At 58.8% G+C, this 102,655-nt stretch carries 104 protein-coding genes, 1 tRNA gene and 1 pseudogene; 64 read left to right on the top strand and 42 right to left on the bottom strand.

The window, feature by feature from the left end:
- Both DWA01_RS18315 and DWA01_RS18320 read right to left on the bottom strand, forming a co-directional pair.
- A partial coding sequence (locus DWA01_RS18315) for an IS3 family transposase (RefSeq protein ID WP_136057632.1) occupies positions 1–334 on the bottom strand: 334 nt, incomplete at its 3' end.
- On the bottom strand, positions 331–606 hold the full coding sequence (locus DWA01_RS18320) for a transposase (protein ID WP_114283652.1): 276 nt from the start codon (positions 604–606) through the stop codon (positions 331–333). The genes DWA01_RS18320 and DWA01_RS18315, both read right to left, overlap by 4 nt.
- A 65-nt stretch (positions 607–671) precedes the next feature.
- On the opposite strand from DWA01_RS18320, the gene DWA01_RS18325 reads away from it, so the two are divergent.
- The 3 genes from DWA01_RS18325 to DWA01_RS23715 all read left to right on the top strand — a co-directional run bounded on the left by DWA01_RS18325 (position 672) and on the right by DWA01_RS23715 (position 2,373).
- On the top strand, positions 672–860 hold the full coding sequence (locus tag DWA01_RS18325) for a hypothetical protein (RefSeq protein WP_114287256.1): 189 nt from the start codon (positions 672–674) through the stop codon (positions 858–860).
- A gap of 11 nt (positions 861–871) precedes the next feature.
- Positions 872–1,429: a hypothetical protein gene (locus DWA01_RS23710; RefSeq protein ID WP_235008610.1), complete on the top strand. Its 558-nt coding sequence runs from the start codon at positions 872–874 to the stop codon at positions 1,427–1,429.
- A 377-nt stretch (positions 1,430–1,806) separates the two neighbouring features.
- Entirely contained in the window at positions 1,807–2,373 is a 567-nt protein-coding gene (locus DWA01_RS23715) for a tyrosine-type recombinase/integrase (RefSeq protein WP_268807753.1), read from the top strand.
- A 245-nt stretch (positions 2,374–2,618) separates the two neighbouring features.
- Here the strand turns inward: DWA01_RS23715 and DWA01_RS18335 are convergent.
- Positions 2,619–2,708, bottom strand: a tRNA-Ser gene (locus DWA01_RS18335).
- Between the two features lie 181 nt (positions 2,709–2,889).
- On the opposite strand from DWA01_RS18335, the gene DWA01_RS18340 reads away from it, so the two are divergent.
- The 8 genes from DWA01_RS18340 (at position 2,890) to DWA01_RS18375 (ending at position 9,489) form a co-directional block, all read left to right on the top strand.
- On the top strand, positions 2,890–3,720 hold the full coding sequence (locus DWA01_RS18340) for a DUF2059 domain-containing protein (protein WP_114287258.1): 831 nt from the start codon (positions 2,890–2,892) through the stop codon (positions 3,718–3,720).
- Between the two features lie 178 nt (positions 3,721–3,898).
- Complete coding sequence (locus tag DWA01_RS18345) at positions 3,899–4,528, top strand: 50S ribosomal protein L21 (protein WP_114287259.1); 630 nt, start codon at positions 3,899–3,901, stop codon at positions 4,526–4,528.
- 11 nt (positions 4,529–4,539) lie between these two features.
- Positions 4,540–4,809 (top strand): 50S ribosomal protein L27, encoded by a 270-nt coding sequence (gene rpmA / locus DWA01_RS18350; protein WP_114287260.1) that lies wholly within the window; start codon positions 4,540–4,542, stop codon positions 4,807–4,809.
- A gap of 206 nt (positions 4,810–5,015) precedes the next feature.
- Positions 5,016–5,558 (top strand): GNAT family N-acetyltransferase, encoded by a 543-nt coding sequence (locus tag DWA01_RS18355; protein ID WP_114287261.1) that lies wholly within the window; start codon positions 5,016–5,018, stop codon positions 5,556–5,558.
- Between the two features lie 2 nt (positions 5,559–5,560).
- Positions 5,561–6,112 carry a GNAT family N-acetyltransferase gene (locus tag DWA01_RS18360; RefSeq protein ID WP_114287262.1) on the top strand — a complete coding sequence of 184 codons (552 nt, stop codon included), beginning with the start codon at positions 5,561–5,563 and terminating at the stop codon, positions 6,110–6,112.
- The gene (gene obgE / locus DWA01_RS18365) at positions 6,099–7,139 is read left to right on the top strand and encodes a GTPase ObgE (RefSeq protein ID WP_114287263.1); all 1,041 of its coding nucleotides are present in this window, start codon (positions 6,099–6,101) and stop codon (positions 7,137–7,139) included. Before DWA01_RS18360 ends, obgE begins: the two co-directional genes overlap by 14 nt.
- Positions 7,127–8,227 carry a glutamate 5-kinase gene (proB, locus tag DWA01_RS18370; protein ID WP_114287264.1) on the top strand — a complete coding sequence of 367 codons (1,101 nt, stop codon included), beginning with the start codon at positions 7,127–7,129 and terminating at the stop codon, positions 8,225–8,227. Before obgE ends, proB begins: the two co-directional genes overlap by 13 nt.
- Positions 8,228–8,229: 2 nt before the next feature.
- Positions 8,230–9,489 carry a glutamate-5-semialdehyde dehydrogenase gene (locus DWA01_RS18375; RefSeq protein ID WP_114287265.1) on the top strand — a complete coding sequence of 420 codons (1,260 nt, stop codon included), beginning with the start codon at positions 8,230–8,232 and terminating at the stop codon, positions 9,487–9,489.
- A 67-nt stretch (positions 9,490–9,556) separates the two neighbouring features.
- Here DWA01_RS18375 and DWA01_RS18380 read toward each other — a convergent pair whose 3' ends face one another.
- Complete coding sequence (locus DWA01_RS18380; protein ID WP_114287266.1) at positions 9,557–10,156, bottom strand: histidine phosphotransferase family protein; 600 nt, start codon at positions 10,154–10,156, stop codon at positions 9,557–9,559.
- 41 nt (positions 10,157–10,197) lie between these two features.
- Between DWA01_RS18380 and DWA01_RS18385 the strand changes: the two genes are divergently transcribed.
- From DWA01_RS18385 to olsA, 3 genes are all read left to right on the top strand, one after another.
- The gene (locus DWA01_RS18385) at positions 10,198–10,380 is read left to right on the top strand and encodes a DUF3553 domain-containing protein (RefSeq protein WP_114287267.1); all 183 of its coding nucleotides are present in this window, start codon (positions 10,198–10,200) and stop codon (positions 10,378–10,380) included.
- 125 nt (positions 10,381–10,505) lie between these two features.
- Positions 10,506–11,285, top strand: coding sequence for an L-ornithine N(alpha)-acyltransferase (gene olsB, locus DWA01_RS18390; RefSeq protein ID WP_114287268.1), 780 nt, complete (start codon positions 10,506–10,508; stop codon positions 11,283–11,285).
- Positions 11,282–12,118, top strand: a complete 837-nt coding sequence (gene olsA, locus DWA01_RS18395; protein WP_114287269.1) for a lyso-ornithine lipid O-acyltransferase — start codon at positions 11,282–11,284, stop codon at positions 12,116–12,118. Before olsB ends, olsA begins: the two co-directional genes overlap by 4 nt.
- Here the strand turns inward: olsA and DWA01_RS18400 are convergent.
- Together DWA01_RS18400 and DWA01_RS18405 are read right to left on the bottom strand one after the other, a co-directional pair.
- Positions 12,097–12,717, bottom strand: a complete 621-nt coding sequence (locus DWA01_RS18400) for a thiamine phosphate synthase (RefSeq protein ID WP_114287270.1) — start codon at positions 12,715–12,717, stop codon at positions 12,097–12,099. The two genes, olsA and DWA01_RS18400, sit on opposite strands and share 22 nt — an antisense overlap.
- A gap of 67 nt (positions 12,718–12,784) precedes the next feature.
- Positions 12,785–13,114 carry a TfoX/Sxy family protein gene (locus DWA01_RS18405; protein ID WP_114287271.1) on the bottom strand — a complete coding sequence of 110 codons (330 nt, stop codon included), beginning with the start codon at positions 13,112–13,114 and terminating at the stop codon, positions 12,785–12,787.
- 88 nt (positions 13,115–13,202) lie between these two features.
- Here DWA01_RS18405 and DWA01_RS18410 point away from each other — a divergent pair, with 88 nt between their 5' ends.
- From DWA01_RS18410 to DWA01_RS18420, 3 genes are all read left to right on the top strand, one after another.
- Positions 13,203–13,955, top strand: a complete 753-nt coding sequence (locus tag DWA01_RS18410) for an RNA methyltransferase (RefSeq protein WP_114287272.1) — start codon at positions 13,203–13,205, stop codon at positions 13,953–13,955.
- Positions 13,956–14,038: 83 nt separating this feature from the next.
- On the top strand, positions 14,039–15,172 hold the full coding sequence (ctaA, locus tag DWA01_RS18415) for a heme A synthase (RefSeq protein WP_114287273.1): 1,134 nt from the start codon (positions 14,039–14,041) through the stop codon (positions 15,170–15,172).
- A gap of 3 nt (positions 15,173–15,175) precedes the next feature.
- Positions 15,176–16,666, top strand: a complete 1,491-nt coding sequence (locus tag DWA01_RS18420; RefSeq protein WP_114287274.1) for a carboxypeptidase M32 — start codon at positions 15,176–15,178, stop codon at positions 16,664–16,666.
- 36 nt (positions 16,667–16,702) lie between these two features.
- Here DWA01_RS18420 and DWA01_RS18425 read toward each other — a convergent pair whose 3' ends face one another.
- Positions 16,703–17,527, bottom strand: a complete 825-nt coding sequence (locus DWA01_RS18425) for an enoyl-CoA hydratase (RefSeq protein ID WP_268807751.1) — start codon at positions 17,525–17,527, stop codon at positions 16,703–16,705.
- A gap of 39 nt (positions 17,528–17,566) precedes the next feature.
- Between DWA01_RS18425 and DWA01_RS18430 the strand changes: the two genes are divergently transcribed.
- Complete coding sequence (locus DWA01_RS18430) at positions 17,567–17,989, top strand: PaaI family thioesterase (protein WP_114287276.1); 423 nt, start codon at positions 17,567–17,569, stop codon at positions 17,987–17,989.
- A 70-nt stretch (positions 17,990–18,059) separates the two neighbouring features.
- On the opposite strand, the gene DWA01_RS18435 is transcribed toward DWA01_RS18430, so the two are convergent.
- Positions 18,060–18,287, bottom strand: coding sequence for a DUF1127 domain-containing protein (locus DWA01_RS18435; RefSeq protein WP_114287277.1), 228 nt, complete (start codon positions 18,285–18,287; stop codon positions 18,060–18,062).
- Positions 18,288–18,382: 95 nt separating this feature from the next.
- Between DWA01_RS18435 and DWA01_RS18440 the strand changes: the two genes are divergently transcribed.
- The 4 genes from DWA01_RS18440 to rpsI all read left to right on the top strand — a co-directional run bounded on the left by DWA01_RS18440 (position 18,383) and on the right by rpsI (position 22,406).
- A complete protein-coding gene (locus DWA01_RS18440) occupies positions 18,383–19,801 on the top strand; it encodes an aminotransferase-like domain-containing protein (protein ID WP_235008611.1) in 1,419 nt (472 codons plus the stop codon).
- A gap of 785 nt (positions 19,802–20,586) precedes the next feature.
- Positions 20,587–21,300 carry a ferric reductase-like transmembrane domain-containing protein gene (locus DWA01_RS18445; RefSeq protein WP_235008612.1) on the top strand — a complete coding sequence of 238 codons (714 nt, stop codon included), beginning with the start codon at positions 20,587–20,589 and terminating at the stop codon, positions 21,298–21,300.
- 150 nt (positions 21,301–21,450) lie between these two features.
- Positions 21,451–21,912, top strand: coding sequence for a 50S ribosomal protein L13 (gene rplM, locus DWA01_RS18450; protein ID WP_114287279.1), 462 nt, complete (start codon positions 21,451–21,453; stop codon positions 21,910–21,912).
- A 2-nt stretch (positions 21,913–21,914) separates the two neighbouring features.
- Positions 21,915–22,406, top strand: a complete 492-nt coding sequence (rpsI, locus tag DWA01_RS18455; RefSeq protein WP_114287280.1) for a 30S ribosomal protein S9 — start codon at positions 21,915–21,917, stop codon at positions 22,404–22,406.
- Between the two features lie 303 nt (positions 22,407–22,709).
- On the opposite strand, the gene DWA01_RS18465 is transcribed toward rpsI, so the two are convergent.
- From DWA01_RS18465 to guaA, 8 genes are all read right to left on the bottom strand, one after another.
- Positions 22,710–23,330: a TetR/AcrR family transcriptional regulator gene (locus DWA01_RS18465; RefSeq protein ID WP_114287282.1), complete on the bottom strand. Its 621-nt coding sequence runs from the start codon at positions 23,328–23,330 to the stop codon at positions 22,710–22,712.
- A gap of 310 nt (positions 23,331–23,640) precedes the next feature.
- Positions 23,641–24,612 (bottom strand): alpha/beta fold hydrolase, encoded by a 972-nt coding sequence (locus DWA01_RS18470; RefSeq protein ID WP_114287283.1) that lies wholly within the window; start codon positions 24,610–24,612, stop codon positions 23,641–23,643.
- Positions 24,602–25,519, bottom strand: coding sequence for a homoserine O-acetyltransferase MetA (gene metA / locus DWA01_RS18475; protein ID WP_114287284.1), 918 nt, complete (start codon positions 25,517–25,519; stop codon positions 24,602–24,604). Before metA ends, DWA01_RS18470 begins: the two co-directional genes overlap by 11 nt.
- A 34-nt stretch (positions 25,520–25,553) precedes the next feature.
- Entirely contained in the window at positions 25,554–26,420 is an 867-nt protein-coding gene (locus DWA01_RS18480) for an ATPase (RefSeq protein ID WP_114287351.1), read from the bottom strand.
- Positions 26,421–26,559: 139 nt separating this feature from the next.
- The gene (locus DWA01_RS18485) at positions 26,560–27,672 is read right to left on the bottom strand and encodes a hypothetical protein (protein ID WP_114287285.1); all 1,113 of its coding nucleotides are present in this window, start codon (positions 27,670–27,672) and stop codon (positions 26,560–26,562) included.
- Positions 27,673–27,812: 140 nt separating this feature from the next.
- Positions 27,813–28,733, bottom strand: coding sequence for a DMT family transporter (locus DWA01_RS18490; protein ID WP_114287286.1), 921 nt, complete (start codon positions 28,731–28,733; stop codon positions 27,813–27,815).
- Positions 28,730–29,008 (bottom strand): putative quinol monooxygenase, encoded by a 279-nt coding sequence (locus DWA01_RS18495; protein WP_114287287.1) that lies wholly within the window; start codon positions 29,006–29,008, stop codon positions 28,730–28,732. The genes DWA01_RS18490 and DWA01_RS18495 overlap by 4 nt, the downstream gene beginning before the upstream one ends.
- 145 nt (positions 29,009–29,153) lie before the next feature.
- A complete protein-coding gene (gene guaA, locus DWA01_RS18500) occupies positions 29,154–30,716 on the bottom strand; it encodes a glutamine-hydrolyzing GMP synthase (protein ID WP_114287352.1) in 1,563 nt (520 codons plus the stop codon).
- 222 nt (positions 30,717–30,938) lie between these two features.
- Here guaA and DWA01_RS18505 point away from each other — a divergent pair, with 222 nt between their 5' ends.
- On the top strand, positions 30,939–32,483 hold the full coding sequence (locus tag DWA01_RS18505) for a trimethylamine methyltransferase family protein (RefSeq protein ID WP_114287288.1): 1,545 nt from the start codon (positions 30,939–30,941) through the stop codon (positions 32,481–32,483).
- Positions 32,484–32,567: 84 nt separating this feature from the next.
- On the opposite strand, the gene DWA01_RS18510 is transcribed toward DWA01_RS18505, so the two are convergent.
- A complete protein-coding gene (locus tag DWA01_RS18510) occupies positions 32,568–32,852 on the bottom strand; it encodes a DUF6477 family protein (RefSeq protein ID WP_114287289.1) in 285 nt (94 codons plus the stop codon).
- A 279-nt stretch (positions 32,853–33,131) separates the two neighbouring features.
- Between DWA01_RS18510 and DWA01_RS18515 the strand changes: the two genes are divergently transcribed.
- On the top strand, positions 33,132–34,262 hold the full coding sequence (locus DWA01_RS18515) for a DUF6456 domain-containing protein (protein ID WP_114287290.1): 1,131 nt from the start codon (positions 33,132–33,134) through the stop codon (positions 34,260–34,262).
- A 166-nt stretch (positions 34,263–34,428) separates the two neighbouring features.
- Here DWA01_RS18515 and DWA01_RS18520 read toward each other — a convergent pair whose 3' ends face one another.
- Complete coding sequence (locus DWA01_RS18520; RefSeq protein ID WP_114287291.1) at positions 34,429–34,977, bottom strand: peroxiredoxin; 549 nt, start codon at positions 34,975–34,977, stop codon at positions 34,429–34,431.
- A gap of 178 nt (positions 34,978–35,155) precedes the next feature.
- Here DWA01_RS18520 and lipA point away from each other — a divergent pair, with 178 nt between their 5' ends.
- Positions 35,156–36,109 (top strand): lipoyl synthase, encoded by a 954-nt coding sequence (gene lipA / locus DWA01_RS18525; protein WP_114287292.1) that lies wholly within the window; start codon positions 35,156–35,158, stop codon positions 36,107–36,109.
- A 2-nt stretch (positions 36,110–36,111) separates the two neighbouring features.
- On the top strand, positions 36,112–37,248 hold the full coding sequence (locus DWA01_RS18530) for an amidohydrolase (RefSeq protein ID WP_419187022.1): 1,137 nt from the start codon (positions 36,112–36,114) through the stop codon (positions 37,246–37,248).
- Positions 37,249–37,266: 18 nt separating this feature from the next.
- Here the strand turns inward: DWA01_RS18530 and DWA01_RS23345 are convergent, their stop codons facing one another.
- Together DWA01_RS23345 and hpt are read right to left on the bottom strand one after the other, a co-directional pair.
- Positions 37,267–37,437: a hypothetical protein gene (locus tag DWA01_RS23345; RefSeq protein ID WP_200832615.1), complete on the bottom strand. Its 171-nt coding sequence runs from the start codon at positions 37,435–37,437 to the stop codon at positions 37,267–37,269.
- Positions 37,434–37,994: a hypoxanthine phosphoribosyltransferase gene (gene hpt / locus DWA01_RS18535; protein WP_200832616.1), complete on the bottom strand. Its 561-nt coding sequence runs from the start codon at positions 37,992–37,994 to the stop codon at positions 37,434–37,436. Before hpt ends, DWA01_RS23345 begins: the two co-directional genes overlap by 4 nt.
- 76 nt (positions 37,995–38,070) lie before the next feature.
- Between hpt and DWA01_RS18540 the strand changes: the two genes are divergently transcribed.
- Positions 38,071–38,526 (top strand): type II toxin-antitoxin system RatA family toxin, encoded by a 456-nt coding sequence (locus DWA01_RS18540; protein WP_114287295.1) that lies wholly within the window; start codon positions 38,071–38,073, stop codon positions 38,524–38,526.
- 83 nt (positions 38,527–38,609) lie between these two features.
- Here DWA01_RS18540 and DWA01_RS18545 read toward each other — a convergent pair whose 3' ends face one another.
- The 4 genes from DWA01_RS18545 to DWA01_RS18560 form a co-directional block, all read right to left on the bottom strand.
- A complete protein-coding gene (locus tag DWA01_RS18545) occupies positions 38,610–39,788 on the bottom strand; it encodes an ammonium transporter (RefSeq protein WP_114287296.1) in 1,179 nt (392 codons plus the stop codon).
- Between the two features lie 180 nt (positions 39,789–39,968).
- A complete protein-coding gene (locus DWA01_RS18550) occupies positions 39,969–40,442 on the bottom strand; it encodes a CinA family protein (RefSeq protein WP_419187023.1) in 474 nt (157 codons plus the stop codon).
- A 5-nt stretch (positions 40,443–40,447) separates the two neighbouring features.
- Entirely contained in the window at positions 40,448–40,936 is a 489-nt protein-coding gene (locus tag DWA01_RS18555; protein WP_114287298.1) for a phosphatidylglycerophosphatase A family protein, read from the bottom strand.
- On the bottom strand, positions 40,933–42,072 hold the full coding sequence (locus DWA01_RS18560) for a bifunctional 2-C-methyl-D-erythritol 4-phosphate cytidylyltransferase/2-C-methyl-D-erythritol 2,4-cyclodiphosphate synthase (RefSeq protein ID WP_114287299.1): 1,140 nt from the start codon (positions 42,070–42,072) through the stop codon (positions 40,933–40,935). Before DWA01_RS18560 ends, DWA01_RS18555 begins: the two co-directional genes overlap by 4 nt.
- A gap of 174 nt (positions 42,073–42,246) precedes the next feature.
- On the opposite strand from DWA01_RS18560, the gene dusB reads away from it, so the two are divergent.
- The 9 genes from dusB (at position 42,247) to hflX (ending at position 54,208) form a co-directional block, all read left to right on the top strand.
- Positions 42,247–43,233 (top strand): tRNA dihydrouridine synthase DusB, encoded by a 987-nt coding sequence (dusB, locus tag DWA01_RS18565; protein ID WP_114287300.1) that lies wholly within the window; start codon positions 42,247–42,249, stop codon positions 43,231–43,233.
- Positions 43,230–44,306, top strand: a complete 1,077-nt coding sequence (locus DWA01_RS18570; RefSeq protein ID WP_235008613.1) for a two-component system sensor histidine kinase NtrB — start codon at positions 43,230–43,232, stop codon at positions 44,304–44,306. Before dusB ends, DWA01_RS18570 begins: the two co-directional genes overlap by 4 nt.
- Before the next feature lie 18 nt (positions 44,307–44,324).
- Positions 44,325–45,692 carry a response regulator gene (locus DWA01_RS18575; RefSeq protein WP_114287301.1) on the top strand — a complete coding sequence of 456 codons (1,368 nt, stop codon included), beginning with the start codon at positions 44,325–44,327 and terminating at the stop codon, positions 45,690–45,692.
- 86 nt (positions 45,693–45,778) lie between these two features.
- A complete protein-coding gene (locus tag DWA01_RS18580) occupies positions 45,779–48,061 on the top strand; it encodes a sensor histidine kinase NtrY-like (RefSeq protein ID WP_114287354.1) in 2,283 nt (760 codons plus the stop codon).
- A gap of 17 nt (positions 48,062–48,078) precedes the next feature.
- Positions 48,079–49,479, top strand: coding sequence for a nitrogen assimilation response regulator NtrX (gene ntrX, locus DWA01_RS18585; RefSeq protein WP_114287302.1), 1,401 nt, complete (start codon positions 48,079–48,081; stop codon positions 49,477–49,479).
- 162 nt (positions 49,480–49,641) lie between these two features.
- Entirely contained in the window at positions 49,642–51,018 is a 1,377-nt protein-coding gene (gene trkA, locus DWA01_RS18590) for a Trk system potassium transporter TrkA (protein WP_114287303.1), read from the top strand.
- On the top strand, positions 51,018–52,538 hold the full coding sequence (locus DWA01_RS18595; RefSeq protein ID WP_114287304.1) for a TrkH family potassium uptake protein: 1,521 nt from the start codon (positions 51,018–51,020) through the stop codon (positions 52,536–52,538). Before trkA ends, DWA01_RS18595 begins: the two co-directional genes overlap by 1 nt.
- A gap of 158 nt (positions 52,539–52,696) precedes the next feature.
- Positions 52,697–52,930, top strand: coding sequence for an RNA chaperone Hfq (hfq, locus tag DWA01_RS18600; protein WP_114287305.1), 234 nt, complete (start codon positions 52,697–52,699; stop codon positions 52,928–52,930).
- A complete protein-coding gene (gene hflX / locus DWA01_RS18605) occupies positions 52,931–54,208 on the top strand; it encodes a GTPase HflX (protein WP_114287306.1) in 1,278 nt (425 codons plus the stop codon).
- 63 nt (positions 54,209–54,271) lie between these two features.
- Here hflX and DWA01_RS18610 read toward each other — a convergent pair whose 3' ends face one another.
- A complete protein-coding gene (locus DWA01_RS18610; protein ID WP_114287307.1) occupies positions 54,272–56,746 on the bottom strand; it encodes a penicillin acylase family protein in 2,475 nt (824 codons plus the stop codon).
- 98 nt (positions 56,747–56,844) lie between these two features.
- Here DWA01_RS18610 and DWA01_RS18615 point away from each other — a divergent pair, with 98 nt between their 5' ends.
- Both DWA01_RS18615 and DWA01_RS18620 read left to right on the top strand, forming a co-directional pair.
- Positions 56,845–57,717, top strand: coding sequence for an NAD(P)-dependent oxidoreductase (locus tag DWA01_RS18615; protein WP_114287308.1), 873 nt, complete (start codon positions 56,845–56,847; stop codon positions 57,715–57,717).
- A 292-nt stretch (positions 57,718–58,009) separates the two neighbouring features.
- A complete protein-coding gene (locus DWA01_RS18620; protein ID WP_136057780.1) occupies positions 58,010–58,372 on the top strand; it encodes a hypothetical protein in 363 nt (120 codons plus the stop codon).
- A 135-nt stretch (positions 58,373–58,507) separates the two neighbouring features.
- Here DWA01_RS18620 and DWA01_RS18625 read toward each other — a convergent pair whose 3' ends face one another.
- The 6 genes and pseudogenes from DWA01_RS18625 to DWA01_RS18650 form a co-directional block, all read right to left on the bottom strand.
- A complete protein-coding gene (locus DWA01_RS18625) occupies positions 58,508–59,092 on the bottom strand; it encodes a transglutaminase domain-containing protein (RefSeq protein ID WP_235008614.1) in 585 nt (194 codons plus the stop codon).
- A gap of 210 nt (positions 59,093–59,302) precedes the next feature.
- Positions 59,303–60,637, bottom strand: coding sequence for a branched-chain amino acid ABC transporter permease (locus DWA01_RS18630; protein WP_114287310.1), 1,335 nt, complete (start codon positions 60,635–60,637; stop codon positions 59,303–59,305).
- Positions 60,634–61,643, bottom strand: a pseudogene (locus DWA01_RS18635) (branched-chain amino acid ABC transporter permease). Before DWA01_RS18635 ends, DWA01_RS18630 begins: the two are co-directional and overlap by 4 nt.
- A gap of 5 nt (positions 61,644–61,648) precedes the next feature.
- Complete coding sequence (locus DWA01_RS18640; protein WP_114287311.1) at positions 61,649–62,353, bottom strand: ABC transporter ATP-binding protein; 705 nt, start codon at positions 62,351–62,353, stop codon at positions 61,649–61,651.
- Positions 62,350–63,135: an ABC transporter ATP-binding protein gene (locus tag DWA01_RS18645; RefSeq protein ID WP_114287312.1), complete on the bottom strand. Its 786-nt coding sequence runs from the start codon at positions 63,133–63,135 to the stop codon at positions 62,350–62,352. Before DWA01_RS18645 ends, DWA01_RS18640 begins: the two co-directional genes overlap by 4 nt.
- Positions 63,136–63,252: 117 nt before the next feature.
- Positions 63,253–64,440: an ABC transporter substrate-binding protein gene (locus DWA01_RS18650; RefSeq protein WP_114287313.1), complete on the bottom strand. Its 1,188-nt coding sequence runs from the start codon at positions 64,438–64,440 to the stop codon at positions 63,253–63,255.
- 262 nt (positions 64,441–64,702) lie between these two features.
- Between DWA01_RS18650 and DWA01_RS18655 the strand changes: the two genes are divergently transcribed.
- On the top strand, positions 64,703–65,788 hold the full coding sequence (locus DWA01_RS18655; protein ID WP_114287314.1) for a PQQ-dependent sugar dehydrogenase: 1,086 nt from the start codon (positions 64,703–64,705) through the stop codon (positions 65,786–65,788).
- On the opposite strand, the gene DWA01_RS18660 is transcribed toward DWA01_RS18655, so the two are convergent.
- Entirely contained in the window at positions 65,765–66,793 is a 1,029-nt protein-coding gene (locus DWA01_RS18660; RefSeq protein WP_114287315.1) for a GlxA family transcriptional regulator, read from the bottom strand. The genes DWA01_RS18655 and DWA01_RS18660 overlap by 24 nt on opposite strands.
- A gap of 158 nt (positions 66,794–66,951) precedes the next feature.
- Between DWA01_RS18660 and DWA01_RS18665 the strand changes: the two genes are divergently transcribed.
- Positions 66,952–68,319: a class II 3-deoxy-7-phosphoheptulonate synthase gene (locus DWA01_RS18665; protein ID WP_114287316.1), complete on the top strand. Its 1,368-nt coding sequence runs from the start codon at positions 66,952–66,954 to the stop codon at positions 68,317–68,319.
- Positions 68,320–68,515: 196 nt separating this feature from the next.
- Here the strand turns inward: DWA01_RS18665 and DWA01_RS18670 are convergent, their stop codons facing one another.
- Entirely contained in the window at positions 68,516–69,310 is a 795-nt protein-coding gene (locus DWA01_RS18670) for a PAS domain-containing protein (protein WP_114287317.1), read from the bottom strand.
- 203 nt (positions 69,311–69,513) lie between these two features.
- On the opposite strand from DWA01_RS18670, the gene DWA01_RS18675 reads away from it, so the two are divergent.
- Together DWA01_RS18675 and gmk are read left to right on the top strand one after the other, a co-directional pair.
- Entirely contained in the window at positions 69,514–70,404 is an 891-nt protein-coding gene (locus DWA01_RS18675; RefSeq protein ID WP_114287318.1) for a YicC/YloC family endoribonuclease, read from the top strand.
- Between the two features lie 11 nt (positions 70,405–70,415).
- On the top strand, positions 70,416–71,060 hold the full coding sequence (gene gmk, locus DWA01_RS18680; RefSeq protein WP_114287319.1) for a guanylate kinase: 645 nt from the start codon (positions 70,416–70,418) through the stop codon (positions 71,058–71,060).
- Positions 71,061–71,087: 27 nt separating this feature from the next.
- Here gmk and DWA01_RS18685 read toward each other — a convergent pair whose 3' ends face one another.
- Both DWA01_RS18685 and DWA01_RS18690 read right to left on the bottom strand, forming a co-directional pair.
- Complete coding sequence (locus DWA01_RS18685; RefSeq protein WP_114287320.1) at positions 71,088–71,423, bottom strand: hypothetical protein; 336 nt, start codon at positions 71,421–71,423, stop codon at positions 71,088–71,090.
- A gap of 196 nt (positions 71,424–71,619) precedes the next feature.
- Positions 71,620–72,528 (bottom strand): LysR family transcriptional regulator, encoded by a 909-nt coding sequence (locus tag DWA01_RS18690; protein WP_114287321.1) that lies wholly within the window; start codon positions 72,526–72,528, stop codon positions 71,620–71,622.
- A gap of 123 nt (positions 72,529–72,651) precedes the next feature.
- Between DWA01_RS18690 and DWA01_RS18695 the strand changes: the two genes are divergently transcribed.
- The 5 genes from DWA01_RS18695 to DWA01_RS18715 are packed head-to-tail and all read left to right on the top strand — an operon-like array spanning position 72,652 to position 79,975.
- Positions 72,652–73,872, top strand: a complete 1,221-nt coding sequence (locus DWA01_RS18695) for an acyl-CoA dehydrogenase (protein ID WP_114287322.1) — start codon at positions 72,652–72,654, stop codon at positions 73,870–73,872.
- 10 nt (positions 73,873–73,882) lie between these two features.
- Positions 73,883–76,099, top strand: coding sequence for a dehydrogenase E1 component subunit alpha/beta (locus DWA01_RS18700; protein ID WP_114287323.1), 2,217 nt, complete (start codon positions 73,883–73,885; stop codon positions 76,097–76,099).
- Positions 76,096–77,133 (top strand): ACP S-malonyltransferase, encoded by a 1,038-nt coding sequence (locus tag DWA01_RS18705; RefSeq protein WP_114287324.1) that lies wholly within the window; start codon positions 76,096–76,098, stop codon positions 77,131–77,133. The genes DWA01_RS18700 and DWA01_RS18705 overlap by 4 nt, the downstream gene beginning before the upstream one ends.
- 16 nt (positions 77,134–77,149) lie before the next feature.
- Positions 77,150–78,652: an L-piperidine-6-carboxylate dehydrogenase gene (gene amaB, locus DWA01_RS18710; RefSeq protein ID WP_114287325.1), complete on the top strand. Its 1,503-nt coding sequence runs from the start codon at positions 77,150–77,152 to the stop codon at positions 78,650–78,652.
- Positions 78,653–78,706: 54 nt separating this feature from the next.
- Positions 78,707–79,975, top strand: coding sequence for an NAD(P)/FAD-dependent oxidoreductase (locus DWA01_RS18715; RefSeq protein ID WP_114287326.1), 1,269 nt, complete (start codon positions 78,707–78,709; stop codon positions 79,973–79,975).
- 41 nt (positions 79,976–80,016) lie between these two features.
- Here the strand turns inward: DWA01_RS18715 and DWA01_RS18720 are convergent, their stop codons facing one another.
- Positions 80,017–80,787: an inositol monophosphatase family protein gene (locus tag DWA01_RS18720; RefSeq protein WP_114287327.1), complete on the bottom strand. Its 771-nt coding sequence runs from the start codon at positions 80,785–80,787 to the stop codon at positions 80,017–80,019.
- 310 nt (positions 80,788–81,097) lie between these two features.
- Complete coding sequence (locus tag DWA01_RS18725; protein ID WP_114287328.1) at positions 81,098–81,511, bottom strand: MerR family transcriptional regulator; 414 nt, start codon at positions 81,509–81,511, stop codon at positions 81,098–81,100.
- Positions 81,512–81,586: 75 nt separating this feature from the next.
- On the opposite strand from DWA01_RS18725, the gene DWA01_RS18730 reads away from it, so the two are divergent.
- A complete protein-coding gene (locus DWA01_RS18730) occupies positions 81,587–82,600 on the top strand; it encodes a cation diffusion facilitator family transporter (RefSeq protein ID WP_114287329.1) in 1,014 nt (337 codons plus the stop codon).
- A 73-nt stretch (positions 82,601–82,673) separates the two neighbouring features.
- Here the strand turns inward: DWA01_RS18730 and DWA01_RS18735 are convergent, their stop codons facing one another.
- Positions 82,674–83,600 carry a zinc ABC transporter substrate-binding protein gene (locus tag DWA01_RS18735; protein WP_114287330.1) on the bottom strand — a complete coding sequence of 309 codons (927 nt, stop codon included), beginning with the start codon at positions 83,598–83,600 and terminating at the stop codon, positions 82,674–82,676.
- A 110-nt stretch (positions 83,601–83,710) separates the two neighbouring features.
- Here DWA01_RS18735 and DWA01_RS18740 point away from each other — a divergent pair, with 110 nt between their 5' ends.
- The 5 genes from DWA01_RS18740 (at position 83,711) to tsf (ending at position 87,668) form a co-directional block, all read left to right on the top strand.
- On the top strand, positions 83,711–84,220 hold the full coding sequence (locus DWA01_RS18740; protein ID WP_114287331.1) for a Fur family transcriptional regulator: 510 nt from the start codon (positions 83,711–83,713) through the stop codon (positions 84,218–84,220).
- Complete coding sequence (locus DWA01_RS24065; protein ID WP_200832617.1) at positions 84,217–84,972, top strand: ATP-binding cassette domain-containing protein; 756 nt, start codon at positions 84,217–84,219, stop codon at positions 84,970–84,972. The genes DWA01_RS18740 and DWA01_RS24065 overlap by 4 nt, the downstream gene beginning before the upstream one ends.
- Complete coding sequence (locus DWA01_RS18750) at positions 84,965–85,759, top strand: metal ABC transporter permease (RefSeq protein ID WP_114287332.1); 795 nt, start codon at positions 84,965–84,967, stop codon at positions 85,757–85,759. The genes DWA01_RS24065 and DWA01_RS18750 overlap by 8 nt, the downstream gene beginning before the upstream one ends.
- Positions 85,760–85,956: 197 nt before the next feature.
- Complete coding sequence (gene rpsB / locus DWA01_RS18755; RefSeq protein ID WP_114287333.1) at positions 85,957–86,712, top strand: 30S ribosomal protein S2; 756 nt, start codon at positions 85,957–85,959, stop codon at positions 86,710–86,712.
- 80 nt (positions 86,713–86,792) lie between these two features.
- Positions 86,793–87,668, top strand: a complete 876-nt coding sequence (gene tsf, locus DWA01_RS18760) for a translation elongation factor Ts (RefSeq protein ID WP_114287334.1) — start codon at positions 86,793–86,795, stop codon at positions 87,666–87,668.
- 870 nt (positions 87,669–88,538) lie between these two features.
- Here tsf and DWA01_RS18765 read toward each other — a convergent pair.
- Both DWA01_RS18765 and DWA01_RS18770 read right to left on the bottom strand, forming a co-directional pair.
- Positions 88,539–89,285 (bottom strand): helix-turn-helix transcriptional regulator, encoded by a 747-nt coding sequence (locus DWA01_RS18765; protein WP_336470017.1) that lies wholly within the window; start codon positions 89,283–89,285, stop codon positions 88,539–88,541.
- Between the two features lie 616 nt (positions 89,286–89,901).
- A complete protein-coding gene (locus DWA01_RS18770) occupies positions 89,902–90,441 on the bottom strand; it encodes a cupin domain-containing protein (protein ID WP_114287336.1) in 540 nt (179 codons plus the stop codon).
- Between the two features lie 232 nt (positions 90,442–90,673).
- Between DWA01_RS18770 and DWA01_RS18775 the strand changes: the two genes are divergently transcribed.
- From DWA01_RS18775 to DWA01_RS18795, 5 genes are all read left to right on the top strand, one after another.
- Positions 90,674–91,570, top strand: a complete 897-nt coding sequence (locus tag DWA01_RS18775) for a PfkB family carbohydrate kinase (protein ID WP_114287337.1) — start codon at positions 90,674–90,676, stop codon at positions 91,568–91,570.
- A complete protein-coding gene (locus tag DWA01_RS18780; protein ID WP_114287338.1) occupies positions 91,567–92,487 on the top strand; it encodes a pseudouridine-5'-phosphate glycosidase in 921 nt (306 codons plus the stop codon). The genes DWA01_RS18775 and DWA01_RS18780 overlap by 4 nt, the downstream gene beginning before the upstream one ends.
- Before the next feature lie 281 nt (positions 92,488–92,768).
- Positions 92,769–93,413 carry a TorF family putative porin gene (locus tag DWA01_RS18785; protein ID WP_160116079.1) on the top strand — a complete coding sequence of 215 codons (645 nt, stop codon included), beginning with the start codon at positions 92,769–92,771 and terminating at the stop codon, positions 93,411–93,413.
- Between the two features lie 174 nt (positions 93,414–93,587).
- Positions 93,588–94,304 (top strand): DUF502 domain-containing protein, encoded by a 717-nt coding sequence (locus DWA01_RS18790; protein ID WP_114287340.1) that lies wholly within the window; start codon positions 93,588–93,590, stop codon positions 94,302–94,304.
- Positions 94,305–94,517: 213 nt separating this feature from the next.
- Positions 94,518–94,736: a hypothetical protein gene (locus tag DWA01_RS18795; protein ID WP_114287341.1), complete on the top strand. Its 219-nt coding sequence runs from the start codon at positions 94,518–94,520 to the stop codon at positions 94,734–94,736.
- 211 nt (positions 94,737–94,947) lie between these two features.
- Here DWA01_RS18795 and DWA01_RS18800 read toward each other — a convergent pair whose 3' ends face one another.
- Positions 94,948–95,721 carry a 3-hydroxybutyrate dehydrogenase gene (locus tag DWA01_RS18800; protein WP_114287342.1) on the bottom strand — a complete coding sequence of 258 codons (774 nt, stop codon included), beginning with the start codon at positions 95,719–95,721 and terminating at the stop codon, positions 94,948–94,950.
- A gap of 311 nt (positions 95,722–96,032) precedes the next feature.
- Here DWA01_RS18800 and DWA01_RS18805 point away from each other — a divergent pair, with 311 nt between their 5' ends.
- The 4 genes from DWA01_RS18805 (at position 96,033) to DWA01_RS18820 (ending at position 99,180) form a co-directional block, all read left to right on the top strand.
- Positions 96,033–97,847 carry an extracellular solute-binding protein gene (locus DWA01_RS18805; RefSeq protein WP_114287343.1) on the top strand — a complete coding sequence of 605 codons (1,815 nt, stop codon included), beginning with the start codon at positions 96,033–96,035 and terminating at the stop codon, positions 97,845–97,847.
- A gap of 1 nt (position 97,848) precedes the next feature.
- Positions 97,849–97,959: an entericidin EcnA/B family protein gene (locus DWA01_RS18810; RefSeq protein ID WP_114287344.1), complete on the top strand. Its 111-nt coding sequence runs from the start codon at positions 97,849–97,851 to the stop codon at positions 97,957–97,959.
- 73 nt (positions 97,960–98,032) lie between these two features.
- Positions 98,033–98,509, top strand: coding sequence for an arsenate reductase ArsC (locus DWA01_RS18815; RefSeq protein WP_114287345.1), 477 nt, complete (start codon positions 98,033–98,035; stop codon positions 98,507–98,509).
- A complete protein-coding gene (locus DWA01_RS18820; RefSeq protein WP_235008615.1) occupies positions 98,506–99,180 on the top strand; it encodes an aquaporin in 675 nt (224 codons plus the stop codon). Before DWA01_RS18815 ends, DWA01_RS18820 begins: the two co-directional genes overlap by 4 nt.
- A gap of 93 nt (positions 99,181–99,273) precedes the next feature.
- Here the strand turns inward: DWA01_RS18820 and DWA01_RS18825 are convergent, their stop codons facing one another.
- Complete coding sequence (locus tag DWA01_RS18825) at positions 99,274–99,900, bottom strand: helix-turn-helix domain-containing protein (protein WP_114287346.1); 627 nt, start codon at positions 99,898–99,900, stop codon at positions 99,274–99,276.
- A 128-nt stretch (positions 99,901–100,028) separates the two neighbouring features.
- Between DWA01_RS18825 and DWA01_RS18830 the strand changes: the two genes are divergently transcribed.
- Positions 100,029–100,676 (top strand): DsbA family oxidoreductase, encoded by a 648-nt coding sequence (locus tag DWA01_RS18830; RefSeq protein ID WP_114287347.1) that lies wholly within the window; start codon positions 100,029–100,031, stop codon positions 100,674–100,676.
- 233 nt (positions 100,677–100,909) lie between these two features.
- Complete coding sequence (locus DWA01_RS18835) at positions 100,910–102,133, top strand: multidrug effflux MFS transporter (RefSeq protein ID WP_114287348.1); 1,224 nt, start codon at positions 100,910–100,912, stop codon at positions 102,131–102,133.
- The last annotated feature ends 522 nt before the right edge of the window (positions 102,134–102,655 follow it).

Below are 102,655 nucleotides of genomic sequence, written 5' to 3' on the forward strand. Positions count from 1 at the left end.
TGTTGAACGCGTGATTGCTGTCGGTTGTGGCCTTGAATTTACGCGTCCTGACAACTCGTATGCCATTCTCACGCATCAGCCGACCAATCCGACGATGGCCAACGTTTAACCCCAGCTCCTGCAATTCGTGAGTCATGCGCGGTCGGCCATAGCTTTGCAGGCTAAGCCGGTGCTGGTCCCTGATATGCGCCAAAAGCACCATGTCATCACGCTGACGTTGACTGATGGAACGGGATTTCCAAGCGCGAAAGCCGCGAGAAGTCACCTGCAAAACACTGCAGAGAAACTCGATAGACCAGATCTTCTTCCAGGTGTCGACAAAGGCAAACCTCACGCCTTTTGCCCTGCGAAGAAGATCGTCGCCTTTTTTAGGACCTCCCTCTCCTCGCGCAGAACCCGGTTTTCCTTGCGCAGGCGGGCGTTCTCTTTCTCTACATCTTCATGTGGGCCAGACATCAGGTCGTCGTTCTGGTGTTGTTGAACCCACTTGTTCAGGGTCGAAACGCCAACCCCCAAATCCGACGCAATCCGGGGTCGCGTCAGGCCGCTGGTCGTTGCAATGCGAACCGCGTCACGCTGGAATTCTTCGCTGTATCTTGGTGCCATTTCTTGTCTCCTTCATTGCGAATATCGCTCGAAAGAGACCGGAACTAAATCGGGACAAGACCATCATGAACGGGAAAACCGGTGAGGCCTTCATTAACGAAGATGAGCAGACCAAAGAAGTCAGGCAACTTATCTTCAAATACCTGACTTTTCGGATGGCCCGACGGACCGTAATGGATCGTGTCGCTGCGGATCGAGCAATCAAGCAGCTTTATAACCGTCGTTCCGATTTAGCGTCCGCTTCGGTCGAATGATTGTGCTTCAAATGCGCCAGCTTCTGCTGGCGCAAACTCGAAGCGGAAATTTACCTTTGCCACAAACTTCCTTCCCGAAAATCCGATTTTTCGGTGCCGCAATCAAACGCTTGTTTCTGCCTTTCCTGCGTGAACCCACTTCCTGTTCACGAAAACAAACCAAAAAAAAGGAAGCAAAAACAATGGAAAAATCACTGGTTGGAATCGTTTCTTCGGAGGTTTCTGAAGAGACCGATGTCCTCTCCACAATGAAACCAAGGATCAAGGCATCTGTTGTTGCTAAGCTGAGCGGTCGTTCACAGCGTTCTGTCAGGCAACTTGCGGCAAATGACAACATCCCGGGCGCAGTCAAGCAAGGCGGCTTGTGGATGTTCGATCAGGACCTGTTCCTTCTTTGGCATAATGAGGGCAGTAAATGTCACGAAAAGAAGAAAAACCAAAAAACCTCTTCAAGCAAGAGGGTAGCAAGTTTTGGTGGCTCCGTGTCAAGATCAACGGCGTCACCCACCGAGAGTCGCTTCGCACAACTTCTCAAAGAGTCGCGGAGAAAAAAGCTAAAAGCCGCATAAAGGAGCTTAGGGGGCTGGACGATGCTGGTGAATTGGATTGGAGATTTGGCGCCGGGCTTGCCAAGTTTTATGACATGCTGGACCTCGAAAGCAGTTCCTGGGGCACCGACACACGTAAACGCTATCGGTGCAGCCTGCGTCAGATCATGCGTGTTATCGACGATATCTGCGATGACGATGGTCGGGATGTTGAAGAACTTATGGCTGCGGAAGTCAGCTCAGCCACGATCTCGGAATATGTGGTCCGGCGACGAAAAGAGGGTGTCACCGTTTCCACAATCAACCGTGATCTGACTGCGTTTGGCAACCTGATGGTCGCAATCAAGAACGATGGTTGGATTGATACCAATCCAGTTCGGCAATACGAAAAACAGGGGATGAAAGAGGTTCTTCCCGATATCATTCCGCCTAAGGAGAAGGCCATCAAGAATTTGGCATCCCGCGCACCTGGGACCTTAAAGTTCTATCCTAAGTTTTTGGATGAAACAGGCGGCCGCGTGACCGAGATGGCTCGTCTGAAATGGTCAGATATTCAGGGCATGGCTAACCCGGTAGAAGGTAATGTGGTGGCAATACTCCGCGTAACGAAAGGGGCAAAGATCCGTACCATTGAGTTGCGTCAGGAAGCCATCGACATCCTGATGAAGATCCCGCGCTCGAATGCATCGCCGTTTGTATTTTGGAATGGCACAGAGCACGGCTACTACAAGGATCCCTCGAGCCTGTTCTGGGAATATGGCCAGGAAACTGGTTTTGGCGCGCGGCTTCATGATCTGCGACACAAGTTCGCAATTGAGCGCCTGATGGAGGGGTGGTCGATCTACAGGGTGCAAAAGTACATTGGGCACGGATCAGTATTGACCACGGAACGCTATTATCTGAGGTTTTTGTCAGATGAGCAACAAGCACAGGTGCGTGCTGATGGTGACAACGGTTTCCGATAAGGCTCATAACAATAGCTAAATTGAGAAGGGATCCTGCGGACGCAGGGTCCCTCTTTCTTTCGTGCGAAGAAGTGTTGGTATGAGCCGATGGGGACATGGTTGGAGCGTGGAAGGGGCATAGTCGGCACCCCCAGCATACCTAAAAGGTGTCATAGTATGACACCTTTGCGTCGAAAATGGCCTTTGGATATGTAAGTGCACTCCACCCTGAAAGGGGTATTAGTCTAACTATTTCAGGGGGATAGTGGCGGAGAGACAGGGATTCGAACCCTGGGTAGGCTTGCACCCACAACGGTTTTCGAGACCGCCCCGTTCGACCACTCCGGCACCTCTCCGCGGGGGTCTTGGTGAGGGGTGATTTAGCGGGCTGTGCCGGCGGACGCAACCATATATCAGAAGTTTTTTTCCGGAACCGGATATTTACCATTATTATTGATAAAACAGAGGCATTGAACTTTGTCCTGTCCGGAACCGGAGCGGCAAGTTCACTGGCAGATCAAATTGAAAGGGGCGGATATGTCTGGGCATTGGAGGTTTGGGGCGCTGTTGTATGGCGCCGTGACGTTGACCGCTATGGCACCGGCAGTGGCGGCCACGATTGAAGAGTTGAGCCAGGCGCTGCAGATCCGCCAGGTTGCGGATATTCTGGCGGCCGAAGGCACGACTTACGGCGATACGATTGAAAGCAATATGTTTCCCGGACGCGGCGGCGCAGGCTGGGACGGCATTGTTCAGCAAATCTATGTCGCCGAAACAATGGCCGACAAACTGGATCAGGGCCTGGAACAGGAGTTGGCCCAGGTGGACCTGGACCCGCTGGTCCGCTTTTTTGCCAGTGATATGGGGCGCCGTATCATAACGCTGGAGCTGTCCGCACGTGACGCGTTCCGCGATGCACAAATCGAAGAGGCGGCCACGGAGGTGGCGCGCGATCTGATTGCGGGCGAGGGCGGGCGGTATCAGTTGCTGCGCGAATTCATTGAGGTCAATGACCTGATCGAAAGCAACGTTGTCGGCGCGCTGAACGCCAATATGGCGTTTTACCGTGGCATGGAGGCGGGCGGTGCTTTTGGTGGTGAGATGACCGAGAACCAGATGCTGAGTGATGTCTGGACCGAAGAAAGCGCCATCCGCGCCGATACGCTGATCTGGCTCTATGCCTATCTGGGCCTGGCCTATCAGCCGCTGCGGGATGACGATCTGCGTGCCTATATAGACCTGTCGAAAACCCCGGGCGGGCAGGCGTTGAACCGGGCCCTGTTTGTGGCCTATGACCATATGTATAATGACATTTCATTCCGGATGGGGCAGATGACTGCGGTGTTTATGAGCGGCGACGCTCTCTGAGCGCGCTCAGGCTCTTGACTTTGACCTGCTATCCGCCGATAAGCCCATTTCTCTGATGGGACGAGTCCGTCGGAGTTTATGAAATCCCGCCCGATGGGCGCGCAGTTCGAGGCGGTCTGAGACAGACCACAATGCCGGGAAACCGGGGCCGTAGAACGCGAAAAGCTAAGGAAAAGCAATGTTTGCGGTTCTTAAAACCGGTGGCAAGCAATATAAAGTTCAAAGCGGCGATATTCTCCGCGTTGAAAAGCTTGCCGCAGATGCCGGTGAAACTATCCAGTTCAACGAGATTCTCATGGTCGGTGCCACTGTTGGCGCGCCAATGGTTGACGATGCTGCGGTTCAGGCCGAAGTCATTGATCAGATCAAAGGCCAGAAGGTTATTCACTTTGTGAAGCGCCGTCGGAAACACGGCTCCAAACGCACCAAAGGCCACCGTCAGCAGCTTACCCTGCTGCGGGTGACTGACATCCTGGAAACAGGTGCCGGTAAATCGGGCGTTAAAGTTGCTGTTGGCAGCGGTTCTGTCGCTTCGGTTGCTGCAGCTGCTGCGGCCCCGAAAAAAGCTGCCCCGGTAAAAGCTGCTAAAGCTGACACCGCTGCTGCTGGTTCGGACGATCTGAAAAAGCTGTCGGGTGTAGGCCCTGCGCTTGAGAAGAAGCTGCTTGCAGCTGGCGTAACAACTTTCGCACAGATTGCTTCCTGGTCGGATGCTGATGTTGCTGAGATGGACGAAAAAGTGTCCCTCAAAGGCCGTATCGAGCGTGAAGGCTGGATCGCACAAGCAGCCGATTTGGCTAAAGGCTAAGGAGAGACACAATGGCACATAAAAAAGCTGGTGGTTCATCCCGCAACGGCCGCGACTCTGCTGGTCGCCGTCTTGGTGTGAAAAAATACGGTGGCGAAGCTGTCATCCCAGGAAACATCATTCTGCGTCAGCGCGGCACTAAGATGTACCCGGGTGCCGGTGTTGGCATGGGCAAAGATCACACGATCTTTGCTGTGACTGAAGGCGCTGTAAAATTCCACACCGGCCTGAAAGGCCGTACCTTTATTTCGGTGCTTCCGGTGGCGGAGGCCGCTGAATAAGCTGAAACCTGAAGGTTTGAAAATCCAGGGATCGGCGCAAGCGCCGGTCCCTTTTCCTATTTATTCAACAATACCCGTTATAGGCGACCTGAAAGGTCATTGGTTCACGGGGGTGGACAACGGGGCACTGAAACGAACGGAGCGGTAAGGGTCCTGGATCCGGCGTCTCACATTTTACGCTTCAGTGCGCTTTTTAGGAGTACAGAATGAAAATTGCAGCAGTCGTACCCGAACAGCCCATCATTGAGGCCGAGCGTTTTACCCTGCGTCCGGTGCGCATTTCCGACTCCGGTCTGATGGCGATGTATGCTGGAGATGAACGGGTGGCGAAAACCACCAGCTCCATCCCGCACCCTTTGCCACCCGGCAGTATTGAAGCCTATGTGGCGCGCGCAATGGCGCCCGAACCCGCCGAAATCATCTGGGTCATGGACGGCACCGCCGCAGAGCTCAGCGAAGTTCTGGGGGTGATCAGCCTGAAACCGATGGACCGGAACCAGTCGGAAATTGGCTATTGGGTGGCACCTGTTCTGTGGAACAGCGGCATTGCCTCGCAGGCGGTGCGCATGCTGGTTGAGGCCAACCCTCTGAAAAATGAAACAATGTTTGCCACGGTGTTTCAGGACAATCCGGCCTCCGCCCGGGTGCTGACCAATGTCGGCTTTGAATATCTTGGGGATGCAGAACAGTTTTCGGTTGCCCGTGATGCCAAGGTCGCCACCTGGACCTATCTGAAGCGGTTAGGCTGAAAATGACCGGTGCAGCGATCTTCAAAACATCGCGGCTTGTTGCACGTGACATGAATCCTGACGACTGGCGCGAGCTGGTGGCTTTTGCCTGCCTGCCCGAAGTCGCGCGCATGATGGCCTCGGTAAAAACCGACTGGTCCGAAACTGAGGCGCGCGCCTGGATGGCACGCGCGCCCTTTCGGGGCCAGCCGGGGTTTTGCCTGGGGCTGCACGACACTGCGGGCGTGCTTGTTGGATTTCTTGGTATTGCCCCTCTGCCGGACATGGGCGTGCCCTCGGTGATGTATGCAATCGCGCCGGAATATCAGGGCAGGGGCTATGCGACTGAAGCGCTGCGCGCGCTTCTGGTGCTTGCATTTGGCCCGCTGGATGTGTCCAGTGTCGGGGCAGATCATTTTCACGACAATCTGGCGTCCGGGCGTGTTCTGAGCAAACTTGGCTTTAAATACATCCGCGATGACACCGCCAAAAGTGCAGCAAGGGTTGAGCCCGAGCGCATTCTGCTCTATCGCCTGACGAAATCACAGTTTGAGGCCGCCCATGAAATTTCTTGATCTTTGCAAGGTCTATATCCGTTCCGGTTCTGGCGGGGGCGGCTGCGTGTCGTTCCGGCGCGAAAAGTTTATCGAATACGGTGGTCCCAACGGCGGCGACGGTGGCCGTGGCGGCGACGTTATTGTAGTGGCGGTCGAAGGGCTGAATACGCTGATCGACTTTCGCTACCAGCGGCACTTCTTTGCCAAAAACGGCCAGGGCGGCATGGGGCAGCAGCGCACCGGCGCTGACGGGAAAGATATTATCCTCTACGTGCCCGTGGGCACCGAGATTCTGGACGAGGATGAAGAAACCATTCTGGACGATCTGACCGAAGTCGGACAGCGTATCGTGCTGGCCAAGGGCGGCAACGGCGGTTTCGGCAACCTGCATTTCAAAAGCGCCACCAACCAGGCACCACGCCGCGCCAATCCGGGGCTTGACGGCATTGAACGCACCATCTGGTTGCGTCTGAAGCTGATTGCGGATGCCGGGCTGCTGGGCCTGCCCAACGCCGGCAAATCGACCTTCCTCGCCGCAAGCTCCAACGCCCGTCCCAAAATTGCGGACTACCCGTTCACTACGCTGTACCCCAACCTGGGTGTGGTTGGCGTCGATAATGTTGAATTCGTCATCGCCGACATTCCCGGCCTGATCAAAGGCGCTTCTGAGGGCCGCGGGCTGGGCGATTTGTTCCTCGGCCATGTGGAACGCTGTTCCACGCTGCTGCACCTTGTGGACGGCACCTCCGAGACTGTCGCCGAGGACTACCGCACCATTATCGGCGAACTCGAAGCCTATGGTGGTGAGCTGGCAGACAAACCCCGTGTCACGGTGCTGAACAAAGTCGACGCGCTGGATGAAGAAGAACGCGATGCGGCGCGGGCCGAACTGGAGGCCGCCGTGGGCGGCCCGGTAATGATGATGTCCGGCGTCAGCAAAGAAGGCCTGACCGAGGTGCTGCGTGCGGTGCGCGGGCAGATCGATGAGGGCAAACTGCGTCTGCGTGAAGCGTCCGGCGAGGAGCCTGAAGCGTGGCGTCCCTGAGCGACGCCCACTGTCTTGTTGTAAAAATCGGATCAGCCCTGCTGGTTGAAAACGGCGCGTTGCGCTCCGTGTGGTTGCGCGGCCTGGCCGAAGATGTGGCCCGCCTGATGGCGCGCGGCACCCAGGTGGTGCTGGTGTCCTCAGGTTCGATCGCTCTTGGCCGCGCCATTCTGGGGCTGCCGGCAGGTGATTTGCCGCTGGAACAATCCCAGGCAGCTGCGGCTGTCGGCCAGATCGAACTGGCCCGCGCCTATCAGGATGCGCTGGCGCCCCACGGGGTCAAAGCCGCCCAGGTGCTGATGACGCTGGAAGATACCACCGAGCGCCGTCGGTACCTGAATGTGCGCAACACTCTTGCACAACTGCTGAGCCTTGGGGTGGTGCCGATTGTCAATGAAAACGACACGGTGGCCACCGACGAAATCCGCTTTGGCGACAATGACCGGCTCGCGGCTCAGATCGCAGTGACCATTGGCGCGGATCAGCTGGTGCTGCTGTCCGATGTCGACGGGTTTTACTCCGGCAATCCCAAAACCGATGCTGCCGCCCAGCGCTACGACACTATTGAAAGTATCACACCTGAGATCGAGGCGATGGCGGGCGACCCGGTATCCAGCCTGTCTAAAGGCGGCATGAAGACCAAACTCATGGCGGCGAAAACCGCAACCGCCGGCGGCTGCGCCATGGCGATTGCCGAAGGCTCGGTGATGCGGCCGCTGGAAGCCCTTGAGCAGGGCGCCAATACAACCTGGTTTGTGCCGCAGGAAGATCCGCATACCGCCCGCAAACGCTGGATTGCGGCGATGAAACCTCGCGGCGCCCTCACGGTTGACGCCGGCGCGGCACAGGCGCTGACCCGGGGAAAATCGCTTTTGCCTGCCGGGGTGACCGCCATCTCCGGTCGTTTTGGACGCGGTGAACCGGTTGAAGTTTTGAATCCGGACGGCGCCCGCGTCGCACTTGGACTGGTGCGCTACACGGCTGCTGAGGCGTTGGAAATAATGGGCCGGCATTCGGGTGATATTGCAGAAATACTGGGCTATGCTGGGCGTGCGGCCCTGGTTCACAGAGATGATATGGTGTTATAATTATGACTGAAACAATCCCCCAAATCATGCGCCAGCTTGGTCTGCGCGCCAAAGCGGCTTCTGAGGAACTGGCTTTTGCGCCAGCCGAGGCCAAAGCGCTGGCGCTGACGGCGGCCGCGGATACGGTCTGGGCGCGCCGCGCTGACATTATTACCGCCAATGAACAGGATATGGAATTTGGCCGCAACAAAGGCCTGTCGGACGCAATGCTGGACCGTCTGCTGCTGAATGAGGATCGCATTCAGGACATGTGCAGCAGTCTGCGGGCAGTGGCGGCGCAGGACGACCCTGTAGGGCGCGAGATTGCGCAATGGGACATGCCTTCGGGGCTGAACATCCGCCGGGTGCGCACACCGCTTGGAGTGGTCGGGGTGATCTATGAAAGCCGGCCCAATGTTACCGCAGATGCTGGTGCCCTGTGCCTGAAATCGGGCAACGCGGTGATCCTGCGTGGTGGCTCTGAAAGTTTCAATTCCTCAACTGCGATCCATGCGTGCCTCGTGGAGGGTCTGAAGGTCGCCGGCCTGCCCGAAGCAGCGATACAGCTGGTGCCCACGCGTGACCGTGCCGCGGTACAGGAAATGCTGACCATGGTGGATTGCATCGATGTCATCGTGCCCCGTGGCGGCAAAGGCCTGGTCGGACTGGTGCAGCGCGAAGCCCGGGTGCCGGTGTTTGCGCATCTGGAGGGCATCGTGCATATCTATGTCGATGCGGCAGCTGACGTCGCCAAAGCGGTCGACGTGGTGGTAAATGCCAAGACCCGGCGCACCGGTATCTGTGGCTCCGCAGAATGTCTGCTGATTCACCGCGACATCGCAACAGGGCTTGGCCGCGAGATCATCGAGGCGCTGCTGGCCAAAGGGGTAGAGGTGCGCGCAGACGCCGTGCTTCAGGCGATCCCCGGCACGGTGCCGGCCAGTGACAGCGACTGGGGCAACGAGTATCTCGACGCCATTATCGCCGTGAAGGTTGTGGATGATGTGGACGGGGCCATTGCCCATATCCGCGAATTCAGCTCCAACCACACCGATTGTATTCTGACCGAAGATGACGCGGTGGCCGGGCGCTTCTTTACCCGCCTCGACAGCGCCATCCTGATGCGCAATGCGTCGACCCAGTTTGCTGACGGTGGTGAATTTGGCATGGGGGCGGAGATAGGCATCGCCACCGGCAAAATGCACGCGCGTGGCCCGGTCGGGGCAGAGCAGCTGACCAGTTTTAAATATCTGGTGGTCGGCCAGGGCAGCACCCGCGGCTGATACGCTGAACGAGAACAGGCGCCCTCGTGAAGAAGGCGCCTTTTTTGCATGCGCAGCCCGGGCTGCGTTAAAATGAAATCGTTGCCTTTAATTCTTCGGCTTCGACTGCCAGGCTGCGCTTTAGGCCGTCGGCTTCAAGGGGTGCCAGCGCAAAATGCACCTCTGAGGCGGCGACCTCATGGCTGGCATTCGGGTTGGACAGAACCTCCCAAAGTGCGGGGTCCAGTTTCATGCGTTTGGCTTCGCCGGTGATGGTCCATGCATTGTCCTCGCGGCTCACGGTGACATCGCCGCCCCAGGGCATGGCGGTTTCAAAACACTGTAACAGCAGGAAGGCCAGTTTGACCTCCTGGCGCGGCAAGTCACCGTCGGTATCCCAGTTGATTCTGGTGCGGCCGCCGCGGGTCAGATCGGTGATGATCTTGGTAATTTCACGGCGCGGCGTCATCTGACCGGCGCCGCAGGCGCCAAAGGCGATGCGGAAAAAGCGGATGCGCGCATTTGCATTGTCCACACTTTCAGCGATCAGGCTCATTTCCGGACCGGCAACCGTGCCGGACATCGCCAGCAACTCTACCCCATTGCCGATGGCGCCCAAAGGCGAGATAAGGTCGTGACAGATACGTGAGCCGATAAGGGCTGTCAGATCCCGTTGAGACGCGGTCATATGATGCCTTTCAAATGGTGCCTGTCAAAACGGAGTAAGACATGACTGATTTAAATCCGATGCTGGAACCAGGCCAGATAGTGCGCCACCCGACGGAGGCCGGATGGGGTTTGGGCCAGGTGCAGTCAAATATCAACGGAAAAATTACCGTGATGTTCGAACAAGCCGGCAAGATTGTAATCGACGGCCGCAAGATTGCACTGCTGCCAGTGTTTAACGTTTAACCTGTTTTGACCGGGCATGGTTAACATGGGGTAAACTGCGCCGCAAATTTGTGAAGAGTTGCAATACAACCCGGTGAGGCGTAGAAGCCGTTGACCATTTATCAAGCAAAGCGAGCCTGCCACATATGGCGTCTCTTCCTCCTCAGTTTGAAACCCGTTTCGCCCGGAGCGACGAAGATCTGAAAGCGTCGCAGCGGCTGCGCTATGACGTTTTTGTCGACGAACTTGGCGGGGATGGTAATCTGGTGGACCATGATGCCCGGCTGGAGGCGGATGAGTTTGATCCCAGTTTTGAACATCTGATGTTACTGGACCGGGCGCGTCCCGGCGGCGTGATGGAACAAACCGTTGGTGTGTATCGCCTGCTGTCCGGTGAAAATGTCCGGCAGACGGGTCGATTTTATTCCGAAAGCGAATACGATCTGAGCGTGTTGAAAAGCTCCGGGCGCAAGCTGTTGGAGCTTGGCCGCTCCTGCCTGCACCGGGACTATCGTGGTGGTATGGCGATGTATCATTTGTGGAACGCTTTGTCTGATTATGTGAGTGAACATGAGGTCGAGATCCTGTTCGGTGTCGCGTCGTTTCACGGCACTGATATTGCGGCGCTGGCCGGGCCCTTGTCGTTGCTGCACCACCGCCATCTGGCGCCGGAAAAGATCCGGGTCAAAGCACACCAGTCCCATTTTCAGAATATGAACCTTGTGCCTGAAGATCAGCTTGATCGCCGCCGCGCTATGCTGGCAACACCGGCGCTGATCAAAGCCTATCTTCGTATTGGCGGCACTGTGGGCGAGGGCGCCTTTGTCGATCACAATTTTAACACCACCGATGTCTGCCTGATCCTCGACACTTCTGAAGCCAGCGCCAGACAGAAATCTATTTACAGCCGGGGCCGCGACCTATGAATGACAACTGGACACCACCCACGATCCCGGTGGAGCCGGCCCTGACCCCCGCAGGGGCCCTGCGGTTTCTGCTGCGCGGCACCGCGCTTGCGATGGTGACATTCGGGTCTCTGGTGCTTTTGTTGCTGTTGCGGCTGGTTGAGCGCCCGCTCTGGGGAATGCGCCGGCCCTGGACGCCCCATATCACCCAGTTTGTCTGCCGCTCGGCCTTTGTCATTCTGGGCATGAAACACTCGGTGCGCGGCCAGCAGATGGTGCACAACGGCGCCATGGTCGCCAATCACGTGTCCTGGCTGGATATCTTCACCCTGAACGCTGGCAAACGCATCTATTTTGTCGCCAAATCGGAAGTCGCGGGCTGGCCGGGTATCGGCTTGCTGGCGCGTGCCACGGGCACCCTGTTTATCAAACGGGACCGCAAAGAAGCCCGGGCGCAAAAAGAACTGCTGGAAGCGCGGCTGCACGCCGGGCACAAGATGCTGTTTTTTCCCGAAGGCACCTCGACCGACGGCGTTCGGGTTTTGCCGTTCAAATCAACGCTGTTTGCGGCCTTCTTTTCCGACACGCTGCGCGACAACCTCTATGTGCAGCCGGTCAGTGTGGTGTACCGCTCCCCTGAAGGTGAGGGCCAAACCTATTATGGCTGGTGGTCTGAAATGGATTTCGCGCCCAACCTGATGCGGATGCTGGCGGCGCCACGCCACGGGTCTGTCGAAGTGGTGTATCACGCGCCGCTGAAAGTTTCAGATTACAGTGACCGCAAAGACATGGCGCGCGACTGCGAACGCGCGGTGCGCAGTGCAATGCCCGGTCAGGACATTGCTTTGATGTAATCGCCCAGAGTGGCGGCCGCGTCGTCGCAACGCCAGATTTCTTCGCCAAAACCAAAGAAATCAGTGAGTGGCGTCAGTTTTCGAACCAGGTCCAGATCCAGAGTACCTTCGGCAACAACCGGCACTTCGATCATTTCTGTCCACCACTGGAACAGATCCGCTTCTGCACGGGTGCCATCCCCCAGCGGAGTCGTGCCCGCAGGGCCAAAGGCCACATAATCCGCACCGCTTTCTGCGGCGGTCATGCCTTCGTGGTTGGAGACACCGCAGAACGCGCCAACAACCGCTTCGGCGCCCAGTTCTTTGCGGGTGGCGCGCACGGAACGCGCCCCGTCGGTCAGATGCACGCCGTCCAGCCCAAGCCGTTCCACCTGCATCACATGGGATTCAATCACCAGCGCCACGTCGCGCGCATGGGTGATCTCGCGCAACGCATCGGCGGCACGCGCCACCCGGCTTTCGTCCGCAGTGGCCAGCGCCAGGCGCACACAGGCGATCTCATGGGCGTCAAGCACCCGGCCCAGCGTGTCTGGAAAGCTCGACAGTTCGAATTCGGGTGGGGTAATCAGATAGATCTGCGGCTGCTCGGTTTCGGCCATGATCAGGCTCCGTTTATGCTGGGTTTGCGCCCCTATAGCCGGGTTTTCCCCTTTTGGCTACGCGGCATTATTTTGGCGGCAGGCTGAGCGCGTTGGTGAGGGCAAGACGGATCCAGACGGCGCGTTTATCGTCTTCGGCCAACGCGTCCTCAGTGACTTCTATCATGCCGCCCATCGGCCGGCCGGTAAAGGTCAGCTCACCAGCGCCTTCGATCCGGCGCGCTTCGGCTTCACGCGATTTGCCGACCCGGAACATCGCGCCGTCTTTGTGCACGCCGCAGACCATGTTGCCAAAGAGCAGAAAACACATGCCGCCGAACATCTTCTTTTCTGAAATTCCGTCCTGATCTGCCAGATCATCGCGCATTAACTGCGCCAGGCCCTCGTCATACGCCATGTCACTCTCCTGTTGAAACCATCATGCGGTTGATCTTGGGGCCGGGCAACCCTATCAGGGGGCTGATTTCCAACATTGAGGAACCGCGATGACCGAGCCGCGTCAAATCCCGACCTTTGTCCTGGTGCGTCCGCAGATGGGCGAAAATATTGGTGCTGCTGCGCGTGCCATGTGGAACTTTGGCCTCGACCGTCTGCGGGTGGTTGGCCCGCGCGACGGCTGGCCCAATCCCAAAGCGGTGGCGATGGCCTCTGGTGCCGGGCGCCTGCTGGATGAAGCCGGCCATTACGACACGCTGCCCGAGGCGCTGGCGGATTGCAATTATGTGTTTGCCACCACAGCCCGGCAGCGCGATCTGACCAAACCGGTGATGTCGCCGGAACGCGCGATGGAACATGCCCGAGCGCTGATCGCCTCTGGCCAGAAGGTTGGAGTGATGTTTGGCCCCGAACGCGCCGGTCTTCAAAACGATGACATCGCCCAGGCGGATGCCATTATTTCGGTGCCGGTCAACCCGGAGTTTGCCTCGCTCAATCTGGCGCAATGCGTGCTGCTGACCGCCTATGAGTGGCGCCGCCAGAACGAGGATATCGTGCCCGAAGTGATGGAAATGGCCAAGACAGTGTTTGCCAGCAAGCTGGATGTGCAAAAACTCGGCGACCATTATGAAGAGCGCATGGAAGAGGCCGGGTTCTTTTACCCGCCGGAAAAAGCCGAAGGCATGAAGATCAATGTGCGCAATATCTGGTCCCGGCTGGCCCTGACCCGTGCAGATGTGCAGGTTTTGCATGGCATGTTGCGCCAGATGGTGCGCTGGAAGCAGCGCGGCGATCAGGATTAAATTCCTCCGCCCCTTGACCCGACGGCCAGGCAGCCCCAATTTGCCGCTAACATGATCCCGGATAACAAAAAACAGAGGCCGCAATGAGCCAGAAACGCAGTATTTTCCAGGAGGTGGACGATAAGTCCGGCCCCGCATCCCCCACTCCTGGTCTGATTGACCGGCCCAAAGGCGCGCGCAAAGGGGTGCGGGCCTGGTTGCTGCTGCTGTTCACCATGCTTCTGGTGATGATCATGGTCGGCGGGCTGACCCGGCTGACCGACTCCGGTCTTTCGATCACCGAGTGGAAGCCGGTTACCGGCGCATTGCCTCCAATGAATGCCGATGACTGGGCAGTGGAATTTGAGAAATACAAGCAATTCCCCGAATATCAGTTGCAGAACATGGGTATGAGCCTGGGCGAGTTTAAATCGATCTATTGGTGGGAATGGGGCCACCGCCAGCTTGGCCGCACCATTGGCCTGGTCTGGGCGCTTGGTTTTGCCGGTTTTGCACTGGCGCGTAAAATCCCCACTGGCTGGAGCCGGCGGCTGCTGTTTGTCGGTGTTCTTGGCGGGCTGCAGGGCGCGCTTGGCTGGTGGATGGTTGCCTCCGGTCTGACCGGCGAGATGCAGGACGTGGCGTCCTACCGGCTGGCAATGCATCTTGGTCTGGCATTCATAATTCTCGGCTTTATCGCCTGGTATGTGTATTTGCTGTCGCGCTCTGACGGCGAGCTGATGCAGGCGCGCCGCGCCCGGGACGCTAAAATCTATGGCTTGTCCACCGGCCTGCTGCACTTTGCATTCCTGCAAATCCTGCTTGGCGCCCTGGTGGCCGGTATTGACGCCGGGCGCGGCTTTACCGACTGGCCGCTGATGGGCGGGCAGTTCCTGCCACCCGATCCGCTGTCGATCACGCCGCTGTGGCGCAATTTCTTTGAAGACGCCGGGCTGGTGCAGTTCATGCACCGGATGGCGGGCTATCTGGTCTTTATCTTTGGGCTTGTGGTCTGGTCCCGGGGCCGCGCTTCGGCCAATGTTGCCATCAGGCGCGCCTGTAATATGATGGCGCTGGTACTGGTCGCCCAGGTTGTGCTGGGTGTTGCGACGGTGCTGAACGGCGCGCCGCTGGGTCTGGGTCTGGCGCATCAGCTTGGCGCGGTGATCCTCTGGGTCACAATTCTTCGCGTCCGTTTTCTGGCGCAGTATCCAATTTCTCAATCCGTCCGGGGGTAAATTATGACCGCATATTCTGACTTGATGGCGTTTCAGCGCGATACGCAGGCGCTGGCGGAAATCTCTGGCCGTCTCGGCTGGGATCAGGAAACCATCATGCCCCGCGGTGCAGCGGCGCAACGCGGCGACGAACTTGGCGCCATCGAAGGTGTGTTACATGAGCGCCGGGTGGATGCGCGTGTGGGTGACTGGCTGGCGGCGATTGACGCCTCGACGCTGGATCAGGTGGGCCAGGCCCAGATCCGGGAAATCCGCCGCAGCTATGAGCGCAATTGCAAAGTCTCAGCGCGGCTCGCCTCAGAAATCGCCCGGGTGACGTCAAAAGCCCAGGGCGAATGGGCTGAAGCCCGCGCCAATGAGGATTTTGCTGCTTTTGCGCCGACGCTGAAAAAAGTCGTCGCTCTGCGCCGCGAAGAAGGGCAGGCGCTGGCGGAGGGTAGCGAAGAGGGCAGCGCCGCCTATGACGCGCTGATGGCAGATTATGAACCCGGCACCAGCAGCAGCGAGATCGCGGCGCTGTTTGACGCGCTGCGCCCGGGACTGGTGGAGCTGCGCGACAAGATCATGGGCAGCTCTGTCACCGTGGCGCCGCTGGAAGGCCGCTTTGACACTTTCCGTCAGATGAAGCTGAGCCAGGAGCTGGCGCTGACATTTGGTTACGACCTGAACCGGGGCCGCATCGACAAGGCGGTTCACCCGTTCTGTTCCGGCTCCGGCGCTGATGTGCGCATCACCACAAGGACGGCGATTGAGGATCCGTTCAACTGCTTTTATTCCACCATCCACGAAGTCGGGCATGGCTGTTATGAGCAGGCGGTGGACCCGTCGTATGCGCTGACCCCGATCGGGCGCGGCGCCTCGATGGGCGTGCACGAAAGCCAAAGCCGGATTTTTGAAAACCAGCTGGCTCGTTCGCGCGCCTTCACCGGTTATCTCTTTGAGCGTATGAGCGCCGAATTCGAAACCCTGTCTGTGGCCGGACCCGATGAATTTCACGCCGCCGTCAACCGGGTCTATCCGGGTTACATCCGCACCGAATCTGATGAGGTGCAGTATAATCTGCACATCATGATGCGCTTTGATCTGGAGCGTCAGCTGATGGATGGCACTCTTGCGGTCGCAGATCTGCCAGAGGCCTGGAACGCGCGCTTCCTCGCCGATTTTGGTGTGGCGGTGGACAAACCTTCCAATGGCTGCCTGCAGGATGTGCACTGGCCGGTCGGGCTGATGGGCTATTTCCCCACTTATACGCTGGGCAATGTCTATGCCGGCTGTCTTGAAGACGCGATGCGCAAAGACCTGCCCGATCTGGATGCGGATCTGGCTCGCGGGGACCTGAATGCTGCCACCGACTGGCTGCGCCAAAAGGTGCAGGTACATGGCGGGCTTTATGAGCCGCGCGAGACCATCGAACGCGCCTGTGGCTCTGAGCCCAGCGAAAAGCCGTTGCTGGCCTACCTGAACCGCAAATTTGGCGACATCTACGGGTTTTGATCTCAAACTGGCCGGGGCATTGCTCCGGCCGCTTTATTACTGCTCCCAGTTCGGGCTGCGTTTTTCCAGAAAAGCTTTGATGCCTTCTTCGGTGTCCTGCTGCAGCATGTTTTCCACAATCACCGCGCTGGTATAGTCATAGGCCTGATCAAGCGGCATGGTGATCTGCTCGTAAAATGCCTGTTTACCAATGCGCACAGCGCTGCCCAGTTTGGCCGCAACGGTTTGCGCCAGGGCAAGCGTTTCAGTTTCCAGATCGTCCTGTGCGACCGCGCGGTTGATCAGCCCGAGATCCTGCGCGCGAAGAGCGTCGACAAAGGCACCGCTGGTCAGCATTTCAAACGCCGCTTTGCGCGGGATGTTGCGGCTCAATGCCACCATCGGTGTAGAGCAAAACAGTCCGATATTGACGCCATTCACCCCAAACCGGGTGTCCTCAGCAGCGATGGCCATGTCACAAGATGCCACAAGCTGACAGCCGGCGGCGGTGGCAATACCATGCACCATAGCAATAACCGGCTGAGGCAGCGTCGGGATGGTTTGCATCAATGTGGCGCAGCGTGCGAACAGGTCCTTGAAATTGGCCGCTCCGCCGTCCGGCGCGGCACGACTGGCAGTCATTTCCTTCAGATCGTGGCCGGCACAGAATGCTTTGCCCGTTCCGCGCAGCACAATGACGCGAATTGTATCGTCGGCACGCAACGTATCAAACTCGGCCTGCAGCGCCGCGATCATGGCATTGGACAAGGCGTTGAGATTGTGCGGCGCGTTCAGCGTGATCCATGCAATCGCGCCAGTGTCGTTACGTTCTGTCAGTGCCATCTTGTTCTCCCGGCGATTTTGTCTGACCTTACGTGTCACGGCCGAATAATGGCAAAGAAAATATATGGGGGGAGCCTGATGGCCCTGGCAATGGATACTGACGCGCTGCACGGGTTTCTGGAACGGGAGTTCCCTCAGGTCGGGCAGGACTTCAGCGTCGAGTCGGTATCTGACATGGCGGCCACAATCCGGCTGAATGTGCAGGACAAACACCTGCGCCCTGGCGGCACGGTGTCCGGCCCTGCGATGTTTGCGCTGGCGGATGTCGCGGTCTACCTGGCGATCCTGGCCATGATCGGACCCAAAGCGCTGACGGTGACCACCGGTTGTTCGATTGATTTTATGCGCAAACCGGCATCCGGTGCAGACCTGCTGGCCGAAACCCGGCTGTTGAAGCTGGGCAGGTCGCTGGCGGTTGGCGATGTGCTGATTTATTCCGAAGGTATGGAGGCACCGGTTGCACGGGCCTCCCTGACCTATTCAATTCCACCAGCCCGCTAAAAAAGTGGCCGGGGATAAACCCCGGCCCAGGAAGGGGTGGCGGTTGACGCGGCAGGCTTATGGGCCCGTCTCAGCGCCAGAATTCTGGTTTCACATTGTTCACCTGGTCCCGGGTGAGACCGATGTCCCGCAGCCGGTCGTCGCTGAGCGTATGCAATGCACGAAGCGTTTGGCGGTGCTCCTGGCGGGCGATGAATGCATTTGCAAGCCTGACCAGCACGGCGGCGATGACCGGCAGGCGACGGTTCTTCTGCAGGTACATATAAACGTTTGCGGCGAAGGGGCCGGTGGATGTCATGATTTGACCCTCATATTTGTGTTGATACAATGTTGCACCTGTGGTACAGGTATGTGATACAAAACATGATACAATGTGTCTAATGAAAGATTGTAATGAGTACAATTTGGCCGCCAGATATGTCCCAGGCCTCCGGGGCGAAGTACAGTTACTTGCTGGATGCGTTGCGGCGCGCGGTGGAGGGCGATGTGTTGTCCGAAGGCGAAAAGCTGCCGCCCGTGCGTGAGCTGGCCTGGACGCTGAAAATCACCCCGGGCACTGTGGCGCGCGCTTATCGCGAAGCGGTAGAGCAGGGCCTGCTTGAAGCGGCGGTCGGGCGCGGCACCTTTGTTGCACCGCGTGCGGTTCTGTCAGCGCCCGTCGAAGTCCGCGCGATTAGCGAGGCGAACGACGAGGTGGTCAGCGAGGTGATCAGCGACATCGTGGATTTAAAAGGCAGCCGGGTGCCGGACACCGGGCAGGGGGCCCGTATTGCGACCTTGCTTGCGGACCTGGGCAAGACCATGAGTCCGGACAGGATGATCAACTATTCTTTGCGCAAGGACAGTAAGAACCTGCGGCATCTGGTCACCGAATGGGTGGGCGAAGATCATGTCGGTCGGATGGATGATGAAGATGTGATCCTGTCGCACGGCGCGCAGAACGGCACACTTCTGGCGCTGCAGACCCTGCTGGAAGGGGAGCGGCCGGTGATCCTGGCAGAACCTCTCGCATACACCGGTGTGCGCCATGTGGCCCGGCTGTTGCGTGCGGAGCTGCACGGGGTCGAAATGGACGCCGAAGGCATTGTCCCTGCCGCGTTGGAGATGGCCTGCAAGAGGACCGGCGCGCGGGTGCTGCTGACGTCTGCGGAAGTGCACAGCCCGACAACGATCCGTACCAGCCATCAGCGCAAACAAGAGATTGTCGACGTGGCGCGCCGTTATCAGCTCCATATTATTGAAGATGATTGCCACCGTATTCAGAGCCATGAAATCCCGGCCTACCGCGCCCTTTATCCAAAACGGTCGTGGTATGTGTCCTCGCTGTCAAAAACCGTCAGCGCCGCGTTGCGCTTTGGCTACGTCATCTGTCCGTACGGGTTCTCCGCCAAAGCGCTGCAAGTGGCGCAAGGATCATTCTACGCGCTGCCCGGCCCGATGCTCGCGCTGGTCGAAGCGGTGTTTACCAGCGGCACGGCGGAGCGCAGCCGCGCGGCGGTGGCCAGGCTGACTGAGGAGCGTGTTCAGCATGCGGTGAATATGCTGGGGCGCTGGGATATCTCCTGGGCCCCGGGCGCGCCGTTTATCTGGCTGCGCCTCCCACCCGGCTGGCGCAACAGCCGCTTTGCCCTGGCCTGTGAGGCCGGCGGCGTGCGGATCAGGACGGCCGATGAATTCACCCTGCCCAATGGCCACGCCCCCCACGCGGTGCGTCTGGCGGTAAATCCGGGCATTCCCGCGGCTGATTTTCAGGAGGCCATGCGGATGATCGACAGTTTATTGGCCAATCCGCCACGTGGCATGGACAGTTAGCGCCCGAACCCAATCAATCTGTTGAAAACAGTTAGCAACGTTGAGTCTGTTTGTGGAAACACACAGCAGGTGGAACAGGAAGAACGAGTTTGCTTGTCTGACCGGGCCTGGGCGGTGATTGAACCACTGCGTCCTCAATGCCAGCCCGGTGCACGTCGGTTTTGATCAGGGTGACACGCTCTGCGTTGCTCCGGCTTTGCCGTCACAACCGCCAGCGAGGGCGCGCGCAGGCGTTGCTGCGCCTTGCACCAGGCACGGCACAAAGCGCAGCGCCTTGTAACAGATAATACCGACGACCCCGTTTGGTGCTGTTGCAACGGTGGCCTGGCCACACCCGTCGGGTCGCGGCAGGCCATTGGGTGTGCTGCTCGCGAAGACCGCAGGCGCTGACCAGCAGTTTGGCTGTCTTAAAGTGGTTCGTCGTTTTACAGCGCCGGTCGCCGCAGCGCCTGGTGAGCCTGCCTTGCAACCGCCTGTGAACTGGCCAGCCCTCAGTTGCGAGAGCTGTGCGTGCCCGGTTTCGCTCCCCGTCATTGTGGCAGATGGAGCCAGACTGTCGCGCATCATTTCACCAGAAAGGGTTCGGCCCCTGACACCGGCCCCACAAGTTTAGCAGCGGATTAAGGTGTAACGGGCAAACGGCACTACGCCGCGGCGTTGACCGCCTTCGGCAAGTATTCACCGATAAACAGATTGTGAGTTGAGATTTCAGCGGCCATAGAGTTTTTTGCGCAAAACCCGCGGCTTCGCCGGGGAAACAGGCGTAAAACAGGAGAATACGGATCATGAGTACAGCAGCCGTCAAGCGTTGGGCTTTCGTGGATGACTGGAGGTTCCGCCACCTGGCGTCGCTGATGCTGGCGGGTGTATTGATCTGGAGCTTTGCCGCCCTCCGGCAGGACTGGTCGGCGATGCACCGCTGGAACCGGGCCTTTGGTGACGCGTCGCTGGTTCTGGTGGCGCTGACGATGGCGTTGGGTCCGGTGTCGCGGCTGTGGCGGCCGGCAGTGCGTCGCCTGTCCTGGCGGCGCGAACTGGGGATCTGGGGTTTTGTCGCCGCGCTCGTCCATGTGGGCATTATTCTGTTCGGCTGGGTGCAGCTGGATTTGATGCGCCTGTTCGGCTTTGAATTCCATCCTGGCGTCGGCTCATATGTTATGTTTGACAAAGGTTTCGGGCTTGGCAACGTGATTGGTCTCCTCGCGCTGCTCTACGGCCTGGTGCTGAGCCTGACCTCGAATGACATGTCGCAGCGCTGGATGGGAATGTCGGTGTGGAAATATCTGCAACAGGGCGCCTATATTCTCTGGGCGCTGATTGTGGCGCATACGTTCTATTTCCTGTTCATGCATTTTCTCGACTTCCACCGCTCCGTGCCGGAACCCAATACACTGCAATGGCCCTTTGTCGTGCTGGTCGCGCTGGTCTTTGTTTTGCAAAGTGTGGCCTCGCTCAGGACCTGGCGTCTGCGCTTGCGGCGTGATGCGGCGGCCCGTTAGGTGCGAAATCGTTCATTTTTTGGGGTAAAATAATACCTATTTTACAACCCATTGTTTTTGCTAAACTTTTCCGAGACTAAGGTGCTTGACTGTAATTCTGTATCGCTTAAAACACCCAAATCCGAATTCCCCATCTTAAGGGTACGACCAATGAAAACTTTTTCCGCTACTCCTGCGGACATCGACAAGAAATGGATCCTGATCGACGCTGAAGGCGTTGTTCTGGGTCGTCTTGCTTCGATTGTCGCCATGCGTCTGCGTGGCAAACACAAGCCTTCTTTCACCCCGTCGCAAGACATGGGTGACAATGTCATCATCATCAACGCTGAAAAAGTGCAGTTGACCGGCAAGAAGCGCACCGACAAAATCCACTACTGGCACACCGGCTACCCGGGCGGCATCAAGTCCCGCACTGCGGGTCAGATCCTTGAGGGCAAATTCCCTGAGCGTCTGCTGACCAAAGCCATCCAGCGCATGCTGCCAGGCGGCAAACTGAGCCGTCAGCAGATGACAAATCTGCGTGTCTATGTGGGTGCAGAGCATCCCCATGAGGCTCAGGCGCCTGAAGTGCTGGACGTTAAGTCCATGAACAAGAAAAACACCCGGAGCTGATCATGGTTGATGAAATCAAATCCCTCGACGACCTGACTGCTGTTGCAGGTGTTGAAGCTGTTGCCGCCGTTGAGTTGGCTGTACTGCCCGAGCCCACACGTGACGCGCTTGGCCGTGCCTACGCCACCGGCAAACGTAAGGATGCGGTTGCCCGCGTCTGGATCAAACCCGGTTCCGGCAAAGTCACTGTAAACGGCAAAGAACAGAACACCTATTTTGCCCGCCCCGTTCTGCAGATGATCCTGGCTCAGCCGTTCTCTGTTGCTGGCGTTGTCGGTGAATTCGACGTTGTTGCGACCGTTAAAGGCGGTGGTCTTTCTGGTCAGGCCGGTGCGGTTAAGCACGGCATTTCCAAAGCGCTGCAGCTGTACAACCCCAGCCTGCGTGCCGCTCTGAAAGCCGCTGGCTTCCTGACACGTGACTCGCGTGTTGTTGAGCGTAAGAAATACGGCAAGCGCAAAGCGCGTCGTTCGTTCCAGTTCTCCAAGCGTTAAGCTTCAGAACCTTACGACTACGATTTTGGAAGAGCCCGCAAATTGCGGGCTCTTTTTTTTGGCTGCCTGGGCGTGGCGCAAAAAAAAGGCGCCGCTGCAAAGCGACGCCGTGTTTGGCCAAGGCCGTTCCTGCGGCCAGATCAACTCTGCGCAATGTTGGGCGTGTCCTCTGGCCGTCAATAGCCGCCGGGGAAACGCCGCACTGTTCCGGGCCGGATTTTCTGATGCCGGGTCTTCGTCGTGAACATCTGAGCGACGCGGCTGCAATACGGTATACTTTTGCCGGGCGGGTGCGCCCGGGCGCTATTTGTCAGGCGCGATCAGCCCAAGGCCGCGCAAATAAATACCGATCCCTGTTTCTAACAGGTCTTCCGGCGGAAACGGGCTTTTGGTGCCGGGAGAGCCGCGGGCGAACAGTTCGACCACGCCGTGGCTCATCGCCCAGACATGAGCGGAAAACATCGCCGCCGGCGGCCGTTTGTCGGCCGGGATATGTTGCGACAACTCCCGCGCGGCTTTTTCCAGCACATCCTGGGCGCGTTGGGCAATATGGGCCAGTTCAGGCGAGCGGTTGATGGAAATGCCGCTCTCAAACATCGCGATATAATGCCCCGGATAGCGCCGCGCAAAGGCCAGATAGGCCCGGCCCGTAGCTTCGAATGAGGCCAGTGCCGACGGCTGCCCGGTTTCAAAGGCGTATTCCATCAGGTCGCAGAAGATCTCATAGCCCTGACGCGCGATCTCCGCGATCAGATCTTCCCGGCCGGCAAAATGGCGATAGACCGCCGCCGGGGTGACGCCGGCGGATTTGGCGGCCTCGGACAGGGTAAATCCCGTGGGGCCTTTATCTTCAATCAGCCCAAGCGCCGCTTCAATCAGCGCTTGTTTCAGGTTGCCGTGATGATATCCGCGTTTTTTAGTCATTATCTTGGTCCGCTCCAGCGGGGCAGTGTTGAACAGTCAGGCAAGCCGCCTGCTGTGAATGTAATTATAGCCGTCTCTTCTTTACAGATGTAACGTAAAATTACATTCGGAAACAACTTTAAATCAGGCCATCAATGGTTTGATTTTGCCCGGTTTAATCATATCAGCCCCTTAATCCCCTTCGATATCCTCCAGCGCGTCGGCACAGTGCCGCTCAGGGACGTGGCGCTTTGCGCTGCACCAAAAAGCTCTCCTTCGGTCTGAACTCGTGATCCACGCCAGCCCCGCAGGGCCTGATTACAGGCGGTTGTCAGCTGCCGCGGTGTGTGGGTTCGGGCGGGCTTTGGCGTAACCCGGCCCGGTTGGTTGCGCGTTCTGCCGCCGCAACCACTTCCGAAACGGCGCTGTGATGGGGCATATGGCCGATGCCTTTCAGAACAGTGAGGCTGGCACTGCTGACCTCAGATTCAAACCGCTGTGCATGGATCGACAGGCCAACAGCCGGGTCCGCATCACCATGGACAATCTCGACCGGAATTATGATTTCATTGTAGCGTTGAGACAGTGCGGTGATGTCGTGTAACAACTGGGCGCGCTGACGGGCATTGGCACGCAAGGTCTTGCGCCGCAACGTCATGCCAGGGCCAAAATGTTCGGCATATCCATGCGGGGCGGTCTGGGGCGCAAATACCGAATTCACCTCCCGTACAAGCCGCTCTGCCGGTACAAAAGCACTGAGCAGCGGCACCAGAATCGCCTGACCAACGGGATGGGCGGTCAGTCGGTAAAACATGCTGAGGCCGGTGACCCAGGGATGGGACGGGGTCGAAACGGTCACCAGTGCCGACAGGCTGTCCGGCGCTTCCACGGCCCAGGCCAGTGCCACCGCGCCGCCATAGCTCTGGCCCAGGACCACGGGCATATCGGCGCCAAAATGTGCCGCAGTTTTGCGGATCAGCGCCGCCTGGCGTGAAATTGTATCAGTGCCGGGGGCCGCATCAGACCAGCCAAGCCCGGGGCGGTCCACCGCGATCACCCTCCAGGACCTGGACAGTTCTGCCATCAGCCCGAAATTGAAATCGCGCAGCGATCCGGAAGAGCCATGGATCAGCACCAGGTCCGGACCGCTGCCCTGGATCTGGGCATGCATGCGCACCCCGTCAACGGTGACAATCTCGCCCGTGGGCGGATAAGCCGCTTCGGCAGTGCGTTCCCTGACCGTGGCGCGCCAGCTGGTGGTCAGTACAAATACGATCAGAAAGACAAAGGTGCTAAGTACCAATTTTGCTTATCTCATAGGATGTTGTCTGATAGATATCATTTATCCAGTTGCCATAAAGCAGATGGGCATGGCTGCGCCAGCGGTTCAGCGGCGTGGTGGCAGGATCGTCACCGGGATAATAGTTGACCGGCACATTGATCTCTTTGCCTGCTTCAATATCGCGGTCATATTCTTCTTTCAGTGTGCCACTGTCATATTCAAAGTGGTTGAAGATATAGAGCGCCCGGTGATCAGGGTCCTGGATCAGCGCCGGGCCGACCTCATCAGAGCCCAACAGGGTGATCAGTTCGGGACAATCGTCAATTTCATGCTGCTTCATTTCAGTCCAGCGGCTGACCGGGATCACGCAGTCGTCTGAAAATCCACGCAGATAGGGCGACGCCGGTGCCAGGTTGTGATGGCGGAAACAGCCAAAGGCCTTGGCCTCCAGCATATGTTTGTCGACCTCGTGGAAATGGTGGATCATCGCCATGCCACCCCAGCACACGCCCATCGTCGAATGCACATGGGTCTGGGTCCAGTTGAAAATGTCGCGCAGCTCGTCCCAATAGGTCACGTCTTCAAAATCAAGATGTTCGATCGGGGCGCCGGTGATGATCAACCCGTCGAATTTCTCGTCGCGCACCTCATCAAAGGAGCGGTAAAACGTGCTCATATGTTCGGCGGCGGTGTTTTTGGTCTGATGCGAGGTCATCCGGATCAGCGTCAGCTCGATCTGCAGCGGCGTGGCACCGATCAGGCGGGCGAACTGGTTCTCGGTCTGGATCTTTTTTGGCATCAGGTTCAACAGCCCGATGCGCAACGGCCGGATGTCCTGATTGGCCGCACGCCCTTCGCCCATAACCATAACGCCCTCGTTCTCTAGAACGCTGTAGGCGGGCAGGGATGACGGCAGGGTGATAGGCATTTTTGTGTCCTCAGTTGGATTATGTCAGATAGGATCAGTTGGTTGCGGTCTCAAGGGCGTCTGCGATCAGCGCATCAAAATCAGCAGTGGTCCGGACCTGGGCGACGTCTTCGGCCGTAACGGTAACGCCCCAGTTCTGCGCCATTTTTTCATAAAGCGGCTGGCGGTACTTCAGGGCGCGCGCAAAGGCCTGGCGCACGAAATCATCTGGATTAACTTCGTGCTCTTCAACGTTGTTTTCCTTCAGGTATTCCGCCCAGATTTTGCGTAGGAATTCAGGCTGATAATACATCGGTTTGGGCGCCATGCGGAAGCGGCGGTTCAGCTCTTCCGCATGGGCGTCAGACCCTTTGATCCACACCATCAGCGTGTTTTGCGACAGGCTGGTCAGCACCGGATCATTGATGTCTTCGGGATCCACCACTTCGCAGATCGAACCACCGGTGTCGCAGATGAAATGGTCATAGCCATACAGCGTGCGCGCACGTTCAATGAAATTCGCCCCGTCCAGCAGTGCAGCACGTTCCGCCAGTTGGTGTTGCTGCTGGCGCTTCATATAATCGTCAAACGGCAGCCCGCCCAGCTCCGGATTGCCCGGTTTGCCCAGGTAGGTCGAGAGCGGCGCCAGATTGTTAAAAGTGATGTTGGAGGCGATATAAACGCTGTCGGTGCGCAAAAGCTCTGCCAGAAGCGGGCTTTTCATCGCTTCGCGTTTGAAGTTGTCGGCGATATGTTCGCCCATATACCTTGTGCCGATCCGGTAATCGACCGAGTAGTGAAACCAGTCGCCCGCATCGCGCAGAATATTGGCCAGATGGGTTTTCCCCAGACCGGACATGCCAAACAGCAAAACGCGTTTTTGTTTGGCCTGCAGCCAGTCCTGTGCCGAATTATAGATCATGCCTGCCATCCCGTGTTCTTGCCAAAGCTTGGTAGCGGCTCTTTGGGGGGAAGGTCAATCACGTGCGCGCCAATTCCGCCCCCGCAACAAAAAACCCCGCCCGGGATGGGGCGGGGTCTGCCGTCAGATCCGGGTGGGATCAGAGTGTATAGCCGATCTTAAAGCCAATACCCAGGCCGGTGTTGTCTTCAAAGTTGGACGCAGCATTTATATCGTTCAGCGTAGTGTCTGCCTCACCAATCCAGGAGTAGCTGATGCCACCGCTGACTTTGACATTGCCGTTTGTATAGCTGCCACCGAGCCCCACCGACAAACGCCCATCTGTTGGCCCGAGATTGGAAGTGAAGCCACCTAACGTTTCTTCATAGTCTACCGTGACTGCACCCGACCACATTTCAGAGAACTTGCGACCAAGGCCAATGGAGTATGTGACAGTGTCGTCGTCATATGAAACCAGGCTATTTCCACTGGTCAGCAGACCATAGTCGGCAGGTGAGATGTCGAAATCGGACCAATCTACCCAACGCACCGAACCAAAAAGGAGCGTATCAGCCGCGATTCCAGACTGAACTTCTAGATTGACAGACTGGGGAGTCGATACTTCTGTTGTTGACGCACGGGTTCCAAATGTATCGCTAGTTTCCGAAGTATCGAATGCGTGGTCAATTGCCGAATTATATGTCAGAGCAACACGAAGTGCGATATCGGGCTTTTCGTACGCAGCACCAAGTACGTAGCCGACACCAGAATCTTTTTCTCCCGTCACGGCATAGTTGTCTACAAACGGAATCGAAGCAACTGCGTCCATCGATTGATACCGAAGCCCACCGTATACACTGGCATATTCCGAACTGGTGTATTTCAGTAAGGCTGTGATTGCCGTGGTATTCAGCACTGCCGTCGAATTGACTGCAAAATAGAATGGATCATCAGCATCACCATAGTTGACGTCTGCCCCGAATGGCTGATCAAAAATCACGGCAGCGGACAGCCGGTCGCTGATCTGTATTTTCATTGCCGCGCCGGCTTTGGTGTAAGTTTCGGCCATATCGCCTGAGCTTGCGCCGGAAAAACCACTAAATACGGTGCTGGTTCCTGAAACGTCCGGAGACACCGATGCGAAAGAAAACTCCGCATAATTGCCTTCTTCAAATAGCACGCCAACCGATTGCGTGGTGCGTTCAATCCCGCCCGCATAAGCGCCTGTTGCGCCAACGGCCAATGCGGCTGCCGCCGTCAATACCTTTTTCATATGTCACATCCCTGTTGACTATTATTATTTTATTAACTCACGCTACGGTGTGGTTTTTTGCCTGACAATGCGTGACCCGGCGTTAATGACAATGCGTGACCCGGCGTTAAACAGTCTTGTTTTTCGCCTGGTCGTGACCTTTATGTGCGTTTTCGGCGAGTTTCCAGCAATATATTTGCGTAGACTGCGCCAAATATCAGCGCCGCACCGACAAAGACCATCGCGTCCAACGGCTCGTTATATATCAACATTCCGATGATCGCGATCAGCGGCAAGCGTAAAAAGTCCACCGGTGTGACCACCGAGGCCGGCGCCAGTTTCAAGGCACTGGTCAGGCCGAAATGAGCGCCCAGACCCGCGGTTCCGATGATCAGAAGCCAGATCAGATCGCCCGTTTCAGGCCGTGCAAACTGTCCGTCTGCCAGTGAAAAAACCACGCCAAAGCCAAGCTGCATCAGGGCCATCCAGAACAGGATTGCCGTCAGGGTGCCATTCGGGCGGCGCGTCAGTTTTTTGGTGAAAATGGTGGAGCCGGCAAAACCCACCGCGCAGAGCATCGCTGCAATCAGTCCCGGGCTCATGCCGCCGACGCCAAAGGGGCGCGCCACAATCAGAATGCCGGCAAACCCGACCAGCGCCGCCACAATGCGCCGCGGTCCGGTGGTCTCGCCAAGCAACAGCGGCGCCAGCAGGGCCACGATGATCGGATAAGAAAACTCCAGTGCAAATAGCTGCGCCAGCGGAATCAGGGTGACGGCAAAAAACCACAGATTCTGGCCGGCAAAATGAAACACATTGCGCAGCCCGTGCAAGCGCAGATCCGTGGCGCGGATCTGATCTGAGGTTCCGCTGAGCCGCGCCACAATCAGCACGATGATCAGCGAAACCAGCGACCGGTAGGTCATGATCTCAAAAGTGCCCAGACCGGCGCTCAGGCTGCGCGCCGACATTGCCATGATCGAAAACCCGGCCAGCGCCGCACCCATCCACAGGATTGCCTTGAATGTGTCGACCGCAGGCTGGGTCTCACTGGCCGCAGGGCTTTTCATCTGTGTGCTCATCTCTTGCTCACCGTGAAGTCGCGTGGGAAATCCTGCGTTGCCTGCCACCAGGCGGAGGCCCGCGTGCGGGCCTGATGCACGTCAAAAGCGGCCTGATCCACAAAAGATTCGCTGACATGAAACACGCCGGGATTGGCTGCATCCTGAGATACTTCAAAGGACAGACAGCCTTCTTCCGCACGGCTGAGCCGGATATGGTCGGGCAGGGCCGCAAGCACCACGGAAATGTCGTCCGCGCCGCAGCTCATAGTGCCACTCAGGGTAATGCGTGCCATCCGTTGTCCTTTTCCCCTGATTGATATCGGGAAAGCGTCTATGGGCAAGCGCTTTCTGAACGAGAACGGCCCGCCAGTTGCAAAAACCAGCGGGCCGCCTGAATTATTGAAAATTACCGCTGCCCGTATCAAGGCGCCCGGAAATTTATTCCCACTCAATGGTGCCCGGAGGTTTGGAAGTGATGTCATAGGTGCACCGGTTGATGCCCTTGACCTCATTGATGATCCTGGTGGCGGTTTCGCCAAGGAACTCATGGCTGAACGGGTAATAATCCGCAGTCATACCATCCACCGAGGTCACCGCACGCAGCGCGCAGGCAAAGTCATAGGTGCGGCTGTCGCCCATCACCCCAACGGTGCGCACCGGCAGAATGACGACAAAAGCTTGCCAGATCTCGTCATACAACCCGTGTTTGCGGATCTGATCGATATAAATCGCATCGGCTTCGCGCAGGATGTCCAGTTTCTCGCGGGTGATCTCACCGGGGCAACGAATGGCAAGGCCCGGCCCGGGGAACGGGTGGCGGCCGATGAAAGATGCAGGCAGGCCAAGCTCGCGGCCCAGCGCCCGTACTTCGTCCTTGAACAGCTCGCGCAGCGGTTCCACCAGTTTCAGCCCCATTTTTTCCGGCAGACCGCCGACATTGTGGTGGCTTTTGATGGTCACCGACGGGCCGCCGGAGAAACTGACGGATTCGATCACATCGGGATAAAGCGTGCCCTGAGCGAGGAATTCCGCGCCGTCAATTTCATTGGCGTATTTCTGGAACACGTCGATGAACAGCTTGCCGATGATTTTACGTTTGGTTTCGGGGTCGGACTGCCCCTCAAGCTGACCGAGGAACAGTTCCTGCTCGTCGGCGTGGATCAGCTTCATGTTGTAATTGTCGCGGAACATGGCGACGACCTCATCGGACTCACCTTTGCGCAGCAAACCGTGGTCGACAAACACACAGGTCAGCTGTTCGCCGATTGCCTCATGGATCAGACGCGCCGCAACCGAGCTGTCCACACCACCGGAGAGACCACAGATCACCTGTTTGTCACCGACCTGCTCGCGGATCGCTTCAATCGCCTGTTCGCGATACAGACCCATGGTCCAGTCACCGGTAAAACCAGCCGCCTGTATGAAGTTTTCATACAACTTGGCGCCGTTGGGTGTGTGGTGCACTTCGGGATGGAACTGCACCGCATAGAAATTGCGCGCCACATCGGCGGTCACAGCATATGGTGCGTTGGGCGAGGTGCCAAAGACTTCAAATCCGGGCGCGATGGCAGACACATGGTCGCCATGGCTCATCCAGACCTGTTCTTTGTCTTCTGCAAACCAGCCTTCAAGCAACGGCAGCCGGGTTTCGGTCGGGGTCACATAAGCGCGGCCAAATTCGGCGGTGCCGTGGCCGCTTTCGACCTTGCCGCCCAGCATATGCATCATCACCTGCTGGCCATAACAAATGCCCAGCACCGGCACGCCAAACGTAAACACGCTTTCCGGCGGCCGTGGCGACCCTTCATCGATCACCGAAGCAGGCCCGCCCGACAAGATCACCGCTTTGGGCGAAAATTCGGCCAGAAACGCGTCTGTGACGTTTTGGAACGGATGGATTTCACAATAGACGTTGAGCTCGCGCAGGCGACGCGCAATCAGCTGCGTAACCTGGCTGCCAAAGTCGATGATTAAGAGGCGGTCATGGGATGTCTGTGTCATGGGGAGGCAATAAGGCGGCATCAAGGCCGAAGCAAGAGCGCTGTGCATGTTGGCGCTGAGAAAATACACTGATCCCGGCCGCTATGTGCGTTCACAGGGTGATGCCGCCCGCATCCCGGTAAAATGTCGCTTTCTCCTCTTAAGCGGCGCTATCGGCGGACGGAATTGGCCGGTGCCAGGTTTTAGTGTGTTCAAAACGTCAAGTTGCCGGAGAATCAAGCCATGACCGAACAACCTCGCCGCAGATCGGCCCGTGGAGGCGGCGGCGCCGCACGTCGCGCCGAACGCACAGCTGTTAAATTCGAAGCTGCCAAGTTTATCGAACGCAATATCCCCAATCTTGAATTTCTGAACGAAGAAGCGTTGCAGATCATCGAAACCAATGCGGAAATCCTGCTGGAAGAAGTCGGTGTTGCGTTTGTGGAAAACCCTGCCGCGCTGGATCGCTGGCGCGAGGCCGGTGCGGACGTGCGTGGCGAACGGGTGCATATCCCCCGTGGTCTGGCGCGCAAACTGTGTTCGACCGCACCCTCCCAGTTCACCCAGCACTCCCGCAACCCGGAGCGTAATGTGGTCATCGGTGGCAACAACCTGGTGCTGGCCCCGGTCTATGGCCCTCCCTTTGTACGTGATGCCGAAGGCGGCCGTCGTTATGCGACGATGGAAGATTTCCGCAACTTCGTGAAACTCGGCTATATGTCGAAATGGCTGCACCATTCCGGCGGCACAGTGTGTGAGCCCACCGATGTTGTGGTGAACAAACGCCACCTCGACATGCTGCACGCCCATATGACCCTGTCGGACAAACCTTATATGGGGTCTGTCACCGAACGGTCGCGCTGTGTCGACAGTGTCGAGATGTCCAAAATCCTGTTTGGCGACAAGTTTGTTGATGAAAATGCGGTGATGACCTCGCTGATCAACATCAACTCGCCGATGGTGTTTGACCCGATCATGATGGACGCGCTTGAAGTCTACGCCGAAGCCGGCCAGGCCTGTATCATTTCGCCCTTTATCGTTGGCGGCGCGATGGCACCGGTGTCGGTTGCCGGCACCCTGACGCAGGTTATGGCCGAAGCCCTGGCCGGGATTGCCTACAGCCAGCTCATCCGTCCAGGTGCGCCTGTGATCATGGGCGCCTTTGTGACCTCGATTGATATGAACTCCGGTGCACCGACATTTGGCACCCCTGAAGCGATCCAGATCACCAACGGCGCCGGCCAGCTGGCCCGCCGCCTGGGCCTGCCTTACCGTTCCGGTGGTTCATTCAATGGCTCCAAACTGCCCGACGCCCAGGCAGCCTATGAAACCGCCAATACATTGCAGAACTCGCTCTATTCCGGCGTGAACTTCATGCTGCATGCCTGTGGCTGGCTTGAAGGTGGGCTGGTGTCCTCCTACGAGAAATTCGTTATGGATGCCGATCAGCTTGGTATTCTGCATCGGGTCGCCGCAGGTATCGACATGTCCGAAAACGGCCAGGCTATGGACGCGATCCGCGAAGTGGGACCGGGCGGTCACTATCTTGGCTGTGAGCACACCCAGGCCAACTTTAAAGAGGCGTTCTGGAAATCCGATCTGCTGGACTACAAACCGTTTGAAACCTGGGAAGAAGAAGGTGCACGCGACACTCAGGCGCTGGCCTCAGTCCGGGTGAAGAAACTGTTGAACGATTACAGACAGCCCGCAATGGACCCGGCGATCAACGAAGCCCTGTCGGAATATGTGGCGAAAAAGAAAGAATCGATGCCGGATCAGAACTACTGATCCATCGGTTCGCACTGATTGAAAAAGGCCCGGCTGCCCCGCAGTCCGGGCCTTTTGTTTTGGCGCGCCTCACAAAACCGAGCGTCAGAGGCCTCCGGGCAACAGCCGCGCTTCCGCCATCAGCGCGATCAGAACTTCGACGTGGCGCGCTGGTGAATAGCGGTGGTCGCCGGACTTGCGGCGGTCTTCAATTTCGGCTTCCTGATCCATCAGCGCGGTTACCGTCTGATCCGGCGCTGCAGTTGTATCCACACCAATCAAACGTTTCAGATCCCGCTTCCGGTTGTAATCCGTAACACCGTGCCGGGCCGCCCGTATCAGCAGACGTGGACGGCGCAACGCCTGGAGCAGCATCAGTAAATTGACCATTTGGCATTCCTTCGACAATGAATTTTGCAACGGTCGCACAACCTAAAGGGGTGTTGCGGAAAAATATTTTCCCCCGAACGGAAGCTTTCCAAGGCGTTAACGAAATGAAAACAATTGTATAGGGCAACGTTGGTGCCTCTCCAGAGTGCGAAATTTCCCGCACAGGTAGAGTAATCGACGGCAAACAGAGGGCGGCAACTGTCCGGAACGGCAAAACCGCTCCGCTGTAAGCCGCCCCGATACGGGCACTGAATGAGCGCTGATAATTGCGAGGTGCCTATGAACGAAACAGTGCCAACAGAACGACTGTGGTCCGGGTTTCCAGCCTGGGTGCCGCAAGAGGCCCGCCGCTATCTGGGTCATACCAAAACCGGGATGTCGCTGCGCGAACTGGCGCGCAAAACCGGCTGCCACGCCTCAACCGTATTACGCCAGGTGCGCAAAACCGAAGCCCGCCGCGATGATCCCTTGATTGACCAGGCGCTGACCCGGCTTGGGCGGCTGACCGGGGACCCCTGTACTCCTGACAAGACGGAAAAGGATTTTGATGACATGAATATACACGCTCCCAAATCCGATGAGACGCCTGACAAGATCACAATGGAGCGGGAAGCCCGCCGGGTTCTGAGGCGAATGAGCGAATCTGAAGCCTGTCTGGCGGTGGCGCGGGATATGGAAAAAGCGGTGGTGGTGCGGGATTTGCCAGGGGGGAAAACCACCCGCACCGCAATCGTTGAACGCGCCATTGCCGAAGCCATGGCGCTGAAGGACTGGATCAGCTGCCCAAAACCCGGTCGCATTTCCCGCTACCGGATCACCCCGGCCGGGCGGGCCGCGTTGAAACGAATGCTGTACGAAAACGACACGCGCCAGGGCGGTGGTTTTGCCGAGACCCAAAACCCGTTTGGCGAACAGCACCGGCTTTGGGGGGACCGGCTTATTGCCGGAACCAAAGGTGCTCCGGCCCGGCGCATGCGCTACAATGTGGCGGAAAACCCGGTGTTGTCGCTGTCCCGGCGCCGTGACAAAGACGGCAAGTATTTCCTCAGCGCGGACCTGGTTGCCGTTGCCGAACGGCTGCGCGAGGATTTTGAACTGGCGCAGATGGGGCCGCGTGTGGCGCAGAACTGGGAACGGTTCCTGACCGGGGCTGAGCGCGGCACCGGCCAGGGCAGCGACCCGGCAGGCGGCCCGTCTGACGCCCGCGCCCGCGTTGCGGCAGCGCTGGCGGATCTGGGGCCGGGCCTGGGTGATGTGGCGCTGCGCTGCTGTTGTTTTCTGGAAGGGATGGAGACCGCTGAAAAGCGCCTCGGCTGGTCGGCGCGCTCTGGTAAAATCGTCCTGCGCATCGCCCTGCTGCGGCTCAAACGCCATTACAAAGACTCAGGGCAGTCCAATCTGATCGGCTGAAGGCGGACCGGATCAACTGTGCGGGTAAAACCCGCAAAAACAGCTATGCGCCAGGAGAAATCCCGTTATGCAGGCGCCGCAGACGGTTGGCCCCGGTGCCGGATACAAAACAGCCCGGCCACATGACGTGACCGGGCTGTCAGGCTTCTCAGAAGCGCGTTCCTGCTCAGGCTGCGACAGCTTTTGCAGCGTCGGCCAGGTAGGTTTTAACGGTCTCAGGAGAGGACACGCCATAGGGGTCTTCGCCGTGGTTGTCGTTCAGGCCGGGCTCTTCAAACCATGCCTCAACAACACCGTCTTTGACCACGGCCGCATAGCGCCAGGAGCGCATGCCAAAGCCGACATTGTCCTTGGCAACAAGCATGCCCATGCGGCGGGAAAATTCGCCGGAACCATCAGGGATCACTTTGATGTTTTTGATGTTCTGAGCTTCGGCCCATTTGTTCATCACAAAGGAATCATTGACCGAAAGGCAATAAATCTCGTCAACACCCAGCGACTGAAAATCGGCAAAACCGTCTTCATAACCGGGCAGCTGGTAGGTGGAACATGTGGGGGTAAAAGCGCCTGGCAGCGCGAAAACTACGACCCGTTTGCCGGCGAAATAATCAGCCGTGGTTTTGTCTTCCCATTTGAACGGGTTCGGGCCCTCGATGCTGTCGTCCCGCACACGGGTGTGGAAGGTGACATCGGGGAGATTGTAGCCAGTTTTCATCGGAGAGTCCTTACTCATAGTTCCAGGGCGCGAGCGCCATCGCAGCGTCTTTAGATTGATTCTAATCATCGGAGCAACTGTTCTGAACTTCCGGGTTAAAGCCGGCAATATCCGGCGGGCTTTGGGGAAGACATTTACAATTTCGCGCCCTATACAGAAGCCAACAGAAGGACGTGAAATGCGAGACTTGAAAATTCCCGAGCAGCGCCATCCTGAAAAGGCCCGGCGTCCCGACAACGTGCAGCCGCGCAAACCCAGCTGGATCCGGGTGAAGGCGCCCACCTCTGAGGGCTATCGCGAGACCCGCAAGATTATGCGTGACAATAATCTGGTGACGGTGTGCGAAGAAGCCGGCTGCCCCAATGTCGGTGAGTGTTGGTCCCAGGGCCACGCCACTATGATGATCATGGGCGAAATCTGTACCCGTGCCTGTTCGTTCTGCAATATCGCCACCGGCAAGCCCGAGGCAGATCTTGATGCGTTTGAACCGGGCCGGGTTGCCGACGCAGTGCAAAAGCTTGGCCTTAAACATGTGGTGGTGACCTCCGTTGACCGCGATGACATCAAAGACGGCGGCGCGGATCATTTCGCGCAGACCATCCGGGCCATCCGCCATCGCTCACCAGACACCACCATCGAAGTGCTGACGCCCGATTTCATTCGCTGTGACGATGCCGCATTGGAAACTGTGGTGGCGGCAAAGCCGGACGTGTTCAACCACAACCTGGAAACCGTACCCGGCCTCTATCCGGAAGTGCGACCGGGCGCGCGTTATTTCCACTCCCTGCGCCTGCTGCAGCGGGTCAAAGAAATTGACCCGTCGATGTTCACCAAATCCGGCATCATGGTGGGTCTGGGCGAAAACCGTCAGGCAGTGATGCAGGTGATGGAAGACATGCGCGCCGCGGACGTGGACTTTCTGACCATCGGTCAATATCTGCAGCCAACGCCGAAGCACCATGCGCTGGACCGTTTCGTGACGCCGGACGAATTCAAGACCTATGAAACCTCTGCTTATGGCAAAGGTTTTCTGATGGTCTCGGCCACGCCACTGACGCGCTCTTCCTACCACGCAGGTGATGACTTCGCCCAGTTGCGTGCGGCGCGTGAAGCCAAACTCGGCCTTGGCTGAGCATGCAGGATCTGAGCCGGTTGGTAGCGCTGCGTCATGAGCTTCATCGTTTCCCCGAAATCTCGGGGGACGAAGCCGAAACTGCCCGCCGGATTGCAGACACTCTGCGCGCCCACGGCCCGGATCAACTTCTGACCGGGCTGGGCGGCCACGGTGTTGCTGCGGTTTTTGACGGTGCAGCGCCGGGTCCCACCGTCCTGATCCGCGCTGAGCTTGACGGCTTGCCGATTGAAGAGATCAGCACTGCGGAATATCGCTCGCAGCACGCAGGTTATGGCCATCTCTGTGGTCACGACGGGCATATGGTGATGGTTGTGGCGCTGGCAGAACAACTGGCACAGCAGCGGCCCGCACAAGGCCGTGTGGTGCTGGCGTTCCAGCCGGCTGAAGAAACCGGCAAGGGCGTCATCGCCTTCCGCGCGGATCCCCAATTTGCGGCGATCGCACCGGATTACGTCTTTTCGCTGCACAACCTGCCGGGCCTGGCGCTTGGTGAAGTACAATTGTGCGCTGCGGCAGCCAACTGCGCCTCACGCGGCATGCGTATCTCTCTGACTGGCAAAACCTCCCACGCGGCCGCGCCCGGCGACGGGCTGTCTCCCATGGCAGCGATTGCGGTGCTGATGCCGGCTTTGGTCGGATTGGGGCAGGGCAGGGCGCTGGACGCGGATTACGCGCTGGTGACGCTGACCCATGCGCGTCTGGGCGAAGCGACCTTTGGCATTGCGCCTGGCATGGGCGAGATCTGGGCCACCCTGCGCACGGTCAATGACAGCCGCATGGCGCAGCTGTGCGAGGCCGCTGAGATCCTGGTCAGGGCAGAAGCAACGCGCTACGGCCTGGCGCTTTCCATCAATTATGACGATGTGTTTGAGGCCTGCGAAAACCACCCTGACGCGGTCGGCCATCTGCAAACTGCGCTGACAGATGAAGACGTGACATGGCAGATGACAGACACGCCCCAGCGCTGGTCGGAAGACTTCGGCCAGTTTGCCAAAGGCGCTAAATCAGCGATGTTCTGGCTTGGCTCGGGTGAAAATCAGCCACAGCTGCACAATCCGGATTATGATTTTCCGGATGCTCTGATCCCGGCCGGCGCCGGAGTGTTTCTGCGCTTGATCCGCAATATTCTGGGCTGACGGCTCGACGGAGCCAGCCTAGCGACGGGGCATCTTGTCAAATGTCAGAGCCTCGGGCCAGCCGAACATCTGCTCAATCGCAATCAGCACGGCACTGAGAGCCAGAACCCCCAGCACCAGCTTAATCCGTGCCGCTGACGGTCTGCGCCGCGCCATCATCGCCATGCGCAGCAGCATGCGCATATTCATGCGCCCGAAGCACCATCTGCGTCTTCGTCGGTAAAGCGCACTTTTCCGATATGAGGCAGATTGCGGTTGCGTTGGGCGAAATCGATGCCGTAGCCCACCACAAATTCGTCCGGGATCTCAAAACCGATCCAGGAGGCATTGATCGGCACTTCGCGGCGGCTCTGTTTGTTCAGCAGCGCGATGGTTTCCAGCCGTTTGGGATTGCGCGATTCCAGCAGGTGAATCACATGGTTCAGCGTGTGGCCGGTGTCGACGATGTCTTCCACCACCAGCACATCACGCCCGCCAATCTCGCCACGTAAGTCTTTGAGAATGCGGACTTCCCGGCTTGATACTGTTTCATTACCATAGGACGACGCTTCAAGAAAATCGACCTCCACCGGCAGATCCAACTCGCGCACAAGATCCGCAATAAACACAAATGAGCCGCGCAGCAGACCCACCACAATCAGCTTGTCGGTGTCTGCAAACAGCTCTTTGATTTCCCGCGCCAGTTCTTCGATCCGTGCTGCGATCGTCTTAGCCGAGATCATTTCGTCGATTACATATGGCCGCATCTGTGTAAGATCCTCTTGAATTTGCGGCGCCATATTACGTATTTAGCAGCAATTGTCACCAACGGAATCGCCTGAAATGCCGACTCATTCAGAAACCCGCCCCATGCCCTACAGTGCGCAACAGATGTATGATCTGGTGGCGGATGTGGCGAATTACCCGAAATTCCTGCCCTGGTGCTCCGCTGCGCGCATCCGTTCTGTCGAGCAGGAATACGGCCATGATCTGGTCACCGCGGACCTGGTGATTTCGTTTAAAGTGTTCCGCGAACGCTTTGGCAGCCGCGTTGCTCTGTTTCATGCCGCAAAAAAGATAGACACGGAATATCTCGACGGCCCGTTCAAATATATGAAGTCCAGCTGGGCGTTTCATGATACCGACGCGGGCTGTAACGTCGAGTTTTTTGTCGATTTCGAATTCAAAAACGCCATTTTGCAAAAGATCATCGGTGTGGTGTTCAATGAGGCGATGCACCGGATCGTGCGCGCTTTTGAAAAGCGCGCAGCAGAGCTCTACGGCCCTGCCGGCAACTGAACGTTTGCCCATAATAAAAGAGGCACATCCTGCGATGCGCCTCTTTTAGGCAGGCGTCTCCGCCCGCATTTTTTATCAGCAAGTTATGACGAGTGGTCGTAAGCGCGTTCGCCGTGCTGCGCCAGGTCAAGCCCGGTGATCTCGGTTTCTTCATCCACCCGGAACTGGGTCAGCTTCGCGGTCACTTTGATCAGGATAAAGGTCGCCACGACGGTGAATGTACCCACCACGGCCAAACCGCCCAGCTGTGCGGTCCAGGTGCCGTAACCAAAGGCGGCGATCATGATGGTACCAAAGATACCGCCAACCCCGTGTACCGCGAACACATCAAGCGTGTCGTCGATTTTCAGCTTGTTGCGCATTATGCCCACCGCTTCCTGGCACAACACTCCGGCCACCGCACCGATGATCAGCGCCTCTACGGGACCGACATAGCCGGACGCCGGTGTGATTGAGGCCAGACCAGCGATGGTACCGGTGACGAGACCGACCAGAGACGCCTTGCCATACTTGATCCGCTCCCAGGCCGCCCAGGTGATGGAGCCCATCGCTGCCGAAATATGCGTCACCGTCAGGGCCATTGCCGCGCCGCCGTCTGCCGCCAGTTGAGAGCCCGCGTTAAAGCCGTACCAGCCGACCCAGAGCATTGAGGCCCCGATCATCACATATCCGGGATTGTGTGGCGGTGTGGTTTGTTTTTTGCGTGGCCCCAGCATCACCGCGATAAGGATGGCAGCGATTGCAGCGGTTTCATGTACCACGATACCACCGGCGAAGTCCTTGGTGCCCACGGCGCCGAATATGCCACCGTCCGCCAGAAATCCGCCGCCCCAGATCCAATGAACCACAGGCGCATAAACCAACAGCATCCACAGGGTGGAAAAGATGATCACAAAGGCGAAATTGATCCGTTCCACATAGGCGCCGACAATCAGCGCCGGGGTGATGATGGCAAAAGTCATCTGAAAGGCGAAAAACAGCACTTCCGGGATGGTGCCCCAGAGACTGTCAGCGGTGACCCCGTTGAGAAAGGCTTTTCCAAGCCCGCCCCAGATGCCATTGCCGTCGCCAAAAGCGATGGAATAGCCAACGACAAACCAGGCCACACTCATCACACAGGCGATGGCGTAACATTGCATGAACACACTCAGCACGTTGCGCCCGCGCACGAGGCCTCCGTAAAACAATGCCAGCCCGGGCAGTGTCATAAACAATACCAAAGCCGTGGCCACGATCATCCAGGCCGTATCTGCTCCTACCATTTTCCCCTCCAAAATGTCTTTTAATCAGCGTTGTGCAGCAAAAGACGGCAAGCGCACCGGAAAGTAAGCGAATTGCGGCTGAATCAGGGGAATTGGCGCTGGCGTTCAGGAGGTGCGGAGTAATTGGGCGCCAAACGTGCTCGCTTGCCCGATTATTGGGCGTTCAGCAAAAATACCCGTTCACAAAGCGCGTAAAACCAGGGCAAGCGCGTGCTGGCAGGCCGCAACGCGCACATTTTTGCGGCCGATAGCAGTAAATTCGACGGTTTCGGCATGGATGTCTGTGGTGGTCTCGGCGGTTTTGACTGCCAGGGCAAAACAAACGCGGCCTTCGGGTTTGAAATCCGATCCGCCTGGCCCGGCGATGCCGGAGATGGCAACCGCAATATCGGCACCGGCGCGCTGCAAAGCCCCGTCGGCCATCTCGCGGGCCACCTGTTCAGACACCGCGCCGAAATTCGCAAGACTGTCGGCGCTGACGCCCAGCATCGCGGTCTTGGCGGCATTGGAATAGGTGACAAAGCCGTATTCAAACATTGCCGAAGATCCTGGCAGATCAGTCAGAGCCTGAGCAACGCCACCACCGGTACAGCTTTCGGCCGCAGTGATGCGCAGGCCCCGCTTCAGGGCCCGCGCGAGAATTTGTTGCCGCACCCCGCTCAAAGAAACAGACCATGCGCTACAGCGGCAAACACGCCAACGGTCACCGCAGCCATCACACCTGCAATCACATCGTCCAGCATCACGCCCAGCGGAGTGTGTTTGCGGTCGGCCCAGCCCACCGGACCTGGTTTGGTGATGTCAAAGAGCCGGAAGGCGGCAAAAGCGACGATCCAGCCCGGATACAGCGCCAGCACATCCGCCCCCATGGCCCAGGCACCATATGAAACCGGCAGCAAAGCGATCCACTGGCCTGCCACTTCGTCAATGACGATCTCGGACGGGTCATGGTCCTCTTTGCCCCTGGTCGCGGCTGCGGTGGCCCACCAGCCGATAAAAAACACCGCCACAGTGGCGATCAGCACCAGCGGAAAGCCTCCGGCCTGGTGCAGCAGGTAAAACAGCGGCAGCGCCGCCAGTGAACCCCAGGTGCCCGGCGCCGGGCGCAGGGTGCCAACATAGAATACGGTTGCGATCATCCGGCTCATGATTTCACCAGAGTTGCGGTGGCAATCGCCGCAATCCCTTCTTCGCGCCCGGTAAAGCCAAGCCGTTCTGAAGTGGTGGCTTTCACCGATATACGCCCGGTCTCCAGCGCCATGATCTGTGCAAGCGACGCGCGCATCGCACTGGCATGGGGGCCAATTTTCGGCTGCTCACAAACCAGTGTCACATCACAGTTGGAAATGGAAAATCCGCGCGCCGAGGCCAGATCAACTGCGTGGCGCAGGAAAATATCCGAGGCGGCGCCTTTCCATTGCATGTCTGAGGGCGGGAAGTGTTGGCCGATATCCCCTTCCGCCAGCGCGCCATAAATCGCATCGCTCAGCGCATGCATCGCCACATCGGCATCGGAATGCCCCTGCAACCCGCGCCCGTGCGGGATCTTTACGCCGCAGAGCACCACATGGTCGCCCGGCCCGAACCGGTGCACGTCATAGCCATTTCCAAGCCGTATATCCATCTTGTCTCTCTGTTCTCTCGCTACCAGAAGGCGTTCTGCGCGTGCAAAATCCTCCGGCGTGGTGATTTTCATATTGCGCTCATTGCCTTTGATAATGGCGACTTCGATGCCGGCATGCCCCGCCACTTCCACATCATCGGCGGATCCCCCGGGATGGGCCTGGTGTGCCGCAAGGATGGCATCAAAGCGAAAGGCCTGTGGGGTCTGGGCGCGGAACAGCCCGTCGCGCGGCACCGCCTGTTTTACCGTATCGCCACCGCGCCACAGCGCATCGGTCACCGCAAGGGCAGGGGCGGCCGCCGCGTGATCGTCCAGCGCCCGGATCAGCCGGAGTATGGTGTCCGCATCAATCAGCGGCCGCGCAACGTCATGGATCAGCACCTTGCCGATGCCCTGACCCTGCAGCGCCTCCAGTCCGAACCGCACCGAAGCATCGCGGCTGTCGCCTCCAAAAACATACGCCACGCCCAGTTCCTGCGCAAAAGCCACATCATCGGGGTGAATGACCAGCAATACCTGATCGATTTCCGCAACCGAGTGCAGCGCCGCCAGGGTCCAGTCTGCCACCCGGCGCCCGGCAAGCCTGTGCCATTGTTTTGGCGCCTCGCCACCGGCGCGACGGCCGCGTCCGGCGGCGACTATCAGGGCAGCAGTCTTCATATCCAGGCTCCGTTAATACTCGCTCCGGTGTAGGGCTTTGAAGTTTCAGAGACAATGGTTCAGATCAATTGCCTTTTTTTTGGGCAGTGCATGTTTTTTAGACAATTTACGCCGGGGATCGTTTGCGCATCCGGTCGCGGGGCGTTATCGAGTTGGGGAACTCTCCAAAGGAAAATGTACGTGCCAATTCAGGTTGCCCATCTGACCTATGATCCCCCGGTGTTTCTGGCGCCGATGGCGGGGATCACGGATCTGCCGTTTCGCAACATCGTCAGCCGCTTTGGCGCCGGGCTCGTGGTCAGTGAAATGGTCGCCAGTCAGGAAATGGTCCAGGCCAAACCCGGCGTGCGGGAAAAGGCAGAGCTGGGTTTTGGCGTGGAAAACACCGCGGTGCAGCTTTCAGGGCGGGATGCGGACTGGCTGGCGCGCGCTGCCAGCATTGTGGCGGACAATGGCGCCAGGCTGATCGACATCAACATGGGCTGCCCGGCGAAAAAAGTGGTGAACGGCTATTCCGGCTCCGCCCTTTTGAAAGATCTCGACCACGCGCTGACGCTGATCGAAGCGGTGGTGGCGGCGGTGGATGTGCCGGTGACGCTGAAAACCCGGCTGGGCTGGGACGACAATCTGCTGAACGCGGCCGAACTGGCGCGCCGCGCCGAAGATGCCGGCATCAGCATGATCACCATTCACGGCCGCACCCGCTGTCAGTTTTACAAGGGCGCAGCCGACTGGGCTGCGATCCGCAAAGTGCGTGACGCTGTCAGCATTCCCCTGATTGCCAATGGCGATATCACCAGCAGCGTCCGGGCCCGCACTGCGATGGCGCAGTCCGGTGCCGACGGGGTGATGGTCGGGCGCGGTGTGCAGGGCAGACCCTGGATCCTGGCGCAGATCGCAGCAGACCTGTTTGGCACTGCCGCGCCAGAGGTGCCGGTGGGCCGTGAACTGTCGGAACTGGTCTCTGAGCATTATGAAGAATGCCTGCGCTTTTACGGCCAGGATCTGGGTGCGCGCGTGGTGCGCAAACATCTGGGCTGGTACATGGACGAAGCCGGCACCGCGCCGGAACTGCGCAAAGCAGTCCTGACCGAAAAAACGCCCTCTGAAGTGCTGCGCCGCATCCCCGATGCTCTGATCCGCGAAAAGGAAGCCGCGTGAGCCTGAGTTTTGAAACCCTTTGGTCCTCTATCCCGGTGCCGGCGCTTCTGATCGGTCCGGACGATTGTATCGCAGAAGCAAACCCGGTCGCCGAAGCTTTTCTGAACATGTCGGCGCGTGCACTGCGCGGCGTGCCGGTGCTGGACCGGCTGGCGATTGATGCGCCGCTGGAAGAAGCTTTCCGTCGTGTGCGGCGGGATCAGGCACCGATGTTCATCAACAATGTCGACGTCTCCGGCGGCAATATGGCCCCGGTGCAATGCAACGTGCAGATCGCCCCGGTGACCGGCGAGGTCGGTCACATGCTGGTGCTGATGGAACCGCGCCAGATTGCCGACCGGTTGGGGCAGGTACTGGCGGTCAAAAAGTCGGCGCGCTCAGCCATTGGCATGGCGGAAATGCTGGCCCATGAGATCAAGAACCCGCTGGCAGGCATTTCCGGCGCAGCGCAGTTGCTGTCGATGGGGCTGAGCCATGAAGACCAGGAAATGACCGATCTCATCGTGGTCGAATGCCACCGGATCGTGGCGCTGCTGGACCAGGTGGAGCAATTCGGCAATCTGCGCCCGCCGGCCCGCGCGGCGGTGAATATCCATGACCTGCTGGACCGGGCCCGCAAATCCGCTCAGGTTGGATTTGGCGCCAATATGGCCATTCACGAGCAGTTTGACCCCTCGCTGCCTGCGACCTTTGTCGATGGGGATCAGATGCTTCAGGTGTTTCTGAACCTGTTGAAAAATGCGTCAGAGGCCGCGGATGCTACGGGCGGCACCATCCGCATCCGTACCTTCTATGATCTGGGCCTGCGCCTGCGCCGCAGCGACGGCAGCGGCAACGCCCTGCCGCTGCAGGTGGAAATCATTGATGACGGGCCGGGGTTGCCGCCCGAAATTGCCGGCGACGTGTTTGAGCCCTTTGTTTCCGGGCGGGACAATGGCACCGGGCTTGGCCTGGCGCTGGTGTCCAAAATCATTTCCGATCACGACGGATATATCACAGTAGACAGTACCCCCGGCAAAACTGTCTTTCGAATTTCACTGCCCGTCGCGCCCCGTAGCGCGGCTGACGCCTGATCCAGGGAGAGCTGACAGATGGACGGTACCGTTCTTGTAGCTGATGATGACCGCACGATCCGCACGGTGCTGACCCAGGCGCTGACCCGCGCCGGGTGCAAAGTCCATGCCACATCGTCTTTGGTGACACTGATGCGCTGGGTCGAAGAGGGCAAAGGCGATCTGGTGATCTCAGACGTGATGATGCCTGACGGGAACGGGCTCGAAGCGTTGCCGAAAATTGCGAGTCTGCGTCCCGGTCTGCCGGTGATCGTCATTTCGGCGCAAAACACCATTATGACCGCGATCCAGGCCGCCGAGGCTGAGGCCTATGACTACCTGCCCAAACCGTTTGACCTGCCGGATCTGATGAAACGTTCGGCGCGGGCGCTGGACATCAAACGCCGGGCGTTGTCTGCCAGCGTCGCCAAGTCTCCGGAACCGCGCGACGACTTGCCACTGGTGGGGCGCACCCCGGCGATGCAGGCGCTTTACCGGCTGGTGGCCCGGGTGATGAACACTGATTTGCCGGTGTTGATCTCCGGCGAAAGCGGCACCGGAAAATCACTGATTGCCCGGGCCATTCATGACTTTTCCGACCGTCGTTCCCGTCCCTTCGTCGTGGTCGCGGCCGCAGATCTGGCGACGATGGAAGGGCCGGCAAAAATCCTGTCCCGGGTTGGCAACGGGTCGCTGTTGTTTGACGAATTGGGTGATCTCGACAGCGACGCCCAGGCGCGCGTCGTGCGCATGCTGGACAGTCTGACCGACAATGCGCCGCGTATTCTGGCCACCAGCCAGGCAGATCTGGCCTCGCGGATGAAATCCGGCAATTTTCGCCAGGACCTGTTTTACCGGGTGTCAGGTGTGACGCTGAGCGTGCCGTCGCTGCGCGAACGAGTCGATGACATTCCGCTGCTGGCCGAGTACTTTTTGATCCGCGCCGAGCATGATGGCCTGCCGGTACGGCGGTTTTCCGCCAAGGCGGAAGAGCTGATCCGCGGCTACAGCTGGCCCGGCAATGTGCGCCAGCTGGAGAATACCATCCGCCGCCTGGTGGTCACTTCCGCTGAGGAGGAAATCCCGCTTTCTGAGGCGGAATTCGTGCTCAGCAACCAGCCGGAAATGGCGCCGGAAGACGGTTCCGGGGACGCTGATCGCCTTGCAGCGTCGGTTGCACGGCATTTGCGGCGCTATTTTGACCTTCATGGCGGCGTGTTGCCGCCCCCCGGGCTTTACCAGCGCATTCTGCGCGAAATCGAAACGCCTCTGATCGAAATCGCCCTCGACGCGGTGGGGGGCAACCAGGCCAAATGTGCCGATCTGCTCGGTATCAACCGCAATACCTTGCGTAAAAAGATCACAGATCTGGATATTCACGTGACACGCCGCAGAAAATTGATGTAAAAGCGCAACAGCGACTGTTGCATTCTGGTGTCACCTGCGATGCGGCGGTCATGTGGTTGAAATTGGGGCAAGTGCCCCGGATTTTCATGAGGTGGGACGTGCGGGCACCCGTGCGAACGACAACCTGGAGCAGGTTGAACAAACTGAGCACCCTGCGCCGCCAGCGCAGGATTCAAAACTTTGCCACCCTCGGTCTGGTCCTGTTGGGGCCGACCCTGGCGCTGGCCACCTTTCTCGTGCTTGGCCCTTTCGACCAGAGTGTCGCCTCTGGCGCGCTGCGTCTGACGGTTTTGGCCGATTTCATCTATATTCTGGTGGTGGCTGCGCTTGTGCTGCAGCGGGTGGCGCAGATGATCTCTGCGCGCCGGGCCGGGTCTGCCGGCTCCCAGCTTCACCTGCGGCTGACCGGCGTATTTGCCCTGCTGACCCTGTTGCCCTCTGTGCTGGTGGCGGTGTTTGCAGTTTTTACGCTGAACTTTGGTCTTGAGGGCTGGTTCTCAGAACGGGTGCGCGGTGTGGTCGGCAATTCTCTGTCAGCCGCTCAGGCTTATGAGGCGGAGCACCGGGACGCACTGACCCGCGATACTGAAGCGCTGTCGCGCTTTTTGACCGAGGCCCGCCGCCAGTCGGTGTTTCTGTCAGACGGCGAACTGCGCCAGGTGCTGACCCGCGGTCAGAGCCAGGTGCAGCGCGGCCTGCGCGAAGCCTATGTAATTGACGGTGTCGGCAGTATCCGGGCCCGCGGCGAACGCTCCTACCTGTTTGATTTTGAACAGCCATCCTCTGACGAACTGGTGCGCGCCGGCAATGGGGAAACCGTGATCATTCAGGATTGGGATCTGAATGAATTCCGCGCGCTGGTGCGGCTGTCCGGTTTTGCGGATCGCTATCTCTATGTCACGCGTGACGTGGACGGAGCCATCCTCAATCTGCTGGATGAGACCCAGGAAACTGTGGTTTTGTACAACCAGTTGGAAAAGGACCGCGGCCGGTTGTTGTTTGAATTTGGCCTGCTCTATATCGGTTTTGCGCTGATCCTGGTGCTGGCAGCGGTCTGGCTGGGCCTTTGGTTTGCCGAAAGGCTGGCGCGTCCGATCGGGCGTCTGATGGGCGCCGCCGGGCGCATTGGTCAGGGCGATCTGAATGTTAAAGTCTATGAAGAATCCGGCAATGATGAGATTGCTATTCTTGGCAGGGTCTTCAACCAGATGACCCATGAGCTGAAAGGGCAGCGCGATACGTTGCTGGAACGCTCGGAGCAGATTGACCGCCGGCGCCGGCTGTTTGACTCGGTGCTGTCCTCTGTCACCAGTGGCGTAATTGGTCTCGACACCGAAGGCCGCATCGCTTTTGTAAACCGCTCCGCCGAACGGCTGCTCGACATCAGTGCAGAAAAAGACCACGCGCTGTATCTGTCGGTGGTTATTCCCGAATTTTCCGCCTTGTTTGAACAGTTGCTGAAAAATGATCAGGATGTCGCCCAGGAAAAGGTCAATCTGCTGCGCCATGGCAAACAGGAAAGCCTTCTGGTGCGCATTTCCAACCGCCAGACCGCAGGCGATGAAATCGAAGGTTATGTGGTCTCCTTTGACGATGTGACCGATCTGGTTTCGGCCCAGCGCATGGCGGCCTGGGGGGATGTGGCGCGCCGCATTGCCCATGAGATCAAAAACCCACTGACGCCGATTCAATTGTCGGCCGAGCGTATCAAACGCAAATTCAGCAAACAGCTGGCGCCGGAAGAGGTGTCCTCGCTGGAGCAATATACCGATGTGATTGTGCGCCAGACCAATGACCTGCGCCGCATCGTCGATGAGTTTTCCAAATTTGCCCGCATGCCAGTGCCGGAACGGCGCAGCCATGACATCGTGGATCTGGTCCGTGGCGCCGTATTGCTGCAACGCAACGCGATGCCGGGCATTGAGATTCTGACCGAGCTGCCCAACCAGAAAATACCGGCTGACATCGACGCGACTATGATTGGCCAGGCGTTGACCAACTTGATTAAGAATGCCGGAGAAGCAATTGAAAGCCTTCAGGAAAAAGGCGTTCCAGACGCCTATCAACCGCGAATTTCGGTTTCGCTGATTATCGAGGGCGCCGACATGGTCATTTCAATCTCCGACAATGGTATTGGGCTTCCCGGTGACCGGACCCGGCTGTTTGAACCCTATGTCACCACACGGGACAAGGGCACCGGACTGGGGCTTCCGATCGTGAAAAAAATTATTGAAGAGCACGGCGGCAGCCTCACGCTGCGCGATGCAAAACCACTGGATGCATCGCTGCAGGTCGGAGCCTGCGCCGAAATAAGGCTGGAGAGCGCACAGAGCGCGACAGCGAATAAGAAACAGGAGTTGGCAGTATGAGTAACGGGGGCAATACCATGGGTGATATTCTAATCATTGATGACGAGCGGGACATTCGCGAGTTGATTTCTGATATTTTGCAGGACGAGGGGTACGGCACCCGTCTGGCGAAAAATTCCGACGAATGCATGGCGCAGATCGCGGCGGAGACACCGGCGCTGATGATCCTGGATATCTGGCTGAAAGACAGCAATATGGACGGGATCGATATTCTGAAAACCGTCAAACGGGAGTCGCCGGAAATCCCGGTGGTGATCATCTCCGGCCATGGCAATATCGAAATTGCGGTCGCGGCGATCAAACAGGGCGCCTACGACTTTATCGAAAAACCGTTCAATATTGATCAGCTTATGGTGGTGATCAGCCGTGCGATGGAAGCCAGCCGGCTGCGTCATGAAAATTATGAACTGAAGCGGCGCGACAGCCAGTCTGTTGAAATGCTCGGCAAAGGCGCCGTGTTCAAAGCGATGAAGCTCAATCTGGACCGGGTCACCAACTCCAATGGCCGGGTGATGCTGACCGGGCCGGGCGGCGCCGGCAAAGAAGTCGCGGCCCGCTATATTCACTGCAATTCCAACCGGGCCTCTAACCCGTTTATAACCGTCAATTCCGCCTCGGTTGAACCGGAACGGATGGAAGAGGTTCTGTTTGGCTCCGAAAGCCGTGAACGGGGCATTGCGCCCGGGCTGCTCGAGCAGGCCAATGGCGGCGTGTTGTTCATCGACGAGGTCGCAGACATGCCGTTGGGCACCCAGGCCAAGATCCTGCGGGTGCTGGTGGATCAACAGTTCACCCGCGTCGGTGGCAGCGAAAAACTCCGGGTTGATGTGCGGGTGATTTCCAGCACAAATAGAGATCTGGAGGACGAAATTGAGGCCGGAAATTTCCGCGAGGAATTGTTTCACCGGCTGAATGTGGTGCCGGTACGGGTGCCGTCTCTGGAAGAGCGGCGCGAAGATATTCCGGAACTGGCCGCGACCTTTATCGACCAGTTCAACCAAAACCAGGGCCTGCCGCTGCGTGCGCTCAGCGATGATGCGATTGCGATGCTGCAAACCATGCGCTGGCCTGGCAATGTGCGTCAGCTGAAAAACGTGATTGAACGGGTGTTGATTCTGGGCGAAAGCAGCGGCGATATCGGCGCGGAAGAGCTGCCGCATTCTGAAAGCAGCCCGTCTGAGACCGGCCAGGTGGTGCTATCGGGCTCAATGGCGACCCTGCCATTGCGCGAAGCGCGGGAATTGTTTGAACGCGAATACCTGCTGACTCAGATCAACCGGTTTGGCGGCAATATCTCGCGCACTGCGACTTTTGTCGGCATGGAACGCTCTGCCCTGCACCGCAAACTCAAAAGTCTCGGTGTAGTGACCGCCAACAAAGCCGGCGGGCGTGTTGCTTTTGTCGCCGAAGAAGGCTGACCGCGCGCAGAGGGCCGCAGCGGGGCGTGGGGTGTGCACCGTGAGAGTGCAGTGTCCGAGCAGAGGGCCGCGCGCCGGCGCTGGCGCGACGCGGTGCCGGATCATTGACGCCAGGCCGCGTATCTGCCATTTCAGATCCGGTGGTTCCGGGAGAAGATTGGAATGAAAGTCATTATCTGCGGTGCCGGCCAGGTGGGCTGGCAGATCGCCCGCCATCTGTCGCAAGAGAAAAACGACGTGACCGTGGTTGATAACAATCCCGCTCTGGTCAGCCGCGCGATCGATACGCTGGACGTTCAGGGGGTGACGGGTTTCGCCTCCTATCCGGATGTGCTGGACCGGGCCGGAGCGCGCGATGCAGATATGATCATCGCCGCCACCTATTCCGATGAGGTCAACATGGTCACCTGCCAGGTGGCCCATTCAGTGTTTTCTGTACCGCGCAAAATTGCCCGGCTGCGCAGCCAGTCTTATCTCACCGCGATCTATTCCGACCTTTACCGTCGCGAACACATGCCAATTGATGTGGTGATCAGCCCGGAACGCGAAGTGGCCGAAGCGGCGCTGCGCCGGCTGGCGGCGCCTTCGGCATTTGACACCCAGGCGTTTCTGGGCGGGCGCTCGCAACTGGTGGGCATCGCGCTGGAAGAAGACTGCCCGGTGCTCAAAACCCCGCTGCGCCAGCTCACCGATCTGTTTTCCACCCTGCAGGCCATCGTGGTCGGCATCCGGCGCGACGGCCGGCTGTTCGCGCCCGAGCCGGCGGATCAGCTGTTTGCCGGCGATGAAATCTATGTGTTCTGCAATTCTGAGGACCTGAACCGGGCGCTGGAGATTTTCGGTAAATCCACCCGCAAACAGGAACGTGTGGTGGTGGTGGGTGGCGGCAATGTCGGGCTTGGCGTCGCGCGCGCACTTGAAACCCGCACCGAACGCATCCGCTGCAAAATAATTGAAAAAGACCGCAAAGTCGCCGAAAGTGCGGCCGACGAGCTTGAGCGCACTATTGTGTTGCACGGCGACGGGTTGAACCAGGAGATGTTGCTGGAAGCTGGTATTGACCGCGCGGACGCGGTGCTGACGGTGACCGATGATGACAAAACCAACATTCTTGCTGCGGTCCGCGCCAAGGCCGCCGGCTGTCCGATGGCGATCTGTCTGGTGAACGATCCGACCTTGCTGCCGATCCTGAATGCGGTGGATATTGACGCCTATATCAACCCGCGGGCCACCACCGTGTCTTCCATTCTGCGCCATATCCGTCACGGACGGGTGCGCGGGGTCTATTCGATCGGCGATGCGGAAGCCGAGGTGATCGAAGCCCAGGTGCTGTCCACCTCGCCGATTGCCGGCCAGGCGCTGCGCGACATAGACTTCCCCGAAGGTGTGCTGCTCGGCGCGATCCAGAAGGGCGACAAGCTGGTGAAACCCAAAGGCAGCACCCGCATTGAGGAAGGCGATGTGATCGCGCTGTTCTCGCTGTCTGCTGATGTGCCGGAGGTGGAGCGCCTGTTGCAGGTGACCATCGATTACTTCTGATGCTGACCAAGATCCTGGCCATGCCGTTTCTGGTGATCCTCATTGGGATGTCGGCGGTGTCGATGATCCTGCCGGCAGCACATGCGCTTGTTGCCGGTGATTTTGACACCATGCGGGTGTTTTTCTATTCCGGGCTGTTGCTGCTGATCCTGGTGACTCTGATCGCATTTGCGACCCACGGGCGCCCGGTGCGGCGTCAGGCGCGCTCTCATCTGATCGCCTTGCTGGCAACCTATACGGTGCTGCCCGCGCTGCTGGCTTTCCCCTTTTATGAAGCGGTCGGCAATACCAGCTTTCTGAACGCCTATTTCGAAATGGTTTCCAGCCTGACCACCACCGGGGCCACGCTGTTTGATCAGCCTGAACGGCTGGCGCCTTCGGTGCATCTGTGGCGGGCGCTGGTCGGCTGGATGGGAGGCTTTTTCTCCTGGGTCACCGCGATTGCCATCCTGGCGCCGCTCAATCTCGGCGGATTTGAAGTGCTGTCCACCTCCCAGATCGGCCAGGCCTCTGCCGGCGCCAGCCAGATTTACAGAGTGGCCGATTCCTCCGATCGGCTGACACGCTATTCCGCGCAGCTGTTTCCGGTCTACTCCGGGCTGACTGTCCTGTTATGGGTCCTGCTGCAAGTGGCGGGGCAAGACACTTTTATTGCGTTTAACCTGGCACTTTCGACCATGTCGACCTCCGGCATCCTGCCGGTGTCCAGTCTTGCAGACAGCGGCGCCGGCATGGGCGGAGAAGCGATTATCGTGCTGTTTCTGCTGTTTGCACTGTCCCGCCAGACCTTTGCCCGGCGGCAGAAAGGCGAAGGCTTCGGGCGGCTGAAACGCGATCCGGAATTTAACCTGGGTGTGATCCTGGTGCTTGGGGTGCCGCTGCTCTTGTTCCTGCGCCACTGGTTTGCGGCGTTTGAAGTCGATGATCCGCAAAACCTGGCCGGGGCGCTGGATGCGATCTGGGGCGGGGTCTTCATGGTGCTGAGCTTTCTGACCACCACCGGATTTGAAAGCGGCTCCTGGGATTCAGTGCGCGCCTGGTCGGGGCTGGCGACACCCGGGCTGCTGCTGGTCGGTCTGTCGCTGCTGGGCGGCGGTGTCGCCACCACGGCGGGTGGCGTCAAACTGCTGCGGGTCTATGCGCTCTACCGTCACGGTGAACGTGAGCTGGAAAAACTTGTGCACCCCAATTCGATCGGCGGCGCCGGGGTCTCAGCGCGCCATATGCGGCGGCAAGGCGCTTTTGTCGCCTGGATCTTCTTCATGCTGTTTGCGATTTCTATTGCGGCGGTGATGGCGCTGCTGGCGCTGGTGGGGGTTGGGTTCGAACAGGCCACGGTGCTCGCCGTCGCGGCCCTGTCCACAACCGGCCCGCTGATTCTGGTGGTGGGCGACGCCTCTGCCAGCTGGTCGGGGCTGAGCGACGCCGGAAAAATGATTGCCGCCGGTGCCATGGTTCTGGGGCGGATGGAAACGCTTGCCATTATCGCCCTGCTGAACCCGGCGTTCTGGCGCGTCTGAATACCGGCGCGCAATGGCATTATTGCCGCAACAGTATTAAGGCGGCTGACAGCTCATATTTACTATGGATAGTTGCCTTTTCCCGCTTCATACTGGAGGGCGTAAACCCGCCGTCAGAGAGGCGGATCGCTGTAAAGCGCAAGAAAAGGTAAAAAACCATGGCTGCTGACAAACAGAACCTGCAAGACGCGTTTCTCAATAATGTGCGCAAAGGCAAAGTTTCCGTAACAATCTTTCTTATTAACGGTGTGAAACTGCAGGGTGTTATCACCTGGTTTGACAATTTCTGCGTGCTTCTGCGCCGCGATGGTCAGTCGCAGCTGGTCTATAAGCATGCGATTTCGACCATTATGCCGGCCTCACCGATCAATCTTTACGACGGCGAAGAGTAACTGGTGGCGAACGAACCAGAGACCAATACCCGCGCCTGGGTTCTTCACCCGGATATCAAATCAGACAACCAGCGCCGGGACCCGGGTTTCGCGCTGGCTGAAGCTGTGGCCCTTGCAGAAGCAATGCCCTGGCTTGATATCGTTGGTGCGGACGTTGTCAGCCTGCCGAAAATGAAACCCGGCCTGTTGTTTGGCACCGGCAAAGTAGACGAGCTGAAGCGCAAGTTTGAGGCCGAAGATGTTGAACTTGTTCTGGTGGATGGACCACTTACGCCGGTGCAGCAACGCAACCTGGAAAAGGAATGGGGCGTCAAAATCCTTGACCGGACCGGGCTGATCCTTGAAATCTTTTCCGACCGCGCCCGCACCCGTGAAGGTGTGCTGCAAGTCGAAATGGCGGCGCTGTCTTATCAACGCACCCGTCTGGTACGGGCCTGGACGCATCTGGAACGTCAGCGTGGCGGGCTTGGTTTTGTCGGTGGTCCCGGCGAAACCCAGATCGAATCCGACCGTCGTGCTATTGACGATGCCATCGTGCGCTTGCGCCGACAGCTGGGCAAAGTGGTGAAAACCCGCGAATTGCACCGTGCCGCGCGCGCCAAAGTGCCGTTCCCCGTTGTGGCACTGGTGGGCTATACCAACGCCGGCAAATCTACGCTGTTCAACCACCTGACCGGGGCGGACGTCTTTGTTCAGGACATGTTGTTCGCGACGCTGGACCCGACCATGCGGGCGGTGAAACTGCCTTCGGGCCGTGATGTGATCCTGTCAGACACCGTGGGGTTCATCTCGGATCTTCCCACCCAGCTGGTGGCGTCATTCCGCGCCACGCTGGAAGAAGTGCTGGACGCGGATCTGATCCTGCATGTGCGCGACATCTCCCATCCGCAGACCCATGAGCAGAAGCAGGACGTGCTCGCCATTCTGGACATGCTGGGGATCGCTGAAGATGCGCCGATGATCGAGATCTGGAACAAGATCGATCTGACCGAAGACGTGGTGCGTGAAGGGCTTGAGACCAGGGCTGCCAGCAAAGACGACGTCTATACCGCTTCTGCACTGACCGGCGAGGGCATGAGTGTGCTGCTGGATGCCGTTTCTGATGCTGTGGAAGTTGCCAAAACATCGCGCGAGCTGCGGCTCAGTTTTGCCGATGGCCGCAAACGGGCCTGGTTGTTTGGCGAAGAGGTGGTGGAAAGCGAAGTCCAGGATGAAGAGGGCTGGCTGTTGCAGGTGCGCTGGACCGCGCGCCAGGAAAAACATTATCGCGATCTCTGAAACGACTTCAGATCATGGCAGATCAAAAAAACCCCCGGACCATCTGGTACCGGGGGCTTTTTCTTATTTGGGCGTCAGGGTGGTGATGCCCACCGCAGCGGCGCGCGCCAGATCGGGGTCCAGCGACATCGGCACATATTCACCGCGGCGCCACAGCTCCCCCATATCATCGTAAAACCGGCTGAGCGGATTGCCCGATTGCCCGGTGGGGATGACAAAGACCGAACTGTCCGGGTCGGCAAAATCATAGACACCTCGATAGCTGACCCCATGCACGTTGGCATAGGGATTTTCGCCTTCACCCGAGCTCACGCCCCGCATCATCGTATTGTCGCCGCCCGAGGTGGACTGGCGGATGTTGACAAACCATTTCAGCACCGGGGTTTTGCCCAGCACCGGGTGGTCATGGGTGGCCACATGCACATCGCCCCAGCGCAGCGATTCCAGTTCGCCGCCCATGTTTTCGTCAATCCACAACAGCGCGTCATCCAGCGCCTGGCGAGCCATTTCAGAACAGCTCTCGACCGGGGCCGACTGACGCACATCACACCAGGCTGAGGCGCCGTTCACATCGCGGAACACCCGTTCAATGAACAGCGGCTCGACCTGGGTGAAGTTCCGCGCAAACGGGCCAAGCTCGTCTCGGATCAGGCGGTCCTGCAGCGCCCGCATCCAGGCCGAATAAATCACCGGCTCGGGCAGATGCTCATTCATGTCGCCATTCCAGGCCGCCAGCAGTTCCAGCGCTTTTTTCCGCCGCCGCTCCGGAGTGCCTTCCGCTGCGGCCGATCCGGTGAACCAAAGATCCGCCCCGACCAGTGGCAACAGGGTGCGCGCCGTGACACTGACGGTATCCAGCTGCACTTCGATGAAACTTTCGCGCGTATGCACCTCGCGGTTTTGCATCAGCTTCTCCCAGCGCTGTATCCGCTGCGTATCACCCCACACCCAGCTGAAATTCTCCGGAAAGGGCTTTTCCACAATCTTGTTGTTGGTATTGCCCAGAATGCCGCCTTCCGGCGCGCTAAACTCGGGGTTGGCACCATAGTCATAACGGCCCTGCCAACGGTTGGAGGCAATCCAGCCCGGGCTTGGCAGCCGGCCCTGGCCCTGTTGATTTACGTTGCGCATGGGCATGGAGCCAAAGGTTTTCATTGCCACGTTTTCGCGGTCCGACATGGTGATATTCATCGCCGGTGCGACAAATTTCTCGCCGGCGCTGATGCCTTGAGCAACTGATTTTGACGTCATCAGCGCCATGGCAGCAGACATGGAGGTGTCACTGTCGCTCAGCAAGGTCCAGCTTGCGCTCATCACATGGCCGGGCGGGGTCACACTGCCCACGTCGAGGTATTGCGCCGGCAGCACCGGCCCGTTGTCCGTCCAGCGCAGCTCAATGGTCTGAGGGGCCTGGTCTTTGATCTGGATGATGGAGGCTTTGCGCCGCATTGGTTGATAGCCGTCAGGCGTCAGAACTTCGCCCGCATTGTCCGGGTTCAGTTTTTCGACATACAGGTCAAGATCATCGAGATAAGAATAGGTCAGCCCCCAGCCAAACACTTCGCTGCGCCCGGCCAACACCAGCGGGATGCCCGGCACTGTGGCGCCAATCACGCCACCGCTGCCAAGTTCAAGGCGCGCGAGGTACCAGGTGCCCGGTGCAGAGAATTTCAGATGCGGGTCATTGGCCAGCAAGGATGAGCCACTGGCGGATCGCGCCGGCGCCGCAGCCCAGGCGTTGGAGGCACCGGCCCGGCCCCGTGCCGCAAAGGGCGACAGATCGCCAAGACTTTCACCCTGGGCAAGCGCCGCCTGATACAACCCGGCCGGATCAAACTGCGGGAACAGCGAGGCGTAACCGGGCAGGGAGGTGACAGCCGTGCCCGGCGCGTCGGGCATAATGTCCGCGAGGCGCGCTTCGGGCAGGGCAAGCGACAAGCGGGCGCGCAGCACCTCGCTTTCCAGCTGGGCTGAGAACTGCAGCGCCATCAGTTTCATCACCGCAATTGAATCGGCGGGGCGCCAGGGCGCAATGGCGTTGGAGAACAGGAAGAATTCCGGCGCCCCGCGGCCAAGCGCTTCGGCATTGACCTCGTTCAGCCAGGCGTTGACCCCGTCAGAATAAGCGCGCAATGCCGCCTGGGTTTCCGGGGTCTGAGCTTCGACCGAGGCCTGGGCCAGGTTGTAGAGATCCAACTGCCGCATCAAGGTGTCCACGCCCAGCGTTTTGTCACCGAACATCTCCGACAGCCGGCCCTGGGCGGTGCGCCGCAGCAGCATCATCTGCCACAGCCGGTCCTGGGCATGGGCAAGTCCAAGGCCAAAATACACATCCGAATCGCTGTTGCCAAAAATATGCGGCACATTGGCGTTGTCGCGCACAATCTCGACAGGCCCGTTCAGACCTTCCACCGAATGGCTGGCGGAATAATCCGGCAGCGAACGGCTGGCCAGCCAGTAGATCAGCGCCAGTGCAATCAGGCCAATCACGATCAAAGCAGTGGTTAGCCGCAGCAGCCAGCGAAATATATTGACCATCGGGGTCGGGTATCCTTTGTATCGGTGATATTGACCTGACGCGCTAAGCGGTTAGGACTGATGGTGAACTTACGGCAAGATACAGGGAGGGGAAACCCATGGCGAAAGTGACTTTTCTGGGATTGGGCGTTATGGGGTATCCCATGGCAGGGCATCTGGCCAAAGCGGGCCATGAGGTCTGTGTTTACAACCGGACCACGGCAAAAGCCGAGGCCTGGGCGGCGGAATTTGGCGGGCGGTTTGCCGCCACTCCGGCGCAGGCGGTGGCAGGGACTGACTTTGTTATGGCCTGCGTTGGCAATGATGATGATCTGCGGGCGGTCTGCCTTGGCGACGACGGGGCTCTGGCGGGCATGGCGTCAGGTGCGGTCTTTGTCGATCACACCACGGTGTCTGAGGCAGTGACACGCGAACTTTACGCGGCTGCGGCCGACAAGGGCGTCTCGTTTGTCGATGCGCCGGTGTCCGGTGGCCAGGCTGGCGCTGAAAATGGCGTGCTCTCGGTGATGTGCGGCGGCGACACGCCGGCGTTTGAAGCGGCAGAGCCGGTGATCAAAGCCTATGCCAAGATCTGCCGTCTGATCGGCGGCTCCGGCGCTGGCCAGCTGACCAAGATGTGCAATCAGATCGCCATTGCCGGCCTGGTACAGGGCTTGTCAGAAGCGCTGCATTTCGCCCAGAAAGCCGGGCTTGACGGTCGCGACGTGGTTGAAGTGATATCCCAGGGCGCTGCCGGGTCCTGGCAGATGGCCAACCGGTTTGAAACCATGCTCGACGGTGAATTTGAACATGGGTTTGCGGTGGACTGGATGCGCAAGGACCTGGGCATCTGTCTCAGCACTGCGGACGCCAACGGCGCCAGCCTGCCAGTGACCGCACTGGTGGATCAGTTCTACAAAGACGTGCAGAAAATGGGCGGCAACCGCTGGGATACCTCCAGCCTGATCGCCCGGCTCAACGCCGCCGGCTGACGGCAAAGCCCGCCCGTACAGCACCCCGGCGCGGTGAACCATTCCGGAAACCGGAACACAGAGAGGCCCCGACGTTAATTTCGCCGGGGCCTTTGCATATGCAAGTCTCCCAGGCAGCGTTGCTCTTTACTGATCCCGATCGGGCATCGTGCAGCTTTGTTTGTGAGAAAAGCACAAATACCATATACGTACGGGCATCATGTTGCATGTCGACCTTGCCAAAACGCTTGAAGCTGCCGCGGCTGCCCTGAATTCCCGCCGTCGGGACTGGCTGGTTTTTGGCGGTTCAGCGATGGCGCTTTATGGCTTTGACGTTGGTGACGTCAAGGACATAGATATCATCGTTTCAAGCGAGACAGCCGCCGGTCTGATGAGTGAATTGTCTCTGAAAAATCAGGCTGACGGGGGATCTGAGCGATTTCGGTCGGAGTATCTTCTGCGTCCCGACTTTGGTCCGGTCGAGGTCGAGATACTGGGAAGTTTTGAGATCAGATCAGGACCGGCCTGGCATCAGATCGCCATGGGAAGGCCCAATGCGATTTGTGTTGGAAATCAAACTGTATTCGTACCGGAAGTTGCCGCGTTGGCAGATATCTTTGATCTGTGCGCACGGCCAAAGGATCTCGCCAGATCCCGGCAGATCAGATCACGATAAGGCGGCAAAATCCCCGGACACCGCGACCCATTCCGGCCCCCGGAACACATAAACGCCCTGGCGTTATTGGCGCCGGGGCCTTTGTTTGTGCGCGTATTCCACCTAACGTTGGTCTCTTGTGAGCCCGAAGTCAGTTCACTTTTCCAGCTGGGAAATCCAACGAGTCACTAAAGTAAAATACTTAAGGCGAAGCTGGCGATCTTCTTCTTTTAATGAGGCAACCAGGCCTCTCTTAAACTCAGTCAGTTCTTCTTCATTTGGATATTCAAGCAGAGGCACAGAGGCCAATTTCGTATCTCCGGCACCATTCCATTCATTGTTGACAACAAAGCCGAAAGGAAGCATCGCATCGTGCCATGTTGCGTCCAACTTGACCCATATTCCATCAATCAGAAACCTTACGTAATGATGGAAGTCGGGGACTTCCGAATTTTGGCTGATCTCTATTAGTTCAAGCGGGTATGTTTCGTGAACAGGACAACTTTTGTTGAAATGGGTGAACATCGTAATGATCTCTACCTGATGCCCTGCCTGCCTCAACAGGTCTCGCAGTAAGATGTGTTTTCCTGAGCAGGAGCCCACTTTTGTTCTGTATACTTCTTGAGGATCACGGTTGCCATTTGATCCGTAAGGAATGTTGCGAACTAGGTGATAGATTTCAGTAACTGTAGTTGCTTTCTCGCTATCGAGTATTGATTCCAGAAATTCTTTGTAATTCAAAACGCTCTCCATAATTCTGACTCGTAAGTACAACTTTATATCTGAAAAGAACATGCTGACACTGGCAGCGAAGTCGGCAAAAGCAGACTGCCACAGCAAAGCGGACATCGGCCCAAAGTCAATAATCTGGCTCCCCGCCTTCGATCCGGGCACACAAAAAAACGCCCCCGGAAATCCGGAGGCGTTTTCGCATTTCGATCTGCAACAGGTCTATTTTTCCGGGATCAGACCGCGTGGGCTGAAGCGCAGCACCAGCAGCAGGATCAGACCCATGCTCAGCAGTCTCATATGGGCGACAGAGTTGATCAGATGCACTTTCAGCGCGGAATCATCCGCCAGGCCAGAGGTCAGCAGGAACATCAGATCCGGCCCCCAGGTCTCGACCATGATCCACATGGTGTAGATCAGGACCCCACCCAGAACCGCACCCCAGTTGTTGCCTGAACCACCAACAATCACCATCACCCAGATCAGGAAGGTAAAGCGCAGCGGGTTATAGGTGCCCGGCGTAAAGATCCCGTCCAGCGTCACCATCATCGCACCGGCGATACCACAGACCGCCGCGCCAATTACAAAGACCTGCAGATGGCGTTTGGTGACATTCTTGCCCATCGCCGCGGCGGACACTTCATTGTCGCGGATCGCGCGCATCATGCGGCCCCAGGGCGATTTCAGCGCCAGTTCGGTCAGCAGGATCAGCGCCAGCAAAACCACCACGAAAAAGCCGGTGAAAGACAGTTTCACCGCGAGTGTAGAGGCGGTGACCACATCCAGCCCGCTGCTGGTGGCCAGCGCTTCAAAGCCTTCCGACTTCTGCAGGTCCACCGCATAGGGCACCGGACGCGGGATCGCGGCGACGTTTTTCACGCCACGGGCCAGCCAGTCCTCGTTTTTGAGAATAGCGATGATGATCTCGGAAATGCCGAGCGTTGCGATTGCCAGATAATCTGACCGCAGCCCCAGGGTGGTTTTCCCGATCAGCCAGGCCGCAGCGCCGGCAAAGACGCCGCCCACCGGCCAGGCCAGGAACATGATCCAGCCCTGATCGCGGTAATTGTCACCAAAGCCGTTGATGCCGCCCAGATAACCCGTCGCCGCCGGATTAATGGCTTCCACCGCACTGACGCCGGCGTCAAACAGGGCGCGGAAAATCATAAAGCTCACGATCAGCCAGGTGATCATCGCCAGGTTGCGGCGCAGGCCTTTGGCCATCTTTTTCCACAGCACCACGGCTCCGGCCACACTGGCGCCACCAAACAGCAGGCCCCCGATGATGTTGAGCCCACCGGCGCTCCAGGCGCCTTCGGTCGGCGGCATGCCAACCAGCACAGCGGCCAGACCGCCAAGCGCCACAAACCCCATGATGCCGACGTTAAACAGCCCGGCATAGCCCCACTGGATATTGACCCCCAGCGCCATGATGGCCGAGACCAGCCCCATGTTGATGATGCCCAGCGACAGGTTCCAGCTTTCGGTAAAACCGACCACAATGATCAGCCCGAACACCAGCGAAAACAGTGCGATATTTCTCCAGTTAATGGTCATACCGATTTCCCCTTGAACAGGCCGGTTGGCTTAAACAACAGCACGATCACCAGGATGGCGAAACTCACCGCAAATTTGTAATCGGTGGACATCAGCTGCACCAGAGTGCTGGGTTCCCACCCTTCGGGCGCCAGATAGGTCAGCACCTTTTTGAACGCATAGGTCACCGTCACTTCGGAAAAGGCGATGACAAAGCCGCCGGCCACCGCGCCCAGCGGGCTGCCGAGACCACCGACAATCGCCGAGGCAAAAATTGGCAGCAGCAGCTGGAAGTAGGTGAAGGGTTTGAAAGATTTGTCGAGCCCGTAAAGCGTTCCGGCAATGGTCGCCAATGCGGCCACGATGATCCAGGTGATCATCACCACCCGCTCCGGGTTGATGCCCGACAGCAGCGCCAGATCTTCATTGTCAGAAAAGGCGCGCATGGATTTGCCGGTGCGGGTCTTGTTCAGAAACCAGAACAGCGCCGCAACCACGATGATAGTGGTGACGATGGTCAGTCCCTGGCTGGTTTTGAACGCCAGACCTTCGCTTAGCCCGGTCGCCTGTTTGAACGCCCGCGCTTTGATGATGAAACGCTCACCATCGGCAAAACGCTGATTGTCCGGCCCGATGATAAAGCGCACCAGACCGTTCATCACAAACATCACCCCGATCGAGACAATCACCAACACCACAGGCGCGGCTTTTTGTTCGCGGTAGAACTTATAGACCATCTTGTCGGTGCCCAGCAGCAGCAGCGAAGTGGCCAGAATGCCAAAGGGCAGCGCCAGCAGCGCGGTCGGCAGCGGCCCAAAACTGATGCCCAGCTTTGAAACAGCCAGGTGACCAGCACGGTGACCATGGTGCCAAAGGCCATGGTATCGCCATGGGCAAAGTTGGAAAAGCGCAGGATGCCATAGATCATGGTCACCCCGAGCGCGCCAAGCGCCAGTTGCGCGCCATAAGCGGCGCCGGGGATCAGCACAAAATTGGTCAGTGCGACGATTGCGTTGAGAAAATCCATATCCCTCAGCCTCCCAAAAATGTGCGCCGCACATCCGGGTTGGCCATCAAGGCTTCCCCGGTGTCGGTATAGGCGTTGCGGCCCTGGACCAGAACATAACCTTTGTCGGCAATCTCAAGCGCCTGGCGGGCGTTTTGCTCCACCATCAGCACTGAAACCCCGGTCTTCGCGACCTCGATGATGCGGTCAAAGAGCTCATCCATCACAATCGGGCTTACCCCCGCAGTTGGTTCATCCAGCATCAACAGTTTGGGCTGGGTCATCATCGCGCGGCCCACCGCCACCTGCTGGCGCTGCCCCCCGGACAACTCGCCAGCGTTCTGAAAACGTTTGTCGCGCAGGATCGGGAACAGCTCATAGATTTGCTCAATGGTGGGTCGGATGTCGTCGCGGCGCAGATAACCTCCCATTTCCAGGTTTTCTTCCACGGTCAATGAAGCAAAGATATTGTTCACCTGCGGCACAAAGGCCATGCCTTTGGCGACACGCGCCTGAGGTGTCAGCTTGCTGATGTCCTCCCCGTCCAGGGTCACCGATCCGCCGCGCAGTTTCAGCATGCCAAACACCGCTTTCATCGCAGTGGATTTGCCGGCGCCGTTGGGGCCCACAATCACGGCAATCTCGCCTTTTTCGACGCTCAGGTCGCAGTCGTGCAGAATGTCGACCGGGCCATAGCCGCCCCGCATGGCGCTTGCATTGAGGTAACTCATGCTTTTGGCCCCTTCTTTTTCTGCTTCAGACCGGTGCCAAGATAGGCCTCAATCACCGCTTCATTCTGCATGATTTCGGCGGCAGAACCCTGGGCAAGCAATTTGCCCTCGGCCATCACAATCACCGGATCACACAGCCGTTTGATGAAATCCATATCATGTTCGATCAGACAGAAAGTATATCCGCGCTCCTGGTTGAGCCGGATGATGGCGTCGCCGATGGTGTTCAGCAGGGTGCGGTTCACCCCGGCGCCCACCTCGTCCAGGAACACCATCTTGGCGTCCACCATCATGGTGCGCCCCAGTTCCAGCAGTTTCTTCTGACCGCCGGACAGGTTGCCGGCCTTTTCATCTTTCAGGTGCGAAACGGTCAGGAAGTCGAGAACTTCATCGGCCTTTTTCAGCAGCGTGGCTTCTTCCTGGTGGATGCGGGCGCGATTGACCCAGGCGTTCCACAGGGTTTCGCCCGACTGGCCGTCCGGCACCATCATCAGATTTTCGCGCACCGTCATCGACGGGAACTCATGCGCCACCTGGAAGGTGCGCAGAATGCCTTTGGCGAACAACTCATGTGGCGCGAGGCCGGTGATGTCTTCACCTTCCATCATCACCCGGCCGGAAGTGGGATTGTGCACCCCGGCGATGACATTGAACAGGGTGGTTTTGCCAGCGCCATTGGGTCCGACGAGGCCCGTGATCGCCCCTTTTTTCAGCTCCAGCGAGGTACCGTCGACCGCGCGGGAACCGCCAAAATGCTTGTGTAACTCATGAACAGAAATCATGCGTCCCAGGGTCCTCTTCCAAGGCAGGTTTTACCTGCGTTCTTTTGCAAAAACAGCCCGGGGCAGACCCGGGCTGTTTTCTGATTTATCATGTAGCTTCGGGTGATCCGGACCGGATCAACGGTAAGAAACCGTCTCGATTGTGCCACCCTTGATTTCGATCTCGCGGAAGGAGCCGGCCGACTCACCAGGGCCGATCAGTTCAACCGCAGACGCGCCCACATAGTCGATGTCCCCACCGTTTTTCAAGATCTCCAGCGCTTTTGCAAGTTCACCGGGGAAGATTTCTTCGCCGGGCGCATTGGCCACCATTTCGATTTTGGAGACATAGTCAGCAGGTTCCACCGAACCGGCGGCCTGCATCGCCAGCAGGATCAGCGCCGCTGCGTCATAAGATTCAGACACATAGGGGGATTCACCGGTGATCCCGGCCGCGGTGGCCATTTCGATCATCGTCGCAGCACCGGGGCTGTCGGAGCCGGCGATGGTGCCGATTGAGCCTTCGATTTCGTCACCGAATGTGTTTTCCAGCGCTTCACCGATCATACCGTCGGGCAGGGCAAAAATGTCAAACGCACCGGAATCAAGCGCTGCACGGATGATGCCGGGGCCACCCTGATCGACGTAACCGGCCACAACCAGGATATCGCCACCGGCCGATGCCAGCGCACCAACCTCTGCCGAGTAATCCGCTTTGCCATCTTCATGGGCCGCAGTGATGGTCACTGTGCCGCCCTGAGCGGTGTAAGAGGTGGCGATCGCGTCGGAGAGACCTTTACCATAGTCATTGTTGGTATAAGTCAGTGCGATCGAATTATAGCCTTTTTCAAGCAGAATTTCGGCCAGCACAGCGCCCTGACGGGCATCCGAGGGCGAGGTGCGGAAGAACAGACCATTGTCGTCCGCAGTCGACAGCGCAGGAGACGTTGCGGATGGCGAAATCATCACCATACCGTTGGGCACCGCCACATTGGCCAGAACCGCGCCGGTCACACCAGAACAGTCAGCACCCATGATGCCTTTAACGCCTTCAGACGTGATCAGACGTTCTGCAGCAGCGGTCGCAGCACCTGAATCGATACAGGTCGAATCCGCACGCACCGCTTCAACGGTCATTCCGCCCAGCAGCAGGCCGGAGTCAGACACTTCTTTGATCGCCAGTTCCGCAGCGCCGCCCATATGTGGTGTCAGCGATTCAATCGGACCGGTGAACCCCAGAATGATACCAATTTTTACGGATTCAGCTGAAGCAGAACCTGCAGCCAGAAGTGCGGTTGCGGCTGTCGCCATTAGCAGTTTTTTCATCACTCAACTCCCTGTTTGGATGAAGTATTGAGCAAGAGGTTAAAGCGGTGTTCTGGAAATGAAAAGAGCGGAGAAGCCCGGTCTTAAACGCAGATTATCTTTGCACGGTATATGGTTAAAACGGCGTTATTTATAAGGCTCCCGTAGCAGTCAGGTGGATCCGAATCGGTGACGCAGGCGGTGGTTTTCCTCTCCATGCAGCGAGAAAACAACTTTGTGGTGTATAATTTTCGCACCCGCCCCGTAATAAAAGGAGAATCTGATGCGCCTGATCCTGACTATCCTGCTTTGGCTGAGCGCGCCGGCATGGGCGCAGCAAGAGACTGATTCGCCGATTCGGATCACCCAAATGGCCTCTGGCTTTGACGAACCCTGGGCGATTGGCTTTCTGCCGGACAACGCGCTGCTGGTTACTGAGCGTGCCGGGGCGCTGTGGTCGGTGACGCCAGGCGGTGCGCGATTTCGGGTGCGCGGCGTGCCCGCCGTGGCGGCGCGCGGGCAGGGCGGTCTGCTCGACATCCTGGTGCCGCGCGATTTTGCCACCAGCCGCGAGGTGTTTCTGACTTTCTCAAAGTCACAGGGCTGGGGCAGCGGCACCGCTCTGGCGGTGGGGCGGCTGTCTGAAGACAGGCGTTGGCTGCGCGATGTGCGCCTGTTGTTTGAACTGACGCCCGGCTCCACCGGCAGCCGTCATTTTGGCAGCCGGCTGGTGGAAGCGGCGGACGGCAGGTTGTTCATGACCATCGGTGAGCGCGGCGACAGGCCAGCCGCCCAGGATCTCAGCCGCGAGAACGGCTCTGTCATCCGCATCAACCGGGACGGCTCTGTCCCCGCGGACAACCCGTTTATCAACACGCAGGGCGCGCAGCCTGAAATCTGGTCCTTTGGTCACCGCAACCCCCAGGGCGCGGCGCTGGACCTGCAGGGAAATCTCTGGATCAACGAACATGGCGCGCGCGGCGGCGACGAGGTGAACCGGGTCCGCAAAGGCGCCAATTACGGCTGGCCGGTGATTTCCTACGGCGTGCATTATTCCGGTGCAAAAATCGGCGAAGGCACAGCAAAACCGGGCATGCAGCAGCCGGCGTTTTACTGGGATCCCTCGATCGCGCCCTCAGGTCTGATGATCTACTCCGGCCGCCTCTGGCCGCAGTGGCGTGGCGATTTTTTCATCGGCTCGCTGAAGTTTGACATGATCTCAAGGCTGGACGGCGACACGATGCAGGAGGTCGCGCGTATCAAAACCCCGCAAACCGGGCGGGTGCGCGACATTCGCGAAGGCCCGTCCGGTGCGATCTGGTTTCTCAGTGTTGACGATGGCGCCCTATACCGGATGACGCCGGGCTGAGCCCTGGTTGCCCAGGCCCGGGCCTTTGGCACCACGTTCCCGGTAAGGTGTGGTTTCATATTGCGCCCGGTAACACTTTGAAAAATGCGACGGCGAAGTAAAACCACAGGCCAGCGCCACGTTGATCACGCTCATATCGGTCTGCAGCAGCAGATTGCGTGCCTTCTGCAGCCGCAGGTCCATATAATAGCGTTTCGGTGAGCGGTTCAGATAGCGGCGGAACAGCCGTTCCAGCTGGCGCGTCGACATGCCGACATCCGAGGCCAGGGTGGACGGGCTGATCGGGTCCTCAATATTGGCCTCCATCATCTTGATCGATTCGGCCAGTTTGGGATGACGCACCCCGATCCGGGTCGGCACCGACAGGCGCTGATTGTCCTGTTCCGTGCGGATCAGGTTGTGAATCATCTGGTCGGCCACGGTATTGGCCAGATCCAGCCCGTATTCATCCACAATCAGGCTGAGCAACAGGTCAATTGAAGCCGTGCCACCGGCAGAGGTCATCATTTTACCATCAATGGTATAGATCGACTTGGTCAGCTCCACGTCGGGGAACTCTTCGATGAACCCGTCGGTGTTTTCCCAGTGAATGGTGGCGCGTTTGCCGTTCAGAAGGCCGGCGCAGGCCATGACATAAGACCCGGTACACAGCCCGGCAATCCGCGCCCCGCGCCGCGATTCGCGCCGCAGCCAGTTCAGAAGCTTTTTAGAGGTCACCGCGCGCACATTGATGCCGCCACAGATCAGGATCGTGTCCTCGCGCCCCACCTCTTCCAGATCCCCGTCCAACTGAAACGTGGTGCCGGCAGAACAGGTGACGCTTTCGCCACCTTCGCCATACATCTTCCAGAGGAACTCTTCCCTGCCGGAAATTCTGTTGACCTGACGCAGCGCTTCGATCGCGCTGGCATAGGACAGCATGGAGAACTGATCCAACAGAACAAAGATAAATTTGCGTTGTTTAAATTCTTCATTCTGGCGGAGGTTGGTGCGGGTCTGAGTCATCCGGGGAACTCCGTTGGAGGGCGGTAAATTACAAAAGCAAGTTTGACCGGAGGGCGCAAGGTCATTTGCATCGCGTTACGCCACAATCAGCGTTTGCACAACTGGCTTTGATGGCTATAACTTGCAACTGATAACGCTAACCTACAGGAGCAAAGACGATGAACGAATGGGTAAAATCCGCATGGCGCAACAAGCCACGAGTGCAGATGCCCGTCTATACGGATGAGGCGGCGCTGAACTCAGTTGAAACACAGCTTGCCAAATATCCGCCGCTCGTCTTTGCGGGTGAGACCCGGACCTTAAAATCCGAGCTGGCAAAAGTCGCTTCCGGCGACGCGTTTCTGCTGCAGGGCGGCGATTGCGCCGAAAGCTTTTCGGCATTTTCCGCAGATGGGATCCGCGACACGTTCAAGGTGATGCTGCAAATGGCGATGGTGCTGACCTATGGTGCCAAGGTGCCAGTGGTCAAAGTGGGCCGTATGGCCGGCCAGTTTGCCAAACCACGCTCGACACCGACCGAGACCGTCGGGGGCGTGGAACTGCCAAGCTACCGTGGCGACATCATCAACGGGTTTGACTTTAACCCTGCGTCGCGTGTGCCTGACCCCCAGCGGATGCTGCAGGCCTACACCCAGGCTGCCGCAACGCTGAACCTGCTGCGCGCCTTCTCCACGGGTGGTTATGCGGATGTGCACCAGGTGCATTCCTGGACGCTGGGCTTTGCCCGGGGCCAGGGAATTGAAAAATACCGCGAAATGGCGGACCACATTTCTGACGCGCTTGACTTCATGCGCGCCGCTGGTGTGGACAGTTTTCGTGCGCATACGCTGCAGACCGTAGATTTCTACACCAGCCATGAATCGCTGTTGCTGGAATATGAAGAGGCGCTGTGCCGGATCGACAGCACCTCGGGCAAACCGGTTGCCGGCTCTGGTCACATGATCTGGATTGGCGACCGTACCCGCCAGCCTGACGGTGCCCACGTGGAATTCGCCCGCGGTGTTCAGAACCCCATCGGCCTGAAATGTGGTCCCACCACGACGGCAGATGATCTGAAAGTGCTGATGGCGAAGTTGAACCCGGAAAACGAAGCCGGCCGTCTGACGTTGATTGCGCGTTTTGGTGCCGGTTCGGTGGGCGACCATCTGCCGCGTCTGATCAAAACGGTGCAGGAAGAAGGCGCCAATGTGGTCTGGACCTGTGACGCGATGCACGGCAATACCATCAAATCTGCCAGCGGTTATAAAACCAGGCCGTTTGAAAGTGTGCTGCGCGAAGTGCAGGAGTTCTTTGCCATTCACAATGCAGAGGGCACCGTACCTGGTGGTGTGCATTTTGAAATGACCGGCGCCGATGTGACCGAATGCACCGGTGGTGTGCGTGCGGTGAAAGACGAAGACCTGTCAGACCGCTATCACACCGCCTGTGATCCGCGCCTGAACGCGTCTCAGTCGCTGGAACTTGCCTTCCTGGTCGCCGAAGAGTTGCGCGCCCGAAGCAAAGTGGGTGTCGCCAAAGCAAGTTGAGCCGGCTTAAAGCGCTGAAATAAGGAAAGCCGGGCAGTGATGCCCGGCTTTTTGTTGTTTCCGTGTCAGACCGGATTGGAGCTTCCTGTCCCATGTCTCTGGTCAGCTTTCTGCCGCAGTTTTCCAGCTCCGTCAGCTGGTTCGCGTTGGGTCGGGCCGCGTCGCCTGGCGCCGTTGCCAGCCTGCGCCGCGGGCCTCAGTCGTCAGATTTGACCAGCTGCAGATGACTGCGCCCTGGTGCCGCGCGCGGCGGGCGGGCCTCGGATTTCTCCACCGGTTTTTTGGCTTCAGCCATTTTTCTGGCGTCGGCAAGTTTGCGGGCTTCGGCGTAACCAGGGGGGATGCGCGATGGCACCCGTGGTTTCTTGTCTGTTTCCTGTTTCGCCATTTCCTTCACCGCTGCAGGGGCGCTCAGACGTGCATTGGTCAGCGTCTGGTCTTCATCGGTCAGAATGCGGCGGCCAACCACTTCGCCAATGCTGAAGCGGCGGGGCTGGCGACCGATTTCACCGGTGCTCTGGAAACAGCCGAGGATCCGGTTGACGTCGCCCAGATCGCTTTTCAGCGGTGTCAGCAGGATCTGCGCTTCCAACTCGCCACGGCCAATGCCTTTTTCCGCATGCAGCGTCATGGTGACAAGACGCGGATCGGCAAACACGCTTTCCAGAACTTCGCCAAGACGGCCACGCGCATCGGGCAGGAACATCGCCGACAATGGCATGCCACGCACTTCCATGCCCATCAGGTCGGTCAGATGCGCCCCGGCAAGACGGAACCGCGCCACACCCGGTGCGATGCGCTCCAGAATAAAGGCATATTCCAGTGAGTGGCTCAGGCCCCGCGGGTCGATATCGGTGCGCTGTGGCACTGCGCGGTTGTTGCGAATGCCATGCCAATAGGCTTCAACCAGCGAAATGGCCGGGAAATTGCTGTCGCTGCGGCGGACGGGCAGCTCGAAAATGTTAGTTCCGCTCATGTTGTCGTTCTTCATGGCATCACCTGTTCCAATTATAAAAGTCTTACACCTGGCAATATCGCGCAGACCGGGTTTCCCTGGCTGCGTGACTGAATCCGAAGACATTGTTCAGTGTGCAACCTTCTGTTAACTATCTCAGCAAGAATGCTTACTTAGACATTAATATGTCATAATCGGGCGCTCTTGTGGAAACAAAACTAACAAATGGTTAACGCGCTATGGTTCATTCGATGACAGGTTTTGCTGCCGCCAAAGGGCAGGCGGCAGGTTTTAGCTGGAGCTGGGATCTCCGGGCCGTCAACGGGCGCGGACTTGATCTGCGCCTGCGCCTGCCCGACTGGATTGAAGGGTTGGAGCCTTTGGTGCGTGCCGCGCTGAGCGCAAATATCGGACGGGGCAATGTGACGCTGAATCTGCGTCTGGCGCGGGATGATGCCGGGTCTCAGCCCGGGCTGAACCCGGAGGCGCTGGAGCAGGTGCTGACCGCGCTGCATCAGATCCGGGACGCCGCCAACCGTAAGGGGATTGAATTGCTGCCCGCCAGCGCTGCGGATGTGATGGCCCAGCGCGGCGTGATGGATGGCCCGCGCGAAGAGGCGGACGGGGCCGCGTTGCTGACCGCATTGAAAAAAGAGCTTCCAGATCTGATCATTGCGTTCAACGAGATGCGGGCCAGCGAAGGTCAGGCGCTCAAATTGGTGCTGCTCAATCAGGTGGCCAGAATCGAAACCCTGTCTGTGCGCGCCACCGCGCTGGCCGCAGAGCGCCGCCAGATGCTCGGCGCGCGTCTGCGCGAACACCTGACGCGGGCACTTGGGGCGCTTTCTGAAGCCGATCCGGACCGGGTGGCCCAGGAGCTGGCACTGCTGGCGGTCAAGGCGGATATCACCGAAGAACTGGACCGGCTGCACGCCCATGTTGCTGCCGCAAGGGCGCTGTTGAAAGCCGAAGGTCCCGTCGGGCGCAAACTTGATTTTCTGACTCAGGAATTTAACCGCGAGGCCAATACGCTCTGTTCCAAGGCCGGTTCCGCAGCTCTGACCGCAATCGGGCTTGACCTCAAAGCCGTGATCGACCAGATGCGGGAGCAAGTTCAAAACGTCGAATAGGAGCCGGGTCCATGAGCAAAGATCGTCGCGGATTACTTATCATCCTGTCCTCGCCTTCAGGTGCCGGAAAATCCACCCTGTCGCGGCGTCTTCGCGACTGGGATTTTTCGGTGCGTTTTTCGGTCTCCGCCACCACGCGCAAACCGCGTCCGGGCGAAGTGGACGGCGAAGATTATTATTTCCGCAGCCATGACGCGTTTGAAGCGCAGATCGCTGCGGATGAAATGCTGGAACACGCGCGCGTTTTTGACAATTATTACGGCTCGCCCAAAGCGCCGGTGGAAGAGGCGATTGCCGCCGGTCAGGACGTGTTGTTTGACGTGGACTGGCAGGGTGGTCAGCAGATCCGCAACTCAGTGCTGGGCAAACATGTGTTGTCAGTGTTCATCCTGCCGCCCTCAATGGCCGAGCTGGAACGCCGGCTGATTGCGCGGGCGCAGGACGCGCCAGACGTGATCGAGGCCCGTATGGCCAAAAGCCGCGATGAAATCAGCCATTGGCCGGAATATGACTATGTGCTGATCAATGATGATCTGGACAAGACCTTTGAACAACTGAAAACCATCGTCACCGCCGAACGGATGCGCATCAGTCAGCAACCCGATCTTGTCGCCCGTGTGCGCCAGCTGAACAAAGAATTCGAGCAGCGCGACTGATCCGGGCCGCCTCAGCCGTTCTGCAATTTAGTTGATATATTCAGCGGACTGCGGCGCGGCGTCAATAATATCAAAATCCAGCGCCGGGCAGAGCGAAGTAACTTCATTGATCACCATGGCCGGCACCGGAAGTCCCGCAGCAATCGCGCGATAGCAGCCGGCATAGCCGCTGGCCTGCAAAATCATTGCCAGGTCAAGGCAGTCAAACTCCGCCGTGAATGCCATAGATATGACCAGATCCGGCTTGCGTTCCGTCAGGAGTGCAGGGGTGATTTCGTGATAATTTACAGACGTGACATCGCTCAGGCCTGACAAAATCAGGTGTAAGTCAGCCGGGTTGGAATTGTCCCGTACGGTCAGCACAATCCTGTTTCCCGAAGTCAATTTACCGTCTGATTTCATATCGTTACCGTAAGTGGAATGTTATGGCTGTACCAGTTTTTGCTGTCAGAGATATGACCTGGAAACGGGAGTGACTTCAATATGTAAAGTAAACCATTTCACATATTAATCTGGCGCTTTCTGTTTGTAGCCAAGGCGGCCCGATCAGTGCTTTGGCTCAGCGCGGCAGCATATCTTCGACATTGATCTGCTGTTTCAGCCAGTCACAAAAGAAGTTCAGCGCCGGATCCGCTGCTTTGTCGACCGGCCAGACCAGGTAGTAGTCGCCCAGGCTCACCGCAGGTCCCTGCATCGCCCGCACCAGGCGTCCGTCGCTTAATTCCCGCTCCACCAGGTAATCCGGCAGCAACGCAACCCCAAGACCGTGCACCGCCGCCTGCGTGATGGTGGAAAACTGGTCATAGAGCGTGCCGGTCAGCGGACCGGGCTCTACCCCGTTGGCCGCCATCCAGTTTTCCCAGGCACTGGGGCGGGTTTCAATATGCAACAGCGGCAGGCGGCACAGATCACCTGGTCCGCGCAACGTGACTGACCGCAATAGCTCCGGTGCGCAGACCGGGATCACATATTCGGTTTTCAACTTCATATGCCCGGCGCCAGGCCAGTCGGTGGTGCCAAAATGCAGAGCGGCATCAAACCCTTCGCTGTCAAAGTCAAACGGCGCCAGTCTTGTGGCCATATTGATGGTGATCTCCGGGTGTGAGCGGGCAAAATCGGCCAGACGTGGCACCAGCCAACGCATGCCAAAGGTGGGCAGGATCGCCAGATTAAGCGAACCACCGCCGGGATTGGCCCGCAACTTCAGCGACGCCTGGGCGATCTGCTGCAGCGCTTTGCGCACTTCCTGAGCATATTGCCGTGCCGCTGGCGTCAGATGCAGCCGCTTTTTCTCGCGGATGATCAGTGTCACCCCCATCTGCCCCTCCAGCACCTGCAACTGCCGGCTAACCGCCGATTGCGTGAGATCAAGTTCCTGTGCCACCGCAGTGGCGGAGCCCAACCGCTCCAGCGCTTCAAGCGCCCGCAGCGAGGAAATCGAGGGTAAGAAGCGGCGTGGAGCGATCATCTATTCGTTTTACTCATGAAGTCATGCATAAATCTCGTTTTATCATGCGTTCCATTCGGGGTAAAACAGATTCAACCGCGCCGGTCCGGACCCTGGCGCCCCCGTTGCAACGAAAGACATATCATGACCGACAGACCTGCACTCAAAGCCAAAGACGCGCCCGAACTTTCTTCCTTCAACTGGCAGGACCCGCTGTTGCTGGAGCAGCAACTGAGCGAGGAAGAGCGGATGATGCGTGACTCCGCCCGGGCCTATTGCCAGCAAAAACTGGCACCGCGCATCGTCGACGCCTATGCCAACGAGGCCACCGACCCCGAGATCTTCCGCGAAATGGGCGACATGGGCCTGCTCGGCATCACCGTGCCGGAGCAATATGGTGGTCTTGGCGCCGGCTATGTCTCCTATGGTCTGGTGGCGCGCGAAGTGGAGCGCATTGACTCCGGCTACCGCTCGATGATGTCGGTGCAAAGCTCGCTGGTGATGTATCCGATCTATGCCTATGGCTCCGAAGAGCAGCGGCAAAAATACCTGCCTGGCCTCGCCGCCGGCACGCTGATCGGTTGTTTTGGCCTCACTGAGCCCGACGCCGGCTCTGATCCGGGTGGCATGAAAACCCGCGCTGAAAAAACGCCCACCGGTTATAAACTGACCGGGTCCAAAATGTGGATCTCCAACTCTCCGATTGCGGATGTGTTTGTGGTCTGGGCCAAATCCGACGCCCATGGCGGCAAAATCCGGGGCTTTGTGCTCGACAAGGGTATGACCGGCCTCTCAGCACCAAAAATCGGCAATAAACTGTCCTTGCGTGCCTCGATCACCGGCGAGATTGTTATGGACGGCGTAGAGGTCGGTGAAGACGCCCTGCTGCCCCATGTCGAAGGTCTCAAAGGCCCGTTTGGCTGTCTCAACCGGGCGCGTTATGGCATCTCCTGGGGCGTTATGGGCGCGGCTGAATTCTGCTGGCACGCCTCGCGCCAGTATGGTCTCGACCGCAAACAGTTCAACAAACCCCTGGCCCAGACCCAGCTGTTTCAGCTGAAACTGGCCAATATGCAGACCGAGATCACCCTTGGATTGCAGGCCGCGCTTCAAGTTGGCCGTTTGATGGACGCCGCTCAGGCCGCGCCCGAAATGATCTCGCTGATCAAACGCAACAACTGCGGCAAAGCGCTCGAAATCGCCCGTCACAGCCGCGACATGCATGGCGGCAACGGTATTTCCGGTGAATTCCAGGTTATCCGCCATATGATCAACCTTGAAACGGTGAACACCTATGAGGGCACCCATGACGTGCATGCGCTGATCCTGGGCCGGGCCCAGACCGGCCTGCAGGCGTTTTTCTGAGGGGAATGGCATGGACCGCGCCGAAATCGTTCATCAGAATTTCCTGAACCGCGTCAGTGCGGGCAACCTGCCGGTCTCAGACGGTGCGCCGAGCCTTGCCGCCAGTGGCATGAGCCGCGAAAAACTGGTGTCGTTGTTCCAGTCCCAACTGCTGTCGCGTCATCTTGACCGCCATTCGCGCAAACTTCAGGCGCGCGGGCAGGGGTTCTATACCATCGGATCCTCAGGGCATGAGGGCAACGGTGCCGTCGCGCTGGCGATGCGTGTCACCGATCCGGCCTTCCTGCACTATCGCGGCGCCACCTTTCAGATTGCCCGTGCCAGCCAGGTGCCGGGGCAGACACCACTGTGGGACATGCTGCTGTCTTTCACCTCCTCCTCGGATGATCCGATCTCCGGCGGCCGTCACAAGGTGCTCGGCTCCAAAGCTCTGAACATCCCGCCGCAGACCTCGACCATTGCTTCGCATCTGCCCAAGGCGGTTGGCGCGGCCTATTCCATGGGTCTGGCGGCGCGGCGTCCGCCGGAACACCTGGAATGGCCCTGCGACAGCATCGCCATGTGTTCCTTTGGCGACGCCTCGCTGAACCACTCCACCGCCCAGGGCGCGATCAACACCGCTGGCTGGACTGCCTGGCAAAACGTGCCGCTGCCGCTGATGTTTGTCTGCGAAGACAACGGCATTGGCATCTCCACCAAAAGCCCCGGCGGCTGGGTTGCAGCCAATCTCGCCAACCGCCCCGGCCTGCAGTATTTTCGCGCCGACGGGCTGGACCCGGTTGCTTGTTATACCGCCGCGAAAGAAGCCGCCGACTGGATCCGCACGCAACGTAAACCGGCAGTACTGCACATGAATTGCGTGCGCCTCTATGGCCATGCCGGACCTGATGTGCAGACCGCCTATATGAGCCGCGAAGAGGTCGAGGCCACCGAGGCCCATGACCCGCTGCTTTATTCCGCCCGCCGGGTGATGGCGGATGCCGGCCTCTCAACCGAAGATGTGCTGCGGCTTTACAACGATACTGACGCCCGCACCGCGCGGGCCGCTGAACAGGCAATCACCCGGCCACGGCTGCAAAATGCGGACCAGATCATGGCCGCCATCGTGCCGCCAAAACGGGAGTGCGTGCCGACAAATGGCCCCTCTGAAGAGCTGCGCGCCGCCACTTTTGGCGCGCCTGACATGCGGGCAATGAAAGAGCCGCAGCATATGGCCAAGCTGCTGAACATGGCGATGACCGACCTGATGCTGGCCCATGAGGACATCGTCATGGCCGGCGAAGATGTCGGCAACAAAGGCGGCGTTTACGGTGTCACCCAGCGCCTGCAGCAACGTTTTGGCCAGGACCGGATGATCGACACGCTGTTGGATGAGCAATCGATCCTCGGTCTGGCCATTGGCCTCGGGCAAAACGGCTTCCTGCCGATGCCGGAAATCCAGTTTCTGGCCTATCTGCACAATGCCGAAGACCAGATCCGCGGCGAGGCAGCGACGCTGTCTTTCTTCTCAGACGGTCAGTATACCAACCCGATGGTGCTGCGCATCGCCGGGCTTGGGTATCAACGCGGCTTTGGCGGCCATTTCCACAATGACAATTCACTCGCGGTTCTGCGCGATATACCAGGTATCATTCTTGCTGTGCCTTCAAACGGTTATGATGCGGTGCTGATGTTACGTGAAGCGGTGTGCCTGGCGCGCGAAGAACAGCGCATCGTGGTTTTTGTCGAACCGATTGCGCTTTACATGACCCGCGACCTGCATGAGGCGGGCGACAATGGTTGGTGTTTTGACTATCCACTGTCGGGCAGTGATAGCATCCCACTGGGCCAGATCGGTGTGCATGGTAACGGCAAAGATGTGGCCATCGTCACCTATGGCAATGGCGCCTACCTGTCGCGCAAAGCGCAGAAAACCCTCGCCGCTCAGGGCATCAACATCCGCATTATCGACATGCGGTGGCTGTCGCCTTTGCCTGAAGATGCGATCATAAGTGCTTGTAAAGGTGCTCAAAACATCCTGGTCGTGGATGAATGCCGTCACACCGGTTCGCAATCTGAGGCCTTGATGGCATTGTTCACCGAACAAAGCAGCCAGCCAGTGAGCCGCATCACCGCCAAAGACAGTTTCATCGCCACCGGTCCCGCCTATGGTGCCACCTTGCCAAGTGTGGACGAAATTGTTGAACGAGTTCAGTATATTATCCGCAATACCGGAGGCAGATCATGAGCCGGAAATCCGCTCTTGTCATCGCCCCCGGTCGTGGCACCTATAACAAAGAGGAACTTGGCTACCTGGCCCGGCACCATGGCGACAAGCGGGATCTGATCGCCGGATTTGATGCGTTGCGTCGCGCCAGCGGCGAGACCCCGGTCTCTGAACTCGACGGTGCCACAATTTACAGCGCTGCACGCTTTACCCGCGGCGACAATGCGTCGGCGCTGATCTATAGCTGCGCCTATTCTGATTACATGAGCATTGATCAGCAACTGTTTGATATTGTAGGAATTACCGGCAATTCGATGGGCTGGTATGTTGCCATGGCCTGCGCCGGTGTGTTGACGGCGGATGCCGGGTTCGAACTGGTCAATACCACCGGGCGGCTGATGCATGACAGCATGATCGGTGGCCAGATCCTCTATCCGGTGGTGGATGAAAACTGGGTCGAGGTTCCCGGCCGGCGCGCCGCGCTGATGCAGATGATTGATGACACCGACGGGCTTTACCTGTCGATCGACCTCGGCGGTATGATTGTTTTTGCCGGCACCGAGGCCGCTCTGGAAACCGCAACCGCCCGGCTGGATCCCCTGCAGGGGCGTTTCCCGATGCGGCTGAAAAACCACGCGGGCTTTCACGCGCCGCTGCAACAGCCAGTGGCAGAGCAGGCGCAATCGGCGCTGGCACATCTGTCGCTGCAGCAACCGCACAGCCCGCTGATCGACGGGCGCGGTGCGCTGTGGCAACCGCCACTCAGTGACCTCGCGGCCCTGTGGCGCTACACGCTCGGCCGCCAAATCGTGACCCCCTATGATTTCACCCGCGCTCTGCGCAATGCGCTGCGCGAACTGGCACCCGATGTGGTCATCATCCTGGGCCCGGGCACCACGCTGGGCGGCGCCGTGGCGCAGACCCTGATTGCCAGTGACTGGCACGGGCTGGGCAATAAATATGATTTTTCTGCACGCCAGGACGCTGATCCCCTGATCCTGTCGATGGGAATTGCGGCGCAACGCGACATCGTAACCGGCGATAAACACGGCTAACTCTGAGGAGAGCATCATGAACTACAGTAACATTCTGGCCGACTGCGGTCTGGGCGCTGACGTCATTGCCAGTGGCGACCTGGTGGTCACCACCCCCGTTGACGGTAGCGAAATCGCCCGGCTGAAAATGCACAGCCTCACTGAAGTTGATGGTAAAATCAAAGCCGCCTCCGCTGCGTTCAAACTCTGGCGCAACGTGCCAGCGCCGCGCCGGGGCGAGCTGGTGCGTCTGCTGGGCGAGGAGCTGCGGTCCGAAAAAGACCGGCTCGGCGCGCTGGTGACGCTGGAATGCGGCAAAATCCTCCAGGAAGGGCTGGGCGAAGTTCAGGAAATGATCGACATCTGCGATTTTGCCGTCGGCCTGTCGCGCCAGCTCTATGGTCTGACCATTGCCTCGGAACGCCCCGGCCACGCCATGCGCGAGTCCTGGCACCCGATGGGCACCTGCGGCGTGATCACGGCGTTCAACTTCCCGGTGGCGCCCTGGTGCTGGAACGCTGCGCTGGCGCTGGTGTGCGGCGATCCGGTGATTTGGAAGCCGTCGGAAAAAACCCCGCTGACCGCGATGGCGGTGCAAAATATCTGCGACCGGGTGATGGCGCGCTTTGGTGAGGACGCACCGGAAGGTCTGATCCAGATCGTCATCGGCGAACGCGATCTGGGCCAGGCGCTGACCGCCTCGCGCGATGTCGCGCTCATTTCGGCCACCGGATCCGTCCCCATGGGCCGCGCGGTGGCCCAGGACATGGCGGCCCGTCTCGGTCGTTCGATCCTGGAGTTGGGCGGCAACAATGCGATGATTGTGGCACCTTCGGCCGATCTGGAAATGGCTCTGCGCGCGACGGTCTTTTCCGCTGTGGGCACAGCCGGGCAGCGCTGTACGTCGCTGCGCCGTCTGATCGTGCATGAAGACATCTATGACACCCTGGTGCCACGTCTGATCAAAGCATACGGCGGTCTGCCAATCGGAGATCCGCTTGCGGCAAAAACGCTTGTCGGTCCGCTGATCGACAAGGCAGCAATGGACGCCATGGAAAGCGCCCTGATCACTGCAAAAGAGCAGGGCGGTGTGGTGCATGGCGGCGGTCAGACGCTGACAGGCAATATGCCGGATGCCGCTTATGTGGTGCCGTCGATTGTCGAAATGCCGGCCCAGAGCGCCATCGTGCATCATGAAACATTCGCGCCGATCCTTTACGTGATGAAATATTCCACCCTGGACCAGGCGATTGAGTTGCAAAACGAAGTGCCTCAGGGCCTGTCTTCGTCGATCTTTTCTACTGATGTACGCGAAACCGAAATGTTCCTGTCGGCGTCGGGCTCAGATTGTGGCATTGCCAACGTGAATATCGGCCCGTCGGGCGCCGAAATCGGCGGCGCTTTTGGCGGCGAAAAGGAAACCGGCGGCGGGCGCGAAAGCGGTTCGGACGCCTGGAAGGCCTATATGCGGCGCCAGACCAATACGGTGAACTATTCCCGCGACTTACCCCTGGCTCAGGGCATAACGTTTGACATCTGATCAGCACATTGCGAAGGGGCTGAAAGGCCCCTTCCTGCAACAGAAAGATCTTTGATGAGCCAGGACAACAACCTGTGGCGTCACAGCGCCGCCGAGAGCATCACCACCACGCCGCTGGCGGGCGATCACGATTGCGATCTGGTGGTGATCGGCGGCGGTTACACCGGCACATCGGCCGCTTTGACTGCTGCAGAGCAGGGGGCGTCGACCTGTCTGCTGGAAGCGCGCGACATCGGTTATGGTGGCTCCGGGCGCAATGTCGGGCTGGTCAATGCGGGGCTCTGGCTGCCGCCGGAAACGATCTGCCAGCAGATAGGAGCGCGGCCTGGCGCCAAGTTGATTGACGATCTGGGTCAGGCGCCTGACCGGGTGTTTGGCCTGATCGACACATACCAGATTGACTGCGAAGCGACGCGAAACGGCACACTGCACAATGCCCACAATGCCGCCGGGCTGCGCGATATTGCGGAGCGTCATCGGCAGCTTTTGGCCACCGGCGCGCCAGTGACATTGCTCGATGCGAATGAGGCCCGGGCGCGCAACGGCAGCGCGCGCGTTTTTGGCGCGTTGCATGACGCGCGCGCCGGCACCATTCAGCCGCGCGCCTATTGTCTGGGCCTGGCGCGCGCCGCGCAGCAGGCCGGCGCGCAACTACATGAATATTCGCCGGCACAGATGATCCGCCATGATGGGGCGCAGTGGATCGTCAAAACCCCGGGTGGTGAGGTGCGGGCAGGCGCGCTGATCCAGGCCACCAATGGCTATCATCTTGGCGACACCGGCGCGCCCGTGCCGCAATATGTGCCCATCTGGTTCAGCCAGCTGGCCACAAAACCGCTGCCCGGGGCGCTGCGCCGCGACATTCTTGCCGGTGGCGAAGGCTGTTGGGATACCGCGCTGGTGATGAATTCATGGCGGTTGGACCAGGCCGGGCGGCTGATCATCGGCGCCATGGGCGATATCAGCCACGTCGCTGGCGGGCTGCACCGCGCCTATCTGCAACGCAAACTGGCCGCGCTTTATCCGCAGCTGGCGGGGCAGCCGCTTGATTTTGGCTGGAGCGGGCGCATCGCGATGACGTCAGATCATATCCCCAAGACCGTGGAGCTGGGGCCGCGCGGGCTCAGCACATTTGGCTATTCCGGACGTGGCATCGGACCGGGCACCAGCTTTGGTATTGCTTTGGCAAATGCGGTGCTGGCGGGCGACACGTCAAAACTGCCGCTGCCGGTGATCAAATGCCACCGCGAACATTTTGCCGGTCTGCGCGCGGTATATTACGAGACCGGCGCCACTCTGATACACAGCCTGCCGGCCGGCTGATGTGGCGCCGCAGCAGGGCGCCACATCAGCCGAGTGCGGGTTTACAGCCTGGGCAGCAATGCATCAATGTGGTCATTGGTGGCCAGAATGCGCGACCCGTTTTGCAGGAACTCCCGCACCGGCGCATGGTCCACCCGACCACCTGCCTCTTTGATGATCGCAATGCCGGCGAACGCGTCCCATGCGTTCAGATGCGCTTCATAGTAGCCCTCGGTCCAGCCGGCGGCGACACCAATCAGTCCCATCACTGCAGCGCCTTCGCGGCGATACTCCATGCCCGCCTCAATCAGATCGCGGATATTGTCCAGATGCGGCTGCAGCGGTTCACGCCCTGAACGCCCCAGCGACAATACTGCGCTATCCGCTGTGTCGTTGCGCGAGACTGTAATCGGCGCCCCGTTCAGAAAAGCGCCCCTGCCGCGCTGCGCGGTGATCAGCATAGACAGGTCCGGCAGCGAAATAACCCCAAGCTCGATGTCATCCCCCCGGGAATAGCCGATCGAAACACCCCAACCGCTCATGCCGCGCATGTAATTGGCAGTGCCGTCAATCGGATCCACAACCCAGCAGTCTGGTCCCAGATCATCGGCGCCGCCCTCTTCTTCACCCAAAAAACTGTCTTCGGGAAAGGCGGCCGCAACCCGCTCGCGGATCAGCCGTTCCACCGCGCGGTCGGCTTCGGTCACAAAATCCTGGGCGCCTTTGGAGGCGACAAATCCGGCGCCGGCAGCGTCCCGCATCTGCTGTGCAAGGATCCCGGCTTCCGTGGCAAGCGCAGTGGCAAATTCCATCCGTTTGGTAATTTCAGTCATCAATTTAACTTTCTGCTTTTGCCGGCACGCGGGGGCGAGGATGGCGTTGTGGCTTTTTCATAGGCAGGGCAGGTCGGATTGACCAGCGCTAACATTGGCTCAGAGGCGCTGTGCACGGTGATCCCGCCCGGTTCGGCTGGCGACTGCGCGCGATTGAACTTAGCCCCTGCAGGAGAGTGGCCTGCGCATTCCGTTTATGTGCGCGACCTGCGCTATGACAGCATATGACCGGGTGGCGGGCCAGGCATTCACAAAAACTTCTTTAGTATATCAATCAGATAAAGGCGGGCGTTAAAGCTACAACTCCGGTTCAATGCGTGCCGGCGCACTGGCTGTGGTCGCCAAAGGCGCGCAGGATATTGCAGCAATGGTCCGGTCCGCCATCACAAGACGCCTGAATGCGCACCAGTTCCTGTTCCAGCAGGTGCAGCCGTTGAATGCGACCGCGAATGTCCTGCAGATGTTCCGCTGCGATGCGATGGCTGTCCACATGCGCCGCGCCGGCACGGTCCTGCAGCTGTATCAATTCACGGATCGCTTCAAGCGGCAGGCCCAGGTCGCGGCCATGTTTGATAAAACCCAGCCGGTCGAGCCCCTGATGGTCATAACGCCGCTGATTGCCTTCGCTGCGACCAGGCTCCGGGATCAGCCCCATTTGTTCGTAATAGCGGATGGTTGGCACTTTCACGCCGGTGCGCTTTGAAAGTTCTCCGATGGAAAACATAAAAACCTCTTGAACCTCTAGTGACTAGAGCACTTACACTGCCATGTGACAGAGATAAAACACAAGGACCCCGTCATGGGACACACAAAGTCACACAAATCCGCCAACGCGCAACCGCACCAACATACGCACAGCCATACGGGCGGTCATGCGCAGGGTGCCGCCCACCGCGGGGCAGGCTGCGGTCATCATAATATCGACCCCGGGGCGGGCGACAGCAAAGTGGCGCGTGCCATCGCCGTCAACCTGCTGCTGACCGTAGCTCAGGTGCTGGGCGGTATCTTTTCCGGCTCGCTGGCGCTGATTGCCGATGCGCTGCATAATTTTTCCGACGCTATCGCGCTGATCATCGCCTTTGCGGCCCGTAAAATTGCGCGCCGTCCGGCCAGCGCCCAGATGAGCTTTGGGTACGGGCGCGCCGAAGTGGTGGCGGCGCTGGTGAATTACACCACCCTGGTGGTGTTGGGCCTCTATCTGATCTACCAGGCGGTGCTGCGGTTTATTGATCCGCAGCCGGTGGAGGGCTGGCTGATTATCGTTATCGCCGCTGTGGCGCTGGTGGTGGATCTGATCACCGCGGCCCTGACTTACCGGCTGTCAAAAGACAGCATCAACATCCGCGCCGCGTTCCTGCACAATGTGGCCGATGCGATGGGGTCGGTGGCGGTGATCGTCGCTGGTACGCTGATCCTGCTTTATGACTGGGTGCTGATTGACCCGCTGGTGACGCTGATGATCGCGGTATACATCCTGTGGCACAGCTACGCCGAGGTCGGCCAGGTCATCCGCATCCTGATGCTGGCAACGCCCGATGGCATTGATCCGGACGCGCTGATTTCCAGCATGGCCGAAGTCGACGGGGTGGCGGATCTGCACCACAGCCACGTTTGGGCGATGGAAGAAAAGAGCGCCGCCTTTGAAGCCCATGTCGTGCTGGAGCCGGATCGCTGGCACGAAGCAGATGCGATCAAAGCAGCGCTGAAACAACGACTGCTCAGCCAGTTCGGCATCACCCATTCCACCCTGGAATTGGAATGCGCCAGGCACGCCTGCAAAGATACACAATTGCACGGGCATGCGCCCGCCTGAACGGGCGTTCGCCCGGGAGAGCTGGCGCCGGAAGGCTCTGCTTTCCCGGCGCGCGTGTGGTCAGCGCTGAAAACTACTGTTGCAGGCAGCCGCTCAGGCTGTCTGCCATCTGCTGCAGCAGCGTCGGATAAAGCGTCTTGCCCCGCGGCAGCGCTGCGCCCATCGCATCCACTTCCGCGCGCTTTACGGCGGTGCTTTCAAACACGGTGGTGATCAGCTTGTCGCTGAACTGCGGTTCGCTCAGCACACAGACGATACCGGCCTTTGCCACCTCGGCGCGAATTTTTGTGACACGTGCGGGCGAGGGTGCCGCGCCGTTGCCCAGCGAAATCGCCCCGGAGGCGGCGATGTCAAAGCGGCTTTCAAAGTATTGATAACCATCATGAAACACCACATAGGGCCGGTCCCGAAGCGGGGCCAGTTGCGCCGTAATACCGGTTTCAACTTCGCTCAACAGCGCCCGGCCTTCAGCGGCATTGGCGCGGTAGGTCGCCGCATTATCCGGGTCCAGCGCCGACAACTCCTCTGCGATCACGTTGAGCCAGGCCCTGCCATTCACCGGATCAAGCCAGGCGTGCGGGTCGTGGCTGTGCGCGCTGTGATCGTCGGAGGGCACCGCATTGGTCACAGGGTCTTCGCCCTGGGCAAACACCACCTCTTCCCGGAAACTCAATATCTGCGTGGCACTGTTCTCCAGCATCTCCACCCGACGGGCATCCGCCGCCAGGCTCTCCAATGCATCGCGGAACCAGGGTGTCAACTCGTCTCCAACCCAGAACACCGCATCCGCGTTTTGCAGACGGCGCGCGTCAGAAGGACGCAACGCATAGCTGTGTGGCGTTACCCCGGGACGGATGATCAGCTCCGGCATGCCGACCCCATCCATCACCTGCGCCACCATCGACTGTAGCGGTGCGATGTCGGTGACCACCTGCGGCACATCGGCAAGGGCGGGCAGCGCAAAGAGAGAAAACAGGGCGGGGGAGATGGAGCGGAACATGGCGGACCTGACGTGATTATATAACACTTATGTCGGTTGTTATCTGTAATGTAATACTATATCAACCCGCAAAATGAACGCGCCGAACAGCGCCAATCGCAGGATCTCCTATGACCGCCACCGGCTTTGAAACCCATGATCACAGCGCCTGTATCAGCACCGCCCTTGCCGCTGCCGAAACCTGTTGCACCGAACACCGGTTGCAATTCACCAAAGTGCGGCGCCGGGTGCTCGAGATTCTGCTGCATGAGCATCGTGCGCTCGGGGCCTATGACATCCTGGCGGTGCTGGCGGGCGAAGGGCTGGGCGCGCAGCCGCCGGTGGCTTACCGGGCGTTGGAATTCCTTGTCAGCAATGGGTTTGCCCACAAGATCGAGAAACTGAACGCCTATATTGCCTGCTCGCTGCCAGGTCAGGATCATTCGCCGGTGTTCATGATCTGCCGCAGTTGCCAGACCGTTGTAGAAGCCCAGACAGTATTGCCCGCCGGGCAGTTGGCACAGGTCGCACGCGACGCAGGCTTTGACATTGAACGCGCGGTGATTGAGGCCGAGGGCACCTGTCCTGCCTGCCGCAATTCCAAAGATGCCGCATCAGACGCGCCGGGTACAAAGGCGTGAGTCTTGTCTCGCTGAAAAACGTTTCGGTCACCATGGGATCGCAGGCGGCGCTGAACAACGTTAGCATCTCGATTGAGCCGGGCGAGATCACCACCATTGTCGGCCCCAACGGCTCGGGAAAAACCACTTTGCTGCGGCTGGTGATCGGCGCGCTTGCGGCCAATAGCGGTGAAGTGATCCGCGCCCCGGGTCTGAACATCGGTTATGTGCCCCAGGCGCTTAAAATCGACGCCACCCTGCCGATGACGGTGACGCGCTTCCTCTCGCTGCCCAAACGCCACACGCCTGAAGACACCAGCGCCGCGCTGGCCCGCGCCGGTGCCGGCCATATCGCTGAGCGTCAGATCATGGCGCTGTCAGGTGGTCAGTTTCAACGGGTGCTGTTGGCGCGCGCGCTGCTGGATCAGCCACAGCTTCTGATCCTGGATGAGCCCACCACCGGGCTGGATCAACCAGGCGCCGCAGCGTTTTACCATCAGATCGAAGAGGTACGCCGCAGCCTTGGCTGTGCGGTGCTGATGGTCAGCCATGACCTGCATGTGGTGATGAGCGCCTCGGATAAGGTGATCTGCCTCAACGGCCATGTCTGCTGCCATGGCACCCCGGAAGTTGTCGCCAGTGCCCCGGAGTACCGGGAGCTGTTTGGCACCGGAACCCAGGGCACCCTGGCGCTGTATAAACATGACCACCGCCACGCCCACAGCCATGAGAACTGCGATCATGAGCATGACCTGGAGGCCCATAATGTTTGATGATTTCATGATCCGCGCCACGCTCGCCGGGCTTGGCCTGGCTCTGGCAGCGGCCCCGCTGGGCTGTTTTGTCGTCTGGCGCCGTATGGCCTATTTTGGCGATGCCACTGCGCACGCGGCGATCCTCGGTGTGGCGCTGGCGCTGGCGCTGAACACGTCGGTCTTTGCCGGCGTGCTGGTGCTGGCGCTGCTGATGGCAGGCATTGTCACTTCGCTGTCCGGGCGGGGATATGCGGTGGATACATTGCTTGGGGTAATGGCGCATTCAGCGCTGGCGCTTGGTCTGGTGGCGGTGTCGTTCCTGCAAGGGGTGCGCGTCGATCTGATGGCCTGGTTGTTTGGTGACATTCTGTCGGTAACGCGTGCGGATCTGGCGCTGATCTGGGGCGGCGGTGGCCTCGTTGCCGGGCTGATCGCCTGGCGCTGGCAGGCGTTGCTGACCGCAACGCTGAACGTGGACCTGGCCTGGGCCGCAGGCATCAATCCGCGGCGCGAACAACAGATCCTGACGCTGGCGCTGGCGGTGGTGGTTGCGGTGGCGATCAAAGTGGTTGGCGCGCTGCTGATCTCAGCGATGCTGATCATCCCCGCCGCCGCCGCCCGGCCCCTGTCACGCACCCCCGAGGCGATGGTGATCTTTGCGGCGCTCGCCGGAGGGGCAGCGGTGCTGGGCGGGCTGCAAATCTCGTTGTTCGCGGACACCCCGACCGGCCCGACAATCATCGCCACCGCGGCGCTGATCTTCCTGCTCTCGACTGCTTTTGGCCGCGTCATCCGGCCAAAATAACCTCTGCGGTCGATTTTTCCCGCTTTGACGACTGAAAGTGGTCCGCAGGTCTTGTCAGTGTCGCGAACTTGCTTTAACTGCGCCCTCACTTCACAGGCGAGACTTGGGTCCTCGGGGGAGAAATCCCCGAACGATCCGCCGGTTGGGCATCCGCCCTCAAGGTCTCGCTCAGGTGTAAACCGGAAAAGGAAAACGATATGGCACTTCCCGAATTCACGATTCGCCAGCTGCTCGAAGCAGGTGTGCACTTTGGTCACCAGACACAGCGCTGGAACCCACGTATGGGCCCGTTCATCTACGGCAGCCGCAACGGCATCCACATTCTCGACCTGACTCAGACTGTTCCAATGCTGGACCAGGCGCTGCAGGTTGTGCGTGACACCGTTGCCAAAGGCGGCCGTGTGCTGTTCGTCGGCACCAAGCGTCAGGCCGCTGGCCCGATCGCTGATGCGGCTGAAAAATGCGCTCAGTACTACATGAACCACCGCTGGCTCGGTGGCACGCTGACCAACTGGAAAACTGTTTCCCAGTCGATCGCACGCCTCAAGACCATCGACGAAAAACTGATCGACGGCGCGGCTGGTCTGACCAAAAAAGAACGTCTCGGCATGGAACGTGACCAGGGCAAGCTTCAGGCATCCCTCGGCGGTATCCGCGACATGGGCAACGTGCCTGATCTTCTCTTTGTCATCGACGTGAAAAAAGAAGAGCTGGCGATTGCAGAAGCCAACAAACTCGGCATCCCCGTGGTTGCTGTTGTTGACTCCAACTGCTCGCCTGCCGGCATCGATTACATCATCCCGGGCAACGATGACGCAGCGCGTTCCATCGCGCTCTACACCGACCTGGTTGCTCGCGCAGCTCTGGACGGCATGACCGCTCAGATGGGTGCCGCTGGCATCGATCTCGGTGAGCTGGTCGACACTGTAGAAGAAGTCGTCGCCGAAGCCTGATCGCTTCACAACTGATACCGGGGAAGGGGCCTCTCTTCTCCGGACACAGTCAAAGACCTATATTCCAGGAGAGCCTGAACATGGCAATCACAGCAGCATTGGTAAAAGAACTGCGCGACAGCACCGGCGTCGGCATGATGGATGCGAAAAAAGCACTGACCGCGACCGACGGTGACATGGAAGCCGCAGTTGACTGGCTCCGCACCAAAGGCATGGCGAAAGCCGCTAAAAAAGCCGACCGTACTGCAGCCGAAGGCCTGGTGGCCGTCGCTGTTTCCGGTGGCAAAGGTGTTGCAGTCGAACTGAACTCCGAAACTGATTTCGTGGCGAAAAACACTGATTTCCAGGAAATGGTTTCCGGCATTGCAGCCGCCGCGCTTGGTGTTTCCGACATCGAAGCTCTGGCCGCGGCCGATTTCGGCGGCAAATCTGTTGCCGAAGTGATCACCAACAAAATCGCCACCATCGGCGAAAACATGAACCTGCGCCGCATGGCCAGCCTTTCTGGTGACCAGGTTGTATCCTATGTGCACAACGCAGCTGCCCCTGGCCTTGGTCAGATCGGTGTTCTGGTTGCGCTCAAAGGTGACAACGAAGCATTTGGCCGTCAGGTCGCGATGCACGTTGCAGCGGCCCACCCTTCGGCGCTGAACGAATCTTCTCTGGACGCGGCCCTGATTGAGCGCGAAAAAGCTGTTCTGACTGAACAGGCGCGTGAATCCGGCAAGCCCGAAGCCGTGATCGAAAAAATGATCGGTGGCCGCATGAAGAAATTCTTCGCGGAAAACACCCTCGTTGGTCAGGCTTTTGTCATCAACCCCGATCTGACTGTTGCGCAAGCAGCGACAGAAGCCGGTGTTGAAATTCTCGGTTTTGTCCGTCTCGCAGTTGGCGAAGGCATTGAGAAAAAAGAAGAAGACTTTGCAGCTGAAGTAGCAAAAGTGGCCAAAGGCTAACGCCTTCGCCCCGTCTGATCCTCACGGATCAAAGATTGAAAGACCGGTCCCCAGGGGCCGGTCTTTTGCGTTGTGTGGGATCTTACGGCTGGCGCCTCTCTGACAGGGACACGCTGCAGCTGCGGTATGCGCGCCGGTGTCCGCCCTGAGCTTCATACAGTTGCACCCGGGTTCTCAGACCAGTTGGCGCAGCAGTTTCAGGGGGTCATATCAAGCTGCGGCTGCAACCGTATTTGGTGATCCGGACCACAATCGGCCACTGAATACACCGGTTCTCAGGTTCCAATTACCTGGTGTTGGCCGGCAGTTGCCGTTTGCGGTGATCACTCAACCCAGCAATATCGCAACCCGTCCCGGATTTCGCCCGCAGCAGCGAATCCGGTTGAAATTCGGGCTCGTATCTGTCCGCGAAAGCCGTGCCAACAACACACATAAAGTCATAACTCGCCGTGGCAGCGTGAAAACTACGTCTTCAGGTTGTTTTTATTCAGAAGTCCCGGAGCGAGTCTGAGAACCACAGCGGCGTTGCCACACATGCGCGGGGCAGGGCGGCAGGCACCCGGGCGGGCCATATAAGGGGAAAGGGAGTTGGCGGTGTGGCTTGGGGAAACCACACCGCCGGGATAACGCGAACCAGGTTGGGATGAGGTCCAAAGCGCTTTTCACCAGCCCGGGAGTGAAAATACACCCCCAAGCCAGAACCCGGTTTCCCGGCGAACCAGTCTTTCTCTGAAAATCACAGAGCGAAACCAATCCGTTGTCGTTCCCAGGCCAAAGGCCACCACTCACGGAACCTCTGTATCTTTACCAATTCGCCGCCGATTGAAAAGTCAGGTAATCCATACCCTAAAGAGTATGTTGACATACTTCTCATAACTTGCTCACGAAGATTTGATTCAGGAATGTAGCTTTGAGAATGGCCTGTGCGGTCGTATCTACATCAAGTGCGTCCCGGGCGAGGCGAAGATGTTTTTCAACCGTCGCAGGGGCCACCTCCAGGATCAGAGCGATATCTGCGGTTGTTTTGCCATCCGCCACCCATTCCAGCGCTTCACGCTGTCGTTTAGTCAGCAGGCTGCGTTTGCTGGGGTGGGGCAGGTTGATCAGTTTCAGATGTGCCACATTGTTGAGCACCACCAATTCCCGCCCGTGCTCGTCCCAGATCGCATCGACGTCATCCTGGCTCAGCCCGGGTTTTGCGGTCAGCGCGATGGCGCCTTTGGCCCGGGCCAGAGAATCGGGAAACGCTATGGTGTAACCGGCGGTCACCCCCATGGATCTGTTAAACTCCAGCACCCGGCGTTCCTCATCGCTCAGGCTGCCGGGGTCGTCAAACATAAAGCGCCAGGACCGTACGCCGACATTTTCAGCGGCCCATTTTGTCATTGGTGCCGAATAGACCATGTTATTGCCCAGAAACTCATCAAGATAGGCCTGGCTGTGATTGGACAGAACCACTGAATCCTGCCAGTCTCCAATCGGTCTTTGTGTGGTGCGGAACCGGGTATAGCCATAGATCAACCTGTCAAACCCAAAGCCCGCCATGGAGTCCACGTGATACTTCCAGACGTCATCCACATGTTCGGCGCTCACCAGCTTATCAAGACTCGCTAGCATTCTCATTCCCCCAGGCTCGTAATCAGCAGTCGTTTCGTAGTCATCGTCAGTTGCCCGGATGCTCAAGGTCAAACTGATGCTCTGGCCGGTCCGGAAACCCGCTTGATCAAAGCGTCAGTGTTCGAGAGAGCCAGAGGCATTTCCACCATGATGCCCGGGCGTTAGTAGTGCATGTGTTTGCATGTATGTTGCGGGTTGTAAATGTTCCTTTGAAGAACTCTGCACAACCTAAACGACAGCCAGAATGCTAAATACACTTTTATCAGGAGATGTGTTCCCAGTGCTGATGTCAATAGTCGCCTGAGCAATTTATTACATAATACCAATTATCGGATGTAGCAGGCCTACACAGGCCCGGCCTGGCGCATGCGCCCGGGTCTGAAATCAGCGGACAGCTCTCCTGACACTGTAACGCGACGGTCCGCGCCTGGCACGCGGCAGAGCTTCCAGCAGCGCCGATGACCGGATCCGCAACTGAATGGCTCCGCAGCAGCGTTCCGCTGCAGATCGCTCCATTGCCTGACCACGTTGTTATGCGTGTTCTGCGCGCGCTTCCACAATACGCTGCGCCTGTACAGCTGGAATTTTCACCGGATACAGAGGCAGATAACGTGGCCTATTCCGGTGCCGGAACCATGATCGGTTCACCGGCTGGACCGACTTGAAACACCACGAATTTTGCCCGTTCAGTGGCGCTTAAATTGCGCCCGATCATCGGCACATTGGCGAGCTCATACGCGGCCTCACCGGCGGAAACAGTAGAGCTTTCCTGGCCTTCAATATCAAGCTGAAGCGCACCTTCCAGCACGTAGATAAACACATGCCCCGGATGGGTATGCCGATCCGTTACAAACCCCGGATCCACGTCAAAAATAAGCACATTGGCCTCAGCACCATTCAGGTCTTCCAATGTGGTTTTCAGCATGGGCGTGATGGTTGTTTCCCCATAGCCCGCAGTTGGCAGCAACGCGAGTGTCGCTGTGGTAGCAATTGCAGTCATCAGTTTGTACGGTCCGTATTTCATGTATCCCTCCATCCATGACAGTTCCGGAACATTCCGAATGGTGCCGAATATAACATAATACATGATTTTGAACCAGCCGATCTGCGCCAGAACCAAGGGTTGAAACGGCACGCATTCTACTAAAGAAATCATTGTTATATGATGTTTATCAACATGTTATACTTCATTCCTAATCTTTTGGGCAGGTTTGATTAAGCCGATTTGTCTGTGCGGGCTTTTGTGCGCCGGGCAGTAAGGGGACGGCGCGCAAAAGCCTGCGCTCAGCGCCACGATCAGTGATTTGAATGAAAAAATTTGATCCTTTGGTCAACAACCGGCGCCACCTTCTCTTGCGCCCTGCGTGGCTTCGGTCCATTGATAGCGCATGACAAAACATTGTGACATTCTCTGTATCGGCTCGGTGCTCTGGGACGTGATCGGGCGCTCATCTGCCCATATGCGTGTCGGCTCTGACGTGCCGGGGCGTATTTCCCGCCTGCCCGGCGGTGTGGCGATGAACATCGCCATGACGCTCGCTCGCTTCGGTCTGACACCGGCACTGCTGACCACCATCGGCCGCGACGCAGAGGGCGATGAGCTGATCGCGAACTGCCTGGCCAAAGGCATGGTCACCGATCACATCTACCGTTCCGATGATCTGCCCACCGATATCTATATGGCGATTGAAGGTGCCAACGGGCTTGTGGCCGCCATTGCGGACGCCCATTCACTGGAAGCCGCCGGGGACAAGATCCTGCGCCCGCTGACAGATGACACCCTGGGCAGCACCGAACACCCTTACAGCGGGTTGATCGCGCTGGACGGCAATCTGACCACGGATCTGCTGAGCAGCATTTCCAAAAGCCCCTATTTTGCCGCCGCCGACCTGCGGGTCGCCCCGGCCAGCCCGGGCAAGGCCGAACGCCTGTTGCCGCTGCTGTCCCATCCCGGCGCCACGCTCTATGTCAACCTTGAAGAGGCCAATCTGCTGCTGCGCGCTGAATACACCAGCTCCGAGGCCGCCGCCCGCGCCCTTCTGGACAAGGGCGCGCACCGGGTCTCAGTGACCGATGGCGGTCGCTCCGCCACGGTCGCCGGCCCCGCAGGCCTGGTTGTCACCCAGACGCCGCCGGAAGTGTTGGTGACCCGTATCACTGGCGCCGGCGACACCTATATGGCGGCGCATATCGCCGCCGAGATCCAGGGCGCAACTGCCGCCGATGCTTTGGCCGCCGCTTTGCGCGCGGCCGCAACCTATGTCTCCGGAGACACCCCTTTATGACGTTCAAGATCGCTTATTCCGCCGAAGCAGAGGCCGCACGCGCTGCAAACACTCCTATTGTGGCGCTGGAAAGCACCATCATCACCCATGGCATGCCCTACCCGCAAAATGTCGAAACCGCGCGCCGTGTCGAGGCGGTGATCCGTGAAAACGGCGCCACACCGGCAACCATCGCGGTGATGAATGGCATATTGCATATCGGCCTGTCTGATGCGGAACTCGAAAGTCTCGGCCAGGCCACGGATGTGGCCAAGGTCAGCCGCGCCGACATCGCCGCCTGCCTTGCGTCCGGTGGCATTGGTGCCACCACGGTTGCCGCCACGATGATCGCCGCCAACCTGGCTGGTATCAGCGTGTTTGCCACCGGCGGCATTGGCGGTGTGCACCGGGGCGCGGAAAACAGCTTTGACATCTCTGCCGACCTGCATGAGTTCACCCATACTCCGGTGACCGTGGTGGCCGCCGGCGCCAAAGCGATCCTTGATATCCCGAAAACGCTGGAAGTGCTGGAAACGCTCGGCGTGCCGGTGATCGCTTATGGCCAGGATGATTTCCCCGCTTTCTGGTCGCGCAGCTCCGGCCTGCCCGCGCCCCTGCGCATGGATGACGCCGCCAGTATTGCGCGCGCGCAGCTGATGCGCAGTGCCATGGGGCTGCCCGGCGGTCAGCTGGTCGCCAACCCGATCCCGGAGACGGCCGAGATTTCCCGCGACGTGATGATCCCGGTGGTAGAGCAGGCGCTCAGCGAGGCCGCCGCCCAGGGCGTCGCCGCCAAATCGGTGACGCCTTTTCTGCTGCAGCGGATTTTTGAACTGACGGAGGGCCGTTCGCTGGTCTCCAATATCGAGCTGGTGCTGAACAATGCGCGTCTGGCAGCTGCGATCGCGGTTGAAATGAAGCTGCAAAGCCGCGGTTGATCCTGATCCCGCTGATCGGATCCCGTCTGGTCCCGAAGCTGATACCGCCCTGCCCGTGTTACAACGTGGGCAGGTGGCCTGCAGGCGACCTGTCGTTCAGGTAATGCGCCCTGTGCCTGAAGCGCAACATGTCCGCCTTTTCGACCGCACCAGCCGTGCTTCGCCCGCAATTTATTTGCGCCGGTCCTGGTAAAGCCGACTGTAGAAGTATGGTTGCCAGATCCGGCATTTCTGCCCTGGCGCTGCAATTTGTAACAGGCCGTGCCAGGGAGAGTCCTTTAATGACTTCAGTTGTAACCAAAACCTCCGCCCTTCTGACCCTGAGCGCCCTGATGGCGATACCCGGCGCCGCACAGGCGCAGGTGGAGTATTATTACGGCGTCGACCTGACCAGCAATTACCTGTCCAAAGGCGCGACCGTGACGGATGACAAGCCAGCGATCCAGCCCTGGTTTTTTGTGTTCAACGACATCTATTATGCCGGGGTCTGGGCCAGCAATACCGATACGGATATCGAGACTGACCTGCTTATTGGCGCGAAACCCCGGGTCGGAAATGTGGAGTTGGACATCGGCATTGGCCGCTATTTTTACCGCGACGATCCCACCAATTTTGGCGAGGTCTGGATCAAGTCCCAGTGGGAAGTGGTGCCGGGAACCTTTGTGGGCGCGCAATATTACCGCGAAATCTTCTTTGATCAGGACTGGGTGGCTCTGACCGCGCAATATGACTTGCAGCCGCAGGATGTGACGGTGTCCGGCCGCATCGGCACGGATTTAGGCACCAAAGGTTTATCCGACGATCTTGTGGCCTGGGACATTGGCACCAGCCGCGATCTGACCAATTTCGCCGCTATCGACCTGCGCTACCACGACAGCAACCTGGACGACGGCAAGTTCGCTCTGACGATAAAGCTGTCCAACTGACATCGGGCGTGGCGCCGGCGTTGCAGCGGTGTAGGCGCCCCGGCACCGTGTGCCTGCCTCAGATGCTCCGACATTGTCATACTGGCGTGACATCACGCGAAAGAACAGTTGTGGGCCGGCACCGCTGCGCCTACATAGATGTCACCATACAACCCCTTGACCCCGGACGTTCTTATGACCAGCCCGTTTAGCGACAAACCCCACGCCCCCCGGCCCCGACGCAGCCTGTTTGCCGGGCTTCGCGCCAGTTTCTTCACCGGGCTTGTGGTGGTGGCACCGATCGGGCTGACCGCCTATCTGGTCTGGGGGGCAATCGGCTGGATGGACAGCTGGGTGCTGCCATTTGTGCCAGCGCGCTTTAATCCGGAACAGTATATCGGCATCAACCTGCGTGGTGTGGGTGTGATTATGTTCCTGTTGTTCACCGTCGTGGTCGGCTGGGTGGCCAAGGGCATTCTCGGCCGGTCTCTGCTGGTCTGGGCCGAAGGCCTTGTGGACCGCACGCCAGTGGTGCGCTCGATCTACAACGGGTTGAAACAGATCGCAGAAACCGTGTTTGCCCAGACAGAAACCTCCTTTGACAAAGCCTGTCTGGTGCAATATCCGCGCACCGGCATCTGGGCGGTGGCGTTTATTTCGACGCCGGCCAAAGGCGAAGTCGCCGGCAAGATCCCCCATGCCGATGAAGATCTGATGTCGGTGTTCCTGCCGACAACACCCAATCCGACCTCGGGTTTTTTGCTGTTCGTCCCCAAACATGACATCATCGTGCTGGATATGACGGTGGAAGACGCGGCCAAACTGGTGATTTCTGCCGGGCTGGTTTACCCCAACGCCAAAGACCCAAGCCAGCCGCTGATCACCGACAGCACGCCGTCTCAGCCAGAATAACCAGCCTTGCGGCGCCAGTTACCAGCGCTGAAATGTCCACTCATCTGTACGTCCGGGACCCAGGCTTCCAGTGCTGGAAGGTTTCCGTGTGATTTAATTAAAATATATGTTAGTTCATTTTTATCGGACCACATATCTGCGCGATATTGCCGGTCTGATATCTCAATTGCTTCGCCGTGGGGGGGAGGCATACTCAATTGGAAAGCGTGCCATATGAATAAAATTGCAGTTCTCAGCTGTGTCGCCTTGCTGACGGCTTCGGCGTCTTTTGCCGACAACCACAGCACCCACGTGGGCCTCAGCGAAAATGAGATCATGGTTGCCACCCAGGGTGCACCCACAAACGCGGGCACCGTTGAAGTGCTTTTAGCCCTGCTGATGCTCGCAGCCATTTTGGGTTCGTCGTCTGCAGTCGTTTCGGAACCGCTTTAATCTGAGTGCGAACACCGGCTGCTTTTTGCTGGCATGTCCTGTTTTTCCAGTTGCGCCCTGGCCACAACCGGGTGGAACAGGATCTGCGTGTGAAACTGGAATCCAGCCGCGCTGCAGACAGCGTTGTCTGCAGCCATAACCCTGTTTCGGTTCATCGACCCTGCCAGGGGGCGCCAAAGAAAATTGGCGCCCCCTGTTTGCACTGATGGGGTTACATCGCGGTCCAGCCGCCGTCGACGCTGATGGTGGTGCCGGTGATCTGTGTTGCGGCGTCTGAGGCCAGAAACGCTACCGTGCCACCGATCTGCGCCGTGGTGGCAAACTCCCTGGACGGCTGACGTGCCAGCATCACTTCGCGGATCACGGTGTCGCGGTCCATGTCATATTCGCGCATCGTATCCGGGATCTGCGCCTCCACCAGCGGCGTCAGCACATAACCCGGGCAGATCGCGTTCACGGTGATCGGCTCTTCTGCTGTCTCCAGCGCCACCGCTTTTGTCATGCCCACCACCCCGTGTTTGGCGGCAACATAGGCGGACTTATAAGGCGAGGCGGTCAACCCGTGTGCCGAGGCGATATTCACCACCCTTCCCCAGCCCCGCGCTCGCATGCCCGGCAGCGCAGCGGCCGTGGTGTGAAAGGCCGAATTCAGATTGATGGCGATGATGGCGTTCCACTTGTCGACCGGAAATTCGTCGATCGGCGCCACGTGCTGAATGCCAGCGTTGTTGACCAGAATATCGCAGACCCCGGCGGCCTCAATCAAGCCCCGGCAGGCGTCACCATCTGACATATCGGCCTGGATATAACGCGCGCTGACCCCGTGTTCGCGGGCGATCTCAGCCGCCAGCGCATGATCGGCGTCGCTGTTGCTGAACGAGTTCAGCACCACATCCGCCCCGAGCCGCGCCAGCTCTTTTGCCACGCCCAGGCCAATGCCCGAATTGGAGCCGGTAATAACGGCGGTTTTCCCTGCAAGTGACATCTCATTCTCCTATGTACAAATTCAGCTGCAGAATACGTGCTGCACCTGCAAAATGAAGAGGGAATGATGATTTTTTATCAACCTGCGGACCAGCGCCTTTGCACAGCCGGCGTGCGGCACAAAAAAAACGCCAGCACGAAGCTGGCGTTAAGTTATTGAGGCAGGTTTCATACAGGCAAGAAACCTATCGAGCAGTGACTCATTTATACGCCACAGGCTGCTCTGGGCCAAGCTAAAAGTTTGAAATTGCACCGAAGCCCGCATAGGCTCCGCGGGTAATGAAATAAGGTACCACAGGGATTGTTCACAAAATGAGATCAGATTTATTCTCAAAACTAAAGCATTCAGGGCTCGTATTATCGCTGATTCTGGCGTCGGGGGCGGCGCAGGCCGAATCAAGTCATGGCATAGCTATGTATGGTGACCCGGCACTGCCACAAGATTTTGTGTCACTCCCTTATGCCAACGCCGATGCGCCCAAAGGCGGCACCATCGCGCTTGGCGAAGGCGGCAGCTTTGACAGTCTGAACCCGTTTATTCTCAAAGGTTCGGTTCCCTGGCAGCTGCGTTTTCTTGGATATGAAAGTCTGATGGGGCGCAGCTGGGACGAACCTTTCACCCTTTACGGGCTGATTGCCGAATCGATTGAGACCGGACCGAATCGGGAATGGGTTGAATTTACCCTGCGTCCCGAGGCCGCTTTTTCCGACGGCAGCCCGATCACTGTCGAAGACGTGATCTGGTCCTATGAAACTTTGGGCACCCAGGGCCACCCGCGCTACCGCGGTCTCTGGAAGAAAATCGACAAAATTGAAGCCACCGGCGAACGCTCCGTGCGCATCACTTTCAATACACCGGACCGCGAACTGGTGCTGCTGGCCGGCATGCGTCCGATCCTGAAAAAGTCCCAGTGGGACGGCGTTGATTTTGAGGATTCCGGGCTGGACCTTATTCCCATCGGTTCCTCACCCTATGTGATTGACGATTACGAGGCCGGCCGCTTCCTGTCCCTAAAACGCAACCCGGACTATTGGGGCAAGGACGTGCCCTACATGCAGGGCCTGGCCAATCTCGACGAGATCCGGCTTGAGTTTTTTGCCGACAGTTCGGTGATTATCGAAGCCTTCAAAGGCGGCATTCTCAACAGCCAGCGCGAATTCAACGTCGCCACCTGGGACGCACAATACGACTTCCCGGCGGTGCAAAACGGCGACGTGGTGAAATCAATCCTGCCCCATCAGCGCCCCTCGGGAATGACCGGCCTGGTTATGAACAGCCGCACCACGGCCTTTTCCGACTGGCGTGTGCGTGACGCGATGCTGAACGTGTTTAATTTCGAAGCGATCAACGATTCCAAAACCGGTGGCCAGCAGCCGCGCATCAGCTCCTATTTCTCCAATTCGGTGCTGGCGATGGAAGAAGGCCCCGCCACCGGCAAGGTCGCCGAATTCCTCGCACCCTATACTGGTGAGCTGCTGCCCGGCGCGCTGGACGGCTACAGCCTGCCGGTGTCAGACGGCACCGCGCGCAACCGCAAAAACATCCGCCGCGCCCTGGCGCAGTTTGAATCCGCCGGCTGGACCGTCCAGGACGGGATGATGAAAAACGCCGCCGGCGCCCCTTTCTCCTTTGAAGTACTGCTGAAGCAGGGCGCCAAGGAAAACCAGTCGATCATGGACAGCTATGTCAGCATGCTGGAACGTGTCGGCATCACCCCGACCGTCACCGTGGTGGACACTGCCCAGTATAAAGAGCGCAGCAATGCCTATGATTTCGACATGGCCTACTACCGCCGTGGCCTCTCACTCAGCCCGGGCAACGAACAATATCTCTATTGGGGCTCCGAGGGTGTGATCAAACCGGGATCGCGCAACATGATGGGCATGGATTCGCCGGCCGCCGAAGCGATGATCGACAAGCTGGTCAACTCCACCGATCAGAGCGATTTTGTCGCCGCCACCCGGGCGCTGGACCGGATCCTGACCACCGGGCGTTACGTCATCCCCTTTTATCAGTGGAATATTTCCCGTATTGCTCATGTGAAAGAACTGAAATATCCCGAGCGTCTGCCGATGTACGGGGACTGGATCGGGTTTCAGCCCGACACCTGGTGGTGGGAGGAATAATATGCGCACCTTTTTGATGATAGCCGTTCTGACCTTGTCCGGATGTGCCACGGTGGCCGGTGTCGGCGAAGACATCTCGACCGGCGCCCGCGAAGTTCAGGGCTGGTTCTGAAACCGGGTATGAATATTGGCAAATACGACGATTTGTCACCTGAACGTCACATGACTCCGGTAGCGCCGGGGTCATGAATATTCTCGTACTCTGTACCGGCAATTCGGCGCGCTCGATCCTGCTGGAATCCATCTTTAACCACAGCTCTGGCGGCGCGATCCAGGCCTGGTCTGCGGGTTCAAAACCTGCGGGTCAGGTGCATCCACATTCGCTGGCGCTTCTGGTGGCGCGGGGGCATGACACCAGTGATCTGCGTTCAAAATCCTGGGATGAATTTGCCGTGCCAGACGCGCCGGTGATGGATCTGGTGATCACCGTTTGTGGCTCCGCTGCCAGCGAGATCTGTCCGTTCTGGCCTGGTGCACCGCTGCGTGCCCACTGGGGCGTAGATGACCCCGCCGCCGCCGCAGGCGCTGATCAGCAGTCGGCCTTTCAAACCGCCTTTGACATCCTGAACCGCCGTGCCCGGGCCTTGTTGGCGCTGGATACGGACCGGCTCAGCCCGGCAGCGCTGCAACAAAACCTCGATATGATCGGAGAGCTGCCTTGAGCATTGCCCCTCAGCCCACCGCCAACCGCCTGCTGGCCGAATTTCTTGGCACCGCGTTCCTGCTGATTGGCGTGGTCGGCTCCGGCATCATGGCGCAGGAGCTGTCGGGCGGCAACACCGGCCTGGCGCTGCTGGCAAATGCCATCGCCACCGGCTGTATTCTCTATGTGCTGATCACCATTCTGGGCCCGGTGTCCGGCGCTCATTTCAACCCGGTGGTGACCATGGTGTTCACCCTGCGTGGCGAACATGCGCCCGGCCTCGCCCTGCCCTATGTGGCGGTGCAGCTGCTGGGCGGCGTGCTCGGGGTCTGGGCGACACACGCTATGTTTGATCTCGACATCCTGCAGTTTTCCACCACCAGCCGCAGCGGCACGGGGCAATGGTGGTCCGAAGTGATCGCCACCTTCGGCCTGGTGCTGGTGATCTTTGGCGGGCTGCGCCACCGGCCCGACGCGGTGCCACCGCTGGTCGGGCTTTATATCACCGGCGCCTACTGGTTCACCTCTTCCACCAGCTTTGCCAACCCGGCGGTGACGGTGGCGCGCGCCCTGTCCGACACATTCGCCGGCATCCACCCGTCAGATGTTTTGATGTTCATCCTGATGCAAATCATCGGCGCACTGATCGCGACCGTGGTCACCGCGCGGCTGTTTGCCCGCGCGCCCTGAGGCGGCACCGGGAAACCCAAAGCTCAACAGCACGACGACGCTCAGTTCCGCCTGTCGGGTCAACCCGCCCGCTCCGTCGCGGTGGGCCTCCGGTCAGCCCAGTGACGTCACCCAGAGGATCATCGCATCATCCTGGCTGGTGGAAATCACGTTATGCCCCATTGAGGCGTCATAATAGGCGCTGTCACCACGCCGCATCGTCACCGGCTCATAAAATTCGGTGATCAGCCGGATCTCCCCGGTCAGCACATACAGAAATTCTTCACCGTCATGACGCACCCAGCCGTCAAACTCTTCAAAGCTGCGGGCCCTGATCCGCGCCCGGTAGGGCAGCATCTGTTTGCGTGTCAGCGCGCCGGCAAGGATCTCATGTTCATAAGTGGTGGTGGCATGGGCCGCCCCCGCGCCGGATTCTGTCACCGCCATGCGACCGCCCACCTGTGCGGCGCGCGGCGGGGTGAACAGTTGCGGCACCGAAATCTCCAGACCCAAGGCCAGCTTTTTCAGCGCGTCATAGGTCGGCGACATCTGACCGTTTTCGATCTTGGACAGGGTGGATCGCGCCAGACCGGCTTGTTTGGCTGCCTGTTCCAGCGTCCATTTATGCGCCTTGCGCAGATCCCGCACCCGCGCGCCAAGGTCAAGCGGCCGTGCCGGCTCAACCGCGCTTTCGTTTTCCCGTGCCAGGTGGATCAGGCTGGTGTCTTTTGCTTTGTTCATGCGTCCTCATAATCTGCAACCGCCCGGGGTGCAACAGCGACACTTCAGGCCCCATTGCCGACCCCGTCCATGCTCACAATAACGTCAGTGGCTTGCACTAACCACCAAAGCGCGTTTAAAACATCCGCATGGTAAAACTTGACATCATTTCTGACCCGATCTGCCCCTGGTGTTTCATCGGCAAAGCGCGGCTTGACCGTGCGCTGGAAGCCCATCCCGACCATCCGTTTCAAATCGAATGGCACCCGTTTCAGCTCAACCCGGATATGCCGGCGGAAGGCATGGGCCGGCGGGATTATCTGGAACATAAATTTGGCGGCCGTGACGGTGCGCTGAAAGCCTATGCGCCAGTGCTTGAAGCGGCAGAAGACGCCGGGCTCAAAATCGATTTTTCTGCGATCGAGCGCACGCCCAACACGCTGAACGCGCACCGGCTGATCCACTGGGCCGGACTTGAAAGCCGCCAGACCCCGGTGGTTGCAGCGCTGTTCAAAGCCTATTTTGTTGAAGGCCGCGACATCGGCGACATCGACGTATTGTGCGCGATCGCTGCCCGCTTTGAAATGGACGAAGCCGCCACCCGGCTGATGCTGCAGGGCAACGCTGACGCCGAGCTGATCCGCCAGCGCGACGCCCATGCCCGTGAACGCGGTATCAGCGGTGTGCCTATGTTCATCGTCGACAACCAGCACGCTGTCTCCGGCGCCCAACCGGCCGAGCTCTGGACCCGGGTGATTGCCGATATCACCGCCAAAGAAGACGCGGCGGAAAGCTGATCCCGGCAGCGCCAGGCTAAGCCCGCATTCACCACCTGATCCGGGGGCTGAGGACGTTCACAACCCCGCGACACAGACCAGTGCCCCCGGGTGCTGGTCTTTTGTTATGACGTCCCGGCACAGGGCTGGCCATTTCAGATCCCAGCGCCTAGGGTCGGGCCACCGCCCCGGTGTCAGACGATCATTCTGGCCCGCTCCGGTCTCTCCATACCCCGATCTGTAAAGAGGTTCCCATGTCTGTGCGCCGTCTGTCGCAAATTGAATTCATTGCCCTGCTGGCGATGCTCTATGCCGTTATCGCGTTCTCCATTGATGCGATGCTGCCCTCCCTGCCTGCCATTGCCGCCGAACTTAGCCCGGATGATCTCAACCGGGCGCAGCTGGTGCTGACCTCCTTTGTGATGGGCATGGGGCTGGGCACCTTTGTCACCGGGCCACTGTCAGACGCCTTTGGCCGCAAGACCATTATCACCGCCGGTATGGCACTCTATATCCTCGGCGCGGTGATGGCGCTGCTGTCCAATTCGCTGGAACTGCTGCTGGTGGCCCGCGTGTTGCAGGGATTTGGCGCCGCGGGACCGCGTATCGTCGGTGTGGCGCTGATCCGGGATCTGTATCAGGGCCGGCAGATGGCGCGTATCACCTCCTTTGTTTTCATGGTGTTTATGATCGTTCCGGCCATCGCTCCGGCGCTTGGCGCGGTGATCGCCGCTGGCTTTGGCTGGCGTGCGGTGTTTGTGGCTTTTGTGATCTTTGCGCTGATCGGCGCCACCTGGCTCAACCTGCGTCAAAGCGAAACCCTGCCGCGCGCTGACCGTCGCCCTTTCCGGATCTCGACGCTCTGGAACGGCTGCAAAGAGGTGTTGTCCAACAAAATGGTGCTCATTTATATCGCCGCCATGACGCTTGGTTATGCGGTGTTGTTCGGCACGCTCAGCTCGGTACAGCAGATCTATACGGACACCTATGGCGAGGGCGACAACTTCCCGCTCTGGTTTGCCCTCACCGCAGTGCTCGCCGCCTCAGGCACTTTCATCAACGCCAGCCTGGTGGTTCGGGTGGGCATGCGCAAACTGGCGCTCTGGGCCTTTTCCGCTCAGGCGCTCAGCTCCGGAGTTATCCTGTTGGTCGCGCTGTCCAGCGACACTCTGCCGTTCTGGTACTGGTTCGCTTTTGTCACCACAGTGTTCTTTTTCACCAGCCTGACCTTTGGCAATCTCAACGCGCTGGCGCTGCAGTATCTCGGCCATATTGCTGGCCTCGCGGCTTCAGTTATCGGTGGTATCTCCACCGTGCTGGCGGTGCTGATCGCAGCACCAATCGGGCTGGCGTTTGACGGCACTGCCGTGCCGCTTCTCTCCGCGGCGCTGATTTGCGCCAGCGGCGCCGCTGCGCTGATGAAAACAACGGTGGAACATGAACCTGACGCGCCGAAAGACCCGGCCGCCGCCGAGTGATGCGAACTGGCTGAAATCTGAAAACGCGCTGCATATCTCTGCGGCGCGTTTTTTTGTCTGGAGATATTTCAAACGGCGTGGCGCTATATTGGCGACAAAGCGAGACATAAAATTCTTTTGGTCCGGCACCGCCGGGCCGCGCCTGACCTTCCCCCCGGGAAGGCGCTTCACGCCTCCCCAAGCTCAGGCGCTGCCCTGATTGCAGATGTTCGCCCTGGGGTAAAAAATATCGTCTCCCGATCCGGCGGCAATCCAGCCCGACACCGCGCGTGAAGATGCCCGTCTGTTTTGCCATCGTGGCTTTCGCTGTCGTGTTTCCAGTCCCGCCGCGTCACGCCATCCCAAGTTCAGGCGCGGCCTTGATTGCAGACGCCCGTCCCGTGATCAATCTGGACTTGCCGCGCAAAAGTTCCGGTCTCTCATCTCATGTTAGGCGGCCTTTCGTTCGAAGGCCAAGGGGCTTTTTCCACCAAGCGATGAATGCCGCCGTCGAGGGTTATAGAACCCATTGATGTACCGGAA

It is taken from the genome of Candidatus Halocynthiibacter alkanivorans (assembly GCF_003333265.1).
Taxonomy (GTDB): Bacteria; Pseudomonadota; Alphaproteobacteria; order Rhodobacterales; family Rhodobacteraceae; genus Halocyntiibacter_A; species Halocyntiibacter_A alkanivorans.

What these genes read in the sequence shown, in the direction of transcription:
- DWA01_RS18320 (WP_114283652.1), bottom strand. Translation starts at nt 606, where the DNA reads ATGGCACCAAGATACAGCGAAGAATTCCAGCGTGACGCGGTTCGCATT.
- DWA01_RS18325 (WP_114287256.1), top strand. Translation starts at nt 672, where the DNA reads ATGAACGGGAAAACCGGTGAGGCCTTCATTAACGAAGATGAGCAGACC.
- DWA01_RS23710 (WP_235008610.1), top strand. Translation starts at nt 872, where the DNA reads ATGCGCCAGCTTCTGCTGGCGCAAACTCGAAGCGGAAATTTACCTTTG.
- DWA01_RS23715 (WP_268807753.1), top strand. Translation starts at nt 1,807, where the DNA reads ATGAAAGAGGTTCTTCCCGATATCATTCCGCCTAAGGAGAAGGCCATC.
- DWA01_RS18340 (WP_114287258.1), top strand. Translation starts at nt 2,890, where the DNA reads ATGTCTGGGCATTGGAGGTTTGGGGCGCTGTTGTATGGCGCCGTGACG.
- DWA01_RS18345 (WP_114287259.1), top strand. Translation starts at nt 3,899, where the DNA reads ATGTTTGCGGTTCTTAAAACCGGTGGCAAGCAATATAAAGTTCAAAGC.
- rpmA (WP_114287260.1), top strand. Translation starts at nt 4,540, where the DNA reads ATGGCACATAAAAAAGCTGGTGGTTCATCCCGCAACGGCCGCGACTCT.
- DWA01_RS18355 (WP_114287261.1), top strand. Translation starts at nt 5,016, where the DNA reads ATGAAAATTGCAGCAGTCGTACCCGAACAGCCCATCATTGAGGCCGAG.
- DWA01_RS18360 (WP_114287262.1), top strand. Translation starts at nt 5,561, where the DNA reads ATGACCGGTGCAGCGATCTTCAAAACATCGCGGCTTGTTGCACGTGAC.
- obgE (WP_114287263.1), top strand. Translation starts at nt 6,099, where the DNA reads ATGAAATTTCTTGATCTTTGCAAGGTCTATATCCGTTCCGGTTCTGGC.
- DWA01_RS18375 (WP_114287265.1), top strand. Translation starts at nt 8,230, where the DNA reads ATGACTGAAACAATCCCCCAAATCATGCGCCAGCTTGGTCTGCGCGCC.
- DWA01_RS18380 (WP_114287266.1), bottom strand. Translation starts at nt 10,156, where the DNA reads ATGACCGCGTCTCAACGGGATCTGACAGCCCTTATCGGCTCACGTATC.
- DWA01_RS18385 (WP_114287267.1), top strand. Translation starts at nt 10,198, where the DNA reads ATGACTGATTTAAATCCGATGCTGGAACCAGGCCAGATAGTGCGCCAC.
- olsB (WP_114287268.1), top strand. Translation starts at nt 10,506, where the DNA reads ATGGCGTCTCTTCCTCCTCAGTTTGAAACCCGTTTCGCCCGGAGCGAC.
- olsA (WP_114287269.1), top strand. Translation starts at nt 11,282, where the DNA reads ATGAATGACAACTGGACACCACCCACGATCCCGGTGGAGCCGGCCCTG.
- DWA01_RS18400 (WP_114287270.1), bottom strand. Translation starts at nt 12,717, where the DNA reads ATGGCCGAAACCGAGCAGCCGCAGATCTATCTGATTACCCCACCCGAA.
- DWA01_RS18405 (WP_114287271.1), bottom strand. Translation starts at nt 13,114, where the DNA reads ATGGCGTATGACGAGGGCCTGGCGCAGTTAATGCGCGATGATCTGGCA.
- DWA01_RS18410 (WP_114287272.1), top strand. Translation starts at nt 13,203, where the DNA reads ATGACCGAGCCGCGTCAAATCCCGACCTTTGTCCTGGTGCGTCCGCAG.
- ctaA (WP_114287273.1), top strand. Translation starts at nt 14,039, where the DNA reads ATGAGCCAGAAACGCAGTATTTTCCAGGAGGTGGACGATAAGTCCGGC.
- DWA01_RS18420 (WP_114287274.1), top strand. Translation starts at nt 15,176, where the DNA reads ATGACCGCATATTCTGACTTGATGGCGTTTCAGCGCGATACGCAGGCG.
- DWA01_RS18430 (WP_114287276.1), top strand. Translation starts at nt 17,567, where the DNA reads ATGGCCCTGGCAATGGATACTGACGCGCTGCACGGGTTTCTGGAACGG.
- DWA01_RS18435 (WP_114287277.1), bottom strand. Translation starts at nt 18,287, where the DNA reads ATGACATCCACCGGCCCCTTCGCCGCAAACGTTTATATGTACCTGCAG.
- DWA01_RS18440 (WP_235008611.1), top strand. Translation starts at nt 18,383, where the DNA reads ATGAGTACAATTTGGCCGCCAGATATGTCCCAGGCCTCCGGGGCGAAG.
- DWA01_RS18445 (WP_235008612.1), top strand. Translation starts at nt 20,587, where the DNA reads ATGAGTACAGCAGCCGTCAAGCGTTGGGCTTTCGTGGATGACTGGAGG.
- rplM (WP_114287279.1), top strand. Translation starts at nt 21,451, where the DNA reads ATGAAAACTTTTTCCGCTACTCCTGCGGACATCGACAAGAAATGGATC.
- rpsI (WP_114287280.1), top strand. Translation starts at nt 21,915, where the DNA reads ATGGTTGATGAAATCAAATCCCTCGACGACCTGACTGCTGTTGCAGGT.
- DWA01_RS18465 (WP_114287282.1), bottom strand. Translation starts at nt 23,330, where the DNA reads ATGACTAAAAAACGCGGATATCATCACGGCAACCTGAAACAAGCGCTG.
- metA (WP_114287284.1), bottom strand. Translation starts at nt 25,519, where the DNA reads ATGCCTATCACCCTGCCGTCATCCCTGCCCGCCTACAGCGTTCTAGAG.
- DWA01_RS18480 (WP_114287351.1), bottom strand. Translation starts at nt 26,420, where the DNA reads ATGATCTATAATTCGGCACAGGACTGGCTGCAGGCCAAACAAAAACGC.
- DWA01_RS18485 (WP_114287285.1), bottom strand. Translation starts at nt 27,672, where the DNA reads ATGAAAAAGGTATTGACGGCGGCAGCCGCATTGGCCGTTGGCGCAACA.
- DWA01_RS18490 (WP_114287286.1), bottom strand. Translation starts at nt 28,733, where the DNA reads ATGAGCACACAGATGAAAAGCCCTGCGGCCAGTGAGACCCAGCCTGCG.
- DWA01_RS18495 (WP_114287287.1), bottom strand. Translation starts at nt 29,008, where the DNA reads ATGGCACGCATTACCCTGAGTGGCACTATGAGCTGCGGCGCGGACGAC.
- guaA (WP_114287352.1), bottom strand. Translation starts at nt 30,716, where the DNA reads ATGACACAGACATCCCATGACCGCCTCTTAATCATCGACTTTGGCAGC.
- DWA01_RS18505 (WP_114287288.1), top strand. Translation starts at nt 30,939, where the DNA reads ATGACCGAACAACCTCGCCGCAGATCGGCCCGTGGAGGCGGCGGCGCC.
- DWA01_RS18510 (WP_114287289.1), bottom strand. Translation starts at nt 32,852, where the DNA reads ATGGTCAATTTACTGATGCTGCTCCAGGCGTTGCGCCGTCCACGTCTG.
- DWA01_RS18515 (WP_114287290.1), top strand. Translation starts at nt 33,132, where the DNA reads ATGAACGAAACAGTGCCAACAGAACGACTGTGGTCCGGGTTTCCAGCC.
- DWA01_RS18520 (WP_114287291.1), bottom strand. Translation starts at nt 34,977, where the DNA reads ATGAAAACTGGCTACAATCTCCCCGATGTCACCTTCCACACCCGTGTG.
- lipA (WP_114287292.1), top strand. Translation starts at nt 35,156, where the DNA reads ATGCGAGACTTGAAAATTCCCGAGCAGCGCCATCCTGAAAAGGCCCGG.
- DWA01_RS18530 (WP_419187022.1), top strand. Translation starts at nt 36,112, where the DNA reads ATGCAGGATCTGAGCCGGTTGGTAGCGCTGCGTCATGAGCTTCATCGT.
- DWA01_RS23345 (WP_200832615.1), bottom strand. Translation starts at nt 37,437, where the DNA reads ATGAATATGCGCATGCTGCTGCGCATGGCGATGATGGCGCGGCGCAGA.
- hpt (WP_200832616.1), bottom strand. Translation starts at nt 37,994, where the DNA reads ATGCGGCCATATGTAATCGACGAAATGATCTCGGCTAAGACGATCGCA.
- DWA01_RS18540 (WP_114287295.1), top strand. Translation starts at nt 38,071, where the DNA reads ATGCCGACTCATTCAGAAACCCGCCCCATGCCCTACAGTGCGCAACAG.
- DWA01_RS18545 (WP_114287296.1), bottom strand. Translation starts at nt 39,788, where the DNA reads ATGGTAGGAGCAGATACGGCCTGGATGATCGTGGCCACGGCTTTGGTA.
- DWA01_RS18555 (WP_114287298.1), bottom strand. Translation starts at nt 40,936, where the DNA reads ATGAGCCGGATGATCGCAACCGTATTCTATGTTGGCACCCTGCGCCCG.
- DWA01_RS18560 (WP_114287299.1), bottom strand. Translation starts at nt 42,072, where the DNA reads ATGAAGACTGCTGCCCTGATAGTCGCCGCCGGACGCGGCCGTCGCGCC.
- dusB (WP_114287300.1), top strand. Translation starts at nt 42,247, where the DNA reads ATGTACGTGCCAATTCAGGTTGCCCATCTGACCTATGATCCCCCGGTG.
- DWA01_RS18575 (WP_114287301.1), top strand. Translation starts at nt 44,325, where the DNA reads ATGGACGGTACCGTTCTTGTAGCTGATGATGACCGCACGATCCGCACG.
- DWA01_RS18580 (WP_114287354.1), top strand. Translation starts at nt 45,779, where the DNA reads ATGAGGTGGGACGTGCGGGCACCCGTGCGAACGACAACCTGGAGCAGG.
- ntrX (WP_114287302.1), top strand. Translation starts at nt 48,079, where the DNA reads ATGGGTGATATTCTAATCATTGATGACGAGCGGGACATTCGCGAGTTG.
- trkA (WP_114287303.1), top strand. Translation starts at nt 49,642, where the DNA reads ATGAAAGTCATTATCTGCGGTGCCGGCCAGGTGGGCTGGCAGATCGCC.
- DWA01_RS18595 (WP_114287304.1), top strand. Translation starts at nt 51,018, where the DNA reads ATGCTGACCAAGATCCTGGCCATGCCGTTTCTGGTGATCCTCATTGGG.
- hfq (WP_114287305.1), top strand. Translation starts at nt 52,697, where the DNA reads ATGGCTGCTGACAAACAGAACCTGCAAGACGCGTTTCTCAATAATGTG.
- DWA01_RS18610 (WP_114287307.1), bottom strand. Translation starts at nt 56,746, where the DNA reads ATGGTCAATATATTTCGCTGGCTGCTGCGGCTAACCACTGCTTTGATC.
- DWA01_RS18615 (WP_114287308.1), top strand. Translation starts at nt 56,845, where the DNA reads ATGGCGAAAGTGACTTTTCTGGGATTGGGCGTTATGGGGTATCCCATG.
- DWA01_RS18620 (WP_136057780.1), top strand. Translation starts at nt 58,010, where the DNA reads ATGGCGCTTTATGGCTTTGACGTTGGTGACGTCAAGGACATAGATATC.
- DWA01_RS18630 (WP_114287310.1), bottom strand. Translation starts at nt 60,637, where the DNA reads ATGACCATTAACTGGAGAAATATCGCACTGTTTTCGCTGGTGTTCGGG.
- DWA01_RS18640 (WP_114287311.1), bottom strand. Translation starts at nt 62,353, where the DNA reads ATGAGTTACCTCAATGCAAGCGCCATGCGGGGCGGCTATGGCCCGGTC.
- DWA01_RS18645 (WP_114287312.1), bottom strand. Translation starts at nt 63,135, where the DNA reads ATGATTTCTGTTCATGAGTTACACAAGCATTTTGGCGGTTCCCGCGCG.
- DWA01_RS18650 (WP_114287313.1), bottom strand. Translation starts at nt 64,440, where the DNA reads ATGAAAAAACTGCTAATGGCGACAGCCGCAACCGCACTTCTGGCTGCA.
- DWA01_RS18655 (WP_114287314.1), top strand. Translation starts at nt 64,703, where the DNA reads ATGCGCCTGATCCTGACTATCCTGCTTTGGCTGAGCGCGCCGGCATGG.
- DWA01_RS18660 (WP_114287315.1), bottom strand. Translation starts at nt 66,793, where the DNA reads ATGACTCAGACCCGCACCAACCTCCGCCAGAATGAAGAATTTAAACAA.
- DWA01_RS18665 (WP_114287316.1), top strand. Translation starts at nt 66,952, where the DNA reads ATGAACGAATGGGTAAAATCCGCATGGCGCAACAAGCCACGAGTGCAG.
- DWA01_RS18670 (WP_114287317.1), bottom strand. Translation starts at nt 69,310, where the DNA reads ATGAAGAACGACAACATGAGCGGAACTAACATTTTCGAGCTGCCCGTC.
- DWA01_RS18675 (WP_114287318.1), top strand. Translation starts at nt 69,514, where the DNA reads ATGGTTCATTCGATGACAGGTTTTGCTGCCGCCAAAGGGCAGGCGGCA.
- gmk (WP_114287319.1), top strand. Translation starts at nt 70,416, where the DNA reads ATGAGCAAAGATCGTCGCGGATTACTTATCATCCTGTCCTCGCCTTCA.
- DWA01_RS18690 (WP_114287321.1), bottom strand. Translation starts at nt 72,528, where the DNA reads ATGATCGCTCCACGCCGCTTCTTACCCTCGATTTCCTCGCTGCGGGCG.
- DWA01_RS18695 (WP_114287322.1), top strand. Translation starts at nt 72,652, where the DNA reads ATGACCGACAGACCTGCACTCAAAGCCAAAGACGCGCCCGAACTTTCT.
- DWA01_RS18700 (WP_114287323.1), top strand. Translation starts at nt 73,883, where the DNA reads ATGGACCGCGCCGAAATCGTTCATCAGAATTTCCTGAACCGCGTCAGT.
- DWA01_RS18705 (WP_114287324.1), top strand. Translation starts at nt 76,096, where the DNA reads ATGAGCCGGAAATCCGCTCTTGTCATCGCCCCCGGTCGTGGCACCTAT.
- amaB (WP_114287325.1), top strand. Translation starts at nt 77,150, where the DNA reads ATGAACTACAGTAACATTCTGGCCGACTGCGGTCTGGGCGCTGACGTC.
- DWA01_RS18715 (WP_114287326.1), top strand. Translation starts at nt 78,707, where the DNA reads ATGAGCCAGGACAACAACCTGTGGCGTCACAGCGCCGCCGAGAGCATC.
- DWA01_RS18720 (WP_114287327.1), bottom strand. Translation starts at nt 80,787, where the DNA reads ATGACTGAAATTACCAAACGGATGGAATTTGCCACTGCGCTTGCCACG.
- DWA01_RS18725 (WP_114287328.1), bottom strand. Translation starts at nt 81,511, where the DNA reads ATGTTTTCCATCGGAGAACTTTCAAAGCGCACCGGCGTGAAAGTGCCA.
- DWA01_RS18730 (WP_114287329.1), top strand. Translation starts at nt 81,587, where the DNA reads ATGGGACACACAAAGTCACACAAATCCGCCAACGCGCAACCGCACCAA.
- DWA01_RS18735 (WP_114287330.1), bottom strand. Translation starts at nt 83,600, where the DNA reads ATGTTCCGCTCCATCTCCCCCGCCCTGTTTTCTCTCTTTGCGCTGCCC.
- DWA01_RS18740 (WP_114287331.1), top strand. Translation starts at nt 83,711, where the DNA reads ATGACCGCCACCGGCTTTGAAACCCATGATCACAGCGCCTGTATCAGC.
- DWA01_RS18750 (WP_114287332.1), top strand. Translation starts at nt 84,965, where the DNA reads ATGTTTGATGATTTCATGATCCGCGCCACGCTCGCCGGGCTTGGCCTG.
- rpsB (WP_114287333.1), top strand. Translation starts at nt 85,957, where the DNA reads ATGGCACTTCCCGAATTCACGATTCGCCAGCTGCTCGAAGCAGGTGTG.
- tsf (WP_114287334.1), top strand. Translation starts at nt 86,793, where the DNA reads ATGGCAATCACAGCAGCATTGGTAAAAGAACTGCGCGACAGCACCGGC.
- DWA01_RS18765 (WP_336470017.1), bottom strand. Translation starts at nt 89,285, where the DNA reads ATGCTAGCGAGTCTTGATAAGCTGGTGAGCGCCGAACATGTGGATGAC.
- DWA01_RS18770 (WP_114287336.1), bottom strand. Translation starts at nt 90,441, where the DNA reads ATGATTTCTTTAGTAGAATGCGTGCCGTTTCAACCCTTGGTTCTGGCG.
- DWA01_RS18775 (WP_114287337.1), top strand. Translation starts at nt 90,674, where the DNA reads ATGACAAAACATTGTGACATTCTCTGTATCGGCTCGGTGCTCTGGGAC.
- DWA01_RS18780 (WP_114287338.1), top strand. Translation starts at nt 91,567, where the DNA reads ATGACGTTCAAGATCGCTTATTCCGCCGAAGCAGAGGCCGCACGCGCT.
- DWA01_RS18785 (WP_160116079.1), top strand. Translation starts at nt 92,769, where the DNA reads ATGACTTCAGTTGTAACCAAAACCTCCGCCCTTCTGACCCTGAGCGCC.
- DWA01_RS18790 (WP_114287340.1), top strand. Translation starts at nt 93,588, where the DNA reads ATGACCAGCCCGTTTAGCGACAAACCCCACGCCCCCCGGCCCCGACGC.
- DWA01_RS18795 (WP_114287341.1), top strand. Translation starts at nt 94,518, where the DNA reads ATGAATAAAATTGCAGTTCTCAGCTGTGTCGCCTTGCTGACGGCTTCG.
- DWA01_RS18800 (WP_114287342.1), bottom strand. Translation starts at nt 95,721, where the DNA reads ATGTCACTTGCAGGGAAAACCGCCGTTATTACCGGCTCCAATTCGGGC.
- DWA01_RS18805 (WP_114287343.1), top strand. Translation starts at nt 96,033, where the DNA reads ATGAGATCAGATTTATTCTCAAAACTAAAGCATTCAGGGCTCGTATTA.
- DWA01_RS18810 (WP_114287344.1), top strand. Translation starts at nt 97,849, where the DNA reads ATGCGCACCTTTTTGATGATAGCCGTTCTGACCTTGTCCGGATGTGCC.
- DWA01_RS18815 (WP_114287345.1), top strand. Translation starts at nt 98,033, where the DNA reads ATGAATATTCTCGTACTCTGTACCGGCAATTCGGCGCGCTCGATCCTG.
- DWA01_RS18825 (WP_114287346.1), bottom strand. Translation starts at nt 99,900, where the DNA reads ATGAACAAAGCAAAAGACACCAGCCTGATCCACCTGGCACGGGAAAAC.
- DWA01_RS18830 (WP_114287347.1), top strand. Translation starts at nt 100,029, where the DNA reads ATGGTAAAACTTGACATCATTTCTGACCCGATCTGCCCCTGGTGTTTC.
- DWA01_RS18835 (WP_114287348.1), top strand. Translation starts at nt 100,910, where the DNA reads ATGTCTGTGCGCCGTCTGTCGCAAATTGAATTCATTGCCCTGCTGGCG.